Origin of the sequence: Actinocrispum sp. NPDC049592, from assembly GCF_040675465.1 — a bacterium.
In the GTDB taxonomy this organism is placed as follows: Bacteria; Actinomycetota; Actinomycetes; order Mycobacteriales; family Pseudonocardiaceae; genus Kibdelosporangium.
In genome coordinates, this window is the sequence record NZ_JBFAPA010000010.1 from 115,344 (window position 1) to 230,686 (window position 115,343).

Consider the following 115,343-nt stretch of genomic DNA (forward strand, 5'->3'; position numbering starts at 1 on the left):
GAGCGCGATCAGCGGGGCCGCGAGGTAGCGGGCCACCATGAGCAGCGCGACCCTGGTGAACCGGGCCCGGTCGAGCCGCCACGCGAGTCCGAGCAGGGCGCGGACACCGCGGAACGCCTTCACGCGTCCTCCCCGGTGAACCGGTCGGCCTGCAGCCGGAACATCTCGGCGTAGGTCCCGCCGCTGTCGATCAGTTCGTCGTGCCCGCCGTACTCGGTGACCCGGCCGCCGGAGAGGACCGCGATCGAGCCGGCGCGGCGGACGGTGGAGAACCGGTGCGAGATCACCAGGGTGGTCAGTCCTTCGGTCAGGTGCAGGAAGCGGTCGAAGAACGCGGCTTCCGAGCGGACGTCGAGCTGGGCGGTGGGTTCGTCGAGGACCAGCAGGCGGGCGCCCATGTTCACCGCGTAGAGGGCACGGGCGAGGGCGAGCCGCTGCCACTGGCCGCCGGACAGGCCGACGCCGCCTTCGTAGGCGGGTGACAGGATCGTGTCGAGGCCGTTGGGCAGGTCGTCGACGATGCCGCGGGCGGCGGCCCGGTCGATCGCGTCGGCGAGCGCGTCCTCGTCGAGCGGGTAGCCGGGTGCGCCGAAGAAGACGTTGTCCCGCAAGGTGGTCTCGTACTGCACGAAGTCCTGCAGGATCACCGCGACGTGCCTGCGCCAGTCGTCGCGGGCGATCTCCTTGAGGTCCAGGCCCTCGACGGTGATCCGGCCGGCCGATGGCGGGTAGAGGCCGCAGAGTTGTTTGACCAATGTGGTCTTGCCGGCGCCGTTGATGCCCACGACGGCCGTGGAGGTCCCGGATCGCAGAGTCAGATCCAGGCCACTGAGGACGGTTCGGCCGCTGCCGGGGTAGGCGAAGCTGACGTCTTCGAACCGGATCGTCGGTGGCGCGGTGAGCGTGAGGCGCTTCCGCCCGGCTTGACCGGCCGGACCGGTGAGGTCGCGGTGCAGGTCGGCGAGGTCGTTCGCGGCCTGCAGGCCGTACTGGGTCTCGGTGTCGCTGTCCGGGAAGTGCGCGCCGAACCGCAGTGGCACGAGCACGGCCTGCACGGCGACTGCGAGGCCGAGGACCTCGGCTCGGCCGCTGGTCTGCCAGGCGATGGCGGCGAAGGCGAGCACGGCGACCACCCAGCCGAAGATCGAGTACCCGATGAACGGCCCGAAGTAGATCTTCCGCCGCCCCTGCCACAAAGGGTCGAGGTAGGCCTGGCTGTCGCGGGTGTGCCGGTCGGTCAGCCACGGCGCCAGGTGCAGGGCCCGCATCTCCTTGGCGGAGTCGTCGTCGATGCCGATCGACTGCAGGTAGAAGATCTTCTGCCGTTCGCCGCGGAACCCGCTCCACAGCTGGGAGAACCGGCCGAGCGAGCCGCGCCGGGCGAACCGGACGACCATGGCGGCGAGCCCGAGCAGGAGCGCGACCGGCCAGGAGATGGTCACGCCGATCACCACCACGGCCGCGACCAGGTCCAGGTACCGGCTGGCCATCGGCAGCAGCGCGGCGGCGCCCCGGCCCGCGGTCAGTCCGGCGTAGAGGAAGTTCACCGTGGTCGTGGTCAGCCGGGTGATCGTGTCCTGTTGCTCGGTGGTGGCGAGCGGGGCGCGGATGGCCGAGGACATCACCCCGGCGATCCCGGCGCCGTCCAGCCGCCGCCCGATCAGGTCGCTCAGCAACGCCTGCAGCGGCGCGAGGAACTGTTGCAACGCGAACGCACCCAGAGCGAGGCCGAGTGCGGTGGCCACGGACCGCAGGGCCTCCGCGGCGCCGGTCGCGGGCGAGGAGGTGAGCTCGTTGAGGACGTAGCCCATGGACACGATGAAGGTGATCGGCAGCAGGCCGCAGATGACCGCGACGAGCGCGGACAGGGCCACCAGCGGTGAACCGGCCTGGGGCAGTAACGCGGCGAGTCTCGTCCAGGTTCGCCAGCGGTCCCGCGCCCGGCCGGTCACCTTCGCGAGTGCAGCGCCCACAGAAAGTCCTCCTTGCCCGGGTTCGGTTCAGCCACACCCATACACGACTCGCCCGTCGCGCAGTAGTGTCCACCCCTTGGCCGCGTGGTCGATCAGCAGCGTGAACGGGCCGCCGGTGATCATCTCAACCTCGGGCGCCAGCTCCGGCGGACGCAGCCCGGCCAGTCCGGCGATCCGGCGGTAGAAGCCGTGCCACGCGGTCTCCGCCAGCCGCCCGGGCCGGTCCAGCAGCAGTTCGAACGGGACCGCGCAGACGATCACCTGCCCGGTGCCGACCTGGTTGAGCGTGCACGCCGGGGTGCCGTCGGCGAACGTCGCGATCACGTCGGCCTTCACCGGTTCGACCACGATCCGCCGCCTGCCGAGCCCGTCGAGCGGCACCGGCCACGTCTCGTCGTCCCAGATCAGCTCGGCGACACCGCCGGTCAGCAGGCTGAAATCGGCCGGGCGAGCACCGGCGACGTCCTCGTCCGGCCAGCCGTGCACGTGGTCGGCGACTGAGAGGTAGACGGTGGCGCCGCGTTCGGCGAGACCGGTGAGCAGCTCGCGGTCGGCGAGGGTGAGGCGGGCCACCGAGGGCACGATCACCAGCCGGTAGTCGCGGGCCGAGCGTGCGGTGCAGACCTCGTACGGGATGTGCGCCCGTTGCAGCAGCAGGTGGGCGTAGAAGGCCGCGACGTTCGTGGCCTCGCCGTCGATGTACGAGGTGGAGGGTTGCCTGGCCAGTTCCGGCACGTACAGGCCGGTGTCGGCTGGATCGGGCCGGAAGTCCTCGAGCGCCAAGGCGTCCCGCATCGCGGCGAGCCGGGGCTTCGGCGTGCCGTCGAGCGCCGTGAGCCCCACCCGGCGTTCACCGGGGCGCAGCTGGTAGGGCTCGGTCTCGGAGCTGATGTCCTGCCAGCACCAGGCGATCACACCTTCGGCGCCCGCACCGATCGCGGCGGCGACCCCGGCGCGCAGGTAGCCGGTGGCGACCTGTTCGCTGACGCCGTAGCTGCCGATCTCGTCGAGCAGCACGGGACCGTAGGCGCGGGCGTAGCGGACCAGGAACCCGGGCAGCTGGCTGGCCTTGTAGGAGGCGTTGGACTCGATGTTCCCCGGTGACCACAACGGCCAGCCGTGCACGCACAGCAGGTCGAGGCCTTCGCTCGCGTCCGGGCCGAACACCGATGTGCCCAGGACACCGGAGACATCGTTGGCCTGGCTGACCTTCGCGGACGGCAGGATCTCACGGATCGCCCGCGCCAGGCGGCTTTGCCAGGCGATCACGTCCTCGGCTCGCAGTGCGGCGGCCTCGGCGGGGTCGACGTTCGCGATCTCGTCGCCGAGATCGATCGCGTACACATTGCTCAGGCCGGTCAGCGCACCGGCGACGGCGCGGACGTACTGTTCGCCGCGGTCGAGCATGTCCGGGTCGCGCCAGAGGCTGCGGCCGCGCCGCCAGGGCAGGTCGAGACGCTGCCCGTTCATCCAGATCGTGCACACCGACAGCACGCACTCCAGGCCATGAGTGCCCGCGAGCCGGACGAACTCGCGCACCCGGCCCAGCACCGTCTCGTCGTGCACGCCTTCGGCCTGCTCGACATCGCGCCAGAACACGAAGACGCGCACGAGGTTCAGCCCGGCCTCGGCGATCCGGCGCAGGTCGGCGTCGATCACCTCGGGGTCCCAGTCCCGCCAGATCCGGCAGCCGGCCGCGCTCGGGTGGTAGACCACGCCGATCATGACGCCCAGCCTGAGATCTGTTCGCTGACGTAGTCCACATCGGCCTGGGTCATTCTCGCGTGCAGCGGCAGTGACACCAGCCGGTCGGCGATCTCGTCGGTCACCGGGAGAACGGTGCCGCCGCGGTAGAACGACAGCCGGTGGGTCGGCGGGTAGTGCACCGAGGTCTGGATCCCGGCCTCCCGCATGGCTTTCCGGAAGTCGTTCCGGTCGGTCGCGGGCGGCAGGACGACCGGGAACAGGTGGTGTGCGCTGTCGAGGCCGGTCCGCTGGGCGAACGGCAGGGTCAGCGCCGGGGACAGCAGTTCGCGGTATCGCGCCACCAGGGCGGCTCGGACGGCTCGTTCCGCGGGCAGTTTGGCCAGCTGGATCCGGCCGATCGCCGAGGTGATCTCGTTGGGCCGGTAGTTGAAGCCGAGCGCGGTCACGTCGTAGTCGATGGCGCCCAGGCGATCTCGTTGCAGGGTCGAGGTCGTCATCGAGTGGGACCGAGCCGCCCGGCAGCGGGCGGCGACGTCCGGGTCGGCCGCGACGAGCATGCCGCCTTCGCCGGTGGTCAGGTTCTTGGTGGCGTAGAAGCTGAAGCAGCCGATGTCGGCAAGGCCGCCGAGCATGCCCTGCTCGTGCCGGACGAGCGGGGCGTGGGCGGAGTCCTCGATCAGGGCCAGGCCGTGGCGCGCGGCGATGGCTTTCAGCGCGGGCATGTCGGCGGCGTAGCCCCCGTAGTGCATCGCCACGATCGCCTTGGTGCGTTGGGTGATCCGCGCGGCGACGTCGGCTGGGTCGACGGTCAGCTCGTCGGGTGCGGTGATGTCCGCGAACACGGGTGTGGCCCCGACGGCGAGGGTCATCGCCGCGCCCGCGACGAACGTCAACGCGGGCATGATCACCTCGTCGCCCGGCCCGACACCCAGCGCCAACAGGGCCAGGTGCAGCGCGGCGGTGCCGCTGTTGACCGCGACCGCGTCCGGCTTGCCCATCGCCTTGGCGAACTCCTGCTCGAACGCGGCGGTGACCGGGCCTGCCGAGAGCCACCGGCTGGTCAGCACGTCGGTGACGGCAGCGATCTCCTCCTCGCCCACCGTCGTGTCCGACAGACGGACACGCCACGGATCGGTACTCACTCCCGCTCACTCCTCACTGGGGCAGCCTGCTCCGGTCGATCTTGCCCATTCCGTTGCGCGGCAACCGGTCCAGCACGTGGATCCGGTGCGGGACCTCGTAGGCGGCCAGGTGGGCCCGGCAGTGGGCGAGCAGCGCGGGCACGTCACCGCCGGTCAGCACGACCGCGGCGGCGACCTCCTGGCCGCCCAGGGCCTCCCTGCCGTACACGGCCGACTCGGCGACGTGCGGGTACTCGCCGATGATCCGCGCCACCCGGGCCGGGTTGACCTTGCGGCCGCCGACGTTGATGAACGTGTCCTTGCGGCGCACCAGGGACAGGTGCCCGTCCGGGTCTAGTTCGGCGATGTCACCCGTCCGGTAACCGCGGGACGCGTCGAGCGGCGCGTGCCCGTGGTAGCCGCGGAACATCGTGCCGGTCCGGACGGTCAGTTCCCCGTCTGGTGACACCTCGAAGCTCACCCCGGACGCGGGTGCCCCGACGCACCCTTCGGGCCACGGTTCGGTTCGTGGGTATTGGCAGGCGATCAAGCCCGTCTCGGTACTCCCGTACGCCTGCAGAACCGTCGTGCCAAGCCTTTCGCCCGCCTCCCCGGCCACGTGGGCCGGCAGCGGTCCGCCGGAGGACAGGGCCACCCTGAGTCTGCCCCGGCTCGCCCGCATGGTCCGGTTCAGCAGCTCGTAGACCAGCGGGGTGCCCAGCATGACCGTCGCCCCGCCCTCGATCGCCTCCCGGGCGCCGCGCGGGCTGAACCCGGTGAACGTCATCAGCTTCGCTCCGGACACGACCGCGGTGAGCAGGCCCGCGACCATGCCGAACGAGTGCGCGGCGGGTACGGCGGCCAGGATCCGGTCGGCCGGCGTGACCGAGTAGATCCGTTCGTAGAGCCGGGCACCCTCGAGGAGGTTGGCCAGGGTCTGGATGGCCAGTCTCGGCTCGCCGGTCGACCCTGAGGTCGACTGCAGGACCACCGGATCGCCGTCGTCGACGCCGCTGGCGGTCACGTCCGGCTTGGTGAGGTCCGCGGCGAGGACGACTTCGTACCCGGCCGCTGGTGAACGATCGCCCGGCGTGACGAGATGGCGGGCGGCCGTGGTGTGGAAGACCGACTGCGGGTCGGCCAGCTGCGCGCTGTCCGCCTCGGCTACCGCGAGCGCCACTCCCCCGCTGGTCAGGCCCAGCAACGCGGCCAGCGAGCGCGCACTGTTGTCCAGGGCGAGCAACGCCGGGCCGGGCAGTCGTGCGGCGCGATGGCGGGCGGCGTCGACCATCGCCTCGAACTGGGCCCACGAGATCACTTCCCAGCGCCCATCGCGGAACTCCTCGATCGCCGCGCGGCCGCCGAAGCGGGACGCGTTGCGGCGCAGGAAGTACACCAGCGTGGTGGTGGCCATCAGCGCACCTCGGGCAGCAGCAGGTCACCGACCGGGCGGCCGGGGTCGCCGGTGGCGGTCCGGAGGATGTCGGCGTACCGCTTGACCATCGCCTCCACCGTGGCGTCCCGGAAGAACGCCTTGGCGTAGCCGACCGTGCCGTGGATGGACGGTTCGGCGTTCCACAGGTGCATGGCGATCGGGGTGCGGGTCTCGCCGCGGTCGAGGTCGACCGGCCGGACGCGGGCTCCGGCCAGCTCGAACGGCCGCATCGGCGGCTGCAGGCCGAACATCGCCGCGTACATGGGCCTGGTGGCGAACAGCCGATCCGGTTCGACCCAGTTGAGGTACATGTCGAGGGAGTACTCTTCGTGCGCGACCGCGCTGGCCAGCTCGGCCCGGACGGCGTGCAGCAGCTCCCGGAACGGCTGCTGGTCGTCCACTGTGGTCACGGTGGGCACCATGCCGGCGAAGCAGCCGATCAGCTGGTGCGTCTCGGGCCGGTTGCGGCCGGCGACCGGCGTCCCGACGCTCACCACCGGGTCGCCGGTGAGTTCCCGGACCAGGACGGTGAACGCGGCGAACAGCACCATGAACATCGACGCCTGTTCGCGCTGGGCGAGTTCGCGGACGGCGGTGGACAGGCCGGGGGTGAGGTTCAGCTCGGCCAGGCCGCCGTGGAACTCCTTCTTCTCCCCCTTGGCGAAGTCGGTCGGCAGCAGGGTGGCGACGTGCGAGGCGACCTTGTCCGCCCAGTGCCGGGCGTGGGCGTGCGCCTCGGCGGTGTCCCGCCATCGCCATTGCCATTCGGAGAAGTCTTTGTACTGCACCGGCAGCGGCTCCGGCTCGTACTGCGCGCCGCCGGTGAAGGACTCGTAGAACCGGCTGATCTCCTGCATCGCGATGGCCAGCGACCAGCCGTCCGCGACCGCGTGGTGCACGATGACGGCCAGCATGGACTCCGCGGGGCCCAGCCGGTACAGCACGGGCCGGACCAGCGGGCCGGTGCTGAGGTCGAACGGCTCGGCCGCGGCTTCGTTGGCCAGCTCATGCGCCTTCGCCAACGCCTCCTGCGGCTCCAGTGTGGACAGATCGGTCACGGTGAGTTCGACCATGGGGCTGGGATGCACGTGTTGCCAGACGGTGTCGGTGTCGTCCCAGGAGAATGTGGTGCGGAGGATCTCGTGCCGGCGGGACAGCGCGTCGATGGCCTGCCGGAAGGCGTCCGCGTCGACGGCCGCCGGGAACGTGCCCGCGAAGGTGATGTTCGAGCTGGTGGTGCCGTGCGAGCGTTGGTGCAGGTTCCAGAGTTCCTTTTGCTGCAACGATCCACGGGCCGGTTCGCCGGCCGGGTGCGGGGTGATGCCCTGCGGGGCGGTGCCGCGGTTGCCGGTTCGCCACTGCTCCAGCAGGGCGCGTTTCGCGGGGGACAGTTGCGGCATCAGAATCTCCTGCCTGCCGTGGGCTTCGCCGCGTCGGCGAGCTGGTCGCAGATGGCGTGCCAGACCTGTTCGGCGGGCTCGGCGGCGCGCATCGCGCCGGTGGGCGTGGGCAGGTCGTCGAACAGCTCCGCGAGCGGCACCTCGTTGAGCAGCGGCAGGAACGGCTCGAACCACAGCGCGTCCGCCGAGACGTCGCCGATCCACCGGTCCGCGGGGATGATGTCCAGTGGCAGGCCGCGGTCACGGACCAGGTCCCACACGGCCGTCCACTTCAACGCCGGCTCAGCGAGGATGTCCACAACGGACTCAGGGCGTTCGGCCAGCACGTTGCCGACGATCGTGCGGGCCACGTGATCGGCGGTGACCACCGCGACACAGCCGGGGAGTTCGGGTGCGCGGCCGAGCCGCAGGCATTCCCGCAGGAAGCTCTCCAGCAGCCCGGCACGTCGCGGGGTCCCGGTCAGCTTGCCGAGGACGAACCCCGGCCGGTACAGGCTGGTTCGCGTGCCGACCGCGGCCAAGCGCCGGATCACCTCGTCCGCCGCGGCTTTGGTCTGGTTGTAGCCGCCGCGCAGCTGCTCACCCCGTGTGGGTACAGCTGACTGTGTGGACAGGTGATGCAGGGCCTTCGCCTTTGCCGTGCCTGCCCAGCGGGCCAACGTGATCACGCCCCGCACGTTGACCGGGGCGAGCTTTTCGTACGGGTAGACGAAGTTCACCCAGGCGGCCGCGTTCACCACGGCGTCCGCGCGCAGGACCTCGTTGAGGTGCTCCGGGCTCAGTCCGGCATCCGGGGCGGTGAGGTCCGCCGGGTACACGGTGAGCCGGGGGTCGTCGAGCAGGGCGGGATCGGCTCCGTAGCGCTGGAAGGCGTCGCGCAGCAGGCGGCCGGGCCGGACGAGGCAGTGGATCTCGGCGACCGGGGACACCAGCAGGCGGGCCAGGATCCCGGCGCCGAGTGTGCCGGTCGCGCCGGTCAGCACGATCCGCCCCGACCACGGCTCCGATCCGGGTGGTGGGCAGAACGTGACGCCGGCCAGCGCCGGGACGTCCGGCTCGGGCTCGGCGGTGTCGAATGAGCCGCACAGGTCCCGTACGGAGGGGCGCCGGACGATGTCGGCGACCGTGACGTGCACACCCAGTGCTGTGCCGACGCGCCAGGCCACGCGGGCGGCCTGGATCGAGGACCCGCCCAGCGCGAAGAAGTCGTCCGCGGGACCGACCTCGGCCACGTCGAGCACGTCCCGCCAGATCGCGGCCACGACAGCCTCGATCGAGGTCAACGCCGCCGCGGGCCGGGCCCCACCGGTGTCCGCGGCGAGGTTCACCAGCGCACGGCGGTCGACTTTGCCGTTGCGCGTCATCGGGACGCGGTCGACGACCCGCCAGATCGCCGGGACGACCGCGGCGGGCAGGTGTTCCCGCGCATACCGCGCGACTTCGTCCACATCGGACGGTCCGGTGAGGAACGCGGCGAGCTGACGGCGTTCCGGCTCGGCATCGGTGACCACCACGGCCGCCACGCGCACCGAGGGGTGGGCGCGTAGCACGGCTTCGACCTCGCCGGGGTCGACCCGGACGCCGCGGACCTTGGTCTCGTCATCGAGTCTGCCCAGCAGGGACAGCTCACCGGTGCGGCCCCAGAGCGCACGGTCGCCCGACCGGTACCAGCCCGGCACCGTGAACCCTTGCCGCCGCACGGGTTCGCCGTTCTCGTCGAGGTAGCCCGAGGCGACACCGGCGCCGCCGAGCCACAGTTCGCCGGGCAGCCCGGGCGGGACGACCCGGCCGCGTCGGTCACGGACCGACACGAGGGTGCCGGCCAGCGGCGTCCCGATCGGTACTCCACCGCGGGCCGGCAGGCTTGACGGGGTGACGCGGTAGGAGGTCGAGTCGATGGCCGCCTCGCTGGTGCCGTACGTGCAGTAGAGCTCGGCGTCGCTCGGCAAGGCCCGGAGCAGGGCCGACGCTTCGTCCACCGACCAGGCGTCCGAGCCGACCATCATCCGGCGCAGCGGCAGCCGGTCGACGGTGTCGAGCAGCAGCCGCACCACCGCGGGCACGAACTCGCCGGTGTCGACGCCGTGCCGGTCGATCAGGTCCAGCAGCCGGATCGGGTCCAGGATCTCCTCGCGCCGGGCCAGGACGAGGGTGCCGCCGAAGCCGAGCGCCCGGCCGAGGTCGCCGATGAACACGTCGAACGAGAAAGGCGCGAGCTGCAGGTGACGGCCGGGCCACGCGGCCAGGTCGAGCAGCTCTCCCCATGCCGCCACGACCGCCGCGAGGGCCGTGCGCGGGACGCTGACGCCTCGGGGGTCACCGGACGATCCGGAGGTGAGCACGACGTAGGCCTCTCCGGGGTGCGCGGCCGGGTCTGGCAGGGGCGCCAGCCATCCGGCTGGGCAAGGCCGGGACTCGATCTGGAGCAGGCCTTCGCTGGTCACGATGATCGCGGCCGGCCGGGCCACCGCGAGGACGCGGGCGATCCGCCCGGCCGGCAGGTCGTCGGCGAGGGCCACCAGGCTCGCGCCCATCCGCATCACGGCGACCGCGGCGACGACGAACCGGCAGGTCCGGGGTCCGTGCAGGGCCACGCGGTCACCTGGCCGGACTCCGGCTTGCCGCAACGACTCGGCGACCTCGGCGGACCAGGAACCGAGGCGTTCGTAGCTGATCTCGCTGGTCGCGTCGATCACCGCGGTCGTGGCGGGCCGTTCGGTGATCCACTGCCCGATCCGCTCTTCCAGCGCCGGATGCCTGGTCAGGTCTGGGGTACCGGTTCGCCGGGCCAGCCATTCGCGTTCGGCGGTTGCCGTGAGGTCCAGGCCGGACAGTGCCATGGCGGGTGTCTCGGCCATCTGGCGCAGCACCCGCAGCAGGAGGCGGGCGATCCGGTTGATCGTCGTGGGCAGGAACAGATCCGCGGGGTATTCGACGGCGAGGGTGCGGCTGCCGCCCTGCTGGACGACCTCGGCGCTGAGGCCGATCTTGTAGCCGCCGTTGTGGATGTACTGGTACCGCAGGGTGGCCTGGCCGAGGGACGGCAGCCGGGCCGGCACGGTCTGGCTGGAGAACTCGCACTGGCACAACGGGTTCAGGCCGGGCACGCGCTGGGGCCGGACCCGCTCGACCACTTCGCCGAACGAGGCACCCGCGTCTGCCCACGCCTGCCGGAGTTCCTGCGCACAGTGCGCGACCAGGGAGGTGACGGTGTCGTGGGCTCCTGGCCGCAGCCGCATGGGAACGCTGTGCACGAGGTAGCCGACGGCCCGCTGCTGCTCGGGCGTGCGGCGCAAGGAGACCGGGATGCTGACCAGGATGTCGTCGACGCCGGTGACCACTTCGAGGACGGTCGCGTAGGCGGCGAGGAGCACCGCGTTCGCGGTCACGGCGTGTTCGCGGGCCATTCGTTCGATGGCGTCGTTGGTGTCGGCCGGGATCGGGGTGAGCAGGACCCGTCCGCTGGCCGGGCCGGGACGCGGTGTGCCCAGGTCGTAGGGCAGGTTCACCACATCGGGTGCGGACGCGATCCGATCGGCGATGCGCCGGGCGGCCCCTGTGTCGGCCGGCGTGCCGGTGAACCGGGGCGCGGGTGGGAGCGTGTCGCCGCTGTAGCAGGTCGCGAGGTCAGCCAAGATGATCCACAGCGAGCTGCCGTCGCAGATCAGGTGATGCAGGACCAGCACCAGCAGGTGCCGATCCTCGGCCACCCGGTAGAGCCGGGCGCGCAGCAGCGGCCCGTCGAACGGCTCCGCGCTGAATTTCTCCGCCGCTGCGACGGCTTGCGGCTCCGATGCCGGTAGCACCGCGCAGGTGAGCCGCAGTTCGTCGAGTACTTCGGCCACCGGTTCGCCGTGGTGGACCGTGATCACCGTGCGCAGGGCCTCGTGCCTGGCGATGACGGCGTTCAGTGCGTTGGTCAGGGCGTGGGCATCGAGCGGGCCGTCCACCCAGAAGGCGAACGGCACGTGGTAGGACGGGTCGGTGGGGTTGTCCTGTGCGAGCAGCCACAGGTCGCGCTGGGCCGCGGTGAGCCGCCGGGTCACCGCATCGCCTCGACCAGGCCGGCCAGTCCCCTGATGGTCGGGGTGGCCAGGAATGCCCGCAGGTCGAGCACGGTACCGGTGTCCCGCATGACCTCGGCGAGCATCCGGTTGGCGGCCAGCGAGTCCCCGCCCGCGGCGAAGAAGTCGTCGGCAGGCCCGACCGTCTCGTCGTCCAGCGCCTCGACCCAGATGGCGTGGATCCGGCGCTCCACTTCGGACGCCAGAACGGTGGCGGCCAGTTGTGGCCGCCGGGTCGCGTCCGCGATGGCACGGGCCCGGTCGAGCTTGCCGTTGGCGGTCATCGCGAGTTCGTCCGTCACGGTCACGCGGGAGGGCACCATGTATGCGGGCAAGGACGTCCGAAGCTCGTCGCGGACCCGATCCGCACGCAGCCCGGTCCCGGCCACGACGGCCATCAACCGGGGCCCGGCCGGACGGGCCTGGGCCCACACCACGGCTTCCCGGACCCCGCTGACCATCCGGAGGGCGGCTTCGACGTGGTCGAGCTCGACACGGCAGCCGCGGATCTTGACTTGGCGGTCGCGCCGGCCGGCGAAGTACAGATGCCCGTCGGGGGCGAGCCGGCCCAGGTCGCCCATCCGGTAGGCCCTCTCCCCCGCCACCACCGAGTAGCCGCTGTTGTCCACATCGGACAGATAACCGAGGCCGACCGGGGCTCCGGTCACCACGAGTTCGCCGATCACCCCCGGCGGCACCGGTTCGCCGGACGCGGTCAGCACGCGCACCTCGGTTCCGGCGATCGGACGGCCCAGCGGCACATGTGCCGATACCCAGTCCGTGACGTCGACGGCGGTGGCGTCTCCGGCGACTTCCGCGCTGCCGTAGAGGTTCACCAACCGGCAGCCGGGTAACGCCGTGCGGGCGCGGTCGAGCAGGTCGGCCTCCAGCTCCTCGCCGCTGAACTTGCACATCCGCAGCGACGACGGCACGCAACCGTTGGTGTCCAGGATGGTCCGCATCAGCGACGGCGTGACCAGCGCCCGGGTGACGTGGTGGCGGGCGAGCAAGGCCAGCAGCCCGGGGATGTCCCATGTGGACGGTTCTGGGACAACGACGACCGGGACACCGGCGATCAGCGGCACCACGGTCTCGGCGATGGCGTCGACGAACCCGAGCGGCGTGCGGATCGCCACGACGTCGCCGGGTTCGTAGGGCCAGGTGGTGCGTTCCCACCCGCATCGGTTGCGCAGCCCGCGATGCGACCCGACGGTCACCTTGGGGGTGCCGGTGCTGCCGGAGGTGCCGACCAGCCAGGCCGGATCCCCGGGTGCGCGTTCCACTCGTGTGACCGGGTGGGCCGGGGCGGCCAGGATCTCGTCGGCGCTGATCCCGCCGGGCCCGACGATCGCGGCCGGACCGCACGCGTCGATGAGCCGTACCTGGTGGTCGGGCGGATGCCGGGTGTCCAGCATCAGCAGGACTCCCCCGACCGTCCAGACGCCGAACATGGCCGCGATCGACAGGGCGGACCGCGGCAACCGGACGGCCACGACATCTCCGGGCTTGACACCGGCCGCGAGCAGGGCACCCGCGACCTGGTCGCGCATCGCACCGAGGGCGGCGAAGCCGACCTGCTCGTTCCCGATGTGGACGGCGGTGCCCGGTAAGGAGCGGACGGCGTCGAAGGCCTCGACAACGCACTGGTCGAACACGTCCGCTGATCCGGGTTCGGCGATCCTCGCCGCCTCGGCGGGGCTGACGCGGATGGCATCCGCGACCGTGATGTCGCCGTCGGCCGCCACGAGTTCGGCGAGGTGGGTGTAGAACTCCGCGATCTGCGCGCTCGCGGCGGCATCGAGGATGTCGGTCGCGTACTCCCACAGGAGCTCCAGGCCGCCGTCCGCGGCTGGGATCGCCTCGGCCATGAGGTCGAACTTGGCCGTGCCGGTGGAGATCCGCTGCGGCCGGACGTCGCAGCCCGGCAGGCTCAGCGTGCCGTCCCCGGCTTGTTGCAGCACAAGGGCCACGTCGACGAGAGGTGCGTGTGCGGGATCGGGCACGGGCCGGGTGAGGGCGGCCAGCCGTTGCAGCGGAACGTCCTGGTGGCTCAGCACATAGCGCCATTCCTCGCGCAGACCGGCGACGACCTCGGCGATGGTGTCCGTCGGCGATGCGGTGACCCGAACGGGCACGGTGTTGGCGAAGAACCCGACCGTCTCGTGGTCCCGGGCCTGGGTGCGGGCGGCCGCGACGGTCGCGATCAGCGCGTCCCACTGGCCGGTCCGCCGGGCGAGGCTCACGTGCAGCAACGCCAGCAGCACGACGAACAGCGACGAACCGGTGCGGTCGGCCAGTTCGGTCAACGCCGCCACGGTCTGGGGAGAAAGGCGTTGGGAGACAACGTCTCCGCGCAGGGACCGGGTTGGCGGGCGGCCGGTGACGGCGAGTTCGATCCGGTCGGGAACCGGGGTGAGCCGTCGTGCCCAGTCCTGAGCGGCGGTGTCCGGCAGAGACCGTTGCCGGTGGGCGAATTCGCGGTAGTCGCCGCCGGTCGCGGTGCCCTCGCCGGCGTAGCCCGCGGCGAGGTCGCGGAAGATCAGCCGCATCGACCAGCCGTCGACGGCGAGGTGGTGGGCGACGATCAGCAGCAGCCACTCGTCGTCGGTCACCTGGTATGTGCGGACCCGCAGCAGCCTGCCCGCGGCCACGCCGAGTGGCGCGCGGGCGGCCCGGGTGGCCAGCCGGGTCGCTTCCGGCCAGTCCCGCGCGGTCACGTGGGCGATGTCGGCGGCGACCGGGACGACGGTCGCGGACGGAAGGTCTTCCTCGTAACGGGTTCGCAGCGCGGGATGCCGGCCGACGACCGCGCGGACGGCCGTGCCCAGCGCCGCAAGGTCGAGCTTTCCATTGACCCGGAACGCGTTCACGACGTGGTAGGCCGGGCTGTCCGGGTGGTAGCGCCAGCCGAGCCAGAGCATTTCCTCGCCGTGGGAGAGCGTTCCGGACGCCATCGAAGTTCCGGTCGCCCGATCCGGTACCGCGGGCGGTTCGTCGGTCAGCAGCTCGGCGAGCGCGCGGGTGGAGGCGCCGTCCAGCAACGCTTCCAGCAAGGTTTCCTCGGTGCCCGGGGATGTCGCGAGCAGGCCGGCCGCCTTCACCGCGCGCAGGGAGTCGCCGCCCAGGGCGCGGAACCCGTCGTCCGGGCCGACGTGTTCGCGGCCGAGCACCTCGGCGATGACCTGGCCGACCGCCGCGAGCCGTGCCTCGTCCACCTCCGGCATGTGGCCGCCTCCTACAGCCCGCGGTGGCTGAGCTCGCGCGCGGACACCTGGGTGAGCACTTCCCGTTCGGCGCCGTACGGGTCGAGCCGCAGTTCGCAGGTGGTGTCGATGACCATCGTGGGCCGGTCGCCAATGCGGTAGGCGGGCCAGTGCGGCAGGCCGGAGTGGTTGGGGTTCCCGGTGCGGGCGAACGCGATCAGGGCCTTGCTCATCCGGTCGGCCAGTGCCCGGCGGTCCGGGCCGTCGCCGGTGATCGGGGCCGCGTCGACGTTGTTGAACCAGAACGGCGAGTCGAGGATGTGGGTGGCGCCGTACTTCCCGCCGTGGACCGGGCTTTCCCAGGTGAACAGGTAGGTGTAGACGGGGTTGGTGCCGTGGGTGACGTGCCCGTCGGCGATCCGCAGGGTGGCGACCCTGGTGGAGTCCGACCAGATCGCGAGCATGACGTCGCCGGGAGTGGCGCCGGGCCGGCGGCTCCAGTAGGTGTCCAGGACGGTCTCGCCGTAGTCGCCCATCATGGTCTGGGCGATCTGGCGGGCTTGTGGTTCGTCGAGTCCGGCGGCCATGTCCGCGGCCAGCAGGGTGAACTCGTCCTTGGTGCTGCCGAGCATCAGCGGGATGTCCATCGCGTCGCCGCGCACGGCGATGTTCAGCGGGCTGTCGGTCAGGTGCAGGCCGTCGATCACCGGCCCGAACCGGAACGAGCCGCCGAAGGTGAACTCGCCGAGCCGGGCGCTGGCGGCGATCTGGGCGCGGACCAGCCTGCTGGCCCGGATCTCCCGCAGTGGTGCCAGGTCGTCGCCGCGGCTGAACCCGAGTTCCTTGACGATCGTCTCGGCGACCGTGGTCGCCTGCCCGGGCTGGACACCGGAGGAACCGCCGACGCTGATGGTGAACGCGCGGTGGAACATGCCGCGTGACTCGGGCAGGGCCATCAGGCCGGTCACCACGCCCGCGCCGGCCGAGTCGCCGACCATGGTCACGTTGCCGGGGTCGCCGCCGAACGCGGCGATGTTGTCCCGGACCCAGCCCAGCGCGGCCAGGACGTCGAGCAGGCCGATGTTGCCGGAGTGGGCGAAGTCGGGGCCGCCGAGTTCGGCGAGGTAGAGGAAGCCGAGCACGCCAAGGCGGTAGGTCAGGCTGACGACCACGGCGTCGCCGTCGCGGGCGAGGTTCGCGCCGTCGTACATGGGCCAGGACGCCCAGCCGAACTGGAACGCGCCCGCGTGCAGGTGCACGATCACCGGCCGGTTCGCCGGGCCGTCCAGGCCGGCGCTCCACACGTTGACCGTGAGCATGTCCTCGCTCTGCGGGTGTTTCAGGGGCGCGTCGAACAGGGCGGCCAGGATCGGCGCGTCGCCGGGGCGCAGCGCGGTCGGCAACTGCGGGCTGGCCGGACCGAACTCGGTCGCGTCGCGCACCCCGGTCCACGCCGCGGCGGGCCGGGGTGGCGCGAACCGCCCGTCGCCGGTGGTCGTGGCGCCGTACGGGATGCCCTTGAACACGTGCACACCATCGACGACAGCGCCCCGCACCCGGCCGTTCGCGGTGGACACCTCGGTCGTCATCAACTGGCCTCCCGTGTCGGATTCCCCAGCCACATCAACACAGTCATCGGGCGGACGGCCCCACGAACCGGAGAATAACCACCGCCGCACGGGCCGGATAGGGCACGCGATCGCACGCGACTGTCCACAGAGGACGTCCAGCTGCGGCCGGCGTGCAACTGCGTGTTCCACGCGGTTGCACGCGGGCTAGGCTCGCGGTCGTGCAGCCACCTCTTGTCAGCGGAACTCCCGCGAGCCCCGGTATCGCGACGGGCCGGGCGCGGGTGTACCGCGACAACCCGGCCGGCGCGGAGCTGGCCGCCGGGGACATCCTGGTCACGGTGATCACCGATCCGCTGACCTTCGCGGACATGATCGAGCACGCCGCCGCGCTGGTCACCGACCGCGGCGGGCTGGCCTCCCATCCGGCGATCCTGGCCAGGGAACTGGGTATTCCCTGCGTCGTGGGCACCAGGACGGGCACCGACGTGATCACCGACGGCATGCGGATCGTCGTGGACGGCACCGCGGGCACGGTGCACGCCGCCGGCTGAGCTCAGTTGCCGACCTCGCCGAAGCGCCGGTCCAGGTAGCTCCCGGTGGTGATCGGCTCGTAGAGGTTCGCGGCGGGGCCGCCGATCGGTTCGATCACCACCTCGAAGCTGGTGGCGTAGAAGAACGCGACCGAGTACCGGTCCTGGTCCCGGGGGCTGAGCACGCGATGCGGGGTGGCGGGCAGCAGCCCATTGGTCCACCTGGTGAGCATCTCCCCCGCGTTGAGGACGAACGCGCCGGGCACCGGCCGGACGTCGATCCAGCCGCCCCGCGGGCCGCGCACCTGCAGTCCGCCAACACTGTCCTGGGCGAGCACGGTCACGGCTTCGTAGTCGCTGTGCCGTCCCACGCTCAGCGAGCCTTCGGGCAGGTGCGGCTGTTGTGGATAGTGCAGCAACCGCAGCAGGGCGTGCGGTTCGCGGCATCGCTCCAGGAAGAAGTCCGCGGGCTGGTCCAAGGCGACCGCGATCGCGCTGAGCACGCTGTCGGCGAGTGACCGGACCGCGGCCCGGTAACGCTCCACATCGGACCGGAACCGGTCCAGGCGCGGCCACAGGTTCGCGGTGGTCCGCAGGGCACGGCCCGGCCCCTGGTACGTGTCCGGCAGGTCGAGGCCGAGGTCGAAGGTCTCGTAGCGCGGGCCGGGGCCGGGTGTCTCGTCGAGCCGGACGTGGCCGCGGCAGTGGCCGGCGTGCCGGTTGTGCACAATGTCGAGTTCCTCGTCGCCCAACGCGAACAGCCGCTGGGCGGCGTCGAAAACGGCTGTGCGTGTCGTTTCCGCCACGCCGTGCCCGGTGATCTGCGCGAACCCGGTGTCCCGGAACGCTTCCAGCAGCCTCCGTGCGACGTTCTCGTCCCGGTGCTCCCGCCAGCCGGCGAGGTCGATCAGCGCGATACCGTCCGAGACAGAGGTCATGGCGCGAATTCTGGCAACGCGGTGCCGTCGCGGCAACCAGGATCCGTTGCCCGGTAACCTATTCCGGGTAGGTGAGGCGGCCGGTCAGCGCGGTGGCGGCGTTGGCGTCGAGCAGCCGGTCGTTGGAGACCATGACCTGCGCCGAGTAGAGGTCGCGCAGGATCCGGGCGATGGACAGCGGCCCGTCCTCCTGGTAGCCGGGGAAGCCGCACATGGCCATGGCCTGCTGGGCGATGGTGACGGCGTTGGTGGACGCGGCCAGTTTCAACGCGTTCAACCGGGCGGCGAACCGTCTGCCGGGGATCCGCTGCCCGGCCCAGACCTCCTCACACCACCTGACGGCGTCGGCGAGCTGGGTCTCCAGGCCGAGCAGGAGCTGGTCGCCCCAGGCCATCCGGTGGTCCAGGACGGTGGTGCCGGACCGTTTTCCCCGGGTGTCCACGGCTTTCGCGGCCCGGTCGAGCGCCTCGGTGGCCAGGCCGATCCACACCGCCGACCACAGGATCTGGGACATCGGGACCAGGGTGCGGCTCTTGACCGTCCGGAATGGATCGCCGAGGACCTGGCCAGGCTCGAACTCGGCCTTGATCCGCAACGGCGGGCTGCAGGTGCCGCGCATGCCCATCGGGTTCCAGGTCCCCGTCCTGGTCAGCTCGACCTGGTCGCGGCGAACCACGACGGCGACGATGTCGTCCGGTTCGGCGTCGGGGGCGCGCCGGGCGAGGATCAGGAACGCGCCGGCGTGTTCGCCGTAGGACACCGTGAGGGCTTCCTTTTCCAGGCTGCGGCCGTTGTGGATGGCGGCGTTCGCCCGGGACAGCTCGGCGCCCATGCCTTTCTCGCTCGTGACCGACGCCAGCAGCTGGTTGCCGGAGACCACAGTGGACACCACGTCCGCCGGTCCGCCGTGGCGGACCGCGCAGGCCAGCATGATCTGGTGCATGGCCCAGATCATCGCGGTGGAGCCACATCCGCGTGCCAGCTCCGTCGCCACCTGGGCCAGAACGGACAACCCGAGGCCGAGCCCGCCCGCCGTCTCGGGGACGACCGCGGCCAGCAGCCGGTTGCCGGCGAGCGCCGAGACCGCGTCGGCGGGGAATTCCGCGTTGCGGTCGGCTTCGCCGGCGTGGCCGGCCGCGAGGACCGCGACCTTCCGCGCGGACACGAGGGCGTCGTTGTCGGGCAGCCTGAATCGCACGGGTGACAGAGATTTGGTCATGGAAGTGCCGATCTCCCCACTGGGCAACAACTGTGGCGGGCAAGCGGGAAATGTGCAGCTGCCGCAGTGTTGCACGACTCCGGCCGGCACCGCCAAGTTCAGCGGCTCGGTGGTTCGGCCGCGCAGTGGTTCACAGACCCAGTGCCCGCCGCAGGAACGGCGCCATCGCGCTGTGCTCGTTGCCCGCGATGTCCTCCGGTGTGCCTTGGGCGACGATCCTGCCGCCGTCGGCGCCGCTGCCGGGTCCGAGGTCGACGACCCAGTCCGCGGCGGCGATCACGTCGGCGTTGTGCTCGATGACGATCATGGTGTGGCCGGCGTCGACGAGCCGGTGCAGGAACTCGACCAGCACGGCCACGTCGACGGCGTGCAGCCCGCTGGTCGGCTCGTCGAGGATGTAGAGCGTGGGTGCGTCCCGGCTGTCGCGGCACAGTTCGCGGGCGAGCTTGAGGCGTTGTGCCTCGCCGCCGCTGAGGGTGACGGCGCTCTGGCCGAGGCGCAGGTAGCCGAGGCCGATGTCGCCGAGCACCTCGAGCACGTGGCCGATCTTGGGTTCGTCGGCGAAGACGTCGATGGCGGTGCTGACGTCGAGGTCGAGAATGTCGGCGATGGAGTGCCCGTTCCATTTGGCCGCGAGGACATCGTCGTTGTAGCGCCGTCCGGCGCACCGCGGGCACGGGACGGCGACGTCGGGCAGGAAGTGCAGTTCCATGGTCTGTTCGCCGCTGCCTCGGCAGGTCCAGCATCGGCCTGCCTCGGCGTTGAACGAGAAGTTCGCGGTGGACCAGCGGTTGGTGACCGATACCGGCAGCCGGGCGAACAGCCTGCGGATGTCGTCGAAGATGCCGACGTAGGTGGCGGGGATGGACCGTGAGTTGCGGCCCATCGGGTCCTGTGCGGCGCTGACCAGGCGGTTGAACGAGTCGTACCCGGTCAGTTCGGTGAACGGGCCGGATGGGACGCGGCCGGTGTCGATGGCGAGCGTGGCGGCGCGCTGGAGCAGGCCGCTGACCAGGGAGCTCTTGCCGCTGCCGCTGGGCCCGGTGACGCAGGTGAGCAGCCCACGCGGGAAGTGGGCGGTGACGTCCCGCAGGTTGTGCAGGCGCGCCCCGGTGATGGTGAGGTCTTCGCCGGGGCGTGGCGCGCGGCGTTCGGTGGTGCGGCCGATGACGAGTTCGCCGCGCAGGTAGCGGGCGGTCGCGGTGTCGCCGGAGCGGATCAGCTCGGCCGGGGAGCCGGTGGCCACGATCCGGCCGCCGAGTTCACCGGCGCCGGGACCGACGTCGACCAGGTTGTCCGCGCCGCGCATGACTTCGGCGTCGTGCTCGACGACGATGACCGTGTTCCCGAGGTCGCACAGCCTGCGCAGGCTCGTGGTCAGCCGGCCGGTGTCGGCGGGGTGCAGGCCGACCGAGGGTTCGTCGAGGACGTAGACGAGGTCGATCAGGGTGCTGCCGAGTTGTTTGGCGATCCGCAGCCGCTGTCCCTCGCCCGCCGACAGGGTCGGCACCGGGCGGTCGAGGGCGAGGTAGCCGAGGCCGACCTGCAGGACGTGCTCGGTCCTGCGGCGCAGTTCGGCGTCGATCTGTTTGACCGCGGCCGCGACGATCGGCGGCATGTCGAGCGCGAGCACCCCGTCGAGCCAGGCGGGCAGTTCCCGCACCGGGCGGCCCATCGTGCGCACGATGGTGTCGCCGTTGAGCCGCACAGCGAGCGCGTCGGGGGTCAGTCTGCTGCCGCCGCATTCCGTGCAGGGCACGGCGATCATGTACTGCTGGTAGAACTCCTTGCGGTCCAGGGTGGAGGCGCCGCGGAACAGCCGCTCGATGTTCGGCGTGAGCCCGGTGTCGGTGCGGCCGGCAAGGTAGGCCTTGACCTCGTCGGACAGCGGGTGTTCGGTGCGGCCGCGCAGGATCAGCTCCCGCAGCGCGGGCGAGAGGTCCCGCCAGACGGTGTCCACTGTGGAGCCGAACAGGCCGAGGAGCTTGGGCAGTTCCTGCATCGGCCAGTAGGTCTTCTTGGGTTCGCGGCGGCGGTCGCCGTAGAACGACAGGGCGCCGGCCCGGATGGAGGCGTCCTCGTCGGCCACGAGCAGATCGTCGGACACCTCGAACCGGTTGCCGAGGCCTTCGCAGGCCGGGCACATGCCCTCGGGTGAGTTGGGGCTGAAGAACTGCGAGGAGGTGGCCAGCGCGACCCGGCCGCAGTGTTCGCAGATCCAGCCGCTGTCGAGGTACCGGACCGGTTGCCCGGCGGGTTCGACCGCGACGAGCGCGTCGGGGGTGCGCATGGCGTAGGCGAAACACTTGCGCAGGACGGCGATCAGCTCGTCGGTGGTCCGCTCCCCCGGCTGGCTGGACAGTTGCTTGCGCACGACCTCGCCGGTGGCCAGGGAGGACCTTTTGACCAGGCTGATCACCGCCGGACGGCTGCCGATGGCCGCGATGGCGGCGGCGATCAGCTCGTCGGGGCTGCGCGGGGCGACGTCGTTGCCACAGGTCAGGCAGGAGTGTTCGCCTGCGCGGGAGTAGAGCAGGCGGATCAGGTTGCCGATCTCGGTGATGCTGCCGACGGTCGAGCGGGGGTTGCGGCCGGGGATGTGCTGGCGGACCGCGATCGCCGGGCCGAGGCCGGTGATCGCGGTGACCTTGGGCTTGGGCAGCTGGTCGAAGCCGCGCCGCTGGAACGGTGACAGGCTTTCCAGGTACTGCCGCTGCCCCTCGGCGAAGATCGTGTCGAAGGCGAGCGAGGACTTGCCGCTGCCGGACGGGCCGGTGACCACGGTGATGGCCCGGCGCGGGATCTCGACGGTGACCGAGCGGAGGTTGTTCTCGCTGGCGTCCCGGACCAGGATCGGCCGGTCCCAGTCCTGCGTTCGGCTCATTTCCGGCACAGTAGCGAAGCCGGGGCCGCGGTGCGGGAACCAGCCCCGGTTCGCGTCCGCCGGTCCACTTGCGAGAGACCGTGCAGGCGTCCAGCGTGCCAGCGATCGCCGTTGGGGACAAGGGATGCACACTTCAAGTCCTTTGTGGACTGTGATAGGCGGATCGGCCGGGTGTCCGTACGATCACCGGCATGGCTGAGTACGTCACAGTGGTCGGTCTCGGTTACGTCGGCCTGCCCCTCGCGGTGTCCCTCGCCGCGGCCGGTGTTCAAGTGGCCGGTGTCGAGGCCAACCCCGCCGTCCGGGACGCCGTCCAGGCCCGGCAGGCCCCCTTCTTCGAGCCCGGTCTCGACGAGGCACTGCGCGGGCTCCCGGACGGGATGCTCACCGTCGCCGAGTCACCGCCGACCGGCGGGCCGCCCCGCGCGATCATCATCTGTGTCGGCACCCCAACGGATCCGGAGACCCTGCGGCCCGACCTGACCCAGTTGCGGGCGGCGGCGGACGTGGCCGCCGGGCACATGGGCGAGGACACGCTGGTGGTCGTGCGAAGCACGGTCCCGGTCGGCACATCCCGGTCACTGGTGCTGCCGAGGCTTCGGGCGAAAGCCGATCGGCCGATGCTGGCGTTCTGCCCGGAACGGCTGATCCAGGGCACCGCGCTGGCCGAGATGCGCAGCCTCCCGCAGGTCATCGGCCCGCTCGACGCGCGTTCCCTGGCCGCGGCCGACTCGCTGCACTCCGCGCTGACCGAGCGGCGGGTCGCGGTGTCGTCGCCGGAGACCGCGGAGATGATCAAGCTCGTCGGCAACGCGCACACGGATCTGATCTATGGCTTCGGCAACGAGGTCGCGCTGATGGCGACCGCGCTCGGCCTGGACGCGCGCGAGGTGATCCGGTCGGCCAACGCCGGCTATCCGCGGCCGGACATCTCGCTGCCCGGGTATGTCGGCGGCAGCTGCCTGACCAAGGATCCGTACCTGTTGATCCATTCGTCGGCCGCGGCCGGGTACTCGCCGCCGATGGTGGCGGCGGCGCGGCGGCTCAACGAGGACGTTCCCGCGCGGACCGTCGAGCGGTTCACCGAGCAGCTGACCCGGTTGTCCGGGCGGCCGTTCGCGGAGTCGAAGGTCCTGGTGTGCGGGATGGCGTACAAGGGCAGGCCGGCGACCGACGATGTGCGGGGCGCGGCCAGCAGTACGGTCGCGCGGCTGCTGGGCAGTGACGTCAAGACGCTGGCCGGGCACGATTTCCTGGTCCCGGACCAGGTAGTGCGGCAGCTCGGGTTCGAGCCGATGAGCTTGGCGGATGGTCTTCGGGACACCGACGGCGCTCTGTTGCTGGTGGATCATCCCGGCTACCGGGACATCACCGCGGAGCAGGTGCGTTCGCTGATGCGGGGACCGCGTCTGGTGCTCGACATGTGGGGTATCGCCGAGGACGCGCTGGCCGGCGCCGAAGGCATCAACTACGTGCGGTTCGGCCGTGGCTGAGCGGGTGCTGATCACCGGCGGCGGCGGGTTCGTCGGTCACCACCTCGCCGCGCGGCTGCTCGCCGCCGGTGCGGAGGTCGTGATCCTGGACGACTTCTCCCGCGGCCGGCCCGACAGTGATTTCGAACGTCTGCGGCAGCACGCTCAGGTGGTGGAGCACGATCTGCGGCTGCCGATCCCCGCCGGTCTGCTGGCCGGTTGTTTCGATGGCGTGTACCACCTGGCCGCGGTCGTGGGTGTGCAGCGGACCATCGGCGACCCGGTGCATGTGTTGCGGACCAACGTGTTGTCGACGTTGAACCTGCTCGACTTCTGTTCGTCGCGGCCGCCGGGGATGTTGTTCTTCAGTTCCACCAGTGAGGTCGCCGACGGGGCGGTCGCGGCGGGCCTGTCCGGTCTGCCCGCGCCCGAGGGTGTGCCTTATGTGGCAACGGATCCGTGGGCGCCGCGGACGTCGTACTCGCTCAGCAAGGTGACCGGTGAGCTGCTGGTGATGCAGCACGCCAAGGACTTCCCGGTCCGGATCGGGCGCTACCACAACGTTTACGGTCCCCGGATGGGCAATTCCCATGTCATTCCCCAGTTCCTGCGCCGGGCGCTGGACGGGGTGGACCCGTTCCCGATCTACGGCGCCGACCAGACCCGCGCTTACTGCTACGTCGCCGACGCTGTGTCGGCGACGATCGCGGCGGCGACGTGTGCGGCGGCGCAGGTGGTGGTGAACATCGGCAATGACACCGAGGAGATCACCGCCCGGGATCTCGCCGCGCGGGTGTTCTCGGTGGTCGGGGTCGATCCCCGGGTCGAGGTCCACGCCCCGCCGCCGGGTTCGCCGGACCGGCGGCTGCCGGATCTGACCGCACTGCGCGCTTTGACCGGGTACCAGCCTCGGGTCAGCCTGGACGAGGGGTTGCGGCTGACCTCCTCGTGGTACGCGCGGTGACCAGCGTCCTGGTGACTTTCGGGGCCTACCCGGGCACGCATTCCGGGGCCGAGCGGATGGGCTGGCGGACCGCCGAACACCTTGCCCGGCACGGTTGTGATCTCACCGTCGTGACCGACTCACCGCCCGCGGCGGACGTCCGCGTTCTCCCAGCGGGCAGCCACGCACCCGCCGATCTGGTGCACGCGTTCGACTTGGGCAAGCCCGCGGCGGTCGAGCACGGCCGGCGGCTGGCCCAGCGGTATGGCGTTCCGTTCGCGTTGACCCCCGCGACCGACAGCTCGGTGTGGCCGGACCCGGCCGGCGGGGATCGGCTGTGCCGGCAGGCGGACGTGGTGTTCAGCATCACCGGCAGCGAGGACAAGGCTCTTGTGGGCAAGGGCGTAGATCCGGGGCGGATCGTGCGCATCCCGATGGCCCCCGACCTCACCGGCACGCCCGACCCGGCCGCCTTCCGCCGGACGTACGGCGTGAACGGTCCGCTGGTGTTGTTCGTCGGGCGGCGAGTCGCGTTCAAGGGCTATCGGCGGCTGCTGGAGAGCATGCCGCTGGTGTGGCGTGCCGTGCCCGAGACCGTGTTCGCCTTCGCCGGTGCCAACGCCGAACCCGGCGCCGCCGCGGCGTTCGAGCGGCGTGCCGATCGCCGGCTGCTCGACCTCGGGGTCGTGCACGAGCACCTCAAGCGGGACGCGATCGCGGCGGCCGACCTGCTGTGCCTGCCGTCGAGCGCGGACGTGTTCCCGGTCGTGTTCGCCGAAGCGTGGTCGATGGCCAAGCCGGTGGTCAGCGGAGACTTCCCCGGCGCCCGCGAAGTGGTCCGGCACACCGTCGACGGCCTGGTGGTACAGCCGCGCCCGGACGTGATCGCCGCCGCACTGACCGAGTTGATCACGGACTCCGCGCGGCGAACGGCGATGGGCCTCGAAGGGCTGCGCCGGGCCGAGCGTGAACTCAGCTGGACCGCAGTGGCGACCCGAGTTTCGGCCGCCTACCACAAACTCCTCCGCTGACCGGCGAACAACCGCGACCGGAGTGCGGGGCCGCACCGGTAGGCCGCCGGTGCGGGCCGTGTCACATCGCTTGCTGGCTGCGTTGTTCCAGGACTTCCGCGTACTCCTGCCACATCTCGGCGTACTGCCTGGCGATGTCGGCGACCAGCACGGTGCAGTGCGGCGGGACCGACGAGACCAGCCAGGCCTCGTCCTCGGGCCACACGGCGTGTCCGTTCAGCCAGCGCAAAAGGCGCCGGCCGGTGTCGGAGAACCGGAGCGACGGATCGTTTTTCAACGACTGCAGGGTCGTCGCCAGGCCGGTGAGCTTGCCGCGTGGGAAAGGCGGGCCGAGTTTCGGCGCGGGTTCGACCGGCTGGCTCGCCGATGTGCTGGTGTCGATGGTGGCGTCTTTGCGGTCATTGCCGGGAACAGGGTCCATTCCACGGCGGACGCGGTCGCGCACATCGCGCGCCGTGCCAACCGCTATGCCTGCCTCCTTCGCTATTTCCCGCAGGGATGCGTGCGGCTTGTCGGCCAGGACCCGGCTCGCGCGCAGCCGGCCCTGGGTCGAGTCGATCGGGCGGACCCGGCCGTCGCGGCCGATGCGCGCGGTGGGTTCTCCGTTGCCGGTGGCCGTGTTCTGCCGGATGCCGGCCACGGTGCTGTCGGCCAGCCCGACGGCCGCGGCGATGCCGCGGTCCGACCAGTCGGGGTGCCGTTCGATGACGCGCAGCGCGGCCGCTTTGCGGTCGGCCAGCGACAGCGGCAGCCCGTGGGCGAGGTTGGCCTGGACCGACAGCAGGAACGCGCGGTCCTCGTCGCCGTCGAAGAACCGGACGGCCAGGGTGCGCTCGCCGCGCAGCAGGGCCGCGCGCAGCCGGTGCTCGCCGTCGATGACCCGCATCGTGGGCCGGTGCACCAGGATCGGTGGCAGCGGGCCGGTCACCTCCGCGAGCAGCCGGGTGTGCGCGGGGTCCTCGCCGTCCAGCCGCGGCGAATCGGTCAGCTTGAGCGAACTGATGGAAACGTGCACAACCGGTTCATTGTTTTCGGAATTACCTGTATTGTCGTCAGCGGCGAACTCGTGGACACGTGTCAGGCGCCCGCCGGCTTCGGGATGTGCCATCGATAAATCCCCCAAGATTTATTGTGCAGCACAGAATGACAAGATCATTCTTACTCACGTTCGAACGGGCCGGCATTGCATGGTGAGGGTTTTGTGGCCAGCAACAAATCGATCCGTCGCCAGCCACAGCGGTAGTCGTTACCTGGCGCGATAACCTCGGCCGGAACCGCTTCCGGGCCTGTTCAAGTGCGAGTCCCGATCAGTTGCACACAACACTGAAAGCGCCGGGAATGCTCACCGGCCACTGACGGCCGGCAACCCGGACCACCGCGACCGGTCCAGCCCGGCCGGCACGACGACGTACCACTGCGGCGCCACGGCGGGTTGCGCGTCGGGCAAAGCGGCCATGACCGCCTTGTGCATTTCCGCGGGAGTGGTGGCGCGCTTCGGGTTCACCACGTAGCAGGTGTCTCGTTCGAGGTGCACCTCGTCGGCGCCGGTCGCCGCGCGGACCACCTTTTCACACCCGGCCATGAGCAGGCGGTGGCCTTCCCCGGCCCAGCCCTCCCCGTTGTCCGCGGCGCCGAGCAGCGCGGCCAGATGAGTGCGGACCTCACCGGCGGGGACATCGCGCTCGGCGCTCGCCACGATCGCCCATTCGACCGTGCGCAGCCAGGCTTCGGCCTCGGCGCGGGTCATCCGGGTGGTGTCGAGGCGGACCTGCAGCACGAACTCCGGGCCTTCCTGGGCGGCGTCGACGTAGAAGGCCAGGTTCTCGTTGCCGGTGTTGCGCAGCCAGCGGAACGTGGTCGACGTGGGGGTGGGCGCGGGGCTGGTGCTCGTTTCGCCGGCCATCAGGTTCACCACGATGGCCGAGCCGAGTTTGTCGAAGCAGACCCCGCGTTCCCATTCGGCCTGCTCGAAGAGTGCCTTCATGGCGGCGGGCGCGTAGCGGGCGCACTGCATGGAGCGCATCGACTCGGCCGCGGCGGCCCGCATCGTGTCCACGACGGTGTCCTTGATCGGCACGTGCAGGATCGCCTCCTGCGCGAGCGGGCCGGGGTAGTCCCGCCAGGCCGGGCTGAACCTGTTGCTGGAGATGGCGAACAGCGTCGCGGCGGCAAGGCCCGCGCGTGCGGCGGCCACGGCGGCGAGGCTCCCGTTCAGCATTCCGGCGCGGACGACGCGTTTGGATCGCGAGAGCCGGTCCATCGCCGCGAGCAGGGCGGACGAACGCAGTTCGCCGTACCAGAACCGGACCGGCTCTGGCGGGCAACGGTGCCGTAGCCACGCGGTGGGCAGGCAGCTCGCGTACCGGGCGCCCGCGAACTTCATCGCCTTGCGCTCGGCCGCCGCGCCTTCCTCGGAGCTTTCGAACCGGGCCAGGTCGATCGGTGAGGGCGTGCTGGGGACCACGTCCGCCGTGTCTTCGAGGGGAAGGGCGAGCAGATCGTCTTTCAGCAGCTGACGTCCCCAGCCGTCGGTGGAGAAGTGGCTGACCGCGACCGCGAGCCGCACGGCCTGCGCACCGGCCATGTACAGCACCGGCACGAACGGTTCGGCCGGTGTGGTGTCCGGGATCAGGCCCCACAGCTGGTCGCGTCCGGTGTACGAGCCACGGAACAATGCCACCCCAACGGTTCCCGAAGCGCGAACGTGCTGAACGGGCGTGCCGTCCGGGGACAGCGTGATCGCGGTCCGCAGCACGGGGTGGCGCAGAACGAAGCGGCGCACCAGATCCAGCGCGGCTTCGAGCGGGAGCGGGTGCGGGAACTCGCGTTCGAACACCATGTCCCATTCGGCGGACACCGCTCCGGTGGCGGCGATGGCGTCCCACATGAACCGCTGCGCCCAGGACAGCTGGGCGTCGCCGGAGCCCGCTCCTTCGCTGTAGTCGCAGTCGACGTACTCCATCAGTCACCCGCCAGTGCCACGGGCAGGTCCTCGATCCGGATCGCGGGGTTCTCGGTCGCCGCGGCGAGGATGGCCATCAGGTCGTCGGCCAGGCCCGCGATGGTCTTCTCGTCGAACAGGTGCCGGTTGTACTGGATCAGCCCTCCCCCGCCGTTGGCGTGCAGCTCGAAGCTCGGGTTCTCCTTGGCCAGCAGGCGGTGCTGGGCCGGGGACAGCGGTTGGCTGACCGGGTCGGGCAGGTCGTAGCGGAACCAGTCGAGCTCCAGGTCTCCGGGGTGCCGGGTGACGTCCGGCGGGACGGCGAACTGCAGCCAGGCGTGGTAGAGGTTCTGCGCCGGCCAGGGGCGTTCGGCGTCGAAACCGGGGTACAGGCTCCGGGCGATCTCCTGGAACGGTCCGACGTGGGCGTAGGCGTCCCGGGTGGTGCGGGAGACCTGGGTGACCAGTTCGGCGAAGGTGGCGGACGGGTCGACCTGGGTGCGGAAGAAGACGACGTTGTTGAACAACCCGATGAGGCTGGTGGTGGTGCTGTCGGTGCGTTGGGCGAAGATCGAGCCGACCACGATGTCGTGCCGGCCGGTCTTGCGGTGCAGCAGGGCCTGGTAGGCGCTGAGGAACACCACGTACAGGCTCACCCGGCTGCGTCTGGCCAGGCTCACGACGGCGCGGGCCAGGGCGGGGTCGATGGTCAACGCGTGGAAGGCGTAGTCGCAGCCGGCCATGGTCTCGCGTGGGCGATCCGTTGGCAGGTCGAGAGAACGCGGGGCGCCGGCGAGCCGGCGGGACCAGTACGCGACCGACTCCCCGGGGTTCCTGCCGGGGCTGGTCGCGAACTCGCGGTAGCCGCTGGGCAGCTCGGGCAGGGCGCGGCCGGAGTAGAGCGCGGTGAGTTCCTTGCGCAGCAGCCAGCCGGACCAGCCGTCGGTGACCATGTGGTGCAGGGCGATCACGAGCAGGTGGTCCTGTTCGTCCACTGTGGCCACCGAGGCGTGCATCAGCGGCCCGTTCACCAGGTCGAACGACCAGGTGTCCGCTTCGGCCGCGAGGGCGACGGCGGCTTCCTCGCGCCGGTCGGCGGGCAGGGCGGTCAGGTCCACTGGGGACAGTGTGATCGTCAGCTCGGGGGTGATCCGCAGGCGGGGCGAGGGGCCGAGGTCGGTGAACGTGATCCGCAGCGCGTCGTGCCTGCCGGCCAGGGTGTTCAGCGCGCGTTCCATCCGGGACACGTCGAACGGGCCTTTGACGCGGTACGCCAGGACCTGGTTCATCCACGTGCGGCCGGGGTCGGCCGGGTTGAGGAACCTCAGGTACTCCCACATGTGCTGCTGCGGTACCGACAGCGGGAAGGTGGTCACCGGGCGGCCTGCCCGCCGAGCAGTTCGGCCCGTTCGGCGAGCAGTTCGGCCTGTCCGGCGATGGTGGGCCGGTCGAAGATGTCCGCCACGTCGATCTCGGCCCCGGTCAAGCTCTTCGCGCGGGCGGCGATGTCGATCGCGGCCAGCGAGTCGCCGCCCAGCTCGAAGAAGTTCTCCTCGACGCCGACGGCGCCCATCTGCAGGGCCTCGGCCCAGATCCCGGCCATCACCCGTTCGGCGTCCGACCGGGGTGCGATGTGCCGGGCCGGCCCGGGCCGGTCGAGCAGCGCGAGGATGTCCTGTTCGATGATGTCGCCGCCGGCGTGCCTGGGCAGGCTGGGCAGGACCAGGATGATGGTCGGGAACTCGTGCGGGAACAGGTTTTTCCTGGCGTACAGGTGCAGATCGCGCACGGCGACGTCGTACTGGACGGTCACCGCGGCCACCGTGGCCCGGCCCAGGGCCCCGTGGCTCGTGGTGAACACCGCGGTGTCCGTTATGGCGTCATGCTGTGCGAGCACCGACTCGACCTTCCTGGCCGAGATGCTGTCGTCCATCAGGAACTGGTCCTCCGTCCGTCCACCCGAACCTCGGCTGGCAACGTCCCGTGCCGGACGGTGGCGTGTCAAGCCGTTCGACAGGCTGGCTTTCCTTGTATGCCAAGTCTTTGCCCTGCTTTACAACCGGGCCGGGGTGTGAACATACTGCCGGGCAGGCATCATCGACCGGGGATCGGGGGACCGTGCTGAGTTCCGTGGCGCACGCGCCGCATCTGCCGGAGCTGCTGCGCCGGGCCGCCGGCCGGCACGCGGTCGCGATCACCGAGAACGGCGCCGATGTCACCTACGCCCAGTTGTGGTCCGGCGTGCGGGACTTCGCCCGAACCCTTGCCGGACAAGGGATCGGACCGGGCAGCCGGGTGCTGATCACGGTACGCGGCGCCCTGCGGACGGCGCTGTCGGTCTACGCCGTGTCGTGTCTGGGTGCGACCGCTTCGGTGATCGGCGACCGGTACAGCGACGCTCAGCGGGCGATGATCGAGGCCGACTTCGCGCCACAGCTGATCCTGACCGAGCACGACGGCGACCTGGTCACCGCGGCCGGCCCGGGCGGGGATGCCGCGCAGGCCGGGAACCCCGCCTTGGTGATCTACACCTCCGGCTCGTCGGGGCGGCCGGGAGGTGTTGTCTGCCAACGGGAAGCGGTGTCGTTCAGTGTCGGCGCCATTCAGCGGGTGCTCGGCTACCGGCCGGGTGATCGGGTGCTGTCGATCCCGCCGTTCTCGTTCGATTACGGTCTGTACCAACTATTCCTGGCTGCCGTGTCGGGTGCGAGCCTCGCGGTGGCCGTCCCGGGTGACGCCCTGGCGACGTTCGCGCGGGCGAGTTCGTTGCGTCCCACCGTTCTGCCGGTGCTGCCCGCGCTCGCACGCTCGTGCATGTCGCTTGCCGCCCGGTGGCCGGCTTCGGTTCGCGATGGTGTTCGCCTGATCACCAGTACGGGCGCGCATTGGGATGACGACACGCGTGCGGCGTTGCGTGACTTGTTTCCCAACACAGGGTTGGTGTCGATGTACGGGCTCACCGAGTGTAAGCGGGCGACGATCTCCGCGGTGGACGAGGATCTGGCGGCGCCGGGCACAGTCGGCCGTCCGCTGCCCGGCACGGCGGTGTGGATCGAGGGCGCGGACGGGCGACCGGCGGCGCGAGGCGAGATCGGTCAGGTGATCGTGCGGGGTCCGCACGTGATGTCCGGCTATTGGAACGATCCTGGCCGCACGCGAGCCACTTTCCGGGAACGCCAGGGCATCCGCGAGCTGGTGACCGGTGACGACGGTCATTTCGATGCCGAGGGCCGGTTGTACGTGCACGGCAGGCGGGACGGGCAGGTCAAGATCCGCGGGACCAGGGTGTCGGCCGCCGAGATCGAGCGTGCGGCGGCCGGGCTCGAGACGGTCGGCGCGGCCGCGCTGGTGGCCGGCCGGGCGGGCGAACCGGTGCTGTACGTGGAAGGCACCGCGACGCGAGCCGATGTCCGGCGGCACCTTGGGGAGTTGGTGGGCACGTGGAAGGTGCCCAACGACATCCGGGTGCTGGACCGGTTGCCGGTCAACGACCGCGGCAAGGTCGATCTGGCCGCGTTGCGCGGGCTCGCCGAGGCACAGGAGCGCTGACATGTCTCTTCCGGCCGACGATGTGCTCGCTCTGGTGGCGGAGGTGGGCAGCCCGTTCTACGTCTATGACCTGGCCGAGGTGCGTGCCTCGGCGGCACGGTTGCGGGGCGCGCTGCCCGAGGGCGCGCGGGTGTTCTACTCGCTGAAGGCCAACCCGCATCCGGAGGTCGTGGCGACCTGCCTGAAGTCCGGGCTGGGGGTCGAGGTGAGCAGCGAGGGTGAGTGGTCGTCGGTCCCGGCCGGGACGCCGTCGTCGTCGATCATCTACTCGGGTCCGGGCAAGACCGCGGCGCAGCTGGCCGAGTTCGCGCGGCGGTGGGGTGGCTATGTCACCGCGGAAAGCCTCCGGGAACTGACGCAGGTGCGACGGCTCGGTGGGTTCGCCGGGATCTTGTTGCGGGTCAACGTGACCTCGGACCGGCGGGGCGCGTCGCTGACGATGTCGGGGCGGCCGAGCCAGTTCGGGATCGATGATGTGGAGCTGTTGCGGGACTGGGCCGTGCACGACCTGAGCGCCGGGGACATCGCCGGGTTCCAGGTTTACGCGATGTCCAACCAGCCGGACGTCGAGGTGATCGCGGGCGCGGCCGGTGATGCGTTGCGGTTCGTGCGGGACTGCGCTGAGCTGCACGGGTTCCGGCCGTCGGTGCTCGATCTCGGCGGCGGGTTCGCCGCGCCGTTCGGCCGGGCCGGCCGGTCGAGCCTCGATGGGCTGCGCACCGCGCTGCGGTCCGAACTGGACGGTGTGCCCGCGGCGGCGGAGGCGGCGCTGGTGTTCGAGTCCGGGCGGTTCCTCAGCGCCCCGGCCGGCACGCTGTACGCGACGGTGCTGGATGTGAAGTGCTCCAAGGGCAAGCGGTACGTCGTGCTGGACGCGGGCGTGAACGCCGTGGCGGGCTTGCAGGCCAGCGGGCGGACGCTGCCGGCGTCGCTGGATGTCGAGGTGGCGCATCGCGGGTCGGCCGCGGGTGGGAGCCGGCCGGTGGTGGTGACCGGGCCGTTGTGCACGCCGTTCGATGTGCTCAACCGGGAGATCGAGCTGGATGTGGCGGCCGGGGACATCGTGCGGGTGCCGAACGTGGGCGCGTACGGGCTTTCCGCCGCCGCGGTGGGTTTTCTGTCGCGGCGGTTGCCCGCCGAGGTGGTTGTGGACGGTCAGCGCGTGCTGAGTGCGACGAGAGTGACGATGGTGCGAGGTGCCTGTGGCTGACGTAGACGGTGTGACCGCGCGGGCCGAGTCGGCGATCCGCCGGGTGTGCGGGATCGGCGAGGCGGTGGACCTGCCGCCGCAGGCCCCGTTGTGGGAGATGGGGATGGACTCGCTGCGGGTGGTGGAGCTGGTGACGTTGCTGGAGGACGAGCTGGACTTCTTCTTCCCGGACGAGTACCTGACCGGGGACACGTTCGCGACCGTCGAGTCGACGCTCGAGGTGGTGCGGAGGTTCGCGACATGACCCTGCCGTCCGCGCTCACCGAGGCCATCGAACGCATCGGCCAACGCGCCCCAGAGGCCGACGCCGAGGCGGTGTTCCCGTCGGAGACGGTCGCCGATCTGGCCGGGAGCGGCTTGCTGCGGGCGATGGTCCCACGGCAGGACGGTGGCCTCGAGTTCACCGATGCCCGGTTCTGCGCCGTCGCGATGAGCCTGGGAGCGGCGTGCCTGTCGACCGCGTATGTCTGGGTGATGCACTGCCAGCAGGCGGATCTGGTGTTCCGGCACGGCTCTCCCCTGGTCCGCAAGGCCGCCCGGAAGGTGATCGAGGACGGCGGCCTGCTGTGCTCGGTCACCACTGAGCGGCCCGGTCCGGACACGTTGTTCCCCGGCATCGACGCGGCGGTCACGGCGCTGGTGCCGGGGAGTTCGCCGGGGTCTTGGTGGTTGCGGCGGGAGGCGCCGGTCGTGTCCGCGGCCCGGCACGCGCAGGCGTTCCTGGTGACCGCGGGGCGGCGGGACTCCGATGCGGTCGCGATGGCGTGGGTGCCCACCTCCGCCGTGGTCGGCGGGCAGGCGGGACTGCGGAAAAGCACACCGCTGACCGGTATGCGGGCCACCGAGAACCGTTCGCTCGTGGTAGCGGCCGATGGTGACGAGGACCTGCTGATCGGTGGGGCGGACGGGTTCCGCGGTGCGGCGAAGGCGCGCTGGAGCAGGCTCGCGCACCTGGGTTGGTCGGCGTCCTGGGTCGGGGCGGCCGCGCAGGTCGTCGAGGAGGCCACCGGCGGGCCCGCGCGCAAGCGGTTCGCCCGCAGGCAGGCGGTCGGCACGATCCCGCGGGCCTCGCTCGCCGCGACGGTGTGGGAGCTGGAGTCGGTGACGGGTGCTTTGCTTCGCCACCAACGGGAACTGCCCGGCGAGACGGGCAGTGACCGGGTGGACGAGCACATCACCGTCCGGTCGAACCTGCTGAAGGCGGGCGCGTCGGAGACGTGTTTCCGGGTCGTGGACCGGGTTGTCGCCGATATCGGTGCGCCCGCGCTGGTGCCGGGGAGCAGCATCGAGCGGCACTGGCGTGATCTGCGGATGGCCGCGCTGGTCACCCGCAATGACGCGTTGCTGGTCAGTGCGGGCAGCCTGTTGTCGTTGCGTGCGTACCGGTCGCGGCCGCTGATCGACCAGTTGTGGGCGGGCTGAGCCGGCGCAGCGCGCGGGCCTCGATCTCGAAGCGCCGGGCGGCTTCCAGCCAGGAGGTGGCGTGGCCGGCTGGGTCGAGGGCCCGGCCGATCAGCTCCTGCAGGGCGACCTCGGGTGTCCGGTGTTTGCCGATCATGTAGGTGAGGTTGCGGGTGAACTGGGCGTACTTGTCCGCGTCGATGTGCTGGGCCTGCTGGTGGTAGGTGGTCGCGGCGGGGTTCCAGGCGAAGGTCATCCCGCGCTGGTGCATGCGGTAGCCCAGTTCGCAGTCCTCCAGGCCCCAGCCGGTGAACGCCTCGTCGAAGCCGCCCACGGCGCGCAGGTGCTCGGTGCGCACGGACACGTTGCAGCTGAACATGAGGTGCCAGCGGATCGCGAGCTCGTTCAGGTCGGCGGACAGTTCGGCCAGCAGCAGCTCGCGGTCGTCGCCGCGGGCCACCGGCGGCACGGCGTCGAGGGTGAACCCGCGGGCGAGCCGGTCTTCGTCGATGGGCCCGTCGGCGAGTTCGTGCCGCGGGCCGATCACCACGAGGTCGTCGCGCTGCCGGTGGGCATGGATGTGTGCGGCGATGAACGCCGGACCGACGAGTTGGTCCGCGTCGAGCAGGACGATCAGCTCGCCGGTCGCCTCGGCGATACCGGCGTTGCGCGCCGCGGCCCGGCCCGACCGCGTCAAGCGCACACACTTGGCGGGCGCGGCGATCGTGTCGCCGGTGCCGTCGGTGGAGCCGTCGTCGACGACCACCACATCCATCCGGTCGGCTGGGTCGACGACGGTGTGCGCGAGCGTGGTCAGCAAGCGCCGCAACCGGTTCCGCTCGTTCCAGGCCGGGATGACGACGCTGACCCGCACGTCAGCCCACGTTCGACTGCCGGACCTCCACCGCGTGGCCGGCCGGTGCCATGCCGGTGCGGGTTCCGGTGATCCGCAGGGCCACCAGGGCGGTCTTGAGGATGCCCAGGTCGCGTGGTGAGGAGACGGACAGCCCGGTCAGCTCCTGCACCCGCCGCAGCCGGTAGTTCAGCGTGTTCGGGTGGATGTAGAGCCGCCGGGCCAGTTCCCGGCGTTCGCAGTCGCTCTCCAGGAACGCCTCCAGCGTCTCCACGACCTGTTCGCCGAGGTCGACCACGGGCGCCACCTTGGTCGCCAGCCGGTGGGCCAGGTCGCGGGAGCGCAGCAGCATCGCCTCGATCAGCAGGTCGTCCAGCCGGTAGAGCCCGGGCCGGACCCGGCCGAGCGCCGCGACCGTGGCCACGGTCTCGCGGGCCTCGCGGACGGCGGCGGGGATGTCGGTGAGCATCTCGGGCAGCACGTACCCGGCGACCAGGGGGATGCGCAGCGCGTCGAACGCGGCCTGGGCGGCGGCGGTGGGGCCGGCGTGGGCGGTCGCGGGGTGTGGTGAGCCGTCCGGGACCAGCAGCACGACGACGTCTTGCTGTTCGACGACGAGCCAGTCCGCGCCGGTCTTCTCATGGACGTGGCGGATGTGGTCGGCGACCGAGGCGTCCCCGGCGACGCAGGGGTGTTTGCCCACGACGATGACGGCGTAGGTGGCGCTGTTCATGCCGCCGGCGTCCGGCCGTTCGCCGCGCAGCAGCGCCAGGGTCAGCTCGCGGCGGCGGACCGAGGAGTCCTCGGCGCCGGACTGCGCTTTTCGTTCGCCGCGGTTGATCGCGTCCTGAATGTGATGGCTGCCGCTGAAAAAGGCCGCGGCGCCCTTGACCAGCAGTTCCTTTTCGGCCTCGTTGGCGCGGTCGGACAGGGCCGCCCACGTCTGCGAGGCGGTGGCTTTGCAGATCGCCCGCAGCAGAGTCCGCGAGATACCGTCATTCAATGCGGGCCGGACGAGCGCGTTCTCGATCTCGCACTCGGTGTACTTCGTTTCGAACAGGCTTTGCACGATCATCGCCACAATGCGGTGCACGCTCGCGTGAAGCGCGCCGGGTTCGAGCTGTCTGCATTTGTCGAGGTTCTTGCGCAGCCACTCGACTGTGCTGGCCGCAATTGCCTGCGCATTCGACAGGGTGTGCTCGACCACCAGCCGAAGACCTGCCCAGTTGGTTGAAAGTGCTGCCGACCGCATGATTCCCCCGCAAACGAAGTGCAGCTCAATTCAATCGTGCACGCGAAAAGCCGTTCGCCGGCTGGTTAATTTGTCGTCGGCACTCCCCAGTAGCCACCTGACAACATCCCTGATGTCATAACAAGTGGTCATCATGCCGCATACCGGGCACCAGCACAAGGGAGCCAATCAGTCAAGAATTAGGTAAGGACGAGACAATTCAGTTACCTATTGCGCGGGCCTGGCCGACACCCATAGGATGATCAGCCGGTTCGCCGATCCGCATTCGGTCTGGGGTGTGCGGATGCGGGTACGGGGATGGCGCGAATTCGATCCAATCGAGCGACTGTCCGCGACGTGTGTTATTGGTGACCGCTGGGGGGATATTGAAGACGGTCGAGGTCAGCGACCTGACGAAGCACTTCAGGATCCGGCGCAGGGACGAGCGTTCCGGTCCGGTCCGGAATCTGTTCCGCCCGGCCTGGGACATCCACGTGGCGGTGTCCGGGTTGTCGTTCGGCCTGGCCGAGGGCGAGATAGTCGGGCTGCTGGGCTCGAACGGGGCCGGCAAGTCGACGACGATGAAGTGCCTCTGCGGCATTCTCGCGCCGACCAGCGGGTTCGTCCGGGTGGCCGGCCTGGACCCGTTCCGCGACCGCAAGCGGGTGGCGCGTGAGCTGGGTGTGGTGTTCGGGCAGAAGACGACGCTGTGGTGGGACGTGCCGGTGATCGACACCTACCGGTTGCTGCGGCACGTGTACGAGGTCTCGGCCGCGGACTTCGACAGGATGATGGACACAGTGACCGAGGTCCTCGGGCTGGCCGAGTTCCTGAACACCCCGGTCCGCCAGCTGAGCCTGGGCCAGCGGGTGCGCGCCGATCTGGCGGCGGCGTTCCTGCACCGGCCGCGGGTGCTGTTCCTGGACGAGCCGACGATCGGCCTGGACATCGCGGCGAAGAGCCGGCTGCGGGAGTTCGTCAAGCAGATCCGCGACGAGACCGGCGTGACGATCCTGCTGACCACGCACGACCTGCAGGACATCGAGCTGCTCAGCGACCGGATCGTGCTGATCGACCGCGGCGGCAAGCTGTTCGAGGGCACGCTGGCCGAGACGATCGCCCGGTTCGCGCCGTACACGACTGTGCGGCTGGAACTGTCGCAGGACGTCCCCGGGGAGATCCGGGTGCCCGGCGCGGTCGTCGAACGCGACAGCGAACTGTCGGTGCGCGTCCGGTTCCGCCGCGACGACCTGCCGATCACCGAGGTCACCGGCTATGTGATGCGGCACTACCCGGTGCGGGACTTCACCGTCGGCGAGCCGCAGATCGAGGACATCGTCCGGGAGATCTACGACGACACCCCGAAGGCCGCCGTGGTTCCCAAGGTGCTGGACGGCTCCCGGTGACCGCGCCGGCGGACACCTGGGCGCCGCGCTGGCTGGTGCTGATGCGGGCGTTCGCCCGCCAGGGGGCCAGCCGCAGGCTGGCCTACCCGGCCGGCTACTGGGTGCACCTGCTGAACACGTTGATCAAGATGTTCGGCGTGGTCACCGTCTGGTCGGTGCTGTATTCGGTGTCCCCCGGCAGTTTCCCGATCCCGCTGCCGGACATGATCGCCTATGGCGCGGTGTCGGCGATCCTGAGCGAGCTGCTGGGCTGGTGGGACGGGCCGCACTACCTGATCGCGAAACGGGTGCGGACCGGGCTGATCACCGGCGACCTGCTGCGCCCGATGTCGTTGCCGTACCAGCTGTTCTGCCTGTGGCTCGGCGAGTCCCTGGTGGTGCTGGGGCTGGTCGTGCTGCCGGTCGTGGCGGTGGCCGCGGTGGCGTTCGGCATCGGCGGCCCGGCGAGCACGCTGGCGGGCGCGCAGTTCGCGGTCAGCGTGGTGTTGTCGTTCGTGCTGGTGTTCTGCCTGAACTTCCTGGTCGGGCTGCTGGTCATGCTCACCCTGAACCTCTACGGCCTGATGGTGCTCTACCACTCGGTCATCACCATGCTGTCCGGTGTGTGGATCCCGCTGTGGCTGTACCCCCAGTGGTTGAGCGACCTGACCATGGTGCTGCCGTTCCGTTCGGTGTACTTCACGCCGCTGTCGATCTACGTCGGGTACGTCCGGGGCGGCGACGCGTGGCGGGATCTGGGCCTGCAGGTGGTGTGGACCGCGGTCGGCCTGGCCGTGATCACCGCGGCCTGGCGCGCGATCCGACGCAAGATCGTCGTGCAGGGCGGGTGAGATGACCGAGTTGCGCCGGGCGCTGCGGCACTACGGGCTCTACCTGCGCCTGGCGGTGAAGAGCCAGCGGGTCTACCGGGCCGACACGTGGCTGATGTCGGTCGGGATCATCCTGATCAACGTCATCGACATGCTGCTGCTCGGTGTGCTGCTCAGGACGTTCGTGCGGCTGGGCGGCTGGAACGTGTGGGACGTGGTGTTCCTGTACTGCATGTTCCTGATGTCGATGGGGATCCAGTCGTTGTTCACCATGCACCTGCGCGAGATCGAGGTGCACGTCCAGGACGGCACCCTCGACCAGATGCTGATCCGGCCGGTCCCGGTGCTGGTGCAGGTGCTCGGGCAGAAGGTGCACCTGAAGGACATCTCGCACATCCTGCTGGGCGTGGCCGGGGTGGTGCTGGCGGCCGACCGGCTTGGCCTGCCGTGGACGGCCGCCCGGATCGCGTACCTGGCTGTGACCGTCCTTTGTGGAGCGGCTCTGCTGATCGGGATCTCGCTGGCGTTGTGCAGCCTCGCGTTCTGGACCATGCACGCGAGCGTGTTCATGTCCGGCACGCAGGAGATCGAGGAGATCGTCCAGCACTACCCCGTGCACATCTTCGGAACCTGGTTCCTGCAACTGATCTCGACGCTGCTGCCGTTCGCGTTCGTCAACTACTACCCCTCCCGGTTGCTGCTGCACCACGAGGACGGTCTGCCGTCGTGGTTGCTGGTCGCCGGTCCGCCGGTCGCCGCAGTGGTCGTCGTCGCGATCGCCTTGCGGGTGTGGCACATGGGGTTGGCGCGTTATCAGGGTTCCGGCAGCTGAACTGCTGCCATTTCCGGCCGCCCAAGGGATGACCGCCTTGACGCTTCCACGGAAACTGACGAGAGTGAACGTCACTGCCATTGTCCTGGGGGTGGCTCGCCTGGCAGGTCTGGGAACCGTACTCACCGCACGTACGTTCTGATCCGAGACCGTTCCGGCTTCTTTCCCCTGGCAACCGACGCCGCTCGCGTTACTGTGGGGAATGGAGAGCCATGGCACAGCCCTTGCTGGCACAGCACCCGATCCATCCGAGCACAACGGACGGCACACCGCTGCGCCTGGTCCGCGGCGACGGCGCCCGCGTGTTCGACGAGGCCGGTGACGACTGGATTGATTTCGACAACGCCCGCGGTTCCGTTCTGCTCGGCCACGGGCATCCGTCCGTCGCCGAAGCCGTCGGCCGTGCCGCCCGCGGGGAGTACGGCACCACCACCGGCTGGAACCCGAGCATCGACTCGGTGCTCGACCGGATCCAGGGCCTGTGCGGCGGGCAGGTGATGGGGTTGTTCCGGTCCGGCACGGCCGGGGTGCGGGCGGCCGTCTCGGCGGTGCGCAAGGCGACCGGGAAGTCCATTGTGCTCAGTTCGGGATATCACGGCTTCGACACCATGTGGGACCCGGCGGACGAGATCTTCACGCCGAACTCCGGCGGCATCATCGACTTCTACTACGACCTGCCCATGCTGCGACGGTTACTGGCCGAGCACGGCGACTCGGTCGCCGCGGTCGTCGTGTCGGTGGAGCCGATCTACTTCGGCCAGGACTGGTTCCGGCGGCTGCGCGAGGCCACCGCGCCGTCCGGCGTGAAGGTCATCCTCGACGAGGTGAAGTCCGGCCTGCGCCACCGGCCGGGCCTGTTCGTCGACGATGACGTGCTGCGCCCTGATGTCTGGACCGTCTCAAAAGGACTCGCCAACGGCTACCCGGTGTGCGCGGTCGGCGGCGACCCGGACCTGCTCGCCCCGCTGGCGGAGATGACGTTCACCTCGTTCTTCGAACCGTCCGTGCTCGCGGCGGCCGAGGAGACGTTGCGGCTGATGGGAACCGGTGACATCCAGCGCGGGATCGCCGAGAACGGCGGAAGGTTCGTCGAGCACGCCCGGGATGTGTTCACCCGCAACGACATCCCCATCGAGGTCGCCGGATCCGGCGCGCTGTTCCAGTTCGTCTGCGCCGGCCCCGACGTCGAGGCCGAGTTCTACACGGCCACACTCGAGGAGCACTTCGTGTTCTTCCAGAGCGACCACCAGGCCCCGTCCGCGGGCCTGAGCGGCGACGTGCTCGAGGACGCCTGCGACCGGTTCACCCGGGTGGGCAAGAAACTCGCGCACCGCTTCACCGGCGTGCCGATCACCCAGAAGGCCCGCTACATCGGCGCCTGGTGGGAGATGTGCGGCCTGATGGACGTGCCGCGCAGCCCCGAGGAAACCGCGAAGTGGGCCCAGCTGCTCATTTCCGAAGCGTGACGACGGACCTGTCAGGAGGCGGCATTCCCTTGAGCGGCAACCGACCGATCACACCATCGTTCTACGAGGCGTCCGGTCCCGCGCCGGGTTCGGTGCTGACCGCCGGCCCGGCCGCCGAGACCACCGGTGCCGGCCCCGGTCCACTTCGGATCAAACTGGTCGCGTTCAACCCGGAGCGGTTCAGCTTGGCCCTCGGCTCGCTCGACGCGATCCTGTCCGAGCGGTTCGGCACCACCGTCGCGGTCGACCAGCTCATCTACGACATCGACGACCTGCGGTTCCGGCGGCTCGACCCGGCCCTGCCCATCGCCGAGATCATGCGCGACACCCCGCACGTCGTCGGCCTGTCCTGGTACACCTGGAACCACGGCTTCATGCAGCACGTCGCCCGCTCGGTCTCCCAGCGCATGCCGGGCACCACGCTCGTGGTCGGCGGACCGGAGACCCGCACGGTCTTCGAGAACGACCTGACCGCGCTGCCGGACGGGACCATCCTCGTCTTCGGCGAGGGCGAGCAGACCATGTGCGAGATCATCGAGAGGATCCAGAAGGACGGCGGCGTGCTGGACCTGCCGCCCGGCACCGGCCGGGTGACCGGCGGCGCGATCGAGCGCAGCGAGAGGATCTCCACACCGCTGCCGCTCGACCAGCTGCCCTCACCGCTGCTCACCGGTCATCTCAAGGACCCGCCGAGCACCCGGATGCCGTCCTATGCGACCACCCGGGGCTGCATCTACCGGTGTTCGTTCTGCGCCTGGCAGGACGGCATGAGCGAGCGCCAGTTCCCGCTCGACCGTGTCTTCGAGGAGCTGGACGCGTTGGCGGCCAAGGCCTACGACATGATCTGGTTCACCGACACGATCTTCGGCCGGGACGAGAGCCGCGGCCTGGCCATCATCGAGCGGCTGCGGAAATGGCCGCCCAACACGCACTTCGGCTTCGAGCTGCACGCCCAGTTCCTCACGCCGCGGCTCGCCGACGGCGTGGCCTCGCTGCCGCTGGACTTCGCCGCGATCGGCGTCCAGTCCCTGGCACCCGACGTGCTTAAGGCGACCAAGCGCAGTCCCAAGACCACCAAGCTCACCGACGCGCTCGACCTGCTCTACGAACGGTTCCCGGAGAAGCGCAAGCTGCACATCGACCTCATCTTCGGCCTGCCGGAGCAGACCCTCGCCGACTGCCTGCACGGGGTCGACGTGCTGCTGACCCGGTATCCCGAGGCGACGCTGTACTGCTCGGTGCTGCAGCTGATCCCGGGCACCGCGTTCGAGTACCTGCGCCAGCGCCCGGGCTGGGTCACCCAGCCACACGACGGCGACTTCGAGGTGGTCGAGACCCCGACCCTGACCGGGGCCGACTTCGAGCGGATCCGGGACCTGCTCGTCGGGCTGGAACTGCTCAGCGTCGCCCGGGACGCGGCCGACCCGAAGCTGCGGCTCACCGCCGAGCAGGCCGAGTCGATCGGCTGGCAGCTGCGCGGAACCCGGTTCTACCTGTGTCCCACCGGGTTCCGGCACGAGACCATCCCGTGGTCCGAAGTCGGCGAAGACGCCCAGCAGGCCCTGCTCTCGGTCGCCACGGCCTGACAGCCGCCAGCTCTTGATCAACGCCGCTTCCCGATCAGTACCGTGCCCCGGTCTCCCGCCGGGACCGGGGCACGGTGGACCGATCGGCTGTGCCCTCCGGCCTCTGGGCGCCAGGACGTCGGCACACGACAATGGCGGTACCACGGGGCTGTCTGTGCACTCCACGCTCGCCGAGGTGATCGACACCGGCTGATTCCCGTTCTATGTGCAACTTCGCAGAACTCGCAGTTGAACGCGGTGCATTGGCCGGACATCATCGGGTCAGCCGCGTACCGGGCCGCTGGAACACCAGCGACACGTTGTGGCCGCCGAACGCGAACGAGTTCGGCAACGCAGCCCCGCACAGAATCGAAACCTCGGCCACCCAGGGCCTGAAAACCCTTTGTCTACATACGACAGTGACGACGGCAGCGTCGCCCGATAGGCCCCACCCCTCGCCTTTCGCGCCAGGCAAATACGATTCCAACACGGATCACGGGATGGTCCGCGCCACCCTTCTGGTACACAGGCGCCACGAGCGGCGACCATCCACATAGGACAGGCGGTCTCCGGCGAGACGTGATTGTGCCGGAGTTCGCACCCCAACATGGCGCGCGGATACGTGCTCCTGAGACTTATCCCATGGCTCGGGGAGCATGGACCAGTGCGTCCTGAGTGCTGGGCCGGCAAGCTCGCCCTCATTCAGTCGCCATGTTGGACACGCAAAGTCATGAGCCGACGGGCAAGCCACTTCTTTGCCGCCACCGTCTACTAGGCGAGGTCATCCCATGTCCATGGCGCTGCCCGGGTTGCATCCCGTTCAGGCCCGAACAGGTAGTGAGCGTGGGTCAGTGACGCGGCCGGGCACCGCGACGCGCTGCAGTGTCGGCAAAGTTACGCGGGCCGAACCAGCGCGAGGCTGGTTCGGCCGTTGTGCGTAGCTCACACGCTGGGAGTGTGGGCTCCGCGTGCTTCGATGGCGTCGGGCAGCACGGAGTCGGGCAGGCCGACCACTTCGGCGACCTGACGGATCTCTCGTTCGAACTGGGCGCCCAGCGGCGCGGCGCCCAGCCGGTCGGTACCGGCGCTGTCCTTGATCCGGTGCAGCCGGATGGCGATCTCGCCGATCGTCTCGGGCGTCACCTCGTTGGCCGGCACCCGCGCCATGAACTCGACCGTCCTGCGCTCGGCGAGGTGGTGCGCCTGCTGCTCCGGCGGGCCGCCGGGGTTGACGAACGACCGCTGCACACCGAGATCGGGCAGCGCGCCCGCATGCACCAGCCGGTCGCCGACGGTGACTTCATAGGCGTGCGTTCCGGTGAACCTGTTCGTCTGTCCCAGCGGCCCGTCGACGAGATGACTGTCCACTACGGACAGTTGGTCGTCACGGACCCGCACGCGCAGCCGGACGTACTGCTCCGCCGGGGCGGCCACTCGCTGTTCGGCACCAGGCTTGGGCTGCTGGTCGTCGTAGCCGCCGGCCGGCTCAGCCGGGTCGGGCGCGGCGAACGCGTCCTTCGTCCGTCCGCCCTCGGCGGCGGGCATGTCGTCGGTCTTCGCGCGGCCGTCGTAGGCGGGCGGCCGGGCCTCGGACTCCGCCGGCTTGGCCGGACGGCCTTGCGCGATCCGTGGCGGTCCGCCGTTGCCGTTCCTGTCCTTCTTCATCGCCATGATCCCTTCACCAGTTCCGGCCGTAGCGGTAGTCGTGGATCCAGCGGAAATAGATCTTGTCGAGGGCGTACCCGGTCCGCCCGTCGATCACGCCGAACCAGTCGGTGTTGTGCACGTAGAGGTTCGGCCGTCCGGTGCGCCCGGCGAACCGGGCCACCTCGAACGTGTCGGACGGGCCGAGGTTCCACTCGCCGACCCAGTCACCGATGAAACTCGCCGAGAGGCCCTTGCCGGAGGAGATCATCCGGCCGAGGTACTCCTCCGACCAGTCCTGGTGGTTCCACGCCCACAGGTCGCAGATGCCGTCCGCGTCGATGTCGGCGGCGAAGAACTGGTCGTGCCGGCGCATCCCGCCCCAGCCAGGCACATCGCCGTCGTAGCGGTTCACGTAGTCCAGCCCGCCGCCGAGTGCCCGGAACATGCCGAGGTAGGGCATGGACCAGTCGTCGCCGTTGAAGATGAACACATCGCAGCAGCCGTCCCCGTCGAAGTCCCCGAGGATCAGCTTGTCGTGCCTGGCCAGACCGCCCCACCCGGGGATGTCGCCGTCGTAGCGGGCGGTCATGGTGAGACCGGCCGCCGAGGCCGCGAACAACCCGACGTAGGCCATCGACCAGTCGTCGCCGTTGAAGATCACGACGTCGTCGCTGCCGTTCCCGTCGAGGTCGCCGACGAAGAACGTGTCGTGGCGGGCCAGACCACCCCACCCGGGAATGTCCCCGTCGTAGCGGTTGGTCATCGCGAACCCGGTGCCGGTGCCGCGGATCAGCCCGACGTAGGTCATCGACCAGTCGTCGCCGTTGGCGACGAGAAGATCGTCCTTGCCGTCGCCGTCGAGGTCGGCCTTGTAGAACTTGTCGTGGGCGGCGAAACCGCCCCAGCCCGGGATGTCGCCGTCGTAGCGGGCGATGAGCCGCAGCCCGCCCGCGCCGTCGGAGGCCAGCAGACCCAGGTAGGGCATGACCCAGTCGCCGCCGTTGAAGATCGCGATCTCGTCGACGCCGTCGCCGTTGAAGTCGCCGACGATGATCTGGTCGTTCGGCTTGAACTGCCACGACCCCGGCACCCGTTCGACGCCGCTGAACGAGTGCGTGAAACCGTTGCCGTCATTGCGGAACAACTGGATCGACGTGCCGTGGTGCAGCAGGAGGTCCGACCGCCCGGTGCCGAAGAAATCACCCGCGTGGGCGCCCCGGAAATGGTGGTCGGTCTCGTGGTCGCGGGCCGTCTTGATCGAGGTGTAGCACGCCGGGCAGTAGGCCGGTGTGTTGCTGTTCATGCGGCAGTTCTCCACCGGGCGGTAGATGCCCAGATTCCTGGTTCCGCCGCCTTCGAACAAACCGGCGTCGAAGTTGCCGCTCCACCCGGCCGGGCGCGCACCCTGGTTGTAGTTGGCCGCACTGCCGACACCCGTGGGCAGCGGTGTGGAAGGCGCGATGAAACGGCCCCATTTGGTGGTCGCACGGTCGGTGTTGATTGTCAGGTTCGGCGCGCCAGGTTCACCGCCGGAGTACGTTCCGGCGACGGAGTATTCGTCGGCGAACCCGCCGATGCCGTGACCGAACTCGTGCGCGATGACGGTCCAGTCCACGCCCATCGGGACATGCGCGCGCCCGCCGCCGCCACAGCCGCCGTAGTTCGGGTTGTTCAGCACGACGAGGATCTCGTTCGCGTCCGGCACCCACTTGTTCAGCGCTGCTTGCAGCCGGGATTCGGTGTTCGGCCCGTACTCCAGCCAGCAGTGCGCCCATGACCCGTTGAAGATCATGCCCAGCGCCGTGTCGAGGATCGTCTCCGAAGCCACGGTGTCGTCGGACGCGTCCGAAGGCGTGCCGTGCGGATCATATGTGCGAGTGCTCACGCCCGAGTCCACCGATTCCAGGTTGATCCGGTAGATATTGTAGGCGCTCGCGTCCTCCGCGTAGTAATCGTGGCCGAACACGCCATTGATCAGTTTGTCCTCGACCCACTGGTTGTACGCGGGCTGGTCGGCGGCGGTGAATCCGTCACCGAGGACAACGATATTCCGCTTTGTGCCGGGCGGGCCGGCGTTACGCAATACGGTCATACTGTCAGCCATCAGTCCACCCCTCTTCAACCGCTATTCTTGCGGGTCATATCTCGGCCGGGGTGGCAGCGCTGTTACGGGGTGCGAATATGTTGGTGATTTTTCGTTAGTATCGCTAATCGGATTTCGCCGGCGTGCGGACTCGCGAATGACCAGCGAGGTGGGCACGATCTGGGTACCCGCGTCGACGACCTGGTCCACGGGCGCTTTCGCGGGAGCGGGCAGGTCGCGCACCGCGCCGGCCAGGAACGCGGCGGGCTCGTCGGCGCTGCCGACGAACAGGGCCCTCGCGGATGAGCGCCGTCTTAACAGGGCGAGAACCAGGCCGGTGACGGTCGGGTGTTCGGCCGCGAATGACACCAGCGGTCCGATCGGGGAGGTTGTCGTGGCGTGCAGCATCTGCGCGTGGACGCCGAGGGGTGAGGTGTGGTCCAGGTAGTGGGTGTCGAGGATTTTGGAGAGGCCTGCGTAGAGAAATGTGCCACCGAGGAAGACGCGTAGCGGCAGGAGTGCCCAGATCGGTGTCCGTGGTGGCGCATCGGCCTGTGGCGTTGTTTCGCCGGAGGAAGGCTTGGGGGACAAGAGAAGTCGCCTTTCATGCGGCAGGTGCGGCGATGAGAATCCCGGTGCACATTTCGTCGCTGGTGCCGTCACCCACACGACGTGTCGCGGCGGGAGTTTCTTCAGCTGCGGCAGGAGTTTGCGCAGCCCGGCGTCGTGGGTGCAGGTGACCCGGACGTCGTCTCCGGCCTTGAGGACGAAGGGAGTGCCCAACTACTTGTATTTCTGGTCGTCGAGGTTGACCGACGGCACGTCGGGAATGGTGTGGCATCGGCGGTGCCGGGTTGACCTCGACCTTCATGGAGCATGCGAGCAGGTGATCGCCGCTCCGCTGCCGGGTCCGCCTGCAGCCTCACCGTTTCGTCAGGACTTGCGGGGGGAGACCGTCATGATGCCCGTGCACATCTCGTCGCTGGTGCCGTCGCCCCACACGACGTAGCGCGGCGGGAGTTCTTTCAGCTGCGGCAGCCGTTTTCGCAGCCCCGCGTCGTGCGTACACGTCACCCGCAGCGTGCCAGTCACCTCGTTGGGGCGAACTATCGCTGGAGCCTGAGCATCGGCGTGGCTGTACGGGGGCCTCAATCAAGGCGGAGCTGCAACAGGCAGAACCACTCTGGCCACCACGCCACGTCCACATGCGACCGGCAAACCACATCCTCGGCGCAACATTTACAAGCTATGCCGCAAGGACCACTTGCGACCACGAACACGACGGCGGTACACACCGCGCGTGCGCATCAGCCACATTGGACGGGAGCACCTCGCACTGTCCCGGTGAAACAGACGGTCCTCAATGGACTCAGCCACCGCGCTGGCTCACCTCGGTGTCCCAGCGGGCCGCGACCTCGCCCCGCTCGCGTTCGGACGGTCCGTCCGCGCCGAACTCGTCGACCAGCCCCGTCTTGGAGCCGATCGTCAGCGCGCCCGGGTACCGGTCGTCGACGTCCGCCGCGGACACCACCAGCGTGCGCCCCTCGGTGAGGATCAGGACCGGTTCGTCGAGCTGGGTGTCGAACAGCCGTTGCACGTCTTGGTGCGTAATGGTCATGTCGGGTCCTCCAGGGTGTTGGCCGAGGGCTACCCGCAGATACGCGCCTCAACCACCGTTTCGCCGTCACCGCCGGTGGTATCCGCCGCCGTGGTGTCCTCCCGGGAACGTGATTCGCGGCTGCGGCGGCTCGCGGCGAGCAAGTTCGGCTGGTCGCGGTTGCGCGACGAACAACTGCGGGCCATGCGCCTGCTGCTGGACGGGCACGATGTGCTGGCGGTCCTGCCGACCGGGGCGGGCAAGTCGGCCATCTACCAGGTGCCCGCGCTGCTGCTGGACGGCCCGACCCTCGTGGTGTCCCCCGAGCAGCTGGCGAACGACGACGTGGTCGACGAGCTGGCGGGTTTCGACGTCTCGCTGTTCGTGGTGGACGAGGCGCACTGCGTTTCGGGGTGGGGCCACGACTTCCGGCCGGCCTACCTGCGGCTCGGGCCGGTCATCGACCGGCTGGGGCATCCGAGGGTGGTCGCGCTGACCGCGACGGCCGCGCCACCCGTGCGCGAGGACATCGCCGCGCGGCTGCACCTGCGGGAGCACCGGGAGGTGATCGCGAGCTTCGACCGGCCGAACCTGCATCTGGCGGTCGAGCGGTTCCCGTCCGACGACGACCGGCGCCGCGCGGTGCTGACCAACACGCGCGCCCTGACAGCGGATCCCGCGACCCGTCGAGGCCTGGTGTACACGGCCAGCCGCAAGGACACGGACTTCTACGCCGACGAGCTGGCCAGGGTCGGTGTGCGCGTCGAGGGCTACCACGCCGGGATGAAGGCGGCCGACCGGGACCGCGTGCACGAGATGTTCCTGTCCGGCGAAACGGACGTGGTGGTGGCGACCTCCGCGTTCGGCATGGGTATCGACAAGCCGGACATCCGGTTCGTGCTGCACGCCGCCGCGCCCGACTCGCTGGACACCTACTACCAGCAGATCGGCCGGGGCGGGCGGGACGGCGAGCCCGCGTCCGTGATCCTGTGCTTCCACCCGCAGGACCTGAACCTGCAACGGTTCCTCACCGCGCACAAGCCGCCCGAGGACGCGCTGCACCAGGTCGCCGAAGCGCTCAGCGGCCGCGCCGAACCCACCCGCCCGGCGGACATCGGGGGTGTCTCCGCGAACCGCCGCACCCGGGCCATCAACCTGCTCGAACAAACCGGTGCCGTCAGCACGTCCGCGGCCGGCGAGGTGGCCTGCGTTGGCGGGTCAGCGGAGGGCGCGGTCGACCAGGCCATGGAGATCGCCGAGGCCCACCAACGGATGATCCGGTCCCGGCTGCGGATGATGAGCGGCTACGCCGACACCACCGGCTGCCGCCGCCGGTTCCTGCTCGGCTACTTCGGCGAACAACTCGACGAGCCCTGCGGCAACTGCGACACCTGTGACGCGGGACTCGCGCAGGACCGGCCCGCGGCGGACACCGAGTTCGACGTCCACACCTCTGTGCGGCACGCCGGATGGGGCCACGGCGTGGTGATGTCGGTCGAGGAGGACCGGCTGACCGTGTTGTTCGACCAGCACGGCTACCGCACCCTGTCGCTGGCCGCAGTCCGGGACCACCACCTGCTGACCGGCGAATAGGTCGTGGTCGACTGGGTATCTGCCCCGATGGAGGCTGACCGTCCCGGCGAAGGCGCCAAGCGCGCATGTGAGCGTGCCGTCGGCGATCGCGGCGTGCGCGACCGGTTCGGGGGCGGCGGGACGGGTATCCGACCCGGATGAACGACTTTCTCCGCATCTACCTGAAGGACCAGCTCGCCCTCGGAGTGGCGTGGCGGGAGCTGGCCCGGCGGTCGAAGGGCAGCAACAAGGGGTCCGCGCTGGGCGAGGCGCTGGAGCTGGTCTCGGCCGGGATCGCCGAGGACGTCGAGACGTTCAAGCAGATCATGCGCCGCCTCGGGATCCGGCCCGATCCGGTCAAGACGGGGTTCGCCGTGGTCGCCGAGCGGATCGGCCGGTTGAAGCCGAACGGGCGGCTGACGTCGTACTCACCGCTGAGCCGGTTCGAGGAGCTGGAGTTCCTGGTGATGGGCATTCAGGGCAAGAAGCAGCTGTGGACCACGCTGCGGGACCTGGCCGGCCTCGGCGCCTCGCTGCCCGAGTTCGACTTCGACGCCCTGATCGACCGCGCCGAACAGCAGCTCCAGGCGCTGGAACCGCATCGCGTGCGCGCGGGCGTCGAGGCGCTGGAGCTTCGGTAGTTCCTGGGCAGGCCAACGAGTGGGGCCACGGGATCACCGGATGCCGGTGGTGAAACTTCGTCGGCCTGAACGGGATCACCTCGGTCAGCTCGTCGACGATCTTCTCCGCCTTGCGGTGCTGGACCATCTCGTACAGGTTCGCGTACCGGTAGAGATGATCGAAGTCCGCCAGCACACCGATTCGTAGGCCTGCTTGAGATAGGTTTGCCTGGACCGGCGCGGCGAAACGCCATCCTCACGGGCTCTAGTTGACCGGCCGAGCCCCGTCGCGTCGCAACAGGGCGTATTGGGTCGTGCCGTGCGGTGTGGTGTGGGTGCGGACGAGGTCGGCGACCTGGTGTACCAGCATCAGCCCTCGGCCGCCGGGGACGTCAAGGGGCCGGGGCCTGCGTCCGGCGAGCGGGTCGGTCAACTGTCCGGTGTCACGGACTTCGCAGACCACGTGCTCGTTGTCGTGCCAGATCCTCAGCCGGCATCCGCCCGGCGTGTGCCGGAGGCTGTTGGTGACCAGTTCGCTGACGATGAGCTCCATGTCGGCGATTCGCTCGACGCCCAGGCCGAGGTGCTTGGCGTGGGTGGCTGCCCAGCTGCGGGCGTGCCGGAGCTGGCCGGTGGTGGCGACCTCGAGTTCGATGACGCTCCCGGGGTCGGGCAAGGGCTGGTTGTAGCGGCTGATCACCTGGTCTGGGGCGTAGTGGTCGCTGGGATAGCGGCGGTCTGTCTCCCAGATCAGCGGGTGGGTGGCGCGGGCATCCGCGACGACGACCGGGTCGAGTCCGGCGGTGTTGTAGGGGCACACGATGCTCAGGTCGCGGCCGGTGAACGCGTGGTTGATCAAGGCTTCGTGCTGGACACACGCCGGGTACTCCGTGCCGGTACGGCCCGGCCAGATCGGCTCACCGATGATCCGCGCGTGCCGGCCGGGGTGGGCGTCGGCGAACCGGCGCAACACCGCGGGGATGATCCGTCCCGGGTTGCCGCCTGCCACCGTCATGTCGATCAGCGTCACCTGCTCGGCGGCCCCGCCCAGCGCGGTCCGCAGCAACCGCAGCCGATCCGGCGGGGCGGCAGCGGCGACTGGCTGGTCGCGGGCCAGGCCCTCGGTGACGAACGGCAGCAGGGCGTCGAGGTACTCCTGGTCGGTGGCGTAGAAGAGTGCGGGATGCACGAAAGGGTCCACTATGGTGGATGGCGGTGTGTGGCTGGTGGCGCTCATGCGGCGGCCTCTTCCACCCGAATGTGGGGCAGGTCCAGGAGTCTGACCATGCGCGCGGCGCCGGGCCACGCGGTGCGCAGCACCAGGGTGGCGTTGTGCCGGGCGGCGTGCTCGGCCAATGTCAGCAGACAGTTGTGATCCAGGAACCGCAGCCCGCTCGCATCCACCACCAGTTGTCCAGCGGCAGGCTGGGGGTCGGCCTGCCGCAGGGCTTCGGCGAACGCATCGGCGCTGAACCAATCCAGCTCGCCGTGCAGCATGACCGCGGCTTGCGCGGAGGCGAACAACCGGAAATCCGGTGTGGGCCCATTGCTGGCCGGATGCAGACACGCAACCTGGGTGAGCACGGCATTACCCACGAGGCTGTGCTGGTAGGCACACATGGCCGAGAAGGGCTGGGTGGCCATGAGCCTGTCCACCATGTACTCGTACCGCGCGAAGGCCTCGACCTGCCGTGGAGTCTGTACCAGCGACGTGCAGTCAGCCACCACCCGTAACCCGGTATAGCCCGCCGCTATCGCCTGCTCCGTTGCGGCGGCGTACGCCTCGATCTGCGCTACCGGGGCGACCACCTCACCCACCGGATGGGCCGCATCCAGCGAGACAAGCCGTGCCGCGCCAGTGCGTAACGCTTCGTCGAGTCCCGCGACGTCGCGCAGGTCCGTGGCCAGCATGTCGGGCTCGCCGCGGGCGACGTACCAGACCAACTGCCGCTCAGCCAGACCGTCGCGGACAAACTCGCTCGCGTGGCGGCGGAACTCCTCGCGGTCGTCATACGCCCAGCACACGTGGTCATGAAGTCCCAAACCACGCGCGTGCCGCACCACTCCGGACCGTCGCACACCCAGCAGCGTAACGGCCCGCTGTACGGTCTGTTGATACAACTCCCACCCACAGAGCATTCGGGCTGCTGCCGCGTTCAGCCACACGGCGCGACGAGTCCAGTTAGGAACGCCGGTCGCGGGGTAACCACGCGCTGTGACCAGGCGATGGATAGTTGGCGGTTGCGTTGCCGTAGCGGCGGCGCTGATCGTCATCTGGGTGGTGACGTCGAGTTCATCGGAGAGTGGCTACCGGGATACGGTTGTCGGCATCGCGCACGACGGCCTGTCCGCGGTGCGCACCACGGACCTTCTCGTGACGGCCGATCAGGACGACCGGCTGGTGTCCACCTATCGGTCCACGGCGATCGACGACGCCGAGACCGGGTTGTCCGACGCGATAGCGCAGCTGGACGGCGCCGACCGGCCAGGGCCCGCGGCGAACGCCTTGTATGAGCGGCTGGCTCCGCTGCTGCGGACCGGCATGGCGGGCGTGACGGAAGCCAGTGACGCGATGTCCGGCGGGACAGCGGACCTGGGCGCGGCCCGGGCGAAGCTGCGGGCGGCCGGTGACGGTCTGGCCGAGTTCGTCAGAAGTACGCGATGAAGCGGGCGCTCGCGGTCACCCTCGGGATCCTGACCGCCATCGGCGGGTTCGTCGACATCGGCGACCTGGTGGCGAACGGCGAGTCCGGGGCGCGGTTCGGTCTGCGGCTGGGCTGGGTCGTGATCGTCGGTGTGATCGGGATCTGTGTCTACGCCGAGATGTCCGGCCGGGTGGCGGCGGTCAGCGGCCGCCCGGTGTTCGACCTGGTCCGGGAACGGCTCGGTCCCCGGGTCGCGATGGCCAACCTCGCCGGGTCGTACCTGGTCACGTTGCTGACGCTCAGTGCCGAGATCGGCGGTGTGGCGTTGGCCATCGAGCTGCTCACCGATCTGCCGTACCTGCTGTGGGTGGTCCCCGCCGGGGTGGCGATGTGGCTGGTGATCTGGCGGGTCAAGTTCGACACGATGGAACGGGTGTTCGGGTTGGCCGGGCTGGCCCTGGTGGTGTTCGTGGTCGCGCTGTTCGCGCTGCACCCGCCGTGGTCCGGGCTCGCGGGTGAGGTCAGCTCATTGCCACCGGATGAGAACTGGGGAACCTACGCCTTCTTCGCGGTCTCGTTGTTCGCCGCCGCGCTGACGCCGTATGAGGTGTTCTTCTTCTCCTCCGGCGGCGTCGAGGAAGGATGGACCCGCCGCGACCTGATCACCTCACGCGCCAACGTCTTCGTCGGATTCCCGCTCGGCGGCCTGCTCTCGCTGGCGATCATGGGATGCGCCGCGATCGTGTTCGAGCCCGCCGGGATCCGGGTCGACGATCTGAGCCAGGTCGCGATCCCGGTCGGGCAGACGCTTGGCCAGATCGGCCTGGTCGTGGTGGTGTTCGGGTTCTTCGCCGCGACCTTCGGCGCCGCGCTGGAGACCGGGTTGTCCGCCGGCTACACCGTCGCCCAGTACTTCGGCTGGGCCTGGGGCAAGCGGATCCGGCCACGCAACGCCGCCCGCTTCCACACCGTGGTCCTCGTCAGCGTCCTCATCGGAACAGCGCTGCTGTTGACGACGATCGACCCGATCCAGCTCACCGAGTACTCGCTGATGTTCAGCGCGGTCGCGCTTCCGTTGACCTATCTGCCAATCCTGGTCGTTGCCAACGATCGGGAATACCTCGGCGACGCGGTCAACGGCCGCTTCGCCAACATCCTCGGCGTCACCTATCTGATCATCATCCTGCTCGCCGCCGTCGCCGCGATCCCGCTGATGATCTTCACTGGGATGGGGCAGTCATGACCGGGCAACCCGATCCGCTGCGGATCGATTTCCACCTGCTGGACCGCCAGATCGTCGATCTCAACGGCGTCCCGGTGGGCAAGGTCGACGAGGTCGAGCTGGAGCAGACCGAGGACGGCCTGCGCGTGACCGCCTTGCTGGTCGGGATGGATGTGCTCGGCCGGCGGGCCGGTGGCTGGCTGGGCTCGGCGTTGCGCCGCGTGGCCCGGCGCGCCCACCCGGACAGGCAACCCACCCCGCTGCGGATCCCGTACGAGCACGTCGCCGAGGTCGGCAGCCACATCACCTTGTCGCTGCGCAGGGAGGTGCTGACCGAGGCCCCGCTGGAGCAGTGGCTTCGCGATCACCTGATCGCCCGGATTCCTGGAGCGACCGATGCTGGCCAGTGACATCCTCGGCCGCACGGCACACGACCACGACGGCCGGCCATTGGGACGCATCACCGATCTCATCGCTTACCGGGACCACACCGGGCACACGCACGTGACCGCCGTCTTGGTCTCGCGGCGGCTGCGGGCCCGGCTGTTCGGTTACGAACGTCCTGGCCTGCAACGGCCGTGGGTGCTGGAGAAACTCGTGCGGCTCGCCCACCGCGGCACCACCGAGATCCCTGTGGACGAGATCCGTTGGCCACCAACGGAAACCGGCAAGTAACACCACAATGGACGATCCCGCTATGGCACCGTCTTCGTCAACAGCGACTTCGATACCCCCCGCCTGGAGGCGTACCCTCAGGTCAACAGCTGCCCACCAGTGACGCCGAGCACCTCACCGGTCACGTAACTCGACTCCTGGGAGGCGAGGTAGACGTACGCCGGGGCGACCTCAGCCGGCTGTGCCGCGCGACCGAGCGGGGTCTGCCCACCGAACGAATCGACTTTGTCCGTGGGCATCGTGGCCGGGATCAGTGGTGTCCACACTGGACCGGGTGCCACCGAGTTGACCCGGATGCCCCGGCTGATCAGGTCCTGCGACAAGCCTTTGGTGAAGTTGACGATGCCCGCCTTCGTGACCGCGTAGTCGAGCAACTCCGGTGAGGGCTGGAAAGCCTGGATCGAAGACGTGTTGATGATCGCCGCGCCGGGCGCCATGTGCGGCACGGCCGCCTTGCACAGCCAGAACAGTGCGTACAGGTTCGTCTTGAGCACCCGGTCGAACTGCTCGGTGCTGATCCCCACCAGCCCGTCGTCCTGCGACATCTGGTAGGCGGCGTTGTTCACCAGCACGTCGATCCGGCCGAACTCGGCGACCGCCCGGTCGACGATCTGCCGGCAGTGCGCCTCCTCGCGGATGTCACCGGGTACCAGCACCGCCTGACGCCCAGCGTCCAGGACCAGTTCGGCGGTCTGCTCGGCGTCGGACTGTTCCTCCGCCAGGTAGGAGATCAGCACGTCAGCGCCTTCACGGGCGAACGCGAGCGCCACCGCCCGGCCGATACCGGAGTCGCCGCCGGTGATCACCGCCTTGCAACCGGCCAGCCGATCGCTGCCGCGATAGGTCTTCTCGCCGTGATCGGGCTGCGGCCCCATCCGCTCGCCGGTCCCCGGATGTTCTTGCTCCTGGCCCTCCTGGTGCCCGGGCCGCTGGTACTGGGTCCGCGGGTCGCGCCGGGCGTACTGGTCCTGCTCCATGCTCGATTCACCCCTTCGTCACGTCCATCCCCAGAGGTATGCCCGCACCGTAGGTGCACAACCGCACCAGGGACGTTCTGTTGCTGATCGACTGTTGTGACCGAAGGGCGGATTGCGAGACATCACCATCCGCGGTGCTCCGCTGATCATGATCGAGGGTCCGCCACCCTTTCGTTCTGGCGCAACCAGGTCAGCATGGCGTCGTAGACGCGGTCATGACGCAGAAGATCAAAGTGGTTCAAGCCACCCAGCCACCGCACGTCTGCCCGCTGGCTGTCATCTGCCGCGCTGGCCGGCCCGACCAGCAGATCACCGACAAGGCGGCCCAGCATGCTTCCGTCCAACCGGGACAGCGTCGCGGATATGAACAACTGCCGCACTGTCGGAGGCAGCACGGTTTCCAGAGTTTCATCAGCGTATTGCCGCATCCATTGCTTCTCGTGCAGACAACCCACCGCCAGGTCTTTGATGCCGTCGCTGCGTAACGCGAGCAACCAGGACAAAGGTACGCCCAGCAGTCCCCTGCCCAACAGCGCGCTCGCCCGCGCGACCACACGTTCCAATGGCGCACCGGTGTGCGGCGTACCGAGACACACCAACCGCGTCACCTTCGACGACCACCCCTTCGCCCGAGCATGGGCTTGATGCAACGCACTTCGGGCCACCAGACCACCCATCGAGTGCCCGACCAGGACGATGTCAGTCACCGCCACGGGCCATGCGTCAACGAGGCCGGAGAGCAGGTCGATGAGTTCACGTCCATTGTCGGAGATGTGCCGCCCGGAGTTGTAGCGGACATACACCGGACTGCACCCCAGATCTTTGGCCAGACGACTGCCGAAATCACCGCCGGAGCGAGTTCCCGCGGTCCATCCGGAACGCAACCACGAGCGTTCGGTCTCAACGAGGCCATGCAGAAACACCACCAACCGCCGGGAGGCCGAGGGATACGCCGCCGCCACGGAGGCCCGCGTCAGTTTCACCCGGCGCTGCCCCACCCGAACAGACATCACCGCAGGCAGAGGCTCACCGCTTCCATCAACGCGTTCACCGAACACGCCATTGGCGAAGCCGGCCGCCCACTGCCCGGCAGCCGATTTCGTCAATACGGCTTCAGGTAGATCACGGATTGTAGTCACCGTGGTTCCCGCAATACCCAACAGCAAGCTGACTCCGGTACTCACTTGGCCGAAAGCGCCCGGAATCGGCGAAACGAGCGCCATATCGTGCCCCTTCACCAGGCGACTTCCGCCGCGACAACAACCACGCAGAGTGAATGCCCAGCCAAGACCAGGGCTATGCGGTCATCGTCGCGTTACCGTTGTGAGCTTCGGCTCATCACTGCTCGCTGAGCTCGGGAACGCCCGGCGGACAACCGCGCGGGCGACATCCGTGCCAAGACGAACGGACCGCGGTTCACCCCTGTAGTAGCAGCCGCTGATCGAGCTGAACAGACCACCGCCCGAATGAGCCGATCTCCTGCTGTACGACAAAGTCGCGGGTCACCATCCGCCAGAGACGGGGATGTTCCAGAAGTTGTCCAGGTGCGTCGACCCGAGACCTGATGTCAGTACTCGGCATAACCCCAATCGGTGACGGCGGACGGGAACGTCTGGCCGAAACCGTTGCCGGTCGACAGGGTGCAGCTGACCCGGCTGTCGGTTCCGTTGGTGATCCCGACCTTGCGGCAGAAGTCCGCCTTGCCGTCACCGTCCGCGTCCCGCCAGCCGCGACCGTCCACATAGCCCCAGTCGACGACGGGCGACGCGATGGTCTGACCGAACGCCCCACCGGCGGACAGGGTGCAGCTGACCCGGCTGTCGGTTCCGTTGGTGACGCCGACCCGGCGGCAGAAGTCGGCTTTGCCGTCACCGTCGGCATCAGCCCACGCGCGGCCGTCGGGGTAGCCCCAGTCGATCACGTCCGACGTGATGGTGGTGCCGAACGCGGTGCCGGTGGACAGCGTGCAGGCGACCCGGCTGTTCGCGCCGTTGGTCATACCGACCACCCGGCAGTAGTCCGCCTTGCCGTCACCGTTCATGTCCTTCCAGTCCCAGCCGGCCGCGTAGCCCCAGTCCAGCACGTCCGAGCCGACCGAGGCGCCGAACCCGCCGCCGGTCGACAGCGTGCACACCACCCGGCTGTCGGTCCCGTTGACCGGACCACCGGCGCGGCGGCAGAAGTCGGCTTTCCCGTCACCGTTGAAGTCCGCCCAGATCCGTCCCTCCGGGAAACCCCAGTCGATCACCGGCGAGGTGATGGTCGCACCGAACGCCCCACCGGCGGACAACGTGCAGGCGACCCGGCTGTCCGTGCCGTTCGTCACGCCCACCACCCGGCAGAAATCCGCTTTGCCGTCGCCGTTCGCGTCCACCCAGGCGCGCCCGGCCGCGTACCCCCAGTCCGTCACGGGCGAAGTGATGCTCGCGCCGAACGCGCCACCCGCGGACAAGGTACAGACCACCCGGCTGTCCGTGCCGTTGGTGATCCCGGCCCGCCTGCAGTAGTCGGCCTTCCCGTCACCGTTGAAGTCCACCCAGGCCCTGCCGTCCGGATAACCCCAGTCGGTCACGGCGGAGGTGATCGTGGTGCCGAAGCCGTTGCCGGTGGACAGGGTGCAGGCGACGCGGCTGTCGGTCCCGTTGGTGATCCCGACCCGCCTGCAGTAGTCGGCCTTGCCGTCACCGTCGAAGTCCGCCCACGCCTGCCCGGCCGTCACCGGGACTGCCAGGTCGTCCAGTGACGTCCGGTTGACCACCTGCGAGCCGCAGCCCCGCTGGTCGCCGCAGAACCCGACGAGCGTGGCCACGTGCTGCTCCATTGTGTACTGACGGCCGTCCTCCACGGTCATCACCGTGCGATCCGGCGGCTCCTGGTTCATGTGCTCGCGGACGTCCACGCTCCACTGGTTGATCATCGCCGGCGCGCCGCAGCCGACGTTGCAGCTCGACAGCTTCAGCGGGGCGCCGCCGACGAACTTGTACATCTGGCCCTCGGTGACCGCGGTGGCGCCGTCGTACGGGTTGGGCCGCATGTGGTCGAGCGCCGCGATGCTGGCTCCGCTGATCTGTACCTGGTTGCCGCAGTTGACGTTGCACGAGTTGAGCCGGATCGGCGCGCCGCCGACGAACTTGAAGATGTCACCGATCTCGGTGCGCATGGTCACACCGTCCCGGGGCGCCGGCCGCATGTGGTCCAGCGCCATGATCGACGTTCCGTTGATCGGCACGGGATTCCCGCAGCCGACCGCGCAGCTGGCGAGGTGCACCGGCGCGCCACCGACGAACTTGAAGATCCCGCCCGCCTCGTCGATGGCGGTCGCCGAGTCCGCGGGGAACGGGTACATGTGGTCCAGCGACACGACCGACGCGGTGTTGACCTGGACCGCGTTGCCACAGCCGACCGCACAGTTGGCGAGATGGATCGGCGCGCCACCGACGAACTTGAAGATCCCGCCCGCCTCGTCCCGGATGGTGGCGCCGTCGGCCGGGAACGGGCGCATGTGCTCCAGCGCGTAGATGCTCCACGTGGTGATCGGCACCGGGTTCCCGCAGCCGACCGTGCACGTGGCCAGGTGGATCGGCGCGCCGCCGGCGAACTTGAAGATCCCGCCCTGCTCGTCGATGACCGTCGCGTTGTCGGCCGGGACCGGGTTCATGTGGTCGAGCGCGCCCACACTCCAGGCGTTGATCGGCACCGGGCGGCCGCAGCCGGGGTCACAGGTCGCGAGGTGGATCGGCGCGCCGCCGGCGAACTTGAAGATCGCGCCCGCGTCGTCGATCGCGGTGGCGCCGTCGGCCGGGTTCTGCCGCATGTGGTTGCCCGGGTCGGTGAGCCGGATCGTGCCCGCCGGAACCGGGATCGGGCTGCCACAGCCGACGTTGCAACTGGCCAGGTGAATGGGTGCGCCGCCGACGAACTTGAAGATCCCGCCGGCCTCGTCGATGATCGTCGCACCGTCCCACGGGTAGGCGCGGCCCGCGTTCACGATCCCCTGGGTCACCTTGACCGCGGTGCCCGGGCAGAGCCCGCCCGCGCAGGTGGTCATCCACAGTGGAGCGCCGCCGACCATCTTGTACACCCGGCCGGTGTCGCAGGTCTGGACCACCGCGCCGTTCGGCACCTCGTTCAGCGACGACACCTGCGGGCACGGCTTCTCCGCGGGCGGTGGCGGCTCGACCGGCGGCACCGGTCCGCCGGGCGGGCTGCCCTGGATCCCCAGCCGGCTCGCGAACAACGCCCCGAACGCCCTGCGCTGGTCGAGTGGCCCCCACTGGTCGGCGTACCGGCCATGCATCGCCGCGTGGAAGGCGTAGTCGACGCCGAGCACCGCGCCCAGCACCGGATTCCACAAGGCGTCGCTCAGGGTGGAGGTGTTGTCGCAGACCGGGTCACCGGTCAGGCACAGCTCGGTGCTGCGGCTCTGGATGTCGCCCGGCAGGCTCGCCCGGCCGAGGACGCCGCCGTTGCCCTGCTGCACCGGCCAGATCGACCCGCTCAGCACGTCGAAGTACACGCTGTAGGAGCTCGCTCCGACGCTGAACGGGTTGGCCAGCAACAATACCGACCGCACCGACGTGCGCTGCCCGGCGGACAGCTGTTCCAGCGCGGTGTGCACGACCATGGAGCCCTGGGAATAGCCGATCAGGCCGATCTGGATGCCCGGGCATCGGGCGATGCGGTCGCGGACCAGGTTGTAGAGCAGGTCGGCGCCGGCCTGGTAGGAGTCCCGGAAGTTGCCGGACCACATGGTCCACGCGTCCATCTCGATCGCCCGGTACGGCAGGGCGTAGTACGTCGTGTCCGCGGGCAGCAGGTTCAGGGCACGCTGAGCGTACTGGCCGACCCTGTCCTCCTTGCGGTCCGCCACGTCCTGGTGCTCGCCGCTGCCGCGGGCCCCGATGATCAGCCTCGGGGAGCAGGGCGGCACGTCCGCGAACGCACCGCGCGGCACCACGGCCACGCCGGCGCTCAACAGTACGAGTACCAGAACTACACGCAGAATGCGGGACATCGAACACCCTCCCCGGCTACGTCGGCGGCCCAGTCAACCAGTGATGTCTTTCACGGCGATTTCACGGACCGTCCACTTTGACCGTGAGACCGGTCGGAGAAGAAGCTCGATGCAGGTTGAACGCGAGACACGGCAGCACGTCGACGAGGCTCAGCTCGTCTGGAGTCGGCGCTGCTGGGGGCCTTTGTCGGCCTGCCGGTCCAGCTCGGTCAAACGTCGTTCTCGCTCTCTTGCCGATTTTCGGCGTTCTCGACGCGAGCGGTCGGCACGCTCATTCGGCGTGGCTGAACAGGAACTCACTGAACGCCGAGTTGAGCGCGGACAGGAGCTGCGGGAGTTGGCGCGCAACGCCGCGCCCGGGCCATGGCACGTGGCGAATGACGCTGACTCGGTGCGGCTACTAGCGTTGGAGGGCCAGCAGATCGCGGTGCTCACCGGAGTGTGGGAGCCCGGCACCGCGAAGTACCTGGCGACCATCGGGCCGAATACCGCCTATCTCTTGGCGGAACTGGTCTGACTCAGTGAAAGCCTTGCGCGCAAGGGGGAAATTGCTTCGCGAGTGCAGACCGCCATGCCAGTGGCCCGTCGTGCGACGTTGACCGTGTAATTGATCTTCGTGGTTACCTCGGCCAGGCTGGTCCCACTTGTCGAGTGGGAGGTGGTCACGGCTCGTCGCCCGGATGTGTTCGTCCGGTCGTTGTCGATGGACGAGGGCCGCAAGCTGCAGCGGATCACGCGCACCGCGAAGGATCCGGTGAAGTTGCGGCGGGCGATCGTGGTGCTGATGTCCGGCCACGCGAGGAGGCCGGCGGTGGGTGCGAGCAGCGGCAGTGTGGGCAGGGTGGTGGCACTAACTGGTTTGCCGGGTGGTCAGGTTGGTCAGGAGGGCCACGCCTTCGCGGTGCCATTCGATGAAGTCGTAGTCCAATGTGGGCAGTTGGCCGATCTCGGTGGCGGGCAACGACCCCAGGTGATCGTGCCGGCCCACCATCACCCTGGCCCTCGATCGAGTAGACACAGCACGTCCCGGTAGCCGGGGTTGCGCTTCACATCAGTTCGGTGCCCCGGCACGCGCGTTGCCGGATCTGCGTGGCCTCTACTGTCCTGGAAGCGTGACCGCTTCGATCGGGCTGCGCCGCATCGCCAGCCGCGCGGAGAGCGCGGTGACCGGCCACACGATCAGGAAGGCCGCGAGCACCACGCCGATGAACACCCAGATCGGCCCGGACGGGATGAGCTGTCCGGTACTCCAGGCCATGGGCAGCACGGTGAACAGCGAGATGATGGTGCCCAGTACCAGCCCGGCCACCGCGACGATGCCGCCCTCGATGAACAGCATCCGCCGGACCTGACCGCGGTCCGCGCCCGCGAGGCGCTGCGCGCCGAACTCCCGGCGGCGGGCCAGCACGGCCACCGCGAGGGTGTTCACCGCCGCGATCGCCGCGTAGGCGATGGCGAGCACGGCCAACAGGTAGTTGATCATCGCCTCGATGTCCGCGCCGGCCTGGAAGTTGTTCGTCAGTGCGGAATCGTCGCTGACGGTGAGACCCGGCCAGTTCTTCAGACGGCCGGTCAGTGTGGACACGACGTCGTTGGAGTTGGGTGCCTTCACCAGCACCTGTGGGGGCAGGCCGGTTGTGGTGTGCGGGGTGAGGAGGTCGGCTGGGAGCACCATGCTCGCGTAGCTCGACGGGCTGTCGAGGAGTGCGACGACGGTCACCTGGGCCTGCGCCCCGTCGCCGAGTCGCATGGTGATCTTGTCGCCGAGCTTGAGCGTCAGGCGGTCGGCGACGTCCTCCGGTAGCGCGATGGTGTTGCCGGTCAGGTTCTTCAGAGAGCCCTGCGTTACGTCGGTGGCCAGAACCGTGCCGCCTTGGTCCTCGGCGGAGATGCCTAGTAGGCGTAGCGGGTCGCTGCCGTTGCCGTCGTAGGGTTGTTCGATCCAGCCGGTGCTGGTGATGAGTGGTGATGCCGTGGCGACGCCTGGGGTGCTGCGGATTTGGGCGAGGGCGTCGGGCGAGATCCCGCCGGTGTCCGTGGTGATCACCGCGTCCGCCTTCAGCTGGTTGGTGTACGCCGCCACTTGGGCCTTCTGTGTCGTGGTCTCTGAGTAGACGTTGCCGAGTGCGACCGCGGTGGCGAGCGTGATCGGCGTGAGCGCGGCGGCGAACGCGACCGCGCGGACGCGTGAGTTGATCACCGCGAGCGTGGCGTCCCGGCCGGTGACCCGCCGGATCAACGAGCCGAAGCGGTCGGCGACGAAGGCCATGATCTCTGGGCCGATCAATGCCACCGCGATGGCGCCGGTCAGCACCGCGGGACCGCCGATGGCCGCCGCCGTGTCGGCTGGCATGAACACCGTGGTGCCCGCGAGCAGCACGGTCGCCGCAGCGCAGATCACCGCACCGGTGCGGCGCAACGGGTTCACCTTCGCACTCGGGATCGCGGCCTCGGCCAGCGCTTGGATCGGCCGGGCCCGCGCCGCGGCCAGCGCGGCGAACCACGCGGCCGCATAGACGATCGCGAGCGTGACGAGGATGCCCGCGGCGAACGCGATGACGTCCTGCTGGAACACCAGCTCGGTCGGCACGATGCCGAGCGACACGCTGGTTTCGAAGATCTGGTTGCCGAGCAGGCTGCCGAGGACCACGCCGCACAGCGCGGCGATCGCGCCGACGGCCATGGTCTCGGCGAGCACCATCCGGTGCACCTGTTTCGGCGTCGCGCCGGTGGCCCGTAGCAGCGCGAGCTCCTGTTGCCGCTGCCGCACGGTGAGGCTGATCGTCGCGGAGACGACCAGTGCCATGACCACCAGCACCATCCCGCCGAACACCGCGGCCAGCAGGATCAGCGGAAGCCGGCTGTTGTCCACACCGAGAAACTCGGCCGCGCCTCGGTCGTCGCCGGTCAGCACGCTGACGTTCGGCATCACTTCGGCGATGCGCGCGGCGAGATCACCGGCGTCCACGCCTTCGGACGGGAACACGCCGACCAGGTCGACGCGGCCCGGATGCGTGGCGAACCGCTGGGTGTCGGCTGGGGAGAAGAAGAACGCGGTCCGCGGACCGTGCTCGGCGATCCCCGCCACGACGAAGGACCGCTTCTGTCCGTCCACCGCTATGTCGACGGTCGCGCCGGTGTTGATTCCGGCCGCGTCCGCCGTGGCCGAGTCGAGCACGACCTGGTTGGTGGCTGGTGGTTGCCCGCCCTGGCGCAGGACGTAGCCGCCGAGCACGGCGGAGTCCCAGCCGTGTCCGGAAAGGACGGACACGCCGGGGACCCCGTCGCGCAGCAGCGTGGCCGGGAACGACACGTCCGCGACGACGCGCTGCACGCCCGGCACCGCGGCGATCCTGCCGACCTGGTCCACAGGCAGCCCGGCCCGTTCGACGTACGGGACCACCTGCGACTCTTCGTCCGGCAGCTGGAAGGCCGGCGAACCGCCGACCACGACCGGCGCGGCCGCGAGCCGCTGCGGCTGCGCCTGCAACACGATCGCGGTCTCGAACAGCCCGGCGCACGCGATCAGCAGGCCGCAGCCGATCACGATCGCGACGAACGACGCGAGCGACGCGGCCGCGCGGTACCGCAGGCTGGCCAGGGCCAGGTTGAACACCACCCGCCGCGGGCTCACCGCTGCCCCCGTTCCTGCTTGGCCCGAGCACCGAGCTGCGCCAGAGTGGCCGCGACGGCTTCGACGCCCGGCGTCGCCATCCGCGTGACGATCTGGCCGTCCACCAGGAACAGCACGTTGTCCGCGAACGACGCCGCCACCGGGTCGTGCGTGACCATCACGATGGTCTGACCCGCGCTCACCAGCTCGCGCATCAGGTTCAACACCTCGAGCGCGGTGTTCGTGTCCAGCGCGCCGGTCGGCTCGTCGGCGAACACCACCGCCGGGCCGGCCGCCAGTGCACGGGCGATCGCGACGCGCTGCTGCTGGCCGCCGGAAAGCTCACCGGGGCGGTGCTTGACGCGCTGCGCCAGCCCGACCCGTGCGATCACCTGATCCACCCACGCCCGGTCCGGCTCGCGGCCGGCCAGGAGCATCGGCAGGGTGACGTTCTGCTCGACGTTCAGCGCGGGCATCAGGTTGAAGGACTGGAAGATGAACGCGACGTGCTGACGGCGAAGCTCGGTCAGCTCGGTCTCGCTCCGGCCCGTCAGGTCGGTCCCGACCAGGGTGACGCGGCCCGCGCTCGGCTTGTCGAGTCCGGCCGCGCAGTGCAGTAGCGTGCTCTTACCGGACCCTGATGGGCCCATCACCGCGGTGAAGGTGCCGGGGAGGAAATCCACGGAGACCCCGGCAAGCGCCTCCACAGCACTCTCGCCAGAGCCATAGGTCCTGCGCACCGAGTCCAGCTGGACCGGGGCACCGACGGACGTCATCGTGGGCACGGTCATTCACCCCGATCCGTGCGGAACCGCTCGACGCCGGTGAGCACGCCGGTGGCGATCGCCGCCGGGACCGCGGTCCACAGCCACCACGGCTCGCGCAGTCCACCGCCGAGGATGGCGATCATCAGCCAGACGATCACCTGGGCCAGGGTCATCGCCGCGCCGGCGAGGACCACGATCTGCCGGGCGAGCAGGAGCCGCCTGCTCGTCGGGTCGAGGTTGTCCCGTACGGGCCTGACGATGTCGGTGACCAGTGTGCGGACCGGGTGCCGGGCGGTCCCGCCGCCGGACGTGTCGTTGTCGTAACTCATGACGGCAACACTGGTCGTCGACGGCGCCGGCGGCATCGGCGCTGGGTGGTCGTCCCGATAGACGAAAGTCGTAGTCACCGCCCATCTATCGAGGGACGCCCGAGCGACGGCACTGTCTAGGCTCGGGCAGGTGATCAAGGACGCGGGTGCCGCCCGCCACGGGCCGGACTGGTTGGCGGTAGCGCGCACGGCGACATTGGTACTGCTCTCGTTCGCCGGCGGGCTGTCGCTGCTCTACGGAGTGCTGGAGGCCGGGCCCGGCGGTGTGGCGCGCGTGCTGGACATCGCGGTAGGCGCACTCGCCAGCCTCGCGCTGGTCCTGCGTAACCGGGCACCCGTCGTCCTGGCCGTAGTTCTGGCCGGCGTCGCCGCGGTCGTCGCCTCGGCCGGGTTCGCCAACATGCTCGCGCTCTACGCGGTGGCCCGCCGTCGCCGGCTGCGGGTCGCGCTCCCCATCGCCGCCCTCAACGTCGTCTCGGGCTGCGTGTTCTGGCTGGTGTACTCGGGCAACAGCTCCCTGAGCCTGACCATCACGGTCAACGCGGCGATGGCGGCGGCGTTCAGCGCCTGGGGAGCGCTGCAGCAGGCGCAGCACAAGCTCGTCGACTTCTACCGCGAACGGGCCGAACGGGCCGAACAGGAGCAGGAGCTGCGGGCGGCGGAGGTCAGGTACGCCGAGCGGGCGCGGATCGCCCGGGAGATGCACGACGCGGTCGCGCACCGCATCTCCCTGGTCAGCTTGCACGCCGGTGGACTGACCGTGGCCAACGGCCTGTCCCAGGACGACGTCCGATCCGCGGGCGACCTCATCCGGTCGGCGGCCGTGCAGGCACTGCAGGAGCTGCGCACCGCACTGGGCGTGCTGCGCGCCGACGAGGCCGTGTCACTCGAACAGCCGGGACTCGACCGGCTCGACGACCTGGTCGACGAGGCCCGCGCGGCAGGTCAACGGATCACGCTGACGGTGCACGGAGATCTGCGCGACGCGCCGCCCAGTATCGGCCGGGCGGCTTACCGGATCGTGCAGGAAGGACTGACCAACGCCCGCAAGCACGCCGCGGGAGCCGACGTCACGGTGCTGTTGCACCACACCGACGACATGTTGCGGGTGCGCGTCGGCAACCGGGTGGTAGCCGACGCGTTGGACGTGCCTGGGTCACGTCGTGGGCTCATCGGCCTGCGAGAGCGGGCCGTCCTCGCGGGTGGGAGCCTGAGCCATGGTCGAACCGACACAGGAGAGTTCGTGCTGAACGCGGAGCTGCCATGGGAAATGACACAGTTGTGACACGACTACTGCTTGTCGATGACGACGCCATGGTGCGGACCGGACTGCGCATGGTGCTGTCCGCCGACCCCGCCGTGCACGTCGTCGCCGAGGCGACCAACGGCCGCCAGGCGGTGGCGATGGTGCGCGACATGGCGCCTGACGTCGTGCTCATGGACCTGCAGATGCCGGTCCTGGACGGGATCGCGGCCACCCGGGAGCTGCGAGCGAGCGGCTACCCGAACCCGGTGCTCGTCCTGACCACCTTCCAGATCGACACCTACGTCGTGGAGGCGCTGCGGGCCGGCGCCAACGGCTACCTGCTCAAGGACACCGCCCCCGAAGAGATCATCCGGGCCGTGCACGTCGCCGCCGCGGGCGACTCCGTGTTCTCCGCGGCGATCACCAAGCGGCTCGTCGCCACGATCGGACATCCCGACTCCGCCGCGACCGCCGACGCGCGCGCCAGGCTCGCCCGGTTGACCGATCGGGAACGTGAGGTGGCGGAGGGCGTGGCCGCGGGCAGTTCGAACGCGGTGATCGCGGCCGACCTGCACATGAGTGAGGCCACGGTCAAGTCACACGTCTCCCGCATCCTCGCCAAGACCGCCGCCGAGAACCGGGTTCAGATCGCTCTGCTCGTCTACCAGGTCGGCCCGTATCCCGGCCCATGACGGTAAAACCCTGACCGGGTAACGATGTCCGCTTCGGGGCTGACGCGCGGCCGTCCTTACGTGAATGATGCCTGCAAGTCCTTTGTGAACACACCAGCGCGGAGATCTCGCGTGCTGACAAGGTGAACGGGTCGGCTCGCCTCGGGCCGGAACTCTCGGGCGAAGCGACCGCGGCCGCCGCCGGTGATGTTCAGCAGCACGGTGGCCTCCCGCGGAACTGCTCCGGTCGCCGCGGCGTCACGCAGGCAGGCCAACGCCACTGCGGCGGCCGGCTCGATGTCGATTCCCTCCACCACGGCGAAAAGGTCCTGCGCGGCGCGGGCTGAGGCATGATCGGCGAGGAACATCTCACCGGCGCTCTGCGTGATGCAGTCGCGGACACCACCCGCGGCGATGTACGGCGGGCGCCGGTTGGTCAACTCGTCGGCGAAACAACGGGCCGCGTTCGCCGCGTCGGTGGAAGTCCTCACGTCGCCGAGATCCGCTCGCCATGCGTCATACAGCGGAGCGAACAACGCGTTCTGGCACAACATCAGTCTGGGCGTCCGGTCTGCCACGCCCGCGTCGAGCAACCGGCGGGCCGCTTCGTGCACGGCGATGGCACCGGCGCCGCTGCCGACCCCCTGGAAGTAATAGTCAGGCATGGACGGCACGGCTTCCACAGCCGCGGGAAATCGTGTCGGCGGCGGACCTGCAGGAGCATATCCCTGCGGTGATGCGCCGGTGGTTCGCCTCGGCGTCCGTGCGCGGCTCGGCCTTGCTGACCGTCACACTGGCCGGGGTGCTTGTGTCCGGAGCCGTCACCGAGTGGATCGGCCTGCATTTCCTTTTCGGCGCCTTCCTTTTCGGTGCGCTACTCCCCCGGGACGGCACCGAACGGCTGCGGGAGGAGATCCTCGGCCGCGTCAGCGAGTTCAACACCACACTGCTGTTGCCCGTTTTCTTCATCGTCGCCGGGCTCAAGGTGGACCTGTCCACGATCGGCACAACCGGGATCGGCGAACTCGCACTCGTTCTGCTGGTCGCGGTCGCCGGCAAGTTCGGCGGCGCGTTCGCCGGGGCCAGGCTGCACCGCCTGCCCGCCAGGGAGTCGGCGGCACTGGCAACGCTGATGAACACCCGTGGCCTCACCGAACTGATCATCCTGAGCGTCGGCTTGCAGCTCGGCGTGCTCGACCAGCAGCTGTACTCGATCGATCATGGTCGTCATGGCGGTCGTCACCACCGCGATGGCAGGACCGTTGCTGCGCCTGTTCTACCCACCGAGAATGGTCGAACGAGATCAGGTCAAAGCAGCCGAATCCATTGCGCGAGCAGCCTGATTCAGCCCCTTCGTCAGCGCCGTCGGCAAGGACCTCAGTAACCCCGCCAGGGCGGGTTGCCCTGGCGAGGGGGTGGGTCAGGCGGTCCAGATTTTGATGCCGCTCATGTAGCGGCTCTGGCCGGTGGTGCCGACGGGGTCGTTCTGGCAGCGCGGTCCCTGGTCGTCGTAGTCGTAGCCCAGGCCCATCGCGGTGTAGCAGATGCGTACGCCGCCTTCGCCGCGGATCGTGAGGGCCTCCAGGCGCCTGCTCTGACCGGTGGTGCCCGCCTGGGCGTTGTTGCAGGATTCGCCGGCCCAGCCGATGTCCTGCAGGTGCGGCTCGTAGCAGACACTGCCGGGGCTCACGCTGATCCTGATGGCCTCGATCTGCTTGGCCTCCCACGGGATGCCTGCTTCTTCGCCGTCGCAGACGGTGGGGAGCCAGCCGCTGAAGGCCACGTGGACGGCGTAGCAGACGTGGGCGGCCGCTGGGGAGAGCGCCGCGCGCTTGGCTACTTCCCGGTCCAGGTTTGCTTGTACGGCGGCTTCCGTGGTCTCCGCGCCTGCCACGGCTGGTGTCCCGGCCAGTGACACGGCCGCGAACAGGCCGATGACGGCAGCGGACAGCATTCTTTTACGCAGCATCGAATTCCCCCATAGTGATGACTTTGCCCCGAACTGCCGCAAAGGTAACGCAGTCGCCCAAACCTCACAAGATCCATTCCGGGGTCAGCAGGATGAGTTCGATTTCACTGGCTGCCATGTCCGCACTGCCCGGTTCGAAAGGTCCGTATTCCAAGGCCATGCCTTGGCCGCCGGACTACCGAACCTGCGCTGATCCCCCGGCCGGATGCGGTCACTGTCCGGTGCGGGCCGAACCAGAAAGCCTTGCCAGAGCACACTTTTGCGTAGTGTGGGGCGCGCTTCGACCGGACGCGCGCGAGGAGCCCAGATGACCCGGCGGCTCGTTGTTCTCCTGACGGTGGCGCTCGCTGTCTTCGGTGTCTCCGTGTCCCCAGCCTCGGCTGGTGGCATCGCCGGCGGGCCAGAGTTGCCGCCGGTGGTGGATCCGCCGACGGAGGGCTGTGTCGGTTGTGGCGGGCTCATCAGCCCGGGAGTCGCTCCGTGGGAGTGGCAGCGAAAGTGAGTCTCAACCGACCCAGCCGTCCCGGACCGCGGTGACGGCCACGGTGACCCGTTGCTGGCGCCGAGTGTCTCCAAGAGTGCTCCGACGTAGCGGCGCACGGTCCGTTCGCCGAGCTGGCGGCCGATCGCGGCGTCGGTCATGCCGATTAGCACCAGGCGCGGCACCTGGTCCCGCTCCGGCGCGGGCGTAGATGGTGCGGAACTGGACGCCGCGCACGACGACCTCGGCCGGCAGCGACCGTGCCGAACGGGGGTCCGGTGGCCGGGTGACGTGTTCGGTCTCCAGGCTGGCGACGTCGCGTTGCGCGGACTGGCACAGCTCGACCGACAGGAGCCGATCTCGTCCCGGTCGGTGACCAGGCGCACTAGATCCCGGGTCTCTTCCATCGGGAGGGTGGCCGACTGGCACATCTGCTATCGCGTGCATCCTCCGCGCAGCCGCAGCAGCACCTGGTACTGGTCGAGAATGTGCCGCTGTTTCGCCAGGATCGCATTGCCCACTTCCGGTTCGGAAAGGACGTCGGTCAAACCAGTTTTCAATGACCCTCTCGCTGTGCGCGGGCAGTCTACCGGTGTGGCCGCATCCGGCCAATGACCCGATCTGGCGACCGAAATACCTGGTCCGGCCAGGCGTGGCGGAATTAATGTGACCACGCTTATGTCGGCTCTTCGAAGTCATGCGGGGTTGAGGAGCCTCGTCCTTTGCGGGTGGTGACCAGACAAACCCTACGCCGAAGAATGATTCCAGGGAGGGCGAGATGATCAGACGCAAATTTTGGGCTGTCACGCTGGCGGCATTCGTTACGGCAAGCGTCGGCATCGTCAATGGTTCGGCAAGCGCAGCCGCGCCGATGACGCCGCCGACGTTCAACATTGTGGTATCCGGATTCAACGGCACTACACAACCGATCACGCGCAAGGTCACCGCCACCCTGCGACCAGGCGCGGACCCCGCACGCGTGGCCAAAGCTGCGGCTACTGTTGTCACCTGTCACCTCAACGGCAACTACCCATCGGTGACGACCATGCCGGAGTTCCAGGGTAAGGCATACTTCTCGGCCACCACCTGGTGCGACGACTACGCCCCGGTCAGACTTTACGTCGCCATTCAGCAGGCGGTGCCAGGAGGTGGTTACTCCACCGAAGGAATGGATGGACCTGCGCGCGGCACAATCGCCGGCCTCGGCATTTCGACGAACTCCAAGCCCTGCTTCGAAATCAGCTTGGGCGCCTGGCGAGGCTTGGCGGACCCGTGGGTTGAAACACCGGACTTTCTCATTGACTTCGGCTGGTATTGGACATCCCCTGATACGCCGCTCAGTTGCTGACGCACGCGTGGCGGTGAAACTGGAGATCGGCGGTGGTGGCCGGTTCTCGGGGAATGACGAAGACCGCCTGCGACTCTCAGCTCGGGGCGAGCGATGGGGGTGGACATGGGCGCGGCTGGCACGGTGACGCTGCGAAGACTGGCACTGGTCACACTGCTCATACCGATTCTCGGTGCGGGCTGCTCCAGTGCGCCGGTCGACCCGGCTGGATCCGTGGCCTCGGCCGGTTTGGCCGCGCCGCGGCTGCTGCGCGGCGCCGACCTGCGGCTGCCGCTGGACGACTATGTGCTCTCCCCGGCGGAGTTGGGCGAGATCGCCCAGGCCAGCCGGACGCTCGTCGGCCGGTGTATGGCCGGGTTCGGCCTGGACCCGCTGCCGCCGCCACCGCCCGGGCCCGCGCTGCGTACCTGGAACGACTGGCGCTACGGCCTGACCGACCCGGAGGCGGCGGCGCAGCACGGCTACCGGCACGACGCCCCGCAACCTGCCACGCCACCCGAGCCGGCGCGGCCGACCGCGGAGCAGGCCGCTGCGCTCACCGGCTCGGGGACCCGCACCATCCGCGGCCGGCCGGTCCCCGACGGCGGTTGCCTCGGACAAGCCGACATGGCGCTGCGCGGACCCGGCTCCGCGCACGTCGACCGGGACTTGGCCCAGCGGCTGTCCGCGGAGAGTTTCCGCCAGTCCCGCGACCAGCCCCAGGTGCGGGCGGCGATCGCCGGGTGGTCGCAGTGCATGGCGCGGCGCGGCTACCGCTATCCGGATCCGTTCGCACCGGTCGCGGATCCACGTTTCCGGCCGGGAGTACCGCCGCCCAGCGCCACGGAGATCGCCACCGCTGTGGCCGATGTGGACTGCAAGCGACAGAGCGACCTGGTCGGCATCTGGTTCGCCGCCGAGCGGTCGTACCAGCAGCTGTCGGTCGCTGACCACCGGGCCGAGCTGGACCGGCTGCGTCAGGCGAACGCCGCGCAGCTGGCTGCCGCTCGTGCCCTGCGCTGACCCCGATTGTTCCGGCGCTGGTCCGGGACATACCGAAAGGAGTTCATCATGCCAGGACTGAAATCGGGTCGCGGTTCACCGAGGCGCCTCGCGGCCGCCGGCGCGGCACTGCTGCTGGTCGTGGTGGCGGGGCTCGCGGTCGCACCAGCCGCGGCGACCGCGGCCGGCAAGGGCGGCCCGGTTGTCGCGGGCAAGTCTGTCGCGTCCCTCATGGCGGCGGGCGGAACGCGGACGCTCGCCGTCAACCGGCTGCCCACTGACCCGGGCGACTTCAACGGCGCGTGCACGCTGGGCGAGTTCTGCCTGTTCTACCTTTGGGACAACCAGGGCAGCGTCGCCGACTTCAACTTCAGCGTGTACGACCTGAACGTCTTGAACGACAGGGGGTTGGGGTATCCGGGTCCGGGCGTCGGCCAGGGGCACCGCATCTCCAACAACAGCCTGAGCGCGGCGAACGCCGCACCGTACTACGTCATCGGCTGCATCGCGCCGGGCTTCACCGGTGTGTGCGGCTATGCCGAGCCACTGACGAGTGGGAACCTCGCCGACCCGTTCTACCTCAACATCGAGTCGTTCTACTGGTACGGCTTCTGAGCCGCGGCGTCCGGGGTGCCTTCACGGCGGGAGGCACCCTTGGGCAACCACAGCTGAGATGGGACCACATGCGGCCCCGGCGGAACCGCGCCGCTCACCCGATCAGGCCGAACGCCAGCCAGAGCAGCTTGTGTCCGCGCCATTCACTCCGGCGCAGACATTGGACTGGGTGATCTTCCGAAGATCGGGACTGTGCCAGTTCCCGCAGCTTCCCCCGGCACCATCGCCGTCTCCGAAGGTCGGCGTCGACCCATCGGTCAACACGAGGTGCGTCCGCACCCCCCAGTTGTCGGCTTTGTCGTCACAGACATAGGCCGAGTAGTGCGGGTCGTTGACGCAGCCATGAGCGCGGGAACTGGATGTGCACGCGGTGTGCGCGGGAGCCGGCGGCGCCGCGACCAACGCCGTACCGAAAATCGCGACACTTCACCCACACCCACCGGTCCGGAAGTGTCATGAATGTTTCACTGTCCACCCAGCAGTCACCTGCGCACTCGACCAAGAATGGGCACACATAGTGTCCGACGGATCGTACGCTGAGGCACGCGATCTCGGGATTGTACGCACAACTGTCGATAGACCCCTGATGTATTGATCCGGTATTGCGGGCCGTTACCGTTCCGCCAAGGCCGGAGAGATCACAGCCTCTCGCGGTTCGACGAGCCGCCTCGCGTCGCCGCAGCCGCCGGGACAATGTTCGCCAGAAGGCCCACCACCAGCGCGGCCACAACCGCCCATGTGCGTGGATTTGCCGCCCTTTCTCCTGGCAATCTCGTTGTTTCCACCCCTTCAATGCAGATCTTTGCCGCGCAGTGAAGAAGTGTGGACCTGGCGTGACCCGAGGGGCGAGGTTATTTCGCGCAGGTGTGAACCCGCAGGAAACCGGGTGGGTCAGCGACCTGACCGGTCGGCGTCCTGGGATGCCAGGGCGGTGCCGAGCGGTGTCGTGGTGTGCAGAACCGACGAGCCCTCACGATGGGTCGTGATCAGACCGGCTTCTCTGAGAATCGCGGTGTGCCGGCTGACGGAAGCCAGGGATGTACCGAGCCGAGCGGCCAACTCGGTGGTGGTGGCGCCATGACGGGCCGCGATCAGCACGTCGGCGCGGGTGGCCCCCAGCAGTCTGGCCAGCTTTCGATCAGTCACACAGGAATCGGTCAGGGGGCGTTTCCACGTGTAGTCGTGGTTGACCGGGTAGACGAGCGTCGGCGGGAGATCGGGGTCGGCCAGTGCCACCGGTGACCGCTGGCAGAAGAAGGAGGGCACCAGCCGCAGGCCGCGGCCCCGGAGGTGCAGGTCCCGGTCGACGGCGTACTGCACCTCGAGCACGGGCGCTCGCCAGTGCGCCAGCGGGCGCAGGCTCTGCAGCAGCCCTTCGATTCCGCGATCCAGCACCACCCTGGCGCGGTGAGCACGGTCCGCTTCGACCGCCGCCTGGATCATGTCGGTGTAGGGCTCGATCGTGACTCGGTGGTAGGCGCGCAACGTGGCACCCACTTCCCCCAGCAAGGCGGCGTCACCCGACGCGAGCGCGCGAGCCCAGCCAGGCACGTAGGCGGTGCGGGACAACTTCTGGAGCTCACGGTTGAGCCGAGCACGCGGCGTGGCACGGATCGCCTCGAGCGCCGCCGGTAACCCAAGCACGCCTTCTGGCGGGGTGAGGAAGTCCGGGAAGTAGGGGCCGAGCGGGCTCAGCACGGTCAACAACCGCAGCCCGGACCGGACGCCCGGACCGGGTCGAACTTGCCGGCCCCACGAGGTGAACGCCGGGGCCGGGTGTCGCTCGCACAACCTCAACCGGCTGAACACCATCTCCCAGCCCGGGTCGACGGCGGCATCGAGCCGGATGCGGGTCAGATCCTCGGCGGTGAAATGAACTCGTAGCACGTCATCCCCCAGAGACCTCGCTCGCCGCGCGTCAAGTTCCACCGGTGGGCACCCCTACCAGCGCGCCCATCGGCGGAACTCCCCCCTCGGCACGACGAGCACCACGATGTCGGATGCCGCCCTCTTCTCACCCTCGTCTCGTCCTCATCTCGTCCTCTGTCCGGTGCCCTGGGCATATCCGCTGGCGAGATAGAATTCCGGCGTGTGCGGGACACATCTGGGGGATGAGGCTGCCTGATGGATTTCCGCGTGCTTGGAACGCTGGAGGTCTGGACCGGAACGGGCAGGGTCATGGTGCCGAGCGTCCGGCACCAACGGGTGCTGGCGGCGCTTCTGCTCGCCCCCAACTCCGTGGTGCCCGTGGCCCGGCTGGTCGACGCGGTCTGGGACGACGAACCACCCATGACAGCCACGAAGCAGATCCAGAACTGCGTTTCGGTGCTCCGTGAGCGGCTGGGCCGAGAGCGTGACCTCATCGTCACGGACGGGCCCGGTTACCAGCTGACGATCATCGACGACGAGCTCGACGCCATGCGGTTCCGGCGCGGCATGGTCATGGCGCAGCAGTTGGCGGCCGAGGGCAGCCTGTCCCGGGCAGTCGACGTGGCGCGCGACGCGTTGCGGCTGTGGCGGGGACCCGCCCTCGACGGGCTGGACGCCGCCGCACTGGCCGGGCCGATCACCAAGCTGAACGAGCAGCGGTACAGCGCCATCGAGGCGAGTGCCGAATGGCAGCTCGAGCTGGGTGAGTATCAGGCCGTCGTCGAGGAGATGGGCGAACTGGTCGCGCTCCACCCGCTGCGCGAGCGCATGCACGGGCAGTTGATGGTGGCCCTCGACGGCGTCGGCCGATCCGCCGACGCGCTCGCGGTGTTCAGCGCCCTGCGCGCCAGGTTGGTCGACGAGCTGGGTGTGGAGCCCGGGTCCGCCCTGCGGGCGCAACAGGTGCGGATCCTCGCCAGGACTCGCGGCGAGCCGCCGTCGCCGGCTCCCGGCGTCCCCAAGGGGTCAGCCGACCAAGCACCGCACCAGCTCGCGGCGGCCGTCGCCCGGCAGTGGACGACCGAGGTCGAGATGCGGTCGCTCAACCGGCCCGAACCCGTCCCGCTCACCTGGTCGAGCACCGGCCGGCCGGTCGCCGCCGAGGCCACGCTCCCCCGCCGCGCCGGCGAACGACTCGTGTTCAGCGGTGACCTCTGCGATGTCGTCGCCAAGTTCCGGCAGGTGCGGTCCCGGCAGCTGGTCGTCCTCGGTGACCCGGGCGCCGGCAAATCCGTCCTGGCGATGCTGTTCACCCTCGGCCTGCTCGCCGACCGGCGCGACGAGGACCCGGTCCCGGTGCTGCTGCCGTTGGCGTCCTGGAACCCGCACCGGGAGCACCTGTGGCACTGGCTGGCCACCAAACTGGTCGAGGACTACCCGGGCCTCGGCAACAAGGCCGTGTACGGCGCCGATGCGGCGACCCGGCTGGTGTCCGACCGCAAGATCGTCCCGGTGCTGGACGGCCTGGACGAGATACCGCCCGCGCTGCATGCCGCAGCCATCGACGCACTCGACCGCGCCGTCGCCGACGGGAGTCCGCTCGTGGTGACCTGCCGCGGCACGGAGTACGAGCAAGCCGTGACACACAGCGGTTCCCTGCTCGCCAGAGCTGCCGTGGTGGAGATCGAGCCGGTCAATGCCGAAGCCGCCATAGGGTTCCTGACCGCGCGGACAAGAGTGGGCGAGACCCGGTGGCAGCCCGTCGAGGAACGGTTGCGCCGGCAGACCGACAGCGCGCTCGCGCGGGCGCTGCGCACCCCGCTGATGGTCGACCTGGCCAGAATCGCCTACGCACACCCGGAAACGGACCCCGGCGAACTGTGCGACACCGACCGGTTCGGCGGTCCGGAGCTGATCGAGGACCACCTTCTCGACGCCTACCTCCCGGCCAGCTACGCCCACCGCCCTACCCCACCCACCCCGCACGACCCGCCGGTCACGCCGCGGACCTACGACCCGCCGCAGGCCGAGCGGTGGCTCGGTTTCCTCGCACGACGGTTGCAGGACCAGCAGACCCGTGACCTCGCCTGGTGGCGTCTCGACCGGATGGTGCCCCGCCATGTCGCCGGGCTCTACCTCGGCCTGCCACCCGCACTGCTGTTCGCGGCGACCGGCTGGGTCGCCGCCGGCCCGGCCGCCGGCCTTGTCTACGGCCTGTCGTTCGGTCTCGCGGGCTGGCTGGCGCACACCATCGGCGAGCGCCCGGGACCACTTCGGGTGGAGCTCCGCTTCCACCGGACGACAAGCCGGTTCGTCCGGCGATTCCTCGGTGGCGCCGTCGCCGGCAGCCTGCTCGCACTGGGCTGGTCGCTGTCACCGCCGATCATCGCTCTGCTCGCCGTGGTGTTCGGGCTGGCCATCGCACCCCATGTCTGGCTGGACACGCCGATCGATGCCGGCACGGTGACCAGCCCGGCCTCCGTGCTGCGCGGCGACCGGACCGCCGCCCTGGCCTACACCCTGTCGTTCATGGTGTGCCTCGGCCCGTTCTGGGGGATCGCCTTCGCGCTGACCAACGAGACCCGGTTCGTCCCGGTTCTGGGCGGCGACTTCGACCTGGTGCTGGCACTGGCCACCGGCCTCGCATCCGCGCTGCTCGGCCGTTTCATGCTCGGCGCCGCGGGCAGCGTCGCCTACGGGCTGGCGGGCGCGGTCGTCGGTGGTCAAGTGTTCCCGCGCGCCACCAGCGCCACGCAGGCCATCATCGCCGGGGTCATGTTCGGGCTCGCCGTCGGCCTTTCCGTGTGCCTCGCCCGCGCGTGGGGCGCGTTCACGATGATGTGCCTGTGGCTCGCCGCTCGCGGTCACCTCCCGTTGCACTTGATGGACTTCCTCGCCGACGCCCACCGCCGTGGCGTCCTGCGCCAGGTCGGCGCCGCGTACCAGTTCCGCCACGTGCGCCTGCAGGCCCGCCTCGCCGGCCAGCCGGAAACACCACCGCCGGGGCCGAACGCGCGTTGCGACGCGGGCTGACCGCGCCCGCCCGACCCGGTGGAGACCCGAAGCCGGGTCAGCCCGCACCGCCGTTGCGGGTCAGGCGGTCGGCGCGGTCGTTGACGAACGGCTCGGGCCGATAGGTCACGAACGCCGAGGGGCCGAGGCCGAGCGACTGTGCGACCTGCTGCAGCCGCCGCGGTTCGGTGCTGTTGCCCCACGTCCCGGTTCGAATGCGGTTGTGGACGGCCAGCAGGCCGGCGACATGCTCAGCGGGGGTGAAGGCGCAGTGCCCGATGTGGCTGACGTAAGCCTGCCGCAGCAGGTTCGCACCTCCCGCACGAACAACCTTGCCCGCGTACTCCCGTTCGAACTCAACAGGTGCGAGAGTGTCGGACAGGGTGTGCAGGGTGAGCTCGGGTGCCGCCAAGCGGCCACCGGGCACAGAAGTGGCCGACAGCCAGCGAACCGCGGCGAAGTCCGGCTTGATGGTCGCGCCGCGGGTCAGCCGATCGAGGTCCCGGGCCAGATCGAGCCCCGCCTGGCGGTACAAAGTGGACACTTCGGGGAAACGCCCGGACCTGCTCGCCAGCGACCGGTAGTCCACGCCGGCGTTCCACGAACTGTCACCGCCGGCGACTGCGTTGATGGTGACGCGGGCAGGCACGACGAAGGGCAGTGTCGCCAGCAATCCTTCGTACTGCGCCTGTTGCTGGGCGTTCCAGTCCTCCGGCGCGGGCGGTGTGCCGCCCGTCGACCAGGTCGTCATGTTCATCAGTGCGGCGGCCAGGGCGATCCGCGCCCGGCCGGCAGGCGTGGTCTGCGCCTGGCGCACAGCGGCGGTCAGTGCCGCGACAGTCGCGTTCGCTTCGTCGAAGGTGGTGAACCCGGTGAGCTGGACCCGTTGTCCTGGGAGCAGCAGCTCGGCAACCGCGTAGGTCCCGTCGAGCTGGTGGTTGTTGAGGTTCAGCGCGCCCGCGACCAACCCGCACGTGGTCAGCGCACCATCGACGCGCCGGCCTCCGCGTTCGGCCAGCAGTGCGCTCACCAGGCCGCCCATCGACTGCCCGAACGCGATCACCTCGCGGGGCCTGCCGGCGAGCTTGCCCAGAGCGTCCACTGTGTCCAGTTGGTCGGCCACCGCGGTGTCCACCGCCCACCCGGTCCGCGCGTAGGACGATCCGGCCAGGGCGAACCCACGCTCCAGCAACGCTTCCGCAGTCGGCTCGTCCGGCGCGTCGACCGCGGGATTGTCCGGACCGATGCGGAAGCCATGGCTGAACAGCACGAGGCTGCCGTTCCAGGATGCGGGCACCCGTGCCGTCCAGGTCGCGCCGTTGGCGAGAACCCCCGAATACCGGACGGGAGCGGACACCCCGGCATTCGCCATGGGGCTCGCCGTCAGCGCGAACGCCGCAACGCAGACGGTCAGGAAAACACTGGTTCGTCTCGGCCGCACCCTCCGCAATTTAGGCATATTCGAGACGGCCGTCAACAAGTTGCCCATCTTCGGTCCGGCGCGGGGTGGTCGCGGTGCGGGTGCGCGAAGACGACCGCGTGTCCGGGTGTGGCGTGTTTACCCGACAGACGGGTGGGCGGAGGTTCGCCATGCTCGGACGCATGAGCGACACGACCCTCGAGAGCCAGGCCTCCATCGTGCGCGGTCCGGGCGGCGGGCCGATCGTGATCGGGCCGCCTCGGCAGGGACTTCCCTCCGACGGCGATCCGCCGCTCCTGCCGTTGGGGCCGCGGGGCGGGTTGCCCGGGTTCACCGCGCACCCCGGCGAGCTCAGGGCGGTCGGCGACCGGGCCGGGGAGATCGCGGACGACCTCGCGCGGGCGGTCGGCGGGCACGCGGGAGCGCTCGCTGATGTCGGACCGCACACCGGCTGGGCGGTCGGCGGCGCGGTGTCCCGCTGCGCCGAGGCGTGGGAGGACGAGCTGAAGAAGGCCGTCGAGAAGGTCCGCGCTGTCGCCGAGAAGCTGGCCGCGACCGCGGCTCACTACTCCACTGTGGACGAATCCTGCCGGGTGCGGATGAGCGAGCTGTTCAACGGGGGTGCGCGATGACGCTCGGGTTCGAGGACGTCCTCAACGGCGATCCTCAGCGGTTTGCCACCATCGCCGTGCGGTGGGACGAACTGGCCGCCACCGTCGCGGCGCAGCGTGAGCAGTGGCAGGCGCAGGTGCACGGCGCACTCGGCGAGCAGAAGTGGCAGGGCGCGGCCGCGGACCTGGCCCGCGGACACATCGACACCGTCGGGCAGAGCTTCGCCGGGCACGAGCAGAACCTGCGCCAGGTGTCCGCCGTACTACGCCGGTCCGCGACGGGGTTCGCCGACGCACAAGCGGCGCTCGACGAGGTCCGTCAGCAGGCGGCGAACCTGGGTCTGGTGATCGGCCAGGACGGTTCGGTGGCTGTCGATCCCGCACAGGCCCTGACCGCCCCGCCGAACCCTCAGGCGATGCAGGACGTCGCCAACCGCATCGGGACCGCGATCCAGTCCGCGAACACCGCCGACCAGCAGGCGGCCAGCGCGCTGGACGCACTCGCCCCGGGCGGACCGGGAACAGCCCCGCTGACTTCCCCCAGCAGCACCACGGCCCCCAGCCCACAAGCCGCGGTCAGCAAGGACCTTCCGCCAGGCGCACCCGCCCCCGGTTCGGACCCGAAGGCGGTCAAGCAGTGGTGGGACACCCTGTCCCTGGACGAAAAACGGCGCACCGCCGACAAATACCCGTACTACGTCGGCTCGACCAACGGGATCCCGTCCGCCGCACGGGACTACGCCAACCGACAGGTCCTCGACGACCTCATCGCGAACACCAAGGACGAGGAGAAACGCAAGGGGCTGCTGAAGCTGCGCCAGAACCTCGGTCCAGGCCCCGGTTTCCCGGAGAAGGACATCCCCGATCCGGGCGACCCGCAGCACCCGCCGAAGCTCCTGCTGAACGTAAACACCGACGGCACCGGGCACATGATCGTCGCCACCGGCAACCCGGACTCCGCGCACAACGTGGTCACGTGGGTACCGGGGATGGGCACCAAGCTCAACGAGCAGAACGCCGACTGGGCAACCGGGATCCCCGGCAACATCTACAACCAGACGGTCGGCAAGGACCACGGCGGCTCCACAGCGGTCATCGCCTGGATGGACTACGACGCGCCACCGGACGTGGGCGGCGCCGCGTTCGCCGACCAGGCGAAGGCCGCCGCGCCGCACCTGGCCGACTTCGAACGCGGCCTGAACGCCACCCACAACCCCGGCGACGATCCACACAGTGTCCTTTTAGGACACAGCTACGGCTCCAGCGTGGTCGGGGAGACCGCGAACGCGCTCCATGGCCAAGGCGGGCTGAGCGCGCTGGGTGTCGACGACGTCATCGCCGTCGGCAGCCCCGGCATGGACGTGTGGAACGCCAAGGATCTCGGCGTCAAGGACGGGCATGTCTTCGCGTCCCGGGCCGCGCTGGATCCCATCGCGCTGTCCATGAACCAGATGGGTGTCGGGGCCCATCTCCTCGACCCCACGGACCCCAAGTTCGGCGCGCACGTGTTCGACTCGGGGACCGGTGGAAACCCGCAGGACGCGCACGGGTCCTACTTCGTCTCGACCGAGTCGCTGACCAACATGTCCGACATCATCCGCGGCGACTACGGCAAGGTGCACTGAGCCATGGGAGAGGAGTTCCGGTTCGATCCGGCGGCCATCGACAGCGCCATCCGGCGGCTGACGTCCGTGCTGGACCTGATGGACCAGCACGAGAGCAAGGTCGCCGAGCTGGGGCACGTGACGCAACCCGGTGCCGCGCCGTCCACGCGCGCGTTCCACTCGTTGCTCACCCAGTCCATGGCCCGGTTGCACCAGCAGCACGACGCGTTGCGGCAGAAGGTCCAGAACCAGATCGAGGACCTGAAGAAGACCAAACAGGCATACACCGCGACCGACCAGGCGGGCGCACAGCGGTTCGCCGCCATCGACGCGCGGATGTGAAGGGGAGCAAGGTGAGCGGGACACCGCTGGACTGGGTCCGGGACACGGCGGGGCAGCTGCCGCAATCGATCGGCGACGCCGTGAACCAGGCCACCGGCATCGCCGAGGGGATCATCTTCGCGGACGGGTCGCTGCCGGCCGGCACCAACCCGGCGGACATCTACGCGTGGTTCCACAATGGACCGGGCACGGCCGGGTACCAGCAGGCGACCGACGCGCTGGCCGTGCTCGCCGACGTTTTTCCCGACTACACCAAGGAGATCACCGCGGCCCAGCAGGACGTCTCGTCCGGGTGGACGGGCCCGGCCGCGCAGGAGTCGGTCAAGTCGTTCGACCCGTTGCTCAAGGCGTCCGCACAGCTGGAACGGCACGCGACCAACGCGCGGGCTTCGGTCGCCGATCAGGTGACCTCGTTCAACGACACGAAGAACCGCGTCATCCCGGTTCCGGCCCAGCCGCCGAGCGGCCCCGGCATGAAGCAGTTCACCCAGCCATTCGCGCCGGACAACCTGAGCGCGGATGCCGCCGTCGCCGGCTACCAGCTCGCCACGTACAACAACCAGAACGCTTACGGCGCCTACCAAGGCCAGACGACCCCGCAGGGCAAGCGGCTCCCCCAGGACCAGGCGACCAGCACGGTCACCAAGAAGGGCGGCCAGGATCCGCCCGTCCCGCAACCAGGTCCACTGCCGCAGCCCGGCCCGCGACCACAGCCCGGCCCGCCGCCTTCGCCTCAACCGGACCCGCCACGCACCCAGGACCAGACCGACCAGCAGTCCGCTCCCCCGGCCCGGACCCAGTCGCCGGGCGACACCCAGACCCAGCACCTCAACGGCGTCCAGACCGGTCAGCCGACCGCCACCAACCCCGTCGGACCGAAGCCACCACCCGGGACGCCGTCCCCGATCCCGCCGATCCCGCCCGCCACCAGGACCACGCCGCAACTGGCGTCCCCTTCAGGGGGACCCCCAAAATCAACATTACCTGGGGGGACCGACAGTTTTGGGCGGCCGGCCGGCTCCGCCTCGGGAGGGTCCGCACTGGGTTCGCTGCCCGGGGTCTCCTCCGGCTGGGCCGGCAGCGCGGGAAACGCCCCGGGAGGCAAAGGCCGACCGGGTGGGTTCGCCGGGGCCGAGCCCTACCGCGCCGCAAGCGGGAAACCCGGCGGCGCAACGGCGAGCGGCAGGCCCGCAGCGGCCGGGTCGCAGGGCATGGGCGGCGCCGGAGGTCACGGCAAGGGCGAGGACGACCAGGAGCACCGGACAAAGTTCGTGCTCAAGACCGAGCACGAGAGCGAGCTGGTCGGCGAGCTGCCGTCGCACGCGCCCGCGGTGATCGAAGGGTTCGGCGATGACGAGGAGTAGCGCGCTGCTCCTGCCCGGGGTCACTTTCGTTGTGCTGTGGGAGAAGTTGGGGCTGGGTGAGCTGCCGAGGGCGTTGTTCCTGCCGTCGCCCGGCCGGACCGTCGACGAACGCGCCCACATCGAGCACGCCGTGGCCGTGGAGCTGACCCGTGCCGGGTTCGGCGCGGGAGGTGCGGCCGATCATGACCTGGTGCGCACCCTGCGGTTGCTGGCCAAGCCCGCGTACGAGTACTACGGCTGGGCCATACCGGCGGCCGGGCCCGCGTTCAGCGTGCTGGCGGCCACGAACGGGCAGCAAGCCGTCCTGGCGAAGCTCATCGGGACTGCCGTCGAACTGAGGCCGGCCGACCCGGGACATCCGGCCATGGCGGTGGCGGCTGAACTGCCCGAAGTGCCGCCCGGCACCGGGCCGGTGACGTTGCCGTCGCACTCGCTCGCGGCGTTCGAGCACGCGACCGGAGCGAAGGTGACCGGCCACGGGCAGCTCTTCGCCGCCCGCCGGGACCGGCTCGGCCGGCGGTGGCAGTTCCCGCACGCGATCGAGTACGTGGACACCACGCACGGCCGCTGGTTGCTGCGCCGTGCGACGGATGGCGGACCGACCTCGGCGCTGCTGGGGGTCGCCGAGGTCGTCGCCGCCGAACTGGACCACGCCGCCCGCCGGTGCAGCGGCCGCTGACCAGGCTGGTCCATCGCCGACCCGCAGCCGGTCCATGACCGCGCCCGGGTCTGGCGCCCTGGAACCGAACCGTGACACGCTGCGTCTCGCCTTGCATGGCTGTCATCGCCAAGGGGAGGGCAACAGTGCCTGGTTCCACCGAGCCGCACCTGGACCGCACGGATCACCCGGACGGCAGCAAGATCCGGGTCGCCATCGTCGACGACCACCCGATCGCCCGGCAGGGCCTGGCGAAGATCCTGGAGGGCGCCGGGAACATCGAGCTGGTCGCGTCCTGCGCGCGGCCCGGCGAGCTCGGCACGGCCGGCTGGGAGCACACGCCTCCGGCCATCGATGTCATGTTGCTCGACCTGTACCTCGACGGGCACGTGATGGCGCTGGACGCGATCACCTCGATGTCCACGCACGTGCCGATCCTGGTGATCTCCGCGTCCCGCCACCCCGGTGACGTCGTGGCCGCCGTCCGCGCGGGCGCGTCCGGGTACGTGAGCAAGCACGCGAGCGAAACCGCCTACGCCACGGCGATCCGCGCGGTCGCGGCCGGGCAGTTCCACCTGTCCGCCCAGCTCGCGGACATGCTCCAGGCAGAGGTCGCACCGGCCCGACCGGTCCTTTCCCCGCGGGAACAGGAAACCCTGAGCTACATAGCGCGGGGCTTCACACACGCCCAAACCGCCACCCGGATGCACGTGTCGAAGGCGACCGTCGAAACGTTCATCGCCCGCATCCGCGCCAAGCTCGGCCTCGGCAACAAAGCGGAACTCGCGCTCGCCGCGCTGACCCACCTGGACGTGAGCAGCTACCCGCCAGGCACCCACAACTCCAAGTAGGGCGTCGGATCCGCCACCACGACCCGGCCGCCCGCCTGGGCCAGGTGCTTCTCGACCGCCTCCGTGTCGAGCAGGACACCGGGCTCACACCTGCCGAGCACGCTGACGACCACTCCCCCGTCCGACCGGCGCGCCTGCACGACCGCTTCCCGGCAACCGCCGGCCATCGCCTCGAGCGCCTCGTGGGTCGCCTCCACGAGCGCGACACGTTGTGGTCCGGGCAACCGGGGAACGCCCTCGTCGGTCAGGAAGGCGGCGTAGTTGACCTCCACCGCGAGCCCGGCCGCTCGCGCCATCCGGGCCGCGGTGTCCAGTCCCAGGGTCAGGTCGTGCTCCTGGCGGGCGCCGTCGGACTCGACGAACGCCCTCAGCCAGGCGGCCTCGGTCACGACCCGGTCCCGCAGCGCCGGATCCGTCACCTGGGTGCCCCGGGCGAGGGTCTCCAGTGTCTGCAGCACCCGGTCGTGCAGCGCCCACGCACTGCGGGCACGGACCCGCTGGGCCGCGAGCTCCGCCGCGCGCACCACCGCGGCCGACCGGGCGGCGTCCAGTTCCCTCAGGTCACGGCGGAACACGCGGGCGCTCAGCCAGCCGATCACCGGATTCGCCAGGTAGGTCGGGGTTCCAGCGAGCGCGTCGGGCAGGGACGTGCCGTGGGTCAGCAACACAGCGACGTAACAGCCGAGCCAGCACACACCGAGCACCCACGAGGCCGCCAGCGTCCGGCACAGCAGCCCGGCGCTGAACGTGATCATGACCGTGTACGGATAGGTGAACAGCTCCCAGGTGCGGGCGTCCGCGTCACTCGCGATCAACCCGTTGACGAGCAGCAAACCCATGCCGGTCACCAGTTCCAGCGTGTACGGGGCCGCCGCCATACCCTTGCGGCGCCAACCGGTGACGACGGCAGCGGTCTGCACGACCATGACCGCGTAGAGGGCGAACGGCTGCCAGATCGACGCAAACCGGCCGGCGACGAACACCAGGGCGTTGCCCGCCATGAACAAGGCGACGAGCCGCACCAGGATCGCCGACCGGACGGTCACGTCACCGGTCAGCCATTGTGTCCAGAGTGGACGGCCGGTCACCGTTGGGCGTCCGGAAGGGACAGCCGGACCACCGTACCCCGGCCGGGAGCCGACTCCACGACCGCGATACCGCCGACCTCCAGCAGCCGCCGCCGGATCGACTGCCGCAGGCCGACACCGCCAGAGGTGCGGGCCGGGTCGAACCCATGACCGGTGTCGGCGACCTCGACCACAAGTCCTTGCGGTCCAACGTATGCCCGGACAGTAGCCCGTTCTGCCCGTGCGTGCTTGGCGACGTTGGTCAACGCCTCCCATACCGCCCCCGTCACGGCGTGGATCCGTTCCGGCGCGAGCGCGGGCAGCCCGTCCGCGATGTCCACGGTCACCTCGGCACCAGCGCGCCCCCGGTCCGCGGCGATCACGAGCAACGCGGCCCGCAGGTCCGTCGGGGCGAGTGTGTCCCCGCTGACGAAGCCCCGCAGCCACCTCGCCTCGGCCAGAACCTGCTCCCGCAGGCTCCCGCTCACCGCGTCGGTGAGCTCCTCCAGCAGGTCGAGCAGGCGTGCCCGGACCTGGACGGCCTGGGTCGAGCGCTCCCATTCGGCCGCGAGGTCCCCGGCCCGGCGGACCGCCTCGGCCCGGCGGGCGTCGATCCGCACCGCCACCGCCCGGATCTGCCGGGACATCAGCCACGCCAGCACCGGCATGATCGCGAGGCTCACCGCGTTCGGCCCGACATTCCACAGTGGACTGACGGGTGCGTCCGCGACGACGTAGGCGCCCGCGACCGCCACCCCGAGCGACACGACCCACCGTGCCCGCAACGGCGAGATCCCGATCAGCAGCACCGCGACCAGCACGTAGTTGTACAGCTGCGCGCCCACGATGAACAGCGCCGCGCTGACCACCGCGTCCGCCACCGCCCACCAAGCCCGAACCCGCCGGGTCGCCACGCACGCCGCCACCAACACGGCCGACTCCGCGAGCGCGGCCGGTACCAGGACTCCCCCGGTGAAGGCCATTGCCAGGAACACGCAGCCGCCGAGCCGCGACACCGCCGCGGCGATCGCCAGCACACGTTCGTTGCGGACAACGGCCGCTGCCTCGGACACGAGCCGACAGTAACCCGGCCGGTCAACACCCCCGTGTCATGCGTTCACCTGACACCACTCCACCCACGGAAAACCGGTCCCGCTCAACGCCTTCAGCGCGAATTCTCCTGCGCTGCACAGATACCGCTGCAGGGTCAGGAGGTCGGGCCGGTACCGCGGCGCGGCGACATGGGTTCTGGCCGACGTGCGTCGCTGCGGGCAGGTGGTGAGCGACGGTCAGGCTGGTCGAACCGGAGCACGGGCTTGATCGTCTTCCCGGCGGCGACGTCCTCGACCGCCGCGGCGATCTCATCGAACCGGTAGTGCGTGATCAGCCGGTCGACGGGCAGTCGTCCCGCGGCCATCAGACCGGCAAGGACCGGGACGAGCGCTTCGATCTCCGTGTCCCCCAGCGTCAGGCCCACCACGTGTCGTCCGGGGATCATGAAGTTGACGTCGACCGGTACTTCGGTGCCGAACGCCGGCGCGCCCACGATCACAGCCGTGCCCCGCACAGCGAGCGTGCTGATCGCCGTGCGCAGCACACCGGCGTTGCCGGTGCTCTCCACGGCACCGTCCACACCGCGATCCCCGGTCAACCGGCTGACCTCGCCGGCCAGATCGGTCACCGTCGTGTCGATGGTGTCGGTCGCACCGAGCTCACGGGCCAGCCGCAGCCGGTCTTCGACCCGGTCGGCGACGATGATCCTCGTCGCGGGTGTCATGGTCGCGGCCATCACCGCGGACAGACCGACCGCGCCGGCACCGGTGATGAGCAAAGTGGAGCCCGGCCGGGGGTGGAGCACATTCCACACCGCGCCCGCGCCGGTCATCACGCCGCAGCCGAGTGGTGCCAGCAGATCCAGCGGGGCGCCGGGGCCGACTTTGACGACGCCGCGCTCGTCGGCGATGGCGTGGTGCGCGAAACTGGACTGGCCGAAGAAATGCCCGCCGACGTCATGTCCGCCGCGCGCGATCGTGGCCGACCCGTCGAGCCTGCGGCCACCGATGAGATTGGCGGGCAACCAGGTCTCGCAGTACGCGGGATGCCCGTCGTGGCAACTCGCGCACCGGCCGCACGACGTGTAGCTGAGCAGTACCTCGTCGCCGGGGCGCACCCGCGTGACCGAAGCACCAACGGCTTCGACGACACCCGCGCCCTCATGCCCCAGGACGCCAGGCATCGGGAACGGCAGTGCGCCTTGGGCGACACTGAGATCGGTGTGGCAGATGCCGGCCGCGACCATCCGGACGAGGACCTCGTCGGGGCGCAGGTCAGCCAGTTCCACTTGGGACAGCGTGAAACCGGCGCCCGCCGACTCCACGACAGCCGCCGTGGTGATTGTGGACATTCGCGGGGTCCCTCTCAGTCCAAGGAGATCACGACGGACTTCGTGGTGGTGTAGGCGGCCAACGCCTCCGGGCCGTACTCACGGCCGAAGCCGGACTGCTTCACGCCGCCGAAGGGCACGGCCGGATCGAGCATCGCCCAGTCGTTGACCCACACGATCCCGGCTCGCAGCCGCGCGGCGACCCGGTGGGCTCGCGCGAGGTTCTCCGTCTGCAGCCCGGCCGCGAGCCCGTACGGCGTCGCGTTGGCCAACGCGACCGCCTCATCTTCGTCCACAAAGGACTGAACGGTCAGCACCGGACCGAAGATCTCCTGCTGGATCACCCGCGACTCGGCCGGCAGCCCGGCGATCACGGTGGGCCGCAGGTAGGAGCCTCCGTTCAGGTCCAGCCGGTCACCGCCGGTGATCACCTGGCCGCCCTCGGCCCGGGCAAGCTCGATGTACGCCAGTACGTTCGCGAGCTGGCGCTCCCCCGCCATCGGGCCGATCACCGTCGCCTCGTCGAACGGGTCGCCGACCGGCACACCGCACACGGCGTCGCCGAGAATGCCAAGCACGGTGTCGTACAACGGTTCGGCGACGAGCAGCCGCGGCCCGGCCATGCAGAACTGGCCGCTGTTGAACACGAACGCCTTGATCACGGCGCCGATCGCCTTGTCGAGATCGGCGTCCTCGAACACGACGTGCGCCGCGTTCCCGCCCAGTTCCAGGGTGACCGGTTTGAGCGCGGCGCCGGCCACCTGGGCTATGTGCCGGCCGATCGCGGTCGACCCGGTAAAGGCGATCTTGTCGACGCCCGGATCCCGTACGAGCGCCTCGCCGGTCCGCGTACCGCCGGTCACCACGTTGACCACCCCGTCAGGCACGCCCGCCTCGGCGAGGATCTCGGCCATCAGCAGGGCGCTCAATGGCGTGTCCGGCGCTGGTTTGTGCACGACGGCGTTCCCGGCCGCCAGCGCCGGAGCGATCTTGGTGGTACTGAGGATCAACGGGAAGTTGAAGGGCGTGATCGCGCCGACCACGCCCAGCGGTTCGCGCCGCGTGTAGGCGTGCGCGTTGATCGGGATGTCCCGCACCGCACCGTCCATCGACTGTGCCAGCGCGGCATAGTACTCGTACTGGTCGGCCGTGGTCATCACGTCGACAGGACGGCACAACGCCACTGGTTTGCCGACATCCAGGCTCTCCACGGCAACCAGTTCACCGGCGCGACGGCGGACCAACTCGGCGACACGGTTGAGCACGCGACCGCGTTCCCTGCCGGCCATGTGCGCCCACTGTCCATTGTCGAACGCCGCACGGGCGGCCAGAACGGCGTCACGCACGTCGTTCTCGGTCGCGTCGACAACGGTGGTGACCGCACGCCCGGTCGACGGATCGATCACTTCGTAGTGCTGCGCGCCCTCGCGCCACTGGCCCCCGATGAACAACTTGCCCGGCTCGACCTGCGGCCTGCGCACGTCCGGTCCGGCCTGGGTGTCTACTGCGGTCATGGTCAGTCGCCTCTTCGCACCTCGGCTCCGCTGCCTCAACCACATTAACAGGATTCCTGATAATCCACGAGTCACTTAGTGGTATCAAAAGAGTTCCTGTGACAAGGTTCCTGATCTACACTCGCGGTATGTCAGGCGCCAACCGAGTGCTGCGCGGTCGACGGCCGGCCCAGCCGTCCCTGCTCTACGCGATCAAACAGGTCGAACTGGTCGTTCGCGCCCACCTGGACGAGCTGCTCAAACCGTCCGGAGTGACCGCGCTGCAATACACCGCGCTCACGGTGTTGCAGCGGCGAGACGGACAGTCGTCGTCGGCCGAGCTGGCCCGCAACTCGTTCGTCACCCCTCAGGCCATGGCCGATCTGGTTTCCGGGCTCGAACGGCGTGGACTGATCCGCCGGGACCGCGACCCGAACAACCGCCGGCGCCTGCTGCTCAGCCTCACCGACGCGGGCGGGGCCGTGCTCGCCGACAACGAACCCGCGGTGCGTGCGTTGGAAGAGCAGATGGTGGCCGACCTGGACCTCGCCGAGCGCGAGGCGTTCGGGCACTACCTCAACCGTTGCCGCGCCGCGCTGGCCGTGGAGCCCCCACACTGACCTCAATGGACAGTGACGGACCCATCGAACCGCACGGGATCGGACCGTTCGATCGCCGGTCTCGACCCTGACGAAGAACGACTCAACGATCGCGTTGTCCCAGCACCGGTCTGCGTACTGACTCGCCGCTGGTCCTCACCTGGCCGCGTGGCGCGCAGTCACCGGCCGCGTCGGGCTTCACTCGCGCTCGTCCCAAGGACGACGCAGGCCGCTGAGCGGCTGCACTACGGTGCAGCCGCCCGACGGCGCATATCCCAGAGGCGCGGGAAACCGCTGAAACAGCCGCCGTCGCCTGGCGAGGACCGATTCGGGTCCGTCGGCTGCCAGGGAGAAAATCTGTGATGGCTGGGGTAGACATTCGGCGACGGGTGTGTGTAATCTTCTCGTCGAGCGAAGAGAGAATGTCTAGCAGGCGCGGGAGAGGACGTAACTACCCGCGAGGTGAGACAGAACGGTCGCCGATCGTGACGGTTTCGACAACGTCCCGGCGGCCAGGCAAGACCGGGACCGGAAGTTCGACGCAGTACCGGTCCTGATGAGCAAGTGCAAGGCGTGGGTGGAGCAGGTGCGCCCACGAAGTTTGTGTGTAGTAGTAGTACGAGGACAGCAGTAAAGACGGTCACGTGGTCGGAGCCGATCGGTTGAAGTGGCTCCGACCACTGATCAGTTGGCGCTTCTCGCGTGCTGGGGCCGATCTTGGCAAGGGGTTCCAGACGGTGAACGCCACAGCAGTACCCGAAGAACAGAACACACGGAAGAGAAGGGAAGGGTCACGTCATCTGATCGCCCGTCCTGGCTGTAGTTCGCCGGGCGGGTACCGCAGTCCCATCAGATTGGTAGGTGGTTCTCGGTTACTGACAAGCGATCCCCGCGAAATCGGCCCACTGGGTGGACGCGGGTACTCCAAGCCGATCTCAGGATCGGTCGATGATGAACCCAAACCCTGGGGCCCCGGGCGCGTCGCGCGTGACCGGGGCCCCTTGTGATGTGGAGGTGCGATGATCCCTGACCCGCGTGACACGCCCGCGCCCGGCGCGGGTGACAAGTTCGACGATGAGCATTACCCCGCCTACACCATGGGGCGGGCCGCGGAGATGCTGGGCACCACGCCCGGGTTCCTCCGCAGCCTTGGCGAGACGAAACTCATCGAGCCGCAGCGCTCGTCCGGCGGTCACCGCCGTTATTCGCGCTACCAGCTGCGGCTGGCCGCCCGGGTGCGCGAACTGGTCGATCAGGGCACCGGCCTGGAAGCCGCCTGCCGGATCGTCACCCTGGAGGACCAGCTCCACGAAGCGCAACGGCTCAACGCCGACCTGCGCCACCAAGACTGACAGCCGCGCGCACCGGAAGGGCGGTCCGGCGCCGCGACAGCCGGCGCCGGACCAACGTACTGGTGGATTTTCAGCCGAAGTTCACGTCACTGCACCACATGTAGGTCTGGTCCTGGTGCGAGGCTTGCCAGATCGTGAAGATGACGTGCTGTCCCCGGTAGCCGGAGGTCTGGACGTTGAACGTGATGTCCTTCGCCGGCGGGTACTTGCCGGTTTGCATGATGAAGTCGAGGTTCCCCCAGCCGAGGCTCTGGGTGGCCGGGTTGTACCCGTTCTTGCTGACGTAGACCCGGAGGAAGTCGGCTCCGTGGCTGGCCTGGTCGTAGAGGTGCATCGAGAAGTTGCCGCCGATACTGGTGGTCTTCCACTGTCCGGGCTTGTTCAGTGAGTTGTTGCGTGCGAGACCGTTGCTGCACAGCTGTCCGTCGGGCGTCGCTCCCTGAAAGTTTCCTTTCAGGCCGTCCCGCAACGCGCTCATCCAGTTCCACATGGTGTCGGCGTTGGCCTGGAAGGCCTGCCAGCACATGGGGTCCTGCTGCTGCATGGCCGGGTTCAGGTGGTCGTTGCCCCAGGCTTGCCAGCAGTGATAGGCGCGGGTCGCGGGACTGACGATGGTGCCGTGCGCCGAAGCGGCCGGGGCCAGGGCGAACAGGCACGCGATCGCGGCCGCCAGAGCCAGGATGCCGCGCCGTCTGACACCAAACCCGGAGGTAGTGGGCATACGCATGGGAATGGGCCTCCGTCTCCTGAGAGGGGAACCAAACGGATCTGGGAGCGCTCCCAGGCGAGGGTATACGCTACCGAGTGGAACTTCAACGGCACACTGGGTTATCACGGACTTTTCGCACAAACAACTGATCTCGCCGGTTTTCGACGGCGACCAGCGGCCGCGACCCGCGAGATGGGCCACGTGGCCGCCGCTCCGAGGACGGCCGGCCAGGTGAACTACCAAGGAAACGTCGCCGGTGCCAACACGACTGCCGCCAGTACCCCGCGATCCGCAACCGCGCCACCCGCCCGCGAACGTCACGACAAGCCACGTCACCAAACCAGCGAGGACGAACCAGCCTGCCATCCGGCATGCCGTGACAGCTTCCGCTGAGCTTGGCAACAAGACCCCGGCGTTCCGCGCTGAGCGTGCGCGGTTCCGGCGAGCGAGTACCAGCCGAATCGGTCGACTCGCTGCCGCAGCCGGTTCGCCACCGACCGCACGAACCACCGCGACGCCGCCGTCATCGGACTGTCCATAGTGAACTCGATCGCCACCGCGCACCACGCGTTTGCCCACCCGAGGAAAGCATCCAGGATGTAGTCACCCGGTGGCTCTTCGAGGTTATGCGGTTGAGGCATCCGCATTTTCACCATGTCGTTCCGGACGCCGGCGCGGGCTGCTCGCACATCGTGCTGCGGATCTGACCGTCCACCGTGCACCGGTCTACTTCGGTCAGGCCGCCAGGTCGCGTTGCGGGCCTGTTCAGTGGATCGACGTTTTGGGACGATCACAGTCGCCGCGGTGGGCGTTGGCTTTCGTTTTGTCGCATAGGGGTTGTGGTGTCCAGACGGTGGTCGGTGACCGCAGTGGTCGTCGTGCTGGTGGCGGTCATCGTCGTGGTGGGTGTAGCCGTGCTGCGCGGTCAGACGGGCGTCGCGGGTGAACCCGTCGCCGCGGCTCAAGTCGTGACCTCGTCGACAACCAGCGCGCCCCCTGCAACGCCGATCACGAGCGAGCCTGTGGCCAGCAGCACGACCACCACCGCCCCGTCGAAGACGGCCGCACCCGCTGGTGACACGTCCCTGGCCGGCAGGATCAAGCCTGGGGTGTCCCGCAGCGGAGTGGCGACGTTCTACGACTCCAACGGCGGCGGCGCGTGCTCGTACGATCCCAGCCCCGATCCGTTGACCGCCGCGATGAACACAGCGGACTACGAGGACTCCAAGGCCTGTGGTGCCTACGTGCAGGTCCGGACCACCAACGGGGCGAGCCTGACGGTGCGGATCACCAACCTCTGCCCGGCGCCGTGCCGCGCTGGGCAACTGGACCTCAGCGCGGAGGCGTTCGCCCGGCTGGCCGCGCCCAGCAAGGGCGAGATCCCGATCACCTGGACGCTGGTGAGCCCCGCGACGCCGAAGACGATCTCCGTGCGCTACAAGACCGGGTCCAGCCGGTACTGGTGCGCGATCCAGGTCATCGACCACCGCAACCCGGTCGCGCGGCTGGAGGTCCAGTCGGGTGGCCAGTGGAAGCAGCTGACCCGCGCCGACTACAACTACTTCCTCTCCCCCAACGGTTCCGGCTGCGGCGGGGCCATCGCGGTCACCGACATCTACGGCCAGCGCCTGGCCGTGGACCCCTTGCCGGTCAAGCCCGATGTCGCCCAGGCCACGAGCCTGCAGTTCGCCGCGCACTGACCAAACCAGAGCCGCAGGCAGAAGGAAGGCATGACAAGGGCTACTGGTGGGTAACCTAGCGGGTAGCCTCGACCCGAAGGTGGCCCCGATGCCCGTCACATCCGCGAGCGAACCAGCTGCCGAGCAGGAGATCCACCTGCACGGCCAGCGATTCACCTACCGGGAGCACGGTGCCGGCAAGGGCCCGGTGGTGGTGCTGTTGCACGGCCTGGCGGGCAGCTCCGGCACCTGGCTGCCGGTCCTGCCCCTGATCGGCGAGCACGCGCACGTCATCGCCCCCGATCTGCTCGGGCACGGGCATTCGGCCAAGCCACGCAGCGGCGACTACTCGATCGGCGCCTATGCGGCGAGCCTGCGCGACCTGCTGCTGGCCCTGGGCCACGACCGGGCGACCATCGTCGGGCACTCGTTCGGCGGCGGGGTGGCCCTGCAGTTCGCCTACCAGTTCCCCGAACTCACCGAACGGCTCGTGCTCGTCGCCAGCGGCGGCCTGGGCAGCGAGGTCACCCTCGCGCTCCGCGCCGCGACACTGCCCGGCAGCACCCTGGTGCTGAAACTGCTGGCGAACCTGACACCCCGCCCCGTGGGCCGCTTCGTCCACCAAGTGCTGCGCCGCGCGCTGCTGACCGCGACCGACGTCGACGAGTTCGCCCGGGCGATCACGTCGATGTCCGACCAGGAAGCGCGCGACGCCTTCGTCTACGCGACCCGCGGCGTCCTCGACATCTCCGGGCAGCGCCTCGACGCCACCGGAAAGCTCTATCTCGCCGAGGAGATCCCGGTCCTGCTGATCGGCGGCCGCGACGACGCGTGCATCCCGGTCGAACACACAATCCAGACCCACGAACAACTTCCCGGCAGCAGGCTCGAGCTTTTCGAGCGCACCGGTCACTTCCCGCACGCCGACCACCCGTACCGGTTCGCCCACACCCTGCTGGACTTCCTCGCCACCACCCAGCCCGCACAGGCCGATCTGGAGGCCCTCCGTCACCGGCTGAGGTCCAGGTAGGTCACGCGGCGACGGCGATCACACCCACCTGGCGGCTCGCGGTCAGCCGCCCGCCCGGCGCGCCGACGTAGGACCCGGAAGTCGGTGCCACGTCGGCGTAATCGCGTCCGGTCGCGACGGTGACGTACCGGGCGTCCGCACGACGACCGTGACAGGGATCGAAGGCGACGGCGACCACCTCGGCACCGCGCCGGACGACGACCTCGACCCAGGCGTGGGTACCGCCCTGCCCGAGCAGATGACCGGAGACGTACCGGGCGGGCAGCCCCACGACGTGACACAGCGCCAACATCAGGTGCGCCTGGTCCTGGCAGACCCCGCGACCGCCGGCCAGCGCCTCGGCCGCAGTAGTGTCCACAGTGGTCACTCCGTACTCGTAGGTGACCGCGGTCCGGACCTCGGCGCAGATCCGTCCGGCCAGGTCGAGCCCTCGCGCGTTGCCGGTGAGATCCGCTGCCAGTGCACGGATCCCGTCGTCCGGGGTGGTGAGTCGGGTGGGGCGCAACAGCCGTGGGTCGGTCAGCGCGGCGGTCGGCAACACCGGCGGGCCGTCGCCGCGGACCCGTTCGACAACGGCGGTCAGCCGAAACTCGACAGTGTGCTCGACCTGTGCCGCGTGGACCCGTACGACGGTGTTGCCCGCGGCGTCCCGCCTCACCCGGCGCTGGTAAGCCGCACCCGTCACCTCGACCCGGTGCGCGCGGCGGTGCACATCGCCGTGCCGGACCGGCGGCACAACGACAAGACGTTGCCGTACCGCGGTGACCGGTGTGTCGTACTCGTAGCGGAAGCCCTGCTCGATGCGGTACGTGACGCGGCCGGCGGCTTCGAGGTCCAGCGCCGTGTGATCGAGCACCGGACGGTCGTCGATCGTCACGCGACCACCTCCTCGGCCTGGACCCGCATCGACTCCAGCACGGGTGCGCCGAAGGTCGTCGCCATGGCCACGTCGGAGGCGTCCCGGCCGCGGCCGATGACGATCCGGCCTTTGCGGCGGCGGTTGTTGCGCGGGTCGAACGTCCACCACCGGCCGCCGAGCCAGACTTCCATCCACGCGGCGAAGTCCATCGGCGCGGGATCGGGCTCGACGTCCATGTCCGGCAGGTAGCCGAAAACGTAGCGGGCGGGGATGTTCAGCGACCGGCAGAAGGAGATCGCGAGGTGGGTGAAGTCGCGGCAGACCCCGAAACCCGAGGTGTTCACGTCGACGGCCGTGGAGGTTGCCGTGCTGCTGCCGTAGCGGAACTGCAGATGCTGGTTGACGTGGTCGCAGATCGCTTGCACGCGGCGGTAGCCGGTCGCCATGCCGCCGAAGCGCGACCAGGCCTCGTCGCCGAGCATGTCCGGCAGGCAGTACCGGCTGGGCAGCGTGTACAGCAACACCTCGTCCGGCAGGTCTGCCGGCGCCAGCTCCGGCGCGTCCTCGTCGGCGTCCTCAGCCGCGTCCGGCACGTCCACGAGCGCGTCGTAGCGGAAGCTGGACCGCCCGGCCGGCAGGATCAGCCGTAAGCAGGGATTGCCGTAGAGGTCGGTGTAGCCGTGGCTGTCCACCTCCGGGTCGACCGCGAAATGCTGGCGGGTCACCGTGACCGGCCGCTCACCGAGAGGCTTCACCTGGAACACCGTCGGCGTGGGAATCTCGGCGGAATAGACGAACTCGCACCCGACCTGCACCCGCCGGAAGTCCATACCCCATCATCTCAGCATTGTGTGACAACGGCATTGCGACCCGGCCCGATCCGGCCACAGTGCCGGATGGATGTCTGCGGGGGAACCGGCCCGGCAGCGAGGCTGGGGCTGCCGGGCCGGCGGTCGGGAATGGCTAGATCATGGGCACCCCACCTCCGCTGTTGCGGTGGATCCAGCCGTCGGGGGACTCGTAGAAACCGGACTTCTTGGAGTTCTCACTCCCGTAGCTGTAGTCGTCCTTCGGGGCTGGTCGGCCGGTGCTCTTGTCCCTCTTGGTCCGCTGGTTGCCGACGTTCATCGAGCCGGGCATCTTCTTCTGGTCGATCTTCTCCTTCTGGGTGTACACGCAGTCCTCCGGGACCGCGAGGCCCGACTTGCAGTAGGAGGCACCGAGCGGACGGACCGCGTCCGGCGAGTCGCAGCTGATGATCTGCGACCGGTTGCCGACGGCGTAGCAGCCCATGTCGGTCGGCGGTGCCGCTTCCAGCTGCCGCTCCCGCTCCTTCTCGAGGTTCTCGTGCTCCCGCTGGTTCTCCTCGTCCAGCTCGTGGTTCAGGTGGATGCTGTTCCCAGCCACGCCGCCCATTCCGACCCCGACACCGAGGACGTCCGAGCCTTTGTCCACGCCTTCCATCACGTTCGCCGCCCGGCCGATCTGCTCGGCGCCGCCCGCCATTCGCGCGGAGGCACCGGCCACCTTGCCAAGGCCGCCGGTGATCAGGCCGATTCCGTCGATCACCATGTTCGCCTTGTTGCCCTCCGCGGCGGAGATCGCGAAGTCGGCGGCGGTCAACAGGAACGCGGTGCCGGCCAGCCAGCCAACGGGCCCGGTGCACAGGAACGCACAGGCCATCGCCGCGAAGCTCGCCACGGCGGCCAGACCGCTGACGACAGTACCGAGAAAGCTCAGGAAACTCCTGCCGCTCGGGTCCATCATGGACACCGGGTTGTTGTTCGAGTACGTGTACCCGTTCATGGTCCCCGGATCGTCCTTGCCCAGCAGCGGGTCGACCGACAGGAACCGGCCGAGCCCCGGGTCGTACTCCCGGGCACCCAGGTGGACCAGCCCGGTGGACGGATCGTTGACGCCACCGACGAACCCCTTGTCGCCGGCGATCGGCGTGGCGTCGCCCCGGGTCGCGCCGAACGGCGTCTGCCGGTGGTGGGCCACCTGGACGACGTTGGTGCTGTTCACCGCGATCTGCGGGGAGCCCTGGTGGTCACCGGCCAGCCAGGTCAGGCCCTTGGCGTCACGCATCGCGACCACGTCGTTGCCGTACTTGTAGTACCGCGTCGCCGAGCGCGCGCCGGTCGCCTTGGTGACCCGCAGCTCCTGGCCGTCCAGGTACAGCGTCGTCCCGGTCGGGTCGCGGCGGATCAGCCGGTTGCCGTCGGCGTCGTAGACGAACTCCGTGACGTTGCTGCCCTGGGTGACCTTGGCTACGTGGCCTTCGGCATCCCAGTCCAGGATCTGCCCGGGTTTCGTGATGACGTTGCCGTTGGCGTCGTACGTGACCTGTCCGGTCGTGTTCACGCCCGGTCCCTTGGTGGCGACCGCGTTGACCGCGTGGGCGTGCGGCTGGCCGGCCGCCGGGTAGGTCGAGGTCTGCACGGTGTCTCCGGCCTGGGCGTGCGTTGTCTGGGACAGCCGGTTGCCGGACACGTCGTACGTGAACGACTGCCAGTACGGCGCGACACCGCCCAGCGCGGCCACCGTCGGGTCGGCCGTGCAGCCCGACTGCGGGGTCCAGGCTTCGGTGAGCCGCGTCAGGTAGTCGTAGCGGAAGCACTGCGTCTCCGCCTGACCGCTCGCCTTGTCCACAATGGACGTCACATTGCCGGTCGCGTCATAGGTGTAGTTCGTGTCCGACTGCATCGGACTCGCCACCTCGGCGTCCACAATGGACCTGCTGAGCCTGCGGGTGTCCGGCTCGTAGTACCGCGACAGCCAGACCCGCTTGCCCGGGTCACCCAGCTGCACCCGGGCGACCTCGCCGTACCGGGTGTACTCGGTCTTGGTGACGTAGTCGAACGTGTCGCCGTCGTAGCCACCGTTCGCCGTCTCCAGCCCGCCGAGACTGTCGTACGTGTACGTGATCGGCTCCGCCGGCAGCAGCGACGGCAGCTCGGCGAACGAGCTGTGCGCCAGGCTCCCGTCGTCCTTGTAGTCGCTGAAGGAGGAGTACGAGCCGTCGATGCCGTGGTTGAGCGAGCTGTCCGGGACCGTGACCGTCGTGCCCAGCACCTTGCCGAGCGGGTCGTAGCCCTCGATGGTGGACTTGTAGGCCAGGCCCCCGGCGTACCGGGTGGACGTGGCCGGCTTGCCCTTGCCGCCGAACGCCGAGTCGTAGGTCCAGTCCGCCAGGACCGTCGTTCCGGCGCGTTCGTCCTTGCGACGGTTGAGCGCGTCGTAGCCGTACGTGAGCGTGGTGCCCTTGGCGTCCTTCTTGGTCGCCAAGTTGCCCGCCGGGTCGTACGTCATGGTCGTGACGCCCTTGTCCGGGTCGTCGTCAACGATCTTGCGGCCGTGCAGGTCGTAGGTGTACTTCCACACCTGTCCGGCCGGGTCGACCAGCTTCGCCAGGTTGTCCGTGGGGGCGTAGGCGTACGTCGTGCTGTCGTAGTCGCCTTGGGCGGTCCGGCCGTGGTACTGGCGGAGCTCGGCCGTCCGGCCCCGGGCGTCGTAGACCGTCGTGGTGACCGTGCCGCCGGACGGCGGGGTGAGGGTCACCCGGTCCCCGTCGTAGTCCTTTGTGTACGTCCACTTGTCCACGACGCCGGACTTGAACGTCTGGGTTCTCATCCGGCCGAGGCCGTCGTAGGTCATCGCGGACTGACCGGGGATGTCGCCGTCACTGGCGATCCAGATCTTGTCGTCCACCGGAGCGTCGTTGAAGTACGCCATCGTGGCGCGGAACTCCCGGCCCTGCGAGTCGTACCGGCTGTCCATGATCAGCCGGCCGCCGTTGAACGCGGGGGTCTGCCGCTGGCGGATCCGCAACAGGCCGTCGTAGATGTCGTTGCTGGTCGTGTAGTTGCCGTTCGGGCCGACCGAGGTCGTGGTGACCACGGTCGGCTGGTCCTGGCGGTAGGTGTAGGAGAAGTAGACGTTGCCGTGCGGGTACTGGGCGCGGGACCGGTTGGGCAGCCAGATCTCGGTCTTGCGGCCCAGCGGGTCGTAGGTGGTCTCGGTGACGTTGTTGTTCGCGTCCGTCACCTTGACCGGCTGGCCGTAGGCGGTTTCCAGGACGGAGGTGGTCGCCTGGCCGGCCGCGTTGGTCACGACATTCTGCGTCGCCGGGCCGCCGAACTCCGGGCTGTACGCCGTCTTCGTCTCGTTGCCGTTCGCGTCCTTCGTGGACTTGACGCGGCCGTAGACGTCGTAGCCGGTGGTGGATTTCAGCGTGGTCACCGGGTGGTCCTTGTCGGGCCACTGGTCGAGGTCCTCCAGCCGGGTCGCGTTCCCGTGCACCGGCGGAGTGGCCGAGTCGGTGGCGCCGTCGTAGAAGGTCCGGGCCGCCGACACCGCGTCGTCCGGGAACTTCGGGATCGCCGTGCACGCCTTAGCCACCGTCTTCACCAGCGACGGCAGGCTCAGCAGCCACGCCCCGGTGTTCTCGTTGTAGTCGGTCGACGTGCACTTGTCGTCGGTCGCGATGGTGGTGTCGCCCAGGTCGTTGGTCTTGGTCACCAGGCCGTGGGTGTTGTACGTGGGCTCGGTCCTGGTCGTGCGCCAGCCACCGGCGGCCAGTGCCGTGTACCTGGTCTCCGGACCGGGCCTGACCATGTACGCCTGGAACGAACCCCGGGTCGCGGTCGGGCCCTGGACCGATGGGGTGCTGATCGTCTTGGCCATCACCTTCGCCGAGTCGCCGTCGTAGACGATCGACTCGAACTTCTGGCCCTGCAGCCAGCGGTCGTCGGTCCGTGTCCCGTTCTCCGAGTCGGTGACCGAGGCCGACCGGGTGCCGGACGGCATGTGGTCGCCGTTCATGCCCTGGTAGTAGCGTTCCTCCGTCTTCGTCACCGGACCGGACGGGTCGGTGGTCACACCCTTGCGGATCTCCACCTTCCGGAAGCCGTGGAACACGTTGTAGTTGCGGTGGTCATCCTTGGTGAACTCGGAGTCGTCCCACGCCCACGCGGCCCCGTCGAGGTAGTTGTAGGTGGTCACCTGCTCCTGGTCGGCGGAGATCCGGTCGGACTCGGTCACCTTCGCCACCACGTACTTCTGGAAGTAGTCGGTCTGCTCGGCGAAGTCCTTCTTCGCCCACTTCACCGGGTAGCAGCGCAGTTTGTTGTTCTCCGGCGCCGGCATGGCCTGGCCGGTCACGCAGTCCGGGTCGGCGTACTTGACGGTGACCAGCCCGCCCGCCTCCGACTCGATCTGGCTGATCCGGTAGCGCAGCAGCGGGCCGATGCCGTCCAGTTTCGCCACCCGGTTGGGCAGCTTGATGCCGGAGAACCGCACCGACGGCAGCTCGGCCGACCCGCCGGCCAGGCCGGTGTGCTTGATGCCCTTGAGCCACAGCGCCGGCTTCTCACCGTCGCCGTTCTTCGGGAACTGCTGGTCCAGCTCCCACTGTTCGACCGGCCGGTAACCGGAGCCGTCGAGGACGCTGGTGACCACCTTGCTCAGGCGTTTGGTGGACCAGTACGACGGGCCGTGCTGGTCCTTGCACGTCGCCGTGTCGCACTTGTCGTCCCACGGCACGTCGGGCCAGTTGTCCTTCTTGTCCGGCGTGCAGTCGCTGCCCGGCACGCACCGGTCGGCGGTGACGAAGTCGACCTTGGCCGCCGCCGGCTCGGGCCTGGTCACGTTCAACCCGTACTGCGCGGACTTCAGCGTGCCGCCCCGCGTGTACGGGACCGCCGCGTCCTTGTTGTCCATGCCGTACGAGTTCGTCTCGGCGGTGTAGTCGTAGAGGATCTCGTTGCCGTTGCGGTCGACGACCTTGTCCAGGTTCCACCGCCACGGCATCGCGCACTGTGACGTCTCGAACGTGCCCTGGTGGCACGGCTCGTTGGCGTCGTCGCCGAAGACCGGGACCTTCCACGTGGAGTTGGCGTCGCCGCGGGACCCGAAGAAGTACTGGGTCCCGTCGAGTGTGGTGATCTTCCACGACTCGTTGGCGTCACCGGGGTTCCCGATCCGCTGCACGCGCGCGCCGTCGTCGGAGCGCAGGTGCCAGCCCTTGTCCTTGTCGAGGATCAGGTCACCGCCCGATCCGCCGTACGACGTCGTCGCGTTGTCGCTGCGCCAGCACAGGTCGCCGACGCCCGCCGGTGGGGTGGTGCCGTCCATGGTGTCGTTGGCGCACGGGATGTACGAGCGCTCGACGAACCCCACCGTCATGTCCCAGCCGTCACCGATCCACGACGCCTGGTTGTTCGTCGCGCTCGTCCGTCCGTCCACAGCGGACGACGCGTAGGACAGCGCGAGCTGTGGCGCGAGCCCGCCCGGCACCGGCGGCACCCGCATCGGGTACGACCAGGTGAAGTCGCCGGTCTGGCCGGACACGTCCCACTTCGCCGACGGGGACAGCGGCGAGGCCTTGCTCGTGCCACCGCCGTCCGCGCCGCCGCTCGGCCCCTGGTTGCCGTGCAGTTCGTTGTTGGCCGCCTCGTCATCGCCCCGGGGAATGTCCACCTTCTGCTCGCTCACCGACGTCGACGGCGTGCCGGGCAGCGGGACCGAGGGCTCCCCGGCCCAGGCGGCCGGGGAAACCGTGGTGGTCACCATCGAGGTGACCAGGACGGCCGTGAGCGTGAGGGCCAGACGTCTAGTGCCTGTACGCATTGATCCTCCCGTCATGATCCGAACACCGCCGCATCGGCCGGGGCGTTGACGAGGACATAACCCAGCTGCTTCTCCATCGGGTAGCCGGCGCAGCCGGGGTCCGCCGAGATGAAGCTGTCCGTGCCCTTGCACCGGTAGATCGGCTGGCTCGGACCGGCCGGGGCGACCGTCCACACGTAACCCTGCGAACCCACGACGGTCTTGCCCTCGCACGCGGCGTCGGTGGACGCGAACGAGTCGTTCCCGTTGCGGCACAGCATCAGCGGGGTGGAGTCGGGCTGTTGGACCAGCGCCGTCACGCCGACCGCCACGCCGAACTCGGCGCCCACCATCGAACCGTCCACAGTGGCCACGTCGTCGTAGCCGGGCAGGATGTAGCGGGTCAGCGTGCCGTAGCCGACCGAGTAGCCCAGCAGGCCCTCCGACGTGGCACCCTCGCACGTGCTCGACCGCGACTCGAACCGGTCCGCCCCGGCGTTGCACCGGTAGATGGGGATGGTGGGGATGTTGGTCGGCTGCACGGTGTAGACCAGGCCGATGTCGCCGACCTTGGTCTGTCCCTCGCACGCGGAGTCCACCGAGGTGAACGCGTCCTTCCCGGCCGAGCAGGCGTACAGCGCGCGCGTGTTCGCCCCGGCCGCGGCCGGCCGGCCCAGGGTGCCCTCGAAGTGGTACCCGGGGCGGACCTGGTCGGTCGGACCGGTGTAGTGGTCACCGGCGCCGTTGACGAACCGCCCGAGCTGGCCGGCCACCGGCGCCGGCCACCCGGCCCGCTCGGCGATCTCACTGTCGCTCGTCACCCCCTCCGCGGCGTGCACCTCGTCGAGGGCACCCCGGAAGTACCCGGCCGCCACGCCGTTGACCTTGCCGCGGCCGATCACCTGCTTGCCGGTCGCCGGCCACAGCACAGCACTGTTGCGGAAGCTGACCAGCTGGCCGTTCACATACAGCCGCAGCTGCCGCGCCGGGTAGTCGTACACCCCGGCGAGGTGGGTCCACTCGTTGACCTTCGGTGCGACCAGGTCGGCCGCGTACACCATCGGGGCACCGTCGGCGTCCGCCGTGTACGCCCCGAACACCCACCTGTTGAGGTCGGGCCGGTACTGCAGGACGTACCCGGAGTTGCGGTCACCGTCCTGGCCGATGACCGTGGCCACCTGGTCGGTGCTGTTGAGCCGGGCCCAGGCGGACACGCTGAAGCTGTCGTGCATCGGCACGTAAGCCGGGTTGGTCAGTGTGCCGGTGCCGTCGAACACCGCGGCCTTCCCGGTCACGCCGGGCCCGTAGGTGACTCCGTTGGTGGCAACACCGTCGTTCTTGCGCCACGTCGCGTCCTTGGCCGTGCCGTCGTCGAAGCGGTAGTAGCCCCAGTCCCCGTCGGCGACGTCGTCGTGGATCTTGCGGACCTCACCGTCCGCCAGGGCCTTGCCGAAGACGCGGACGTCGTCGATCGCGAAGTTGAAGAACGACGCGTTGTTGCCGTTCCACTTGGTCCGGCCGATCGCCATCGGCCCGGGGGCCGGCAGGATCGTCACACCCACCTGGGCGGCCGACAGCATGCCGTTCACGTACAGCCGCAACTGGTGCAGGTTCGCGTCGTACGACATCGCGAGGTGCGTCCACTCGCCCGCGTTCGGCGGCTCGGTCGAGTTCAGGATCGTCACGGCCTGGCCGGGGTTGTCCACGTCCTTGGCCGGCACGACCACCGTCCACCTGTGCGCGGGACCGTTGTAACCCATGGAGAACGTGTCCAGCCGGGCGCCGTCCTGCCCGATGACCGCCTGGCTGTCGGCACCCGCGTTCTGCAGGAACACCCAGGTGGCCACGGAGAAGCTCTGCGCGGTGTCCACGACCGGGCCGTCCGTCTCGGCGTAGCCGGCAGCGGTGTTGTCCAGCTTGAGGGCCGACACGCCCTTGCGGCCACCGACCCAGGACGCACCGCCCTTCAGCGTCGCGGTCATGCCCCGGCCGCTGGTGTCCTTCGCGATCGTTCCGGTGCCCTCGTCGAACGACCACGACGCCGCGTCGGTCGCCGGCAGGGTCGCCGCGCCGGTCGCCGCCGCGTACGAGCGGTACAGGGCACTCACCCGGGTCTTGTCCAGCTGACCGGTGTACATCCGGACGTCGTCGACGTCGCCGACCCACTGCTCGGCCGGCTTGCCGGCCACCTTGCCGCGGCCGACCACCAGACCGGCACCGGCCGGCGGCGCCCACGCCGAGTTGAGCGTGCCGTCGCCAACACGGGTCCCGTTGACGTACAGCCAGATCTTCTTGGTCGCCGGGTCGTACACACCCACCAGGTGTGTCCACGTGTTCAGGTCGGACTGCAGCACCGACACCGCCGCCTGGGTGACCGGGGCCTGGGCCGTGTCCGACTCGGGCATCGCGAAGGTCCACACCCCGAACGGGTGGTTGGGTTCCCGCACGTGGCCCAGCCTGAACTTGCTCGCGTTCGTGCCGTCGACGGTGACCGCGTCCATCTTGCAGCCGTCCGGGTTGGCCTGGAAGTCACATGACTTGTCCGGCAGCCGCACCCACGCCGACACCGTGAACGCCTGATCGGTCCGCACGTCCAGGCCGCTCGTGGTCACCGAGTCGGTGCCGCCGTGGAACGTCAGCGCGTTGCCGACCCGGCCTGGGATGTAGGCGGCGTTGCCGTTGATCGTGCCGCCGCGGGAGCCCACCGAGTCGGCCGCGTTGCGCCCGGACGACTCGTCGAACTGGTAGTCGTGCACCAGCGACAGGTCCCGGCCGGCCATCGCCTGGATCTCCGAGGCGAACAGCGCCCGCGAGTACCCGGCCACGTCGTCGATGGCCCCGGTGAAGTACTCCACCGGGCCGCCGTTCCACTTGGCCCGGCCGATCTGCAGCCCACCCGTGGCGTTCCAGCTCTGGGTGTGCGCGGTCGACCCGGCGAGCACGCCGTTGACGTAGAGCTGGAGCTGCTTCGCCGGCGCGTCGTAGACCGCGACCAGGTGCGTCCACTGTCCTAATTGGACAGTGCCACCGAGGACCTCGTCCCGGCTGGCGTTCGTGTCGTCGGTGTTGAACATGATGAACGACCAGTGCCCGTCGTCGGCCGCGCGGACCTTGAACGCGCTGATCCTGCTGCCGTCCTCGGACACCACCGCCGGAAGGCCACCGAGCTTGTCCACCCGCGCCCAGGCGGCCACCGAGAAGCTCCGGTCGGTGTCCACCGTGTGCGGCGCGTCGATCCACTGCTGACCGGGGCCGTCCAGGCGGGCGGCCAGGTCGGACGAGTCGGGCATGCTCGACTGGCCGGCCGTGTACACACCGCCGTTGATCATGGTGGCGTTCAGGTGGTTCGAGGACGAGTCGTTGGTGTTGCCGTCCAGCTTCCACTGGCCCCTGGCGACCGCGTCACCGCCGACGATGCCGCGGATCTCCGCGTCGGACAGCACCCTGCTGTAGGCGCGCAACTCGTCGATCGAGCCGTGCCACTGGTTGCCCGTCAGACCGTTGTCCTTGTTGCGGCCCAGCACCATCGGCCCGGTCGCGTTGAACGCGGCGGTCTTGGCCGCGGTCCCGGCGAGCACCCCGTTGACGTAGATCCGCATCTCCTTGGCGGACGCGTCATACACGGCGGCCAGGTGCGTCCACTCCCCCAGCTTCGCGGGCACGCTGCTCTGCACGGCAGCATCCCCGGGGTGCGTCGCCTCGTCCGAGCCGAACGTGTAGAACTCCCACTTGTCGCCCTTGGTGCTGCTGGCCCGGTAACCCATCAGCATCCCGCTGTTGAGGTTGCCGAACTGGGCCACCGCGGTGGACAGCGAGTCGGCCGCCCACTTGCTGTCCAGCTTGGCCCACAGGGCGACCGAGTAGCTCTGGTCGGTGCGCAGCACGGGACCGTCGGTCTGCATGATGTCGTTGTCGTTGTCCAGCTGCAACGCGCCGTCGACGGCACCGGCGTTCTGCACGAAGTGCGCGCCACCCTGCAGCACGCCCATGCTCCCGCCGGGGATGGCGTTGTTGGCCGTGGTACCGGTGGGTTCGTCGAACTTCCAGTAGCCGAGCTGCACGTTGTCCCGGCTGACCGCGGCCCGGATGTCCGCGTCGTTCAGGATCCGGTCGTAGATCTTCACCTCGTCCACGGAACCCTGGAGGTAGTCGACATCGGGGTGCGAGTCCCACATCGTCCGTCCAATGCGGACAGAACCGCTCGAGTTCTTCGGCGGCACGTTCGCCTTGGCGATGCTGCCGGAAAGCACACCGTTGACGTACAGGCGAAGCTGGTTCGCGGGCGCGTCGTACACGCCGGTCACCTGCGTCCAGGTGTTGAGCTGCGCGGGTGCGGACGACCACACCAGGTCCGCGGCGCCCTGCACGGTGTCCGGGTTGGCCATGGCGAACACCCAGCGACCGCCGTTGTCCGGCCGGTACCACAGGTCGAACCCGGCGAACGTGGTGCCGTCCTGGCTCACGATCGCCTGCGCCCCCGCGGCCCTGGTGATCTTGGTCCAGGCGGAGACGGTGAAGCTGCCGTCGGTCCGCACGGCGTTGGGCGCGGTCACGTACCCGGTGGTGCCGTCCAACGTGATCGCCGAGTTCACGGCTCCGGCGGACGTGTAGCTGGTGCCCCCGGTGGTGACGCCGTCACGGTTGCCGAGGAACGCGGTGTCCTTCGCGTTGCCCTCGAACGAGTACTGCGACACCGCACCACTGCCCGGTCGCACATACAGGTGCAACAGCGTCTCCGGGCTCGGGTTCCCGGCACGGTCGACGCTCTGCACGTGCAGGGCGTGCGGGCCGTCGGCGGGTGGCGTCGTGGTCACAGTCGCCTTGCCGCCCAACGCGTCCGCGTCCACCGAGACGCTTTGCTGTTCGTCCCACCGGTACACGTAGTGGTCGACGTCGGTCACTGCGGGACTGCCCGCGTCGAAGGTGAAGGTGCCCGGTACGCCGACACCGCCGTGCCAGCGTTCGTCGGCCTGGTAGAGGCCGGGGGTCACCCCCGGCTGGGAGGTGGGCGGGTCCCGGTCGACGATGAACCCGGGTCCGCTGCGGGAGTCGCTCGTGTCCCAGCCGTCGTCGCCGCGCAGGGACCAGGTCACCTCCTGGCCGTTGTGTTTGGTCAGGTCGTACGTGGTGCTGAACGTGTTGCCCTGCTGGAGGACCGGGCCATTGCGGGTCTCCAGCACGGTGCCGCCCTTGATCGACCAGTTCGCGGTGAGCTGGTCCGAACCGTCCGGGTCGGTGATCCGGCCCTTGAGCCGCACCCAGTCACCGGTCAGGTACGCCTTGCCGGCACACCACTTGCAGACGGTGCCCGCAGGCTCGGTGGTCAGTTCGGTGGCCGGGTCGGGCTTGGTGTTGTAGTGCGCGATGATGCGGGTCGCCCCAGCGTCGTACTTGCGCCAGGCGTCCGTGTTGCCCTCGTCGCTCGCGCGGATGAAGTAGGCCGACCAGTTTGTCGGGCTGTAGTAGCCGCCGAGGTTCCAGCCGATGCCCTTGTTGCCGGCACAGCCGGAGTACGCGGGCTGCGCGTTCGCATACCCCACTCGGGTACCGGCGGGCTGGGTGTTCCAGTTCAGGCCGGGGCCGAACGTCGTGTTGGCGATCCACAGCTCGTGCTGGGCGTCAGCGCAGCGCGGGCTGTACAGGATCGTCGCGTTCAGCGAGATGTCGATGACGCGCTTGTTGGCGAGGAAGCTCGTGTCGAACTGCCAGTACGACCGGGCGATACCGATGTCGGAGTCGCCGGTGCAGCCGGTCAGCCCGGAGCAGCGGCCGATCTTCGCGTACGTGTCCACGTCGTTGCCGCCGTACCAGTGCGTGCTGTTCGGCTTGTTGCTGAACACCTTCGCCCAGTCGCTGCGGTCGAAGGTATGCCAGTCCGGGTCGATGGTGACCGGGAACGCGGCCTTCGGATCGGTCAGCAGCTTCTGGTCGGGGACCAGGGTCAGCGACGACCCGTCGAGTTCGAGACCGACCGGGGCGGTGCGTTCGTTCGACGCGTCCCACATGCTCGCCGGTGGGGTGTCGTAGACGACGTTGCCCGCGGCGTCGGTCGCCTGCAGGGCACCGTCCTTCACGGCGAGCTTGACGCCGTCGGCCTTGATGCCGAGCTTGATCCGGGCCAGCGCGGGGTTCCGCGCGGCCTGGGCGTCCCTGACGACCAGGTGCTGGGACACGTTGTTCGCCGCGGCGGTGAGTTCGAGGTCGACGCCCGGCAGGACGTCGTGGTAGGTCGCGGTGGGGCCGTCCAGCGCAGGCGCCGGGAGCGCGCCTGGCCAGGTGAGGGTGATGGGGCCGTACTTCAGCAACGGCCCGGAGCCGCCGCCGGACATCGTGGTGCCGGTCGTGACGGTCTTCGGGGTGACCGTCCTATCCGGATTCATGACCAGGGCCGGGTCCACCGGTACCCAGCTGCTGCCCCGCTTGACCTGCATGGGTTGCGCGCTCAGTTCGGCGACCATGGTGCCGTCCGGCTGCGCGGACACCTTCCGGGTCGGCGTCCCCAGTGACGTCACGACAACAGGCTCGTGCTGCCGGTACGCGGCGGCCATGGCCACGTTCTGGTCAGCTGTCTCGGTGATGTGCGGAGCCGCGACCGGCGGCTCCTGGTATGTGCTCTGCGCGGCGGTCACCACGGCCGCCACACCGAGCAGCGTGGTCACCAGCGCAAGCGGCTTTCTTCGCCACTCCATCGTGTCTCCTCCACCCCGATCAACGGCACTTGCCAGGTGAAGTGGAGCAGTAAGACACCGCACGAGGCTTTCACGGCGCTTTCACACCCACCGTTTGTCCGGTTTGGAACACTTGAGGTGCGCCGAATGCAGTGACGGCAGTGGTTTGCCGGTCGCGGATGGACATGGGCGCGGCCCGCCGGCTGGGGAGCCGACGGGCCGCTGTGCGATTCCCCTTAGCCGGCCGGGAACTCGATCCAGTTCAGGTTGACCAGACCGGTTGCCGGGCCGTTGGGCACGGCGGTGAACACGACGTAGAGCTTGTGTGTTCCGGCTGGTTGGCTGACTGGGATGGGGTGGCTGGCCCAGGTGTTCGCGCCGGTGGTGGCGGGCAGGGTCGCGGTGGCGACGACCGGCCCGGCCGGGGAGTCCAGCCGCAGCTCGACTCCGGCCCTGGGGGTGCCTGCTGTCGCGGCGGAACCACCGGAGTACCGGAGGGTCACCGCGCCGATCCCGCCCAGGTTCACCGGGTCGAAGGCGAGGTGGTCACCTGGGTCTATCGACGTCACGTGCAGGCCCCCACCGGTGTCGGTACTGGTGGTGGTCTCCACGCCCTGGCGCACTTGAGCGTTCTCGGCCTGCTGCCGCCGGGTCTGGATGACGGCCTGGCTGATCGTGGTCAGCGCCGGCTGCCCGTTGGCGCCCAGGTCGGTGTAGGACGCACTGATCCCGCCGTAGAGGTAGCCACCGGCGTGGTCGCCACCGTCCGCGGGTGTGGGCAGGGTTCCGGAGCAGCCCGTGGTCGAGCCCTGTCCGTGGCCGTGCTGATCGTGCCCGAGCACGAACGTGACGGTCACCCGGTTGCAGTCGACCGCGCCGTCCTCCGGATCGGTGACGGTCACCGTGAACGGGATGGTGTCGCCCCAGTCGAAGAACGTGCCGCTGAGGGGCGAGGTGACCGTCACCGTCGGCGCTGTGTTGCCGACCGTGATGGTCCGGGTGAGCACGGCTGTCTTCCCGCTGGAGTCGGTCACCGTGAGTTTGGCGGTGTAGACGCCATTGGCGGTGTAAGTGAACGACGGGCTGGGATCGGCCGAGTCGATGGTGCCGTCACCGGTGAAGTCCCACGCGAACGAGATGGACTCACCGGGGTCGGGATCGTACGAACCCGCGCTGGAGAACTGCACGGTGAGCGGCGCCGGCCCACCGGACGTCGGGGTCGCGTTGAGCACGGCGACCGGCGATCGCGTGCCCTTGACGTACCGGATCACCGACAGTTGCGCGTCCGGGTTCGGGCGGAAGAACCCGTCGCCGTACTCCAGCAGGTACAGGCTGCCGTCCGGGCCGAACTCCATGTCCATCGGGTTGTCGAACACGAACCCGGGCAGGAACTGCTCGACGCCGACCAGCTTGCCCTTGCCGTCGGTGCGCATCATGAAGATCTTGTCCCGGGTGAACTCGCCCAGGGCGACGGCGTTGTTGTAGTACTCCGGGAACTTGACCGGCGAAGCCGAGTCCTTGTCGTAGGAGTAGATCGGCCCGCCGTGCGGTCCCACACCACCGGTCCCGATCACCGGCCACTTGAAGTCGCAGGGCGTCGGCGGGTTCTGCAGGTACGCGCCGGGGCACGGCGTGCGTGCCTCGTAGGTGTACCAGAACTGGGGCTGCTGCACCGCGGGCAGCACACGCAGACCCGTGTTGCGGAAGGAGTCGTTGACCGGCGCACCGCAGTTGAACGGCTGACCGGACGTGCGGGTGACGAAGTCGAAGTCGATGTACGGCAGGCTCGGCGAGGCGCAGTACGGCCAGCCGAAGTTGCCTGGTTTGCTGGTGGCGAACCACCTTCCGGTGCCCTCGGGGCCGCGTGCCGGGTTCGACGTGCGCGAGTCCGGCGAGTAGTCACCGACGTAGACCATCCCGGCGGAGTCCACATCGAACCGGAACGGGTTGCGCAGACCCATCAGGAAGATCTCCGGCCGGGTCTTGCCCTCGCGGTCCTCGGCCTCGGGGAACAGGTTCCCGTCCGGGATCGTGTAGGTCCCGTTGGCCCGCACCTTGATCCGCAGCAGCTTGCCACGAAGGTCGTTGGTGTTGCCCGCGGAACGCTGCGCGTCGTAGCCGGGTCCCTGCGTGGGCGACTCGTTGATGGGCGTGAAGTTGTCCGACCCGCCCGCGTTCGTGTCGTCGCCGGTCACCATGTACAGCAGGCCGCGCCGGTCGAACTTGACCTCACCGGCCACGTGGCAGCAGATGCCCCGGTCGGTGTTCACCCGCAGGATCTGCTGCTCGGTGGCCATGTCCAGGTGCGGTGCCGGCGTCTCCACCAGCTTGACGCGGGAGAGCTGGTTGTAGCCCTTGAACGCGTCCCAGGCCGTGGGATCGGTGCTCGTGGTCGGCGCGTCGCCCTCGTTGACGCCCGGCGTGGCCGGGTTGTCGACGGGAGTGTTCAGTGGTGGCGCGTAGTAGATGTACACCCATTTGTTGGTGGCGAAATCGGGGTCGATCGCCATCGTCTGCAGGCCGTCCTCGTCGTGCGAGTAGACCGGGATGGTCGTGATCACCGGGCTGGCGCCGGTTTTCGGGTCGTAGAGCCGGATCTCACCGCCGCGGGTGTTGTGCAGCACCCGGCCGTCGGGCAGGACCGCGAGCGACATCGGCTCGCCCGGTTCGTCGTTGAGGGTGACCTTCTCGTAGTTGCCGAGCACGGTCGCACCGCAGTCGCCCTCGACCACGCCCGCCGCCCACTCGATGCCACCGAGCAGGTGCTTGCGCAGGGCGTTGGAGCGGTAGGACTCGATCGAGTGGCCGAGGCCCGTGTAGAACGACCGGCCGCCCACGTGGTCCTGGCACCAGGCGATCGGGTGGTCGAAACCCATTGTGCCGCCGGTGAAGGACTGCTCGTCGACGGTGGCGAGCACATGCTGCTTGCCGCGGACGTTGGCGGCGAAGTTGTACCACTCCTCGGTCAGCGTCAGCGTTCGCGCCACCGTCTCGGTGGCCGGGTGTGCCCGGTCGGCCACCTGGACGTTGCCTTGGCCGACCGCGCTCGCACTGGCGACCTTGGTGCCGACCAGACCTTGGTAGAAGGCCCAGTCCGGCTCGGTCTCGGCGGCGGCGTGCACACCGACATAGCCACCGCCGGCGCGGATGTATCCCTCGAAGGCGTTCTCCTGAACGGGGTTGAGCACGTTGCCGGTGGTGTTGAGGAACACCACGGCGCGGAACCGGGCCAGGTTCTGCGGGGTGAACGCGGCAGCGTCCTGGGTCACGGTGACCTGGAAACCGTTGTCCCTGGCCAGCGCCCGAACGGTCTGCACTCCGTCCTGAATGGACGGACGGCGCACTCCGTCGGTCTTGGTGAAGACGAGCACCTGGAACGCGGCGGGCCTGCGGGCATCCGACCGCAGCGCGGCCGGGCCGTTCTCCTGCGCCACCAACGGTTCGGTGCCGGGCTGAGCCGAGGCGGCCGGTGCGGCGGTCGAAGTCAGTGACGCGGCGAGTGCGACGGCGGCGGCACCGGACAGCCGGCGCCGCCATGACGACAGTGTCATTCTCCGGGCCTCCCGGTCAGCGGCGGTAGATGGTCAGCTCGGACATGTTGGTGTAGCTGGTGGCCGCGAAGGCCAGCGACTGCCCGGGGTTCGCCGCGCCACCCGGGGCGGTGTCCTGCTCCCAGTTGGCGTGGTGGAAGTCCTGCTCGCCGATGGTCTGGAAGAACTGCTGGAAGTTGATGTCCCCCTCGCCCAGCGGGACCATGTCGTAACCGTTGCCGGCGTTGGGGTTTCGGTCGCCGTCCTTGGCGTGGAACAACGGGAACCGCGTGGTGCGCGGGGCCACTGTGAGGATCGGGTCGAACAGGTCGGTCTTCTGGTTGCCCCACCGGTCGGTGTAGGTGCGGTGCTTGAACCTGGCCACGTACGCCCAGAAGATGTCCATCTCGAAGAAGACGTACCGCGGGTCGGCCTTGCCGAAGAAGTACTCCAGCCGGCGGATCCCGGACGAGCGGGTCGGCTTGCCATTCGCGTCCAGCGGGCCGGCGTCCAACATGAAGCTGTAGGCGATGTCGTGGTTGTGCGTGTAGAGCCGTAGACCACGGGCCCTGGCCTTGCGGCCCAGTTCGTTCCACGTGTCGGCGGCGGCGTCCCAGTCGGCCTTGTAGGGCGTGTTCGCCGGGTCGCTGCCGGTGCCGATGTTCTTCATGCCCAGCTCCTGGGCGATGTCCAGCTGCTGGTCGAAGGTCGCCGGGTTGATCGTGGTGTGCGTGCCGTTGGCGACCAGCCCGTTGTCGTCCAGGATCTTGCGGATCTCCTTGGGGGTGATCTGGCGGCCCAGGATCTCGGTGCTCTGCGTGTAACCGGCGAACTCGATCTCCTTGTAGCCGATCTCGGCCAGCCGGGCCAGCACCCGCTCGAAGCCGTAGGGCACACCGCTCGAGTCCGGCGCCGCGGTGATCCGGTCGCGGACGCTGTACAGGATGATGCCGCGGTTACGCGCGGGGACCAGGGGCTCCACGCGTAAGTCATGGTGCTGGTCGTGGCCGCCGTCGCCGGTGGCGAACGCCGGTGTGGCCGTGGCCAGGACGGGGAGTCCCGCCGCGCCCAACGCCGCGGCGGTCGCGGCCGAAGCCCTGAAAACATCACGCCGGGTGAAGCTGCTGCTCTGTCTGTGCTGCTCGTCCATGAAGTCTCGCGCCCTTTCTGAACACTGCTGACACCGTTGTCCGGCTGCTCTGGAGGGGGTTGCCCCGCGGAGGAACGTTGTTGACCTACCTATTACTCGCCCATGACCAACTTTCGCGGAATTATGCCACGGTTTCTCCGATTTTGACCCAACTTTCGTCGACTCTGAGCAAAAGCCTCGCCCTCCGGCTGGCATGTTCGGGGGTGCCGGGGGCAACCACTGTCCAACCCACGAGCGCCCGAACACCTCGGTGATCGGGGCGCGATGGTCAGCGTGTCGCGGCAACCGGTCGGCGCGTTGGACTTCGCGGTCGGCCGCCACTCCAGCTACGCCGGTGAGACCGGCCACGACCCGCGCCGGTTCACCGTCGCGCACGACGAGGCAGAGATCCTTCCCCTGCTGCGCCAGGTGAAACGCCTCAACCCGGCCTGCGGATCATCACCACCCCCACGGAGCCCACCGGCGGCGCAACGACTACTCCGGGACCGATCTGCCGGTGCGGCAAGCGGCCGGCGGGTATCGGCGAGCTGGGACCGGTGATCCGCGAGCCCGGACAGACTCGCGCGCGGCGTTCGGCACCATGGGGATCATCACCGTGACTCGCAGACCCAGCGGGTCGTCTACAACGACCGGTACCGGCTGCTCGAGCACTTCGGCGGGTTCGTCGATCCGGGTGGCGGGCACCGTCGGTACGACCGGCCGCTGATAGAAATGTCCGGTGCGCGACTTTTCCAAGGGTGTCCGGATGTTCGGTCAGGGGTGGGCGATTCTGTTGCGCACGCCGAAGTTGTTGGTGCTGGGGGCGTTGCCCGCGGTGCTGACGACGGCGCTGTTGGTCGGCGGGATGGTCGCGTTGGTGGTGTGGATCGACGAGCTGGCCGCGGTCGTCACCCCGTTCGCAGACGGCTGGGCGGAGCTGTGGCGGACCCTCATGCGGGTCGCGGCGGGGATCGCGCTGATCGGGGTGGCGCTGGTGGTGGGGGTGATCGGGTTCTCGGCACTGACGCTCGCGATCGGTGGCCCCTTCTACGAGACCATCGCGGAGAAGGTCGAGGACGATCTGGGTGGCGTGCCGGACGCGGTGGACCTGCCGTGGTGGCGGCTGCTGTGGCTCGGTATCCGGGACGGGCTGCTGCTGGTGCTGCGGTCGTTGCTGTTCACCATCCCGCTGTTCCTCGCGGGATTCATCCCCGTGGTGGGGCAGACGGCCGTTCCGGTGCTGCTGGCGGTGGTCACCGGATGGTTCCTGGCGCTGGAACTCGTCGCGGTCCCGTTCTATCGCCGTGGCATGGACCTGAAGCAACGCCGGCTGACCCTGCGCAAGCGTCGCGCGCTGGCGTTGGGCCTGGGCGTGCCCGCGTCCCTGCTGTGCGCCATCCCGTTGGCGGCGATCGTCGTGATGCCGGCGGCGTTCGTGGGCGGGGTTCTGGTCGCGAGGGAAAGCCTGACCTCGTAGCGCTACGACAAGACTGCGACCTGACCGGGACAGCACGTCGACACCGGCGCCGCAGAGTCGGCATATGGCACAAGTTCAGCCGACCGGGGCCGTTGCGGCCGACGGCCGCAAACCGCATCTGCCCGCGCTGGACGGGTTGCGCGGTGTCGCGATCCTCGGGGTGTTGTTGTTCCACTCCGGCCTGCTGCCCGGTGGGTTTCTC

The 115,343-nt window shown here is 69.4% G+C and carries 87 protein-coding genes (2 of these 87 cut by a window edge); 40 read left to right on the plus strand and 47 right to left on the minus strand.

Annotated features, from left to right (window positions below):
• The 9 genes in view from AB0J95_RS25330 to AB0J95_RS25370 are tightly spaced (at most 27 nt apart) and all read right to left on the minus strand, a layout consistent with a single transcriptional unit that may run on beyond the window.
• On the minus strand, nt 1-123 hold the 5' portion of the coding sequence (locus tag AB0J95_RS25330; RefSeq protein WP_364762439.1) for an ABC transporter ATP-binding protein. It extends 1,650 nt beyond the left edge of the window; the window shows 123 of its 1,773 coding nt (coding positions 1-123); the start codon lies at nt 121-123; the stop codon falls past the left edge of the window.
• Nucleotides 120-1,973, minus strand: coding sequence for an ABC transporter ATP-binding protein (locus AB0J95_RS25335; protein WP_364762442.1), 1,854 nt, complete (start codon nt 1,971-1,973; stop codon nt 120-122). The genes AB0J95_RS25330 and AB0J95_RS25335 overlap by 4 nt, the downstream gene beginning before the upstream one ends.
• Nucleotides 1,974-2,000: 27 nt before the next feature.
• Nucleotides 2,001-3,698, minus strand: a complete 1,698-nt coding sequence (locus AB0J95_RS25340) for a beta-galactosidase trimerization domain-containing protein (protein ID WP_364762445.1) — start codon at nt 3,696-3,698, stop codon at nt 2,001-2,003.
• Nucleotides 3,695-4,822, minus strand: a complete 1,128-nt coding sequence (locus AB0J95_RS25345; protein WP_364762448.1) for a DegT/DnrJ/EryC1/StrS family aminotransferase — start codon at nt 4,820-4,822, stop codon at nt 3,695-3,697. The genes AB0J95_RS25340 and AB0J95_RS25345 overlap by 4 nt, the downstream gene beginning before the upstream one ends.
• A gap of 13 nt (nt 4,823-4,835) precedes the next feature.
• Nucleotides 4,836-6,215 (minus strand): class I adenylate-forming enzyme family protein, encoded by a 1,380-nt coding sequence (locus tag AB0J95_RS25350; protein ID WP_364762451.1) that lies wholly within the window; start codon nt 6,213-6,215, stop codon nt 4,836-4,838.
• Nucleotides 6,215-7,636 (minus strand): condensation domain-containing protein, encoded by a 1,422-nt coding sequence (locus tag AB0J95_RS25355; protein ID WP_364762454.1) that lies wholly within the window; start codon nt 7,634-7,636, stop codon nt 6,215-6,217. The genes AB0J95_RS25350 and AB0J95_RS25355 overlap by 1 nt, the downstream gene beginning before the upstream one ends.
• On the minus strand, nt 7,636-11,682 hold the full coding sequence (locus tag AB0J95_RS25360; RefSeq protein ID WP_364762457.1) for a condensation domain-containing protein: 4,047 nt from the start codon (nt 11,680-11,682) through the stop codon (nt 7,636-7,638). The genes AB0J95_RS25355 and AB0J95_RS25360 overlap by 1 nt, the downstream gene beginning before the upstream one ends.
• Entirely contained in the window at nt 11,679-14,924 is a 3,246-nt protein-coding gene (locus AB0J95_RS25365) for a condensation domain-containing protein (protein ID WP_364762460.1), read from the minus strand. Before AB0J95_RS25365 ends, AB0J95_RS25360 begins: the two co-directional genes overlap by 4 nt.
• Nucleotides 14,925-14,935: 11 nt before the next feature.
• Entirely contained in the window at nt 14,936-16,492 is a 1,557-nt protein-coding gene (locus AB0J95_RS25370; RefSeq protein WP_364762463.1) for a carboxylesterase family protein, read from the minus strand.
• 200 nt (nt 16,493-16,692) lie between these two features.
• On the opposite strand from AB0J95_RS25370, the gene AB0J95_RS25375 reads away from it, so the two are divergent.
• Nucleotides 16,693-17,025, plus strand: coding sequence for a PEP-utilizing enzyme (locus AB0J95_RS25375; RefSeq protein ID WP_364762466.1), 333 nt, complete (start codon nt 16,693-16,695; stop codon nt 17,023-17,025).
• A gap of 2 nt (nt 17,026-17,027) precedes the next feature.
• On the opposite strand, the gene AB0J95_RS25380 is transcribed toward AB0J95_RS25375, so the two are convergent.
• The 3 genes from AB0J95_RS25380 to AB0J95_RS25390 all read right to left on the minus strand — a co-directional run bounded on the left by AB0J95_RS25380 (nt 17,028) and on the right by AB0J95_RS25390 (nt 22,045).
• Nucleotides 17,028-17,942: a 2OG-Fe(II) oxygenase family protein gene (locus tag AB0J95_RS25380; RefSeq protein WP_364762469.1), complete on the minus strand. Its 915-nt coding sequence runs from the start codon at nt 17,940-17,942 to the stop codon at nt 17,028-17,030.
• A 58-nt stretch (nt 17,943-18,000) separates the two neighbouring features.
• Nucleotides 18,001-19,140, minus strand: a complete 1,140-nt coding sequence (locus AB0J95_RS25385; protein WP_364762472.1) for an acyl-CoA dehydrogenase family protein — start codon at nt 19,138-19,140, stop codon at nt 18,001-18,003.
• Nucleotides 19,141-19,291: 151 nt separating this feature from the next.
• Nucleotides 19,292-22,045 carry an excinuclease ABC subunit UvrA gene (locus AB0J95_RS25390; RefSeq protein ID WP_364762475.1) on the minus strand — a complete coding sequence of 918 codons (2,754 nt, stop codon included), beginning with the start codon at nt 22,043-22,045 and terminating at the stop codon, nt 19,292-19,294.
• A 191-nt stretch (nt 22,046-22,236) separates the two neighbouring features.
• Here AB0J95_RS25390 and AB0J95_RS25395 point away from each other — a divergent pair, with 191 nt between their 5' ends.
• From AB0J95_RS25395 to AB0J95_RS25405, 3 genes are read left to right on the plus strand one after another with little or no spacing between them, the layout of a single operon-like run.
• The gene (locus tag AB0J95_RS25395; RefSeq protein ID WP_364762478.1) at nt 22,237-23,538 is read left to right on the plus strand and encodes a nucleotide sugar dehydrogenase; all 1,302 of its coding nucleotides are present in this window, start codon (nt 22,237-22,239) and stop codon (nt 23,536-23,538) included.
• Nucleotides 23,531-24,481, plus strand: coding sequence for an NAD-dependent epimerase/dehydratase family protein (locus tag AB0J95_RS25400; protein ID WP_364762481.1), 951 nt, complete (start codon nt 23,531-23,533; stop codon nt 24,479-24,481). Before AB0J95_RS25395 ends, AB0J95_RS25400 begins: the two co-directional genes overlap by 8 nt.
• Nucleotides 24,478-25,491 carry a glycosyltransferase family 4 protein gene (locus AB0J95_RS25405; protein ID WP_364762484.1) on the plus strand — a complete coding sequence of 338 codons (1,014 nt, stop codon included), beginning with the start codon at nt 24,478-24,480 and terminating at the stop codon, nt 25,489-25,491. The genes AB0J95_RS25400 and AB0J95_RS25405 overlap by 4 nt, the downstream gene beginning before the upstream one ends.
• 61 nt (nt 25,492-25,552) lie before the next feature.
• Here the strand turns inward: AB0J95_RS25405 and AB0J95_RS25410 are convergent, their stop codons facing one another.
• The 4 genes from AB0J95_RS25410 to AB0J95_RS25425 all read right to left on the minus strand — a co-directional run bounded on the left by AB0J95_RS25410 (nt 25,553) and on the right by AB0J95_RS25425 (nt 30,365).
• Nucleotides 25,553-26,506, minus strand: a complete 954-nt coding sequence (locus AB0J95_RS25410) for a ParB N-terminal domain-containing protein (RefSeq protein ID WP_364762487.1) — start codon at nt 26,504-26,506, stop codon at nt 25,553-25,555.
• Nucleotides 26,507-26,833: 327 nt separating this feature from the next.
• On the minus strand, nt 26,834-28,453 hold the full coding sequence (locus tag AB0J95_RS25415; RefSeq protein WP_364762490.1) for a hypothetical protein: 1,620 nt from the start codon (nt 28,451-28,453) through the stop codon (nt 26,834-26,836).
• The gene (locus tag AB0J95_RS25420) at nt 28,453-29,808 is read right to left on the minus strand and encodes a condensation domain-containing protein (RefSeq protein WP_364762493.1); all 1,356 of its coding nucleotides are present in this window, start codon (nt 29,806-29,808) and stop codon (nt 28,453-28,455) included. Before AB0J95_RS25420 ends, AB0J95_RS25415 begins: the two co-directional genes overlap by 1 nt.
• Nucleotides 29,805-30,365, minus strand: coding sequence for a phosphopantetheine-binding protein (locus AB0J95_RS25425; protein ID WP_364762496.1), 561 nt, complete (start codon nt 30,363-30,365; stop codon nt 29,805-29,807). The genes AB0J95_RS25420 and AB0J95_RS25425 overlap by 4 nt, the downstream gene beginning before the upstream one ends.
• 185 nt (nt 30,366-30,550) lie before the next feature.
• Between AB0J95_RS25425 and AB0J95_RS25430 the strand changes: the two genes are divergently transcribed.
• Genes AB0J95_RS25430 through AB0J95_RS25445 form a run of 4 tightly spaced genes read left to right on the plus strand, consistent with a single transcriptional unit; the run spans nt 30,551 to nt 34,613 of the window.
• The gene (locus AB0J95_RS25430; RefSeq protein ID WP_364762499.1) at nt 30,551-31,981 is read left to right on the plus strand and encodes a class I adenylate-forming enzyme family protein; all 1,431 of its coding nucleotides are present in this window, start codon (nt 30,551-30,553) and stop codon (nt 31,979-31,981) included.
• A gap of 1 nt (nt 31,982) precedes the next feature.
• Nucleotides 31,983-33,191, plus strand: coding sequence for a type III PLP-dependent enzyme (locus AB0J95_RS25435; RefSeq protein WP_364762502.1), 1,209 nt, complete (start codon nt 31,983-31,985; stop codon nt 33,189-33,191).
• Nucleotides 33,184-33,435: a phosphopantetheine-binding protein gene (locus AB0J95_RS25440; protein ID WP_364762505.1), complete on the plus strand. Its 252-nt coding sequence runs from the start codon at nt 33,184-33,186 to the stop codon at nt 33,433-33,435. The genes AB0J95_RS25435 and AB0J95_RS25440 overlap by 8 nt, the downstream gene beginning before the upstream one ends.
• Nucleotides 33,432-34,613: an acyl-CoA dehydrogenase family protein gene (locus tag AB0J95_RS25445; RefSeq protein WP_364762508.1), complete on the plus strand. Its 1,182-nt coding sequence runs from the start codon at nt 33,432-33,434 to the stop codon at nt 34,611-34,613. Before AB0J95_RS25440 ends, AB0J95_RS25445 begins: the two co-directional genes overlap by 4 nt.
• On the opposite strand, the gene AB0J95_RS25450 is transcribed toward AB0J95_RS25445, so the two are convergent.
• Nucleotides 34,540-35,466, minus strand: coding sequence for a glycosyltransferase (locus AB0J95_RS25450; protein WP_364762511.1), 927 nt, complete (start codon nt 35,464-35,466; stop codon nt 34,540-34,542). The two genes, AB0J95_RS25445 and AB0J95_RS25450, sit on opposite strands and share 74 nt — an antisense overlap.
• A 1-nt stretch (nt 35,467) precedes the next feature.
• Nucleotides 35,468-36,652 carry a helix-turn-helix domain-containing protein gene (locus tag AB0J95_RS25455; RefSeq protein ID WP_364762514.1) on the minus strand — a complete coding sequence of 395 codons (1,185 nt, stop codon included), beginning with the start codon at nt 36,650-36,652 and terminating at the stop codon, nt 35,468-35,470.
• A gap of 392 nt (nt 36,653-37,044) precedes the next feature.
• Between AB0J95_RS25455 and AB0J95_RS25460 the strand changes: the two genes are divergently transcribed.
• The 5 genes from AB0J95_RS25460 to AB0J95_RS25480 all read left to right on the plus strand — a co-directional run bounded on the left by AB0J95_RS25460 (nt 37,045) and on the right by AB0J95_RS25480 (nt 42,775).
• Nucleotides 37,045-38,082, plus strand: a complete 1,038-nt coding sequence (locus AB0J95_RS25460; RefSeq protein ID WP_364762517.1) for an ATP-binding cassette domain-containing protein — start codon at nt 37,045-37,047, stop codon at nt 38,080-38,082.
• Nucleotides 38,079-38,912, plus strand: coding sequence for a hypothetical protein (locus AB0J95_RS25465; RefSeq protein WP_364762520.1), 834 nt, complete (start codon nt 38,079-38,081; stop codon nt 38,910-38,912). Before AB0J95_RS25460 ends, AB0J95_RS25465 begins: the two co-directional genes overlap by 4 nt.
• A gap of 1 nt (nt 38,913) precedes the next feature.
• Nucleotides 38,914-39,723, plus strand: coding sequence for an ABC-2 family transporter protein (locus tag AB0J95_RS25470; RefSeq protein WP_364762522.1), 810 nt, complete (start codon nt 38,914-38,916; stop codon nt 39,721-39,723).
• A gap of 212 nt (nt 39,724-39,935) precedes the next feature.
• Nucleotides 39,936-41,189, plus strand: coding sequence for an aminotransferase class III-fold pyridoxal phosphate-dependent enzyme (locus tag AB0J95_RS25475; protein ID WP_364762525.1), 1,254 nt, complete (start codon nt 39,936-39,938; stop codon nt 41,187-41,189).
• A gap of 29 nt (nt 41,190-41,218) precedes the next feature.
• A complete protein-coding gene (locus AB0J95_RS25480) occupies nt 41,219-42,775 on the plus strand; it encodes a B12-binding domain-containing radical SAM protein (RefSeq protein WP_364762528.1) in 1,557 nt (518 codons plus the stop codon).
• Nucleotides 42,776-43,696: 921 nt separating this feature from the next.
• Here the strand turns inward: AB0J95_RS25480 and AB0J95_RS25485 are convergent.
• The 5 genes from AB0J95_RS25485 to AB0J95_RS25505 all read right to left on the minus strand — a co-directional run bounded on the left by AB0J95_RS25485 (nt 43,697) and on the right by AB0J95_RS25505 (nt 48,102).
• A complete protein-coding gene (locus AB0J95_RS25485) occupies nt 43,697-44,419 on the minus strand; it encodes a hypothetical protein (protein ID WP_364762530.1) in 723 nt (240 codons plus the stop codon).
• Nucleotides 44,420-44,432: 13 nt separating this feature from the next.
• Complete coding sequence (locus AB0J95_RS25490; RefSeq protein WP_364762533.1) at nt 44,433-46,505, minus strand: M64 family metallopeptidase; 2,073 nt, start codon at nt 46,503-46,505, stop codon at nt 44,433-44,435.
• A 21-nt stretch (nt 46,506-46,526) separates the two neighbouring features.
• Entirely contained in the window at nt 46,527-47,267 is a 741-nt protein-coding gene (locus tag AB0J95_RS25495; protein ID WP_364762536.1) for a hypothetical protein, read from the minus strand.
• Nucleotides 47,268-47,417: 150 nt separating this feature from the next.
• Nucleotides 47,418-47,576, minus strand: a complete 159-nt coding sequence (locus tag AB0J95_RS25500; protein WP_364762539.1) for a hypothetical protein — start codon at nt 47,574-47,576, stop codon at nt 47,418-47,420.
• A gap of 277 nt (nt 47,577-47,853) precedes the next feature.
• Entirely contained in the window at nt 47,854-48,102 is a 249-nt protein-coding gene (locus AB0J95_RS25505) for a hypothetical protein (protein ID WP_364762542.1), read from the minus strand.
• Nucleotides 48,103-48,195: 93 nt separating this feature from the next.
• Here AB0J95_RS25505 and AB0J95_RS25510 point away from each other — a divergent pair, with 93 nt between their 5' ends.
• Nucleotides 48,196-49,674 carry a RecQ family ATP-dependent DNA helicase gene (locus tag AB0J95_RS25510; RefSeq protein WP_364762545.1) on the plus strand — a complete coding sequence of 493 codons (1,479 nt, stop codon included), beginning with the start codon at nt 48,196-48,198 and terminating at the stop codon, nt 49,672-49,674.
• Nucleotides 49,675-49,811: 137 nt separating this feature from the next.
• Nucleotides 49,812-50,294 carry a hypothetical protein gene (locus AB0J95_RS25515; protein ID WP_364762548.1) on the plus strand — a complete coding sequence of 161 codons (483 nt, stop codon included), beginning with the start codon at nt 49,812-49,814 and terminating at the stop codon, nt 50,292-50,294.
• Between the two features lie 244 nt (nt 50,295-50,538).
• Here AB0J95_RS25515 and AB0J95_RS25520 read toward each other — a convergent pair whose 3' ends face one another.
• Together AB0J95_RS25520 and AB0J95_RS25525 are read right to left on the minus strand one after the other, a co-directional pair.
• A complete protein-coding gene (locus tag AB0J95_RS25520) occupies nt 50,539-51,462 on the minus strand; it encodes an anti-sigma factor RsbA family regulatory protein (protein WP_364762551.1) in 924 nt (307 codons plus the stop codon).
• Between the two features lie 44 nt (nt 51,463-51,506).
• Entirely contained in the window at nt 51,507-52,352 is an 846-nt protein-coding gene (locus AB0J95_RS25525) for an MEDS domain-containing protein (protein WP_364762554.1), read from the minus strand.
• Between the two features lie 136 nt (nt 52,353-52,488).
• Between AB0J95_RS25525 and AB0J95_RS25530 the strand changes: the two genes are divergently transcribed.
• Genes AB0J95_RS25530 through AB0J95_RS25545 form a run of 4 tightly spaced genes read left to right on the plus strand, consistent with a single transcriptional unit; the run spans nt 52,489 to nt 54,815 of the window.
• On the plus strand, nt 52,489-52,938 hold the full coding sequence (locus tag AB0J95_RS25530; RefSeq protein WP_364762557.1) for a hypothetical protein: 450 nt from the start codon (nt 52,489-52,491) through the stop codon (nt 52,936-52,938).
• Entirely contained in the window at nt 52,935-54,161 is a 1,227-nt protein-coding gene (locus AB0J95_RS25535) for a divalent metal cation transporter (protein WP_364762560.1), read from the plus strand. The genes AB0J95_RS25530 and AB0J95_RS25535 overlap by 4 nt, the downstream gene beginning before the upstream one ends.
• Complete coding sequence (locus tag AB0J95_RS25540; protein WP_364762563.1) at nt 54,158-54,550, plus strand: hypothetical protein; 393 nt, start codon at nt 54,158-54,160, stop codon at nt 54,548-54,550. Before AB0J95_RS25535 ends, AB0J95_RS25540 begins: the two co-directional genes overlap by 4 nt.
• On the plus strand, nt 54,537-54,815 hold the full coding sequence (locus AB0J95_RS25545; protein ID WP_364762566.1) for a PRC-barrel domain containing protein: 279 nt from the start codon (nt 54,537-54,539) through the stop codon (nt 54,813-54,815). Before AB0J95_RS25540 ends, AB0J95_RS25545 begins: the two co-directional genes overlap by 14 nt.
• A 77-nt stretch (nt 54,816-54,892) precedes the next feature.
• On the opposite strand, the gene AB0J95_RS25550 is transcribed toward AB0J95_RS25545, so the two are convergent.
• The 3 genes from AB0J95_RS25550 to AB0J95_RS25560 form a co-directional block, all read right to left on the minus strand.
• Nucleotides 54,893-55,690: an SDR family oxidoreductase gene (locus AB0J95_RS25550; protein ID WP_364762868.1), complete on the minus strand. Its 798-nt coding sequence runs from the start codon at nt 55,688-55,690 to the stop codon at nt 54,893-54,895.
• Between the two features lie 248 nt (nt 55,691-55,938).
• On the minus strand, nt 55,939-57,015 hold the full coding sequence (locus tag AB0J95_RS25555) for an alpha/beta hydrolase (protein ID WP_364762569.1): 1,077 nt from the start codon (nt 57,013-57,015) through the stop codon (nt 55,939-55,941).
• 344 nt (nt 57,016-57,359) lie between these two features.
• Nucleotides 57,360-60,806: a cutinase family protein gene (locus AB0J95_RS25560; RefSeq protein ID WP_364762571.1), complete on the minus strand. Its 3,447-nt coding sequence runs from the start codon at nt 60,804-60,806 to the stop codon at nt 57,360-57,362.
• Nucleotides 60,807-61,086: 280 nt separating this feature from the next.
• On the opposite strand from AB0J95_RS25560, the gene AB0J95_RS25565 reads away from it, so the two are divergent.
• The gene (locus AB0J95_RS25565; RefSeq protein WP_364762574.1) at nt 61,087-61,323 is read left to right on the plus strand and encodes a hypothetical protein; all 237 of its coding nucleotides are present in this window, start codon (nt 61,087-61,089) and stop codon (nt 61,321-61,323) included.
• Between the two features lie 333 nt (nt 61,324-61,656).
• On the opposite strand, the gene AB0J95_RS25570 is transcribed toward AB0J95_RS25565, so the two are convergent.
• The 4 genes from AB0J95_RS25570 to AB0J95_RS25585 all read right to left on the minus strand — a co-directional run bounded on the left by AB0J95_RS25570 (nt 61,657) and on the right by AB0J95_RS25585 (nt 65,515).
• On the minus strand, nt 61,657-61,800 hold the full coding sequence (locus AB0J95_RS25570) for a hypothetical protein (RefSeq protein WP_364762577.1): 144 nt from the start codon (nt 61,798-61,800) through the stop codon (nt 61,657-61,659).
• Nucleotides 61,801-61,902: 102 nt separating this feature from the next.
• Complete coding sequence (locus AB0J95_RS25575; RefSeq protein ID WP_364762580.1) at nt 61,903-64,440, minus strand: FtsX-like permease family protein; 2,538 nt, start codon at nt 64,438-64,440, stop codon at nt 61,903-61,905.
• Nucleotides 64,437-65,195, minus strand: a complete 759-nt coding sequence (locus tag AB0J95_RS25580; protein ID WP_364762583.1) for an ABC transporter ATP-binding protein — start codon at nt 65,193-65,195, stop codon at nt 64,437-64,439. The genes AB0J95_RS25575 and AB0J95_RS25580 overlap by 4 nt, the downstream gene beginning before the upstream one ends.
• An 11-nt stretch (nt 65,196-65,206) precedes the next feature.
• The gene (locus AB0J95_RS25585; protein ID WP_364762586.1) at nt 65,207-65,515 is read right to left on the minus strand and encodes a hypothetical protein; all 309 of its coding nucleotides are present in this window, start codon (nt 65,513-65,515) and stop codon (nt 65,207-65,209) included.
• A 130-nt stretch (nt 65,516-65,645) separates the two neighbouring features.
• On the opposite strand from AB0J95_RS25585, the gene AB0J95_RS25590 reads away from it, so the two are divergent.
• Both AB0J95_RS25590 and AB0J95_RS25595 read left to right on the plus strand, forming a co-directional pair.
• Complete coding sequence (locus AB0J95_RS25590; protein ID WP_364762589.1) at nt 65,646-66,800, plus strand: histidine kinase; 1,155 nt, start codon at nt 65,646-65,648, stop codon at nt 66,798-66,800.
• Nucleotides 66,797-67,453 (plus strand): response regulator transcription factor, encoded by a 657-nt coding sequence (locus AB0J95_RS25595; protein ID WP_364762592.1) that lies wholly within the window; start codon nt 66,797-66,799, stop codon nt 67,451-67,453. The genes AB0J95_RS25590 and AB0J95_RS25595 overlap by 4 nt, the downstream gene beginning before the upstream one ends.
• A 56-nt stretch (nt 67,454-67,509) precedes the next feature.
• Here the strand turns inward: AB0J95_RS25595 and AB0J95_RS25600 are convergent, their stop codons facing one another.
• Nucleotides 67,510-68,115, minus strand: coding sequence for a pyridoxal-phosphate dependent enzyme (locus AB0J95_RS25600; RefSeq protein ID WP_364762595.1), 606 nt, complete (start codon nt 68,113-68,115; stop codon nt 67,510-67,512).
• Nucleotides 68,116-68,129: 14 nt separating this feature from the next.
• On the opposite strand from AB0J95_RS25600, the gene AB0J95_RS25605 reads away from it, so the two are divergent.
• Entirely contained in the window at nt 68,130-68,816 is a 687-nt protein-coding gene (locus AB0J95_RS25605; RefSeq protein ID WP_364762598.1) for a cation:proton antiporter, read from the plus strand.
• 36 nt (nt 68,817-68,852) lie between these two features.
• On the opposite strand, the gene AB0J95_RS25610 is transcribed toward AB0J95_RS25605, so the two are convergent.
• The gene (locus AB0J95_RS25610; RefSeq protein WP_364762601.1) at nt 68,853-69,401 is read right to left on the minus strand and encodes a hypothetical protein; all 549 of its coding nucleotides are present in this window, start codon (nt 69,399-69,401) and stop codon (nt 68,853-68,855) included.
• 1,259 nt (nt 69,402-70,660) lie between these two features.
• Between AB0J95_RS25610 and AB0J95_RS25615 the strand changes: the two genes are divergently transcribed.
• The 3 genes from AB0J95_RS25615 to AB0J95_RS25625 all read left to right on the plus strand — a co-directional run bounded on the left by AB0J95_RS25615 (nt 70,661) and on the right by AB0J95_RS25625 (nt 72,826).
• On the plus strand, nt 70,661-71,230 hold the full coding sequence (locus AB0J95_RS25615; RefSeq protein ID WP_364762604.1) for a hypothetical protein: 570 nt from the start codon (nt 70,661-70,663) through the stop codon (nt 71,228-71,230).
• 105 nt (nt 71,231-71,335) lie between these two features.
• Nucleotides 71,336-72,232 (plus strand): hypothetical protein, encoded by an 897-nt coding sequence (locus AB0J95_RS25620; RefSeq protein WP_364762607.1) that lies wholly within the window; start codon nt 71,336-71,338, stop codon nt 72,230-72,232.
• A gap of 48 nt (nt 72,233-72,280) precedes the next feature.
• Nucleotides 72,281-72,826: a hypothetical protein gene (locus AB0J95_RS25625; RefSeq protein ID WP_364762610.1), complete on the plus strand. Its 546-nt coding sequence runs from the start codon at nt 72,281-72,283 to the stop codon at nt 72,824-72,826.
• Between the two features lie 891 nt (nt 72,827-73,717).
• Here the strand turns inward: AB0J95_RS25625 and AB0J95_RS25630 are convergent.
• Nucleotides 73,718-74,713: a winged helix-turn-helix domain-containing protein gene (locus AB0J95_RS25630; RefSeq protein WP_364762612.1), complete on the minus strand. Its 996-nt coding sequence runs from the start codon at nt 74,711-74,713 to the stop codon at nt 73,718-73,720.
• A 249-nt stretch (nt 74,714-74,962) separates the two neighbouring features.
• On the opposite strand from AB0J95_RS25630, the gene AB0J95_RS25635 reads away from it, so the two are divergent.
• The gene (locus tag AB0J95_RS25635; protein WP_364762614.1) at nt 74,963-77,728 is read left to right on the plus strand and encodes a BTAD domain-containing putative transcriptional regulator; all 2,766 of its coding nucleotides are present in this window, start codon (nt 74,963-74,965) and stop codon (nt 77,726-77,728) included.
• Nucleotides 77,729-77,765: 37 nt separating this feature from the next.
• Here AB0J95_RS25635 and AB0J95_RS25640 read toward each other — a convergent pair whose 3' ends face one another.
• Complete coding sequence (locus tag AB0J95_RS25640; RefSeq protein ID WP_364762616.1) at nt 77,766-79,148, minus strand: alpha/beta hydrolase; 1,383 nt, start codon at nt 79,146-79,148, stop codon at nt 77,766-77,768.
• 161 nt (nt 79,149-79,309) lie between these two features.
• On the opposite strand from AB0J95_RS25640, the gene AB0J95_RS25645 reads away from it, so the two are divergent.
• The 6 genes from AB0J95_RS25645 to AB0J95_RS25670 all read left to right on the plus strand — a co-directional run bounded on the left by AB0J95_RS25645 (nt 79,310) and on the right by AB0J95_RS25670 (nt 84,557).
• Complete coding sequence (locus tag AB0J95_RS25645; protein ID WP_364762618.1) at nt 79,310-79,759, plus strand: type VII secretion target; 450 nt, start codon at nt 79,310-79,312, stop codon at nt 79,757-79,759.
• The gene (locus AB0J95_RS25650; RefSeq protein ID WP_364762620.1) at nt 79,756-81,363 is read left to right on the plus strand and encodes an alpha/beta hydrolase; all 1,608 of its coding nucleotides are present in this window, start codon (nt 79,756-79,758) and stop codon (nt 81,361-81,363) included. Before AB0J95_RS25645 ends, AB0J95_RS25650 begins: the two co-directional genes overlap by 4 nt.
• Before the next feature lie 3 nt (nt 81,364-81,366).
• The gene (locus AB0J95_RS25655) at nt 81,367-81,684 is read left to right on the plus strand and encodes a hypothetical protein (protein WP_364762623.1); all 318 of its coding nucleotides are present in this window, start codon (nt 81,367-81,369) and stop codon (nt 81,682-81,684) included.
• Between the two features lie 11 nt (nt 81,685-81,695).
• Nucleotides 81,696-83,048, plus strand: coding sequence for a hypothetical protein (locus AB0J95_RS25660; RefSeq protein ID WP_364762626.1), 1,353 nt, complete (start codon nt 81,696-81,698; stop codon nt 83,046-83,048).
• Entirely contained in the window at nt 83,035-83,727 is a 693-nt protein-coding gene (locus AB0J95_RS25665; protein ID WP_364762629.1) for an ESX secretion-associated protein EspG, read from the plus strand. The genes AB0J95_RS25660 and AB0J95_RS25665 overlap by 14 nt, the downstream gene beginning before the upstream one ends.
• 125 nt (nt 83,728-83,852) lie before the next feature.
• A complete protein-coding gene (locus AB0J95_RS25670; protein WP_364762632.1) occupies nt 83,853-84,557 on the plus strand; it encodes a response regulator transcription factor in 705 nt (234 codons plus the stop codon).
• Here the strand turns inward: AB0J95_RS25670 and AB0J95_RS25675 are convergent.
• From AB0J95_RS25675 to AB0J95_RS25690, 4 genes are all read right to left on the minus strand, one after another.
• Nucleotides 84,527-85,645: a hypothetical protein gene (locus AB0J95_RS25675; protein ID WP_364762635.1), complete on the minus strand. Its 1,119-nt coding sequence runs from the start codon at nt 85,643-85,645 to the stop codon at nt 84,527-84,529. The two genes, AB0J95_RS25670 and AB0J95_RS25675, sit on opposite strands and share 31 nt — an antisense overlap.
• Nucleotides 85,642-86,697: an ATP-binding protein gene (locus tag AB0J95_RS25680; protein ID WP_364762638.1), complete on the minus strand. Its 1,056-nt coding sequence runs from the start codon at nt 86,695-86,697 to the stop codon at nt 85,642-85,644. The genes AB0J95_RS25675 and AB0J95_RS25680 overlap by 4 nt, the downstream gene beginning before the upstream one ends.
• 134 nt (nt 86,698-86,831) lie before the next feature.
• Nucleotides 86,832-88,028 carry an NAD(P)-dependent alcohol dehydrogenase gene (locus tag AB0J95_RS25685; protein ID WP_364762641.1) on the minus strand — a complete coding sequence of 399 codons (1,197 nt, stop codon included), beginning with the start codon at nt 88,026-88,028 and terminating at the stop codon, nt 86,832-86,834.
• A gap of 14 nt (nt 88,029-88,042) precedes the next feature.
• Complete coding sequence (locus tag AB0J95_RS25690; protein WP_364762643.1) at nt 88,043-89,521, minus strand: aldehyde dehydrogenase family protein; 1,479 nt, start codon at nt 89,519-89,521, stop codon at nt 88,043-88,045.
• 128 nt (nt 89,522-89,649) lie between these two features.
• Between AB0J95_RS25690 and AB0J95_RS25695 the strand changes: the two genes are divergently transcribed.
• Complete coding sequence (locus AB0J95_RS25695) at nt 89,650-90,120, plus strand: MarR family transcriptional regulator (protein ID WP_364762645.1); 471 nt, start codon at nt 89,650-89,652, stop codon at nt 90,118-90,120.
• 998 nt (nt 90,121-91,118) lie between these two features.
• Entirely contained in the window at nt 91,119-91,451 is a 333-nt protein-coding gene (locus tag AB0J95_RS25700; RefSeq protein ID WP_364762647.1) for a MerR family transcriptional regulator, read from the plus strand.
• 70 nt (nt 91,452-91,521) lie between these two features.
• Here the strand turns inward: AB0J95_RS25700 and AB0J95_RS25705 are convergent, their stop codons facing one another.
• Nucleotides 91,522-92,178 (minus strand): lytic polysaccharide monooxygenase, encoded by a 657-nt coding sequence (locus AB0J95_RS25705; RefSeq protein WP_364762649.1) that lies wholly within the window; start codon nt 92,176-92,178, stop codon nt 91,522-91,524.
• A gap of 842 nt (nt 92,179-93,020) precedes the next feature.
• Here AB0J95_RS25705 and AB0J95_RS25710 point away from each other — a divergent pair.
• Nucleotides 93,021-93,860 carry an expansin EXLX1 family cellulose-binding protein gene (locus tag AB0J95_RS25710; protein WP_364762652.1) on the plus strand — a complete coding sequence of 280 codons (840 nt, stop codon included), beginning with the start codon at nt 93,021-93,023 and terminating at the stop codon, nt 93,858-93,860.
• An 88-nt stretch (nt 93,861-93,948) separates the two neighbouring features.
• The gene (locus AB0J95_RS25715; protein ID WP_364762655.1) at nt 93,949-94,869 is read left to right on the plus strand and encodes an alpha/beta fold hydrolase; all 921 of its coding nucleotides are present in this window, start codon (nt 93,949-93,951) and stop codon (nt 94,867-94,869) included.
• A 1-nt stretch (nt 94,870) separates the two neighbouring features.
• Here the strand turns inward: AB0J95_RS25715 and AB0J95_RS25720 are convergent, their stop codons facing one another.
• From AB0J95_RS25720 to AB0J95_RS25745, 6 genes are all read right to left on the minus strand, one after another.
• Nucleotides 94,871-95,746: a transglutaminase family protein gene (locus AB0J95_RS25720; RefSeq protein WP_364762658.1), complete on the minus strand. Its 876-nt coding sequence runs from the start codon at nt 95,744-95,746 to the stop codon at nt 94,871-94,873.
• A complete protein-coding gene (locus AB0J95_RS25725; RefSeq protein WP_364762661.1) occupies nt 95,743-96,558 on the minus strand; it encodes a transglutaminase family protein in 816 nt (271 codons plus the stop codon). The genes AB0J95_RS25720 and AB0J95_RS25725 overlap by 4 nt, the downstream gene beginning before the upstream one ends.
• Nucleotides 96,559-96,691: 133 nt before the next feature.
• Nucleotides 96,692-102,358, minus strand: coding sequence for an RHS repeat-associated core domain-containing protein (locus tag AB0J95_RS25730; protein WP_364762663.1), 5,667 nt, complete (start codon nt 102,356-102,358; stop codon nt 96,692-96,694).
• 11 nt (nt 102,359-102,369) lie between these two features.
• Nucleotides 102,370-109,026 (minus strand): LamG domain-containing protein, encoded by a 6,657-nt coding sequence (locus tag AB0J95_RS25735; protein WP_364762666.1) that lies wholly within the window; start codon nt 109,024-109,026, stop codon nt 102,370-102,372.
• 215 nt (nt 109,027-109,241) lie between these two features.
• Nucleotides 109,242-112,556, minus strand: a complete 3,315-nt coding sequence (locus AB0J95_RS25740; RefSeq protein ID WP_364762669.1) for a ThuA domain-containing protein — start codon at nt 112,554-112,556, stop codon at nt 109,242-109,244.
• Nucleotides 112,557-112,572: 16 nt separating this feature from the next.
• The gene (locus AB0J95_RS25745) at nt 112,573-113,685 is read right to left on the minus strand and encodes a TIM barrel protein (RefSeq protein ID WP_364762672.1); all 1,113 of its coding nucleotides are present in this window, start codon (nt 113,683-113,685) and stop codon (nt 112,573-112,575) included.
• A 273-nt stretch (nt 113,686-113,958) separates the two neighbouring features.
• Here AB0J95_RS25745 and AB0J95_RS25750 point away from each other — a divergent pair, with 273 nt between their 5' ends.
• The 3 genes from AB0J95_RS25750 to AB0J95_RS25760 all read left to right on the plus strand — a co-directional run.
• Nucleotides 113,959-114,225 carry a hypothetical protein gene (locus tag AB0J95_RS25750; RefSeq protein ID WP_364762675.1) on the plus strand — a complete coding sequence of 89 codons (267 nt, stop codon included), beginning with the start codon at nt 113,959-113,961 and terminating at the stop codon, nt 114,223-114,225.
• Nucleotides 114,226-114,403: 178 nt separating this feature from the next.
• Entirely contained in the window at nt 114,404-115,141 is a 738-nt protein-coding gene (locus tag AB0J95_RS25755) for an EI24 domain-containing protein (RefSeq protein WP_364762678.1), read from the plus strand.
• Between the two features lie 64 nt (nt 115,142-115,205).
• Nucleotides 115,206-115,343, plus strand: partial view of an acyltransferase gene (locus AB0J95_RS25760; RefSeq protein ID WP_364762681.1) — the 5' portion only. Its footprint extends 1,059 nt past the window's final position; 138 of the gene's 1,197 nt are visible here — the first part of the coding sequence; its start codon is at nt 115,206-115,208; the stop codon falls past the right edge of the window.

What these genes read in the sequence shown, in the direction of transcription:
- AB0J95_RS25735 (WP_364762666.1), bottom strand. Translation starts at nt 109,026, where the DNA reads ATGGAGTGGCGAAGAAAGCCGCTTGCGCTGGTGACCACGCTGCTCGGT.
- AB0J95_RS25490 (WP_364762533.1), bottom strand. Translation starts at nt 46,505, where the DNA reads ATGGCTGACAGTATGACCGTATTGCGTAACGCCGGCCCGCCCGGCACA.
- AB0J95_RS25740 (WP_364762669.1), bottom strand. Translation starts at nt 112,556, where the DNA reads ATGACACTGTCGTCATGGCGGCGCCGGCTGTCCGGTGCCGCCGCCGTC.
- AB0J95_RS25545 (WP_364762566.1), top strand. Translation starts at nt 54,537, where the DNA reads ATGCTGGCCAGTGACATCCTCGGCCGCACGGCACACGACCACGACGGC.
- AB0J95_RS25435 (WP_364762502.1), top strand. Translation starts at nt 31,983, where the DNA reads ATGTCTCTTCCGGCCGACGATGTGCTCGCTCTGGTGGCGGAGGTGGGC.
- AB0J95_RS25365 (WP_364762460.1), bottom strand. Translation starts at nt 14,924, where the DNA reads ATGCCGGAGGTGGACGAGGCACGGCTCGCGGCGGTCGGCCAGGTCATC.
- AB0J95_RS25415 (WP_364762490.1), bottom strand. Translation starts at nt 28,453, where the DNA reads ATGGAGTACGTCGACTGCGACTACAGCGAAGGAGCGGGCTCCGGCGAC.
- AB0J95_RS25550 (WP_364762868.1), bottom strand. Translation starts at nt 55,690, where the DNA reads ATGGGGCCGCAGCCCGATCACGGCGAGAAGACCTATCGCGGCAGCGAT.
- AB0J95_RS25655 (WP_364762623.1), top strand. Translation starts at nt 81,367, where the DNA reads ATGGGAGAGGAGTTCCGGTTCGATCCGGCGGCCATCGACAGCGCCATC.
- AB0J95_RS25730 (WP_364762663.1), bottom strand. Translation starts at nt 102,358, where the DNA reads ATGCGTACAGGCACTAGACGTCTGGCCCTCACGCTCACGGCCGTCCTG.
- AB0J95_RS25470 (WP_364762522.1), top strand. Translation starts at nt 38,914, where the DNA reads ATGACCGAGTTGCGCCGGGCGCTGCGGCACTACGGGCTCTACCTGCGC.
- AB0J95_RS25390 (WP_364762475.1), bottom strand. Translation starts at nt 22,045, where the DNA reads ATGAGCCGAACGCAGGACTGGGACCGGCCGATCCTGGTCCGGGACGCC.
- AB0J95_RS25515 (WP_364762548.1), top strand. Translation starts at nt 49,812, where the DNA reads ATGAACGACTTTCTCCGCATCTACCTGAAGGACCAGCTCGCCCTCGGA.
- AB0J95_RS25700 (WP_364762647.1), top strand. Translation starts at nt 91,119, where the DNA reads ATGATCCCTGACCCGCGTGACACGCCCGCGCCCGGCGCGGGTGACAAG.
- AB0J95_RS25380 (WP_364762469.1), bottom strand. Translation starts at nt 17,942, where the DNA reads ATGACCTCTGTCTCGGACGGTATCGCGCTGATCGACCTCGCCGGCTGG.
- AB0J95_RS25485 (WP_364762530.1), bottom strand. Translation starts at nt 44,419, where the DNA reads ATGAAGAAGGACAGGAACGGCAACGGCGGACCGCCACGGATCGCGCAA.
- AB0J95_RS25350 (WP_364762451.1), bottom strand. Translation starts at nt 6,215, where the DNA reads ATGGCCACCACCACGCTGGTGTACTTCCTGCGCCGCAACGCGTCCCGC.
- AB0J95_RS25665 (WP_364762629.1), top strand. Translation starts at nt 83,035, where the DNA reads ATGACGAGGAGTAGCGCGCTGCTCCTGCCCGGGGTCACTTTCGTTGTG.
- AB0J95_RS25625 (WP_364762610.1), top strand. Translation starts at nt 72,281, where the DNA reads ATGCCAGGACTGAAATCGGGTCGCGGTTCACCGAGGCGCCTCGCGGCC.
- AB0J95_RS25560 (WP_364762571.1), bottom strand. Translation starts at nt 60,806, where the DNA reads ATGTCCCGCATTCTGCGTGTAGTTCTGGTACTCGTACTGTTGAGCGCC.
- AB0J95_RS25610 (WP_364762601.1), bottom strand. Translation starts at nt 69,401, where the DNA reads ATGCTGCGTAAAAGAATGCTGTCCGCTGCCGTCATCGGCCTGTTCGCG.
- AB0J95_RS25580 (WP_364762583.1), bottom strand. Translation starts at nt 65,195, where the DNA reads ATGACGTCCGTCGGTGCCCCGGTCCAGCTGGACTCGGTGCGCAGGACC.
- AB0J95_RS25585 (WP_364762586.1), bottom strand. Translation starts at nt 65,515, where the DNA reads ATGAGTTACGACAACGACACGTCCGGCGGCGGGACCGCCCGGCACCCG.
- AB0J95_RS25645 (WP_364762618.1), top strand. Translation starts at nt 79,310, where the DNA reads ATGAGCGACACGACCCTCGAGAGCCAGGCCTCCATCGTGCGCGGTCCG.
- AB0J95_RS25555 (WP_364762569.1), bottom strand. Translation starts at nt 57,015, where the DNA reads ATGGCGCTCGTTTCGCCGATTCCGGGCGCTTTCGGCCAAGTGAGTACC.
- AB0J95_RS25395 (WP_364762478.1), top strand. Translation starts at nt 22,237, where the DNA reads ATGGCTGAGTACGTCACAGTGGTCGGTCTCGGTTACGTCGGCCTGCCC.
- AB0J95_RS25620 (WP_364762607.1), top strand. Translation starts at nt 71,336, where the DNA reads ATGGGCGCGGCTGGCACGGTGACGCTGCGAAGACTGGCACTGGTCACA.
- AB0J95_RS25715 (WP_364762655.1), top strand. Translation starts at nt 93,949, where the DNA reads ATGCCCGTCACATCCGCGAGCGAACCAGCTGCCGAGCAGGAGATCCAC.
- AB0J95_RS25615 (WP_364762604.1), top strand. Translation starts at nt 70,661, where the DNA reads ATGATCAGACGCAAATTTTGGGCTGTCACGCTGGCGGCATTCGTTACG.
- AB0J95_RS25690 (WP_364762643.1), bottom strand. Translation starts at nt 89,521, where the DNA reads ATGACCGCAGTAGACACCCAGGCCGGACCGGACGTGCGCAGGCCGCAG.
- AB0J95_RS25725 (WP_364762661.1), bottom strand. Translation starts at nt 96,558, where the DNA reads ATGGACTTCCGGCGGGTGCAGGTCGGGTGCGAGTTCGTCTATTCCGCC.
- AB0J95_RS25340 (WP_364762445.1), bottom strand. Translation starts at nt 3,698, where the DNA reads ATGATCGGCGTGGTCTACCACCCGAGCGCGGCCGGCTGCCGGATCTGG.
- AB0J95_RS25445 (WP_364762508.1), top strand. Translation starts at nt 33,432, where the DNA reads ATGACCCTGCCGTCCGCGCTCACCGAGGCCATCGAACGCATCGGCCAA.
- AB0J95_RS25355 (WP_364762454.1), bottom strand. Translation starts at nt 7,636, where the DNA reads ATGCCGCAACTGTCCCCCGCGAAACGCGCCCTGCTGGAGCAGTGGCGA.
- AB0J95_RS25695 (WP_364762645.1), top strand. Translation starts at nt 89,650, where the DNA reads ATGTCAGGCGCCAACCGAGTGCTGCGCGGTCGACGGCCGGCCCAGCCG.
- AB0J95_RS25425 (WP_364762496.1), bottom strand. Translation starts at nt 30,365, where the DNA reads ATGGACGACAGCATCTCGGCCAGGAAGGTCGAGTCGGTGCTCGCACAG.
- AB0J95_RS25650 (WP_364762620.1), top strand. Translation starts at nt 79,756, where the DNA reads ATGACGCTCGGGTTCGAGGACGTCCTCAACGGCGATCCTCAGCGGTTT.
- AB0J95_RS25540 (WP_364762563.1), top strand. Translation starts at nt 54,158, where the DNA reads ATGACCGGGCAACCCGATCCGCTGCGGATCGATTTCCACCTGCTGGAC.
- AB0J95_RS25685 (WP_364762641.1), bottom strand. Translation starts at nt 88,028, where the DNA reads ATGTCCACAATCACCACGGCGGCTGTCGTGGAGTCGGCGGGCGCCGGT.
- AB0J95_RS25475 (WP_364762525.1), top strand. Translation starts at nt 39,936, where the DNA reads ATGGCACAGCCCTTGCTGGCACAGCACCCGATCCATCCGAGCACAACG.
- AB0J95_RS25505 (WP_364762542.1), bottom strand. Translation starts at nt 48,102, where the DNA reads ATGACCATTACGCACCAAGACGTGCAACGGCTGTTCGACACCCAGCTC.
- AB0J95_RS25745 (WP_364762672.1), bottom strand. Translation starts at nt 113,685, where the DNA reads ATGGACGAGCAGCACAGACAGAGCAGCAGCTTCACCCGGCGTGATGTT.
- AB0J95_RS25535 (WP_364762560.1), top strand. Translation starts at nt 52,935, where the DNA reads ATGAAGCGGGCGCTCGCGGTCACCCTCGGGATCCTGACCGCCATCGGC.
- AB0J95_RS25705 (WP_364762649.1), bottom strand. Translation starts at nt 92,178, where the DNA reads ATGCGTATGCCCACTACCTCCGGGTTTGGTGTCAGACGGCGCGGCATC.
- AB0J95_RS25370 (WP_364762463.1), bottom strand. Translation starts at nt 16,492, where the DNA reads ATGACGACCGAGGTGTCCACCGCGAACGGCCGGGTGCGGGGCGCTGTC.